The 114,789-nt window shown below is 56.6% G+C and carries 102 protein-coding genes (2 of these 102 running past the window's edge); 58 read left to right on the top strand and 44 right to left on the bottom strand.

What is annotated here, in order from left to right; translation table 11 throughout:
• Positions 1-809: the 5' portion of a M23 family metallopeptidase gene (locus ABVF61_RS23220; protein ID WP_353995899.1), read on the bottom strand. It extends 229 nt beyond the left edge of the window; the window shows 809 of its 1,038 coding nt (coding positions 1-809); it begins with the start codon at positions 807-809; the stop codon falls past the left edge of the window.
• A 110-nt stretch (positions 810-919) separates the two neighbouring features.
• Between ABVF61_RS23220 and ABVF61_RS23215 the strand changes: the two genes are divergently transcribed.
• Positions 920-1,684, top strand: coding sequence for an FKBP-type peptidyl-prolyl cis-trans isomerase (locus tag ABVF61_RS23215; RefSeq protein ID WP_353995898.1), 765 nt, complete (start codon positions 920-922; stop codon positions 1,682-1,684).
• Between the two features lie 50 nt (positions 1,685-1,734).
• Here ABVF61_RS23215 and ABVF61_RS23210 read toward each other — a convergent pair whose 3' ends face one another.
• Both ABVF61_RS23210 and sthA read right to left on the bottom strand, forming a co-directional pair.
• Positions 1,735-3,156, bottom strand: coding sequence for an amidohydrolase family protein (locus ABVF61_RS23210; RefSeq protein ID WP_353995897.1), 1,422 nt, complete (start codon positions 3,154-3,156; stop codon positions 1,735-1,737).
• Between the two features lie 114 nt (positions 3,157-3,270).
• Complete coding sequence (sthA, locus tag ABVF61_RS23205; protein WP_353995896.1) at positions 3,271-4,671, bottom strand: Si-specific NAD(P)(+) transhydrogenase; 1,401 nt, start codon at positions 4,669-4,671, stop codon at positions 3,271-3,273.
• Between the two features lie 408 nt (positions 4,672-5,079).
• On the opposite strand from sthA, the gene ABVF61_RS23200 reads away from it, so the two are divergent.
• From ABVF61_RS23200 to ABVF61_RS23190, 3 genes are all read left to right on the top strand, one after another.
• Complete coding sequence (locus ABVF61_RS23200) at positions 5,080-7,266, top strand: anthranilate synthase component I (protein WP_353995895.1); 2,187 nt, start codon at positions 5,080-5,082, stop codon at positions 7,264-7,266.
• A gap of 66 nt (positions 7,267-7,332) precedes the next feature.
• Positions 7,333-7,857: a TerB family tellurite resistance protein gene (locus ABVF61_RS23195; protein WP_353995894.1), complete on the top strand. Its 525-nt coding sequence runs from the start codon at positions 7,333-7,335 to the stop codon at positions 7,855-7,857.
• A gap of 216 nt (positions 7,858-8,073) precedes the next feature.
• Positions 8,074-9,012 (top strand): hypothetical protein, encoded by a 939-nt coding sequence (locus tag ABVF61_RS23190; RefSeq protein WP_353995893.1) that lies wholly within the window; start codon positions 8,074-8,076, stop codon positions 9,010-9,012.
• A gap of 17 nt (positions 9,013-9,029) precedes the next feature.
• Here the strand turns inward: ABVF61_RS23190 and ABVF61_RS23185 are convergent, their stop codons facing one another.
• A complete protein-coding gene (locus tag ABVF61_RS23185) occupies positions 9,030-10,121 on the bottom strand; it encodes a metal-dependent hydrolase (protein WP_353995892.1) in 1,092 nt (363 codons plus the stop codon).
• Between the two features lie 134 nt (positions 10,122-10,255).
• Complete coding sequence (gene ilvD, locus ABVF61_RS23180; protein WP_353995891.1) at positions 10,256-12,100, bottom strand: dihydroxy-acid dehydratase; 1,845 nt, start codon at positions 12,098-12,100, stop codon at positions 10,256-10,258.
• A 357-nt stretch (positions 12,101-12,457) separates the two neighbouring features.
• Between ilvD and ABVF61_RS23175 the strand changes: the two genes are divergently transcribed.
• On the top strand, positions 12,458-13,807 hold the full coding sequence (locus ABVF61_RS23175) for a sugar porter family MFS transporter (RefSeq protein WP_353995890.1): 1,350 nt from the start codon (positions 12,458-12,460) through the stop codon (positions 13,805-13,807).
• 128 nt (positions 13,808-13,935) lie between these two features.
• Here ABVF61_RS23175 and ABVF61_RS23170 read toward each other — a convergent pair whose 3' ends face one another.
• The 3 genes from ABVF61_RS23170 to ABVF61_RS23160 all read right to left on the bottom strand — a co-directional run bounded on the left by ABVF61_RS23170 (position 13,936) and on the right by ABVF61_RS23160 (position 17,036).
• Complete coding sequence (locus ABVF61_RS23170) at positions 13,936-15,042, bottom strand: alkene reductase (RefSeq protein WP_353995889.1); 1,107 nt, start codon at positions 15,040-15,042, stop codon at positions 13,936-13,938.
• A gap of 117 nt (positions 15,043-15,159) precedes the next feature.
• Positions 15,160-15,756 carry a TetR/AcrR family transcriptional regulator gene (locus ABVF61_RS23165; RefSeq protein WP_353995888.1) on the bottom strand — a complete coding sequence of 199 codons (597 nt, stop codon included), beginning with the start codon at positions 15,754-15,756 and terminating at the stop codon, positions 15,160-15,162.
• A gap of 101 nt (positions 15,757-15,857) precedes the next feature.
• Complete coding sequence (locus ABVF61_RS23160; protein ID WP_353995887.1) at positions 15,858-17,036, bottom strand: ABC transporter substrate-binding protein; 1,179 nt, start codon at positions 17,034-17,036, stop codon at positions 15,858-15,860.
• A 285-nt stretch (positions 17,037-17,321) separates the two neighbouring features.
• Between ABVF61_RS23160 and ABVF61_RS23155 the strand changes: the two genes are divergently transcribed.
• The 3 genes from ABVF61_RS23155 to ABVF61_RS23145 all read left to right on the top strand — a co-directional run bounded on the left by ABVF61_RS23155 (position 17,322) and on the right by ABVF61_RS23145 (position 20,498).
• Complete coding sequence (locus ABVF61_RS23155; protein WP_353995886.1) at positions 17,322-18,524, top strand: SH3 domain-containing protein; 1,203 nt, start codon at positions 17,322-17,324, stop codon at positions 18,522-18,524.
• A 138-nt stretch (positions 18,525-18,662) separates the two neighbouring features.
• Positions 18,663-19,160, top strand: coding sequence for a hypothetical protein (locus ABVF61_RS23150; RefSeq protein WP_353995885.1), 498 nt, complete (start codon positions 18,663-18,665; stop codon positions 19,158-19,160).
• 141 nt (positions 19,161-19,301) lie between these two features.
• Positions 19,302-20,498 carry a lytic murein transglycosylase gene (locus tag ABVF61_RS23145; protein WP_353995884.1) on the top strand — a complete coding sequence of 399 codons (1,197 nt, stop codon included), beginning with the start codon at positions 19,302-19,304 and terminating at the stop codon, positions 20,496-20,498.
• A gap of 383 nt (positions 20,499-20,881) precedes the next feature.
• On the opposite strand, the gene ABVF61_RS23140 is transcribed toward ABVF61_RS23145, so the two are convergent.
• The 3 genes from ABVF61_RS23140 to ABVF61_RS23130 all read right to left on the bottom strand — a co-directional run bounded on the left by ABVF61_RS23140 (position 20,882) and on the right by ABVF61_RS23130 (position 23,363).
• The gene (locus ABVF61_RS23140) at positions 20,882-21,805 is read right to left on the bottom strand and encodes a class I SAM-dependent methyltransferase (RefSeq protein WP_353995883.1); all 924 of its coding nucleotides are present in this window, start codon (positions 21,803-21,805) and stop codon (positions 20,882-20,884) included.
• Between the two features lie 272 nt (positions 21,806-22,077).
• Entirely contained in the window at positions 22,078-22,641 is a 564-nt protein-coding gene (locus tag ABVF61_RS23135) for a cupin domain-containing protein (RefSeq protein ID WP_353995882.1), read from the bottom strand.
• A gap of 17 nt (positions 22,642-22,658) precedes the next feature.
• Positions 22,659-23,363, bottom strand: a complete 705-nt coding sequence (locus ABVF61_RS23130) for a metal-dependent hydrolase (protein ID WP_353995881.1) — start codon at positions 23,361-23,363, stop codon at positions 22,659-22,661.
• A 143-nt stretch (positions 23,364-23,506) separates the two neighbouring features.
• Between ABVF61_RS23130 and ruvX the strand changes: the two genes are divergently transcribed.
• The 12 genes from ruvX to rpmG all read left to right on the top strand — a co-directional run bounded on the left by ruvX (position 23,507) and on the right by rpmG (position 36,468).
• Complete coding sequence (ruvX, locus tag ABVF61_RS23125; protein ID WP_353995880.1) at positions 23,507-23,992, top strand: Holliday junction resolvase RuvX; 486 nt, start codon at positions 23,507-23,509, stop codon at positions 23,990-23,992.
• Positions 23,993-24,161: 169 nt separating this feature from the next.
• Complete coding sequence (locus tag ABVF61_RS23120; protein ID WP_502949990.1) at positions 24,162-25,118, top strand: aspartate carbamoyltransferase catalytic subunit; 957 nt, start codon at positions 24,162-24,164, stop codon at positions 25,116-25,118.
• Positions 25,119-25,130: 12 nt separating this feature from the next.
• A complete protein-coding gene (locus tag ABVF61_RS23115) occupies positions 25,131-26,432 on the top strand; it encodes a dihydroorotase (protein WP_353995878.1) in 1,302 nt (433 codons plus the stop codon).
• Positions 26,433-26,562: 130 nt separating this feature from the next.
• The gene (locus ABVF61_RS23110) at positions 26,563-27,342 is read left to right on the top strand and encodes a DUF3108 domain-containing protein (RefSeq protein WP_353995877.1); all 780 of its coding nucleotides are present in this window, start codon (positions 26,563-26,565) and stop codon (positions 27,340-27,342) included.
• Positions 27,343-27,504: 162 nt separating this feature from the next.
• A complete protein-coding gene (plsY, locus tag ABVF61_RS23105) occupies positions 27,505-28,170 on the top strand; it encodes a glycerol-3-phosphate 1-O-acyltransferase PlsY (protein WP_353995876.1) in 666 nt (221 codons plus the stop codon).
• Entirely contained in the window at positions 28,167-29,312 is a 1,146-nt protein-coding gene (gene dprA / locus ABVF61_RS23100) for a DNA-processing protein DprA (RefSeq protein ID WP_353995875.1), read from the top strand. The genes plsY and dprA overlap by 4 nt, the downstream gene beginning before the upstream one ends.
• Before the next feature lie 186 nt (positions 29,313-29,498).
• Positions 29,499-32,162, top strand: a complete 2,664-nt coding sequence (gene topA, locus ABVF61_RS23095; protein ID WP_353995874.1) for a type I DNA topoisomerase — start codon at positions 29,499-29,501, stop codon at positions 32,160-32,162.
• Between the two features lie 62 nt (positions 32,163-32,224).
• Positions 32,225-34,477 (top strand): ribonuclease R, encoded by a 2,253-nt coding sequence (rnr, locus tag ABVF61_RS23090; RefSeq protein ID WP_353996484.1) that lies wholly within the window; start codon positions 32,225-32,227, stop codon positions 34,475-34,477.
• Positions 34,474-34,944, top strand: coding sequence for a DUF983 domain-containing protein (locus ABVF61_RS23085; RefSeq protein WP_353995873.1), 471 nt, complete (start codon positions 34,474-34,476; stop codon positions 34,942-34,944). Before rnr ends, ABVF61_RS23085 begins: the two co-directional genes overlap by 4 nt.
• The gene (locus tag ABVF61_RS23080; RefSeq protein ID WP_353995872.1) at positions 34,941-35,687 is read left to right on the top strand and encodes an NUDIX hydrolase; all 747 of its coding nucleotides are present in this window, start codon (positions 34,941-34,943) and stop codon (positions 35,685-35,687) included. The genes ABVF61_RS23085 and ABVF61_RS23080 overlap by 4 nt, the downstream gene beginning before the upstream one ends.
• Before the next feature lie 66 nt (positions 35,688-35,753).
• Positions 35,754-36,146 (top strand): RidA family protein, encoded by a 393-nt coding sequence (locus ABVF61_RS23075; RefSeq protein WP_353995871.1) that lies wholly within the window; start codon positions 35,754-35,756, stop codon positions 36,144-36,146.
• Positions 36,147-36,300: 154 nt separating this feature from the next.
• Positions 36,301-36,468, top strand: a complete 168-nt coding sequence (gene rpmG / locus ABVF61_RS23070) for a 50S ribosomal protein L33 (protein WP_094070346.1) — start codon at positions 36,301-36,303, stop codon at positions 36,466-36,468.
• Positions 36,469-36,997: 529 nt separating this feature from the next.
• On the opposite strand, the gene ABVF61_RS23065 is transcribed toward rpmG, so the two are convergent.
• Complete coding sequence (locus tag ABVF61_RS23065) at positions 36,998-37,369, bottom strand: response regulator (RefSeq protein ID WP_353995870.1); 372 nt, start codon at positions 37,367-37,369, stop codon at positions 36,998-37,000.
• A 134-nt stretch (positions 37,370-37,503) separates the two neighbouring features.
• Here ABVF61_RS23065 and ABVF61_RS23060 point away from each other — a divergent pair, with 134 nt between their 5' ends.
• From ABVF61_RS23060 to ABVF61_RS23050, 3 genes are read left to right on the top strand one after another with little or no spacing between them, the layout of a single operon-like run.
• Complete coding sequence (locus ABVF61_RS23060; RefSeq protein ID WP_353995869.1) at positions 37,504-37,803, top strand: DUF3572 domain-containing protein; 300 nt, start codon at positions 37,504-37,506, stop codon at positions 37,801-37,803.
• A complete protein-coding gene (locus ABVF61_RS23055; RefSeq protein ID WP_353995868.1) occupies positions 37,796-38,458 on the top strand; it encodes a hypothetical protein in 663 nt (220 codons plus the stop codon). Before ABVF61_RS23060 ends, ABVF61_RS23055 begins: the two co-directional genes overlap by 8 nt.
• A 47-nt stretch (positions 38,459-38,505) precedes the next feature.
• Entirely contained in the window at positions 38,506-39,810 is a 1,305-nt protein-coding gene (locus ABVF61_RS23050) for a DNA polymerase IV (protein ID WP_353995867.1), read from the top strand.
• A gap of 140 nt (positions 39,811-39,950) precedes the next feature.
• Here the strand turns inward: ABVF61_RS23050 and ABVF61_RS23045 are convergent, their stop codons facing one another.
• Both ABVF61_RS23045 and ABVF61_RS23040 read right to left on the bottom strand, forming a co-directional pair.
• The gene (locus tag ABVF61_RS23045) at positions 39,951-40,823 is read right to left on the bottom strand and encodes a phosphotransferase enzyme family protein (RefSeq protein WP_353995866.1); all 873 of its coding nucleotides are present in this window, start codon (positions 40,821-40,823) and stop codon (positions 39,951-39,953) included.
• Positions 40,824-41,167: 344 nt separating this feature from the next.
• The gene (locus ABVF61_RS23040) at positions 41,168-42,043 is read right to left on the bottom strand and encodes a cell envelope integrity EipB family protein (RefSeq protein ID WP_353995865.1); all 876 of its coding nucleotides are present in this window, start codon (positions 42,041-42,043) and stop codon (positions 41,168-41,170) included.
• 276 nt (positions 42,044-42,319) lie between these two features.
• Here ABVF61_RS23040 and ABVF61_RS23035 point away from each other — a divergent pair, with 276 nt between their 5' ends.
• From ABVF61_RS23035 to ABVF61_RS23025, 3 genes are all read left to right on the top strand, one after another.
• Positions 42,320-42,784 carry a RidA family protein gene (locus ABVF61_RS23035; RefSeq protein ID WP_353995864.1) on the top strand — a complete coding sequence of 155 codons (465 nt, stop codon included), beginning with the start codon at positions 42,320-42,322 and terminating at the stop codon, positions 42,782-42,784.
• Positions 42,785-42,840: 56 nt separating this feature from the next.
• Positions 42,841-43,617 carry a glycerophosphodiester phosphodiesterase family protein gene (locus tag ABVF61_RS23030; protein ID WP_353995863.1) on the top strand — a complete coding sequence of 259 codons (777 nt, stop codon included), beginning with the start codon at positions 42,841-42,843 and terminating at the stop codon, positions 43,615-43,617.
• Positions 43,618-43,733: 116 nt separating this feature from the next.
• Entirely contained in the window at positions 43,734-45,065 is a 1,332-nt protein-coding gene (locus ABVF61_RS23025) for a GNAT family N-acetyltransferase (protein ID WP_353995862.1), read from the top strand.
• An 18-nt stretch (positions 45,066-45,083) separates the two neighbouring features.
• Here ABVF61_RS23025 and ABVF61_RS23020 read toward each other — a convergent pair whose 3' ends face one another.
• From ABVF61_RS23020 to ABVF61_RS23005, 4 genes are all read right to left on the bottom strand, one after another.
• Positions 45,084-45,938, bottom strand: coding sequence for a GNAT family N-acetyltransferase (locus tag ABVF61_RS23020; RefSeq protein WP_353995861.1), 855 nt, complete (start codon positions 45,936-45,938; stop codon positions 45,084-45,086).
• A 204-nt stretch (positions 45,939-46,142) separates the two neighbouring features.
• Positions 46,143-46,463: an antibiotic biosynthesis monooxygenase family protein gene (locus tag ABVF61_RS23015; protein WP_353995860.1), complete on the bottom strand. Its 321-nt coding sequence runs from the start codon at positions 46,461-46,463 to the stop codon at positions 46,143-46,145.
• Positions 46,464-46,555: 92 nt separating this feature from the next.
• Positions 46,556-47,770 (bottom strand): trans-sulfuration enzyme family protein, encoded by a 1,215-nt coding sequence (locus ABVF61_RS23010; RefSeq protein ID WP_353995859.1) that lies wholly within the window; start codon positions 47,768-47,770, stop codon positions 46,556-46,558.
• Positions 47,771-47,799: 29 nt separating this feature from the next.
• A complete protein-coding gene (locus ABVF61_RS23005) occupies positions 47,800-48,735 on the bottom strand; it encodes a LysR substrate-binding domain-containing protein (RefSeq protein ID WP_353995858.1) in 936 nt (311 codons plus the stop codon).
• Positions 48,736-48,859: 124 nt separating this feature from the next.
• Between ABVF61_RS23005 and ABVF61_RS23000 the strand changes: the two genes are divergently transcribed.
• Both ABVF61_RS23000 and ABVF61_RS22995 read left to right on the top strand, forming a co-directional pair.
• A complete protein-coding gene (locus tag ABVF61_RS23000) occupies positions 48,860-49,045 on the top strand; it encodes a YdcH family protein (RefSeq protein ID WP_353995857.1) in 186 nt (61 codons plus the stop codon).
• 36 nt (positions 49,046-49,081) lie between these two features.
• Positions 49,082-49,279: a hypothetical protein gene (locus ABVF61_RS22995; RefSeq protein ID WP_353995856.1), complete on the top strand. Its 198-nt coding sequence runs from the start codon at positions 49,082-49,084 to the stop codon at positions 49,277-49,279.
• 112 nt (positions 49,280-49,391) lie between these two features.
• Here the strand turns inward: ABVF61_RS22995 and ABVF61_RS22990 are convergent, their stop codons facing one another.
• From ABVF61_RS22990 to ABVF61_RS22975, 4 genes are all read right to left on the bottom strand, one after another.
• Complete coding sequence (locus ABVF61_RS22990) at positions 49,392-52,496, bottom strand: efflux RND transporter permease subunit (RefSeq protein WP_353995855.1); 3,105 nt, start codon at positions 52,494-52,496, stop codon at positions 49,392-49,394.
• Between the two features lie 33 nt (positions 52,497-52,529).
• Positions 52,530-53,624 (bottom strand): efflux RND transporter periplasmic adaptor subunit, encoded by a 1,095-nt coding sequence (locus ABVF61_RS22985; RefSeq protein ID WP_353995854.1) that lies wholly within the window; start codon positions 53,622-53,624, stop codon positions 52,530-52,532.
• A gap of 19 nt (positions 53,625-53,643) precedes the next feature.
• On the bottom strand, positions 53,644-54,201 hold the full coding sequence (locus ABVF61_RS22980; protein ID WP_353995853.1) for a TetR/AcrR family transcriptional regulator: 558 nt from the start codon (positions 54,199-54,201) through the stop codon (positions 53,644-53,646).
• A 176-nt stretch (positions 54,202-54,377) separates the two neighbouring features.
• A complete protein-coding gene (locus tag ABVF61_RS22975) occupies positions 54,378-55,985 on the bottom strand; it encodes an EAL domain-containing protein (protein WP_353995852.1) in 1,608 nt (535 codons plus the stop codon).
• Positions 55,986-56,176: 191 nt separating this feature from the next.
• On the opposite strand from ABVF61_RS22975, the gene ABVF61_RS22970 reads away from it, so the two are divergent.
• Together ABVF61_RS22970 and ABVF61_RS22965 are read left to right on the top strand one after the other, a co-directional pair.
• The gene (locus tag ABVF61_RS22970) at positions 56,177-57,076 is read left to right on the top strand and encodes a sugar kinase (protein ID WP_353995851.1); all 900 of its coding nucleotides are present in this window, start codon (positions 56,177-56,179) and stop codon (positions 57,074-57,076) included.
• A gap of 121 nt (positions 57,077-57,197) precedes the next feature.
• Positions 57,198-58,370, top strand: a complete 1,173-nt coding sequence (locus tag ABVF61_RS22965) for an aq_1923 C-terminal domain (RefSeq protein ID WP_353995850.1) — start codon at positions 57,198-57,200, stop codon at positions 58,368-58,370.
• A gap of 115 nt (positions 58,371-58,485) precedes the next feature.
• Here ABVF61_RS22965 and aspS read toward each other — a convergent pair whose 3' ends face one another.
• Together aspS and ABVF61_RS22955 are read right to left on the bottom strand one after the other, a co-directional pair.
• A complete protein-coding gene (gene aspS / locus ABVF61_RS22960) occupies positions 58,486-60,267 on the bottom strand; it encodes an aspartate--tRNA ligase (RefSeq protein ID WP_353995849.1) in 1,782 nt (593 codons plus the stop codon).
• A 510-nt stretch (positions 60,268-60,777) separates the two neighbouring features.
• Positions 60,778-61,404, bottom strand: coding sequence for a nucleotide-binding protein (locus ABVF61_RS22955; protein ID WP_353995848.1), 627 nt, complete (start codon positions 61,402-61,404; stop codon positions 60,778-60,780).
• Between the two features lie 153 nt (positions 61,405-61,557).
• Here ABVF61_RS22955 and rnd point away from each other — a divergent pair, with 153 nt between their 5' ends.
• Positions 61,558-62,736, top strand: a complete 1,179-nt coding sequence (gene rnd / locus ABVF61_RS22950) for a ribonuclease D (RefSeq protein WP_353996483.1) — start codon at positions 61,558-61,560, stop codon at positions 62,734-62,736.
• 8 nt (positions 62,737-62,744) lie between these two features.
• On the opposite strand, the gene ABVF61_RS22945 is transcribed toward rnd, so the two are convergent.
• From ABVF61_RS22945 to ABVF61_RS22930, 4 genes are all read right to left on the bottom strand, one after another.
• Entirely contained in the window at positions 62,745-64,265 is a 1,521-nt protein-coding gene (locus tag ABVF61_RS22945; RefSeq protein WP_353995847.1) for a Ppx/GppA phosphatase family protein, read from the bottom strand.
• 1 nt (position 64,266) lies between these two features.
• Positions 64,267-66,477: an RNA degradosome polyphosphate kinase gene (locus ABVF61_RS22940; RefSeq protein ID WP_353995846.1), complete on the bottom strand. Its 2,211-nt coding sequence runs from the start codon at positions 66,475-66,477 to the stop codon at positions 64,267-64,269.
• A gap of 113 nt (positions 66,478-66,590) precedes the next feature.
• Positions 66,591-67,268: a P-loop NTPase family protein gene (locus tag ABVF61_RS22935; RefSeq protein WP_353995845.1), complete on the bottom strand. Its 678-nt coding sequence runs from the start codon at positions 67,266-67,268 to the stop codon at positions 66,591-66,593.
• 11 nt (positions 67,269-67,279) lie between these two features.
• The gene (locus ABVF61_RS22930; protein ID WP_353995844.1) at positions 67,280-68,365 is read right to left on the bottom strand and encodes an AI-2E family transporter; all 1,086 of its coding nucleotides are present in this window, start codon (positions 68,363-68,365) and stop codon (positions 67,280-67,282) included.
• A 229-nt stretch (positions 68,366-68,594) separates the two neighbouring features.
• Between ABVF61_RS22930 and purM the strand changes: the two genes are divergently transcribed.
• Positions 68,595-69,677, top strand: coding sequence for a phosphoribosylformylglycinamidine cyclo-ligase (gene purM, locus ABVF61_RS22925; RefSeq protein ID WP_353995843.1), 1,083 nt, complete (start codon positions 68,595-68,597; stop codon positions 69,675-69,677).
• A complete protein-coding gene (gene purN, locus ABVF61_RS22920; protein ID WP_353995842.1) occupies positions 69,674-70,324 on the top strand; it encodes a phosphoribosylglycinamide formyltransferase in 651 nt (216 codons plus the stop codon). Before purM ends, purN begins: the two co-directional genes overlap by 4 nt.
• Positions 70,325-70,348: 24 nt before the next feature.
• On the opposite strand, the gene ABVF61_RS22915 is transcribed toward purN, so the two are convergent.
• Complete coding sequence (locus ABVF61_RS22915) at positions 70,349-71,242, bottom strand: amidohydrolase family protein (protein WP_353995841.1); 894 nt, start codon at positions 71,240-71,242, stop codon at positions 70,349-70,351.
• A gap of 192 nt (positions 71,243-71,434) precedes the next feature.
• Between ABVF61_RS22915 and ABVF61_RS22910 the strand changes: the two genes are divergently transcribed.
• The 3 genes from ABVF61_RS22910 to ABVF61_RS22900 all read left to right on the top strand — a co-directional run bounded on the left by ABVF61_RS22910 (position 71,435) and on the right by ABVF61_RS22900 (position 74,770).
• On the top strand, positions 71,435-72,595 hold the full coding sequence (locus ABVF61_RS22910; protein ID WP_353995840.1) for a WD40/YVTN/BNR-like repeat-containing protein: 1,161 nt from the start codon (positions 71,435-71,437) through the stop codon (positions 72,593-72,595).
• Positions 72,596-72,792: 197 nt separating this feature from the next.
• Positions 72,793-74,187, top strand: coding sequence for an aminotransferase-like domain-containing protein (locus ABVF61_RS22905; RefSeq protein ID WP_353995839.1), 1,395 nt, complete (start codon positions 72,793-72,795; stop codon positions 74,185-74,187).
• A gap of 175 nt (positions 74,188-74,362) precedes the next feature.
• Positions 74,363-74,770, top strand: coding sequence for a DUF983 domain-containing protein (locus ABVF61_RS22900; RefSeq protein WP_353995838.1), 408 nt, complete (start codon positions 74,363-74,365; stop codon positions 74,768-74,770).
• Positions 74,771-74,859: 89 nt separating this feature from the next.
• Here the strand turns inward: ABVF61_RS22900 and ABVF61_RS22895 are convergent, their stop codons facing one another.
• The 4 genes from ABVF61_RS22895 to ndk all read right to left on the bottom strand — a co-directional run bounded on the left by ABVF61_RS22895 (position 74,860) and on the right by ndk (position 79,562).
• Complete coding sequence (locus ABVF61_RS22895) at positions 74,860-75,531, bottom strand: hypothetical protein (RefSeq protein WP_353995837.1); 672 nt, start codon at positions 75,529-75,531, stop codon at positions 74,860-74,862.
• A gap of 107 nt (positions 75,532-75,638) precedes the next feature.
• Positions 75,639-77,738: a molybdopterin-containing oxidoreductase family protein gene (locus ABVF61_RS22890; RefSeq protein ID WP_353995836.1), complete on the bottom strand. Its 2,100-nt coding sequence runs from the start codon at positions 77,736-77,738 to the stop codon at positions 75,639-75,641.
• Between the two features lie 113 nt (positions 77,739-77,851).
• Positions 77,852-78,967: a YHYH protein gene (locus ABVF61_RS22885; protein WP_353995835.1), complete on the bottom strand. Its 1,116-nt coding sequence runs from the start codon at positions 78,965-78,967 to the stop codon at positions 77,852-77,854.
• 172 nt (positions 78,968-79,139) lie between these two features.
• Positions 79,140-79,562, bottom strand: coding sequence for a nucleoside-diphosphate kinase (ndk, locus tag ABVF61_RS22880; protein WP_299471444.1), 423 nt, complete (start codon positions 79,560-79,562; stop codon positions 79,140-79,142).
• A 263-nt stretch (positions 79,563-79,825) separates the two neighbouring features.
• Between ndk and ABVF61_RS22875 the strand changes: the two genes are divergently transcribed.
• Positions 79,826-80,689: a DUF4344 domain-containing metallopeptidase gene (locus tag ABVF61_RS22875; protein ID WP_353995834.1), complete on the top strand. Its 864-nt coding sequence runs from the start codon at positions 79,826-79,828 to the stop codon at positions 80,687-80,689.
• Here ABVF61_RS22875 and ABVF61_RS22870 read toward each other — a convergent pair.
• Positions 80,659-81,696, bottom strand: a complete 1,038-nt coding sequence (locus tag ABVF61_RS22870; RefSeq protein WP_353995833.1) for a helix-turn-helix transcriptional regulator — start codon at positions 81,694-81,696, stop codon at positions 80,659-80,661. The genes ABVF61_RS22875 and ABVF61_RS22870 overlap by 31 nt on opposite strands.
• Positions 81,697-81,834: 138 nt before the next feature.
• Between ABVF61_RS22870 and ABVF61_RS22865 the strand changes: the two genes are divergently transcribed.
• Positions 81,835-82,911: an alpha/beta hydrolase family protein gene (locus ABVF61_RS22865; RefSeq protein WP_353995832.1), complete on the top strand. Its 1,077-nt coding sequence runs from the start codon at positions 81,835-81,837 to the stop codon at positions 82,909-82,911.
• Between the two features lie 106 nt (positions 82,912-83,017).
• On the top strand, positions 83,018-84,901 hold the full coding sequence (locus tag ABVF61_RS22860; protein WP_353995831.1) for an ABC-F family ATP-binding cassette domain-containing protein: 1,884 nt from the start codon (positions 83,018-83,020) through the stop codon (positions 84,899-84,901).
• A 52-nt stretch (positions 84,902-84,953) separates the two neighbouring features.
• Here the strand turns inward: ABVF61_RS22860 and ABVF61_RS22855 are convergent, their stop codons facing one another.
• Positions 84,954-85,406, bottom strand: a complete 453-nt coding sequence (locus tag ABVF61_RS22855) for a DNA polymerase III subunit chi (protein WP_353995830.1) — start codon at positions 85,404-85,406, stop codon at positions 84,954-84,956.
• Positions 85,407-85,853: 447 nt separating this feature from the next.
• Positions 85,854-87,353 carry a leucyl aminopeptidase gene (locus ABVF61_RS22850; protein ID WP_353995829.1) on the bottom strand — a complete coding sequence of 500 codons (1,500 nt, stop codon included), beginning with the start codon at positions 87,351-87,353 and terminating at the stop codon, positions 85,854-85,856.
• Positions 87,354-87,587: 234 nt separating this feature from the next.
• On the opposite strand from ABVF61_RS22850, the gene lptF reads away from it, so the two are divergent.
• The 7 genes from lptF to ABVF61_RS22815 all read left to right on the top strand — a co-directional run bounded on the left by lptF (position 87,588) and on the right by ABVF61_RS22815 (position 96,411).
• A complete protein-coding gene (gene lptF / locus ABVF61_RS22845) occupies positions 87,588-88,772 on the top strand; it encodes an LPS export ABC transporter permease LptF (RefSeq protein ID WP_353995828.1) in 1,185 nt (394 codons plus the stop codon).
• Positions 88,769-89,863, top strand: coding sequence for an LPS export ABC transporter permease LptG (lptG, locus tag ABVF61_RS22840; RefSeq protein WP_353995827.1), 1,095 nt, complete (start codon positions 88,769-88,771; stop codon positions 89,861-89,863). The genes lptF and lptG overlap by 4 nt, the downstream gene beginning before the upstream one ends.
• Positions 89,860-92,241: an LPS-assembly protein LptD gene (locus tag ABVF61_RS22835; protein WP_353995826.1), complete on the top strand. Its 2,382-nt coding sequence runs from the start codon at positions 89,860-89,862 to the stop codon at positions 92,239-92,241. Before lptG ends, ABVF61_RS22835 begins: the two co-directional genes overlap by 4 nt.
• A gap of 205 nt (positions 92,242-92,446) precedes the next feature.
• Positions 92,447-93,367 (top strand): SurA N-terminal domain-containing protein, encoded by a 921-nt coding sequence (locus ABVF61_RS22830; protein ID WP_353995825.1) that lies wholly within the window; start codon positions 92,447-92,449, stop codon positions 93,365-93,367.
• Positions 93,368-93,372: 5 nt separating this feature from the next.
• The gene (gene pdxA, locus ABVF61_RS22825) at positions 93,373-94,392 is read left to right on the top strand and encodes a 4-hydroxythreonine-4-phosphate dehydrogenase PdxA (protein WP_353995824.1); all 1,020 of its coding nucleotides are present in this window, start codon (positions 93,373-93,375) and stop codon (positions 94,390-94,392) included.
• Positions 94,392-95,234: a 16S rRNA (adenine(1518)-N(6)/adenine(1519)-N(6))-dimethyltransferase RsmA gene (rsmA, locus tag ABVF61_RS22820; protein ID WP_353995823.1), complete on the top strand. Its 843-nt coding sequence runs from the start codon at positions 94,392-94,394 to the stop codon at positions 95,232-95,234. Before pdxA ends, rsmA begins: the two co-directional genes overlap by 1 nt.
• 271 nt (positions 95,235-95,505) lie before the next feature.
• Positions 95,506-96,411 (top strand): LysR family transcriptional regulator, encoded by a 906-nt coding sequence (locus ABVF61_RS22815; protein ID WP_353995822.1) that lies wholly within the window; start codon positions 95,506-95,508, stop codon positions 96,409-96,411.
• Between the two features lie 36 nt (positions 96,412-96,447).
• Here the strand turns inward: ABVF61_RS22815 and gmk are convergent, their stop codons facing one another.
• The 7 genes from gmk to fabD form a co-directional block, all read right to left on the bottom strand.
• Complete coding sequence (gene gmk, locus ABVF61_RS22810) at positions 96,448-97,143, bottom strand: guanylate kinase (protein ID WP_353995821.1); 696 nt, start codon at positions 97,141-97,143, stop codon at positions 96,448-96,450.
• Positions 97,144-97,148: 5 nt separating this feature from the next.
• Positions 97,149-98,042 (bottom strand): YicC/YloC family endoribonuclease, encoded by an 894-nt coding sequence (locus tag ABVF61_RS22805; protein WP_353995820.1) that lies wholly within the window; start codon positions 98,040-98,042, stop codon positions 97,149-97,151.
• Between the two features lie 69 nt (positions 98,043-98,111).
• Positions 98,112-99,248: an endolytic transglycosylase MltG gene (mltG, locus tag ABVF61_RS22800; protein ID WP_353995819.1), complete on the bottom strand. Its 1,137-nt coding sequence runs from the start codon at positions 99,246-99,248 to the stop codon at positions 98,112-98,114.
• 123 nt (positions 99,249-99,371) lie between these two features.
• On the bottom strand, positions 99,372-100,637 hold the full coding sequence (gene fabF, locus ABVF61_RS22795; protein WP_353995818.1) for a beta-ketoacyl-ACP synthase II: 1,266 nt from the start codon (positions 100,635-100,637) through the stop codon (positions 99,372-99,374).
• An 83-nt stretch (positions 100,638-100,720) separates the two neighbouring features.
• Complete coding sequence (locus tag ABVF61_RS22790; RefSeq protein WP_008194310.1) at positions 100,721-100,954, bottom strand: acyl carrier protein; 234 nt, start codon at positions 100,952-100,954, stop codon at positions 100,721-100,723.
• 243 nt (positions 100,955-101,197) lie between these two features.
• On the bottom strand, positions 101,198-101,935 hold the full coding sequence (gene fabG / locus ABVF61_RS22785) for a 3-oxoacyl-ACP reductase FabG (protein WP_353995817.1): 738 nt from the start codon (positions 101,933-101,935) through the stop codon (positions 101,198-101,200).
• A gap of 64 nt (positions 101,936-101,999) precedes the next feature.
• Complete coding sequence (fabD, locus tag ABVF61_RS22780) at positions 102,000-102,944, bottom strand: ACP S-malonyltransferase (RefSeq protein WP_353995816.1); 945 nt, start codon at positions 102,942-102,944, stop codon at positions 102,000-102,002.
• A gap of 447 nt (positions 102,945-103,391) precedes the next feature.
• Here fabD and ABVF61_RS22775 point away from each other — a divergent pair, with 447 nt between their 5' ends.
• The 11 genes from ABVF61_RS22775 to ABVF61_RS22725 all read left to right on the top strand — a co-directional run bounded on the left by ABVF61_RS22775 (position 103,392) and on the right by ABVF61_RS22725 (position 113,756).
• Entirely contained in the window at positions 103,392-103,883 is a 492-nt protein-coding gene (locus ABVF61_RS22775; RefSeq protein WP_353995815.1) for a VPLPA-CTERM sorting domain-containing protein, read from the top strand.
• A 347-nt stretch (positions 103,884-104,230) separates the two neighbouring features.
• Positions 104,231-104,659 carry a 30S ribosomal protein S6 gene (gene rpsF / locus ABVF61_RS22770; protein ID WP_353995814.1) on the top strand — a complete coding sequence of 143 codons (429 nt, stop codon included), beginning with the start codon at positions 104,231-104,233 and terminating at the stop codon, positions 104,657-104,659.
• 6 nt (positions 104,660-104,665) lie between these two features.
• Positions 104,666-104,914 carry a 30S ribosomal protein S18 gene (gene rpsR / locus ABVF61_RS22765; protein ID WP_029066450.1) on the top strand — a complete coding sequence of 83 codons (249 nt, stop codon included), beginning with the start codon at positions 104,666-104,668 and terminating at the stop codon, positions 104,912-104,914.
• Positions 104,915-105,023: 109 nt separating this feature from the next.
• Positions 105,024-105,632: a 50S ribosomal protein L9 gene (gene rplI / locus ABVF61_RS22760; protein WP_353995813.1), complete on the top strand. Its 609-nt coding sequence runs from the start codon at positions 105,024-105,026 to the stop codon at positions 105,630-105,632.
• A gap of 368 nt (positions 105,633-106,000) precedes the next feature.
• On the top strand, positions 106,001-107,485 hold the full coding sequence (locus tag ABVF61_RS22755; RefSeq protein WP_353995812.1) for a replicative DNA helicase: 1,485 nt from the start codon (positions 106,001-106,003) through the stop codon (positions 107,483-107,485).
• 230 nt (positions 107,486-107,715) lie between these two features.
• Positions 107,716-107,991 (top strand): PilZ domain-containing protein, encoded by a 276-nt coding sequence (locus ABVF61_RS22750; protein ID WP_353995811.1) that lies wholly within the window; start codon positions 107,716-107,718, stop codon positions 107,989-107,991.
• 173 nt (positions 107,992-108,164) lie between these two features.
• Positions 108,165-109,307, top strand: coding sequence for an alanine racemase (gene alr / locus ABVF61_RS22745; RefSeq protein WP_353995810.1), 1,143 nt, complete (start codon positions 108,165-108,167; stop codon positions 109,305-109,307).
• A gap of 11 nt (positions 109,308-109,318) precedes the next feature.
• A complete protein-coding gene (gene radA / locus ABVF61_RS22740; protein WP_353995809.1) occupies positions 109,319-110,713 on the top strand; it encodes a DNA repair protein RadA in 1,395 nt (464 codons plus the stop codon).
• A 75-nt stretch (positions 110,714-110,788) separates the two neighbouring features.
• A complete protein-coding gene (locus ABVF61_RS22735; protein WP_353995808.1) occupies positions 110,789-111,400 on the top strand; it encodes a CvpA family protein in 612 nt (203 codons plus the stop codon).
• A 144-nt stretch (positions 111,401-111,544) separates the two neighbouring features.
• On the top strand, positions 111,545-113,017 hold the full coding sequence (gene purF, locus ABVF61_RS22730) for an amidophosphoribosyltransferase (protein WP_353995807.1): 1,473 nt from the start codon (positions 111,545-111,547) through the stop codon (positions 113,015-113,017).
• Positions 113,018-113,027: 10 nt separating this feature from the next.
• On the top strand, positions 113,028-113,756 hold the full coding sequence (locus ABVF61_RS22725) for an SDR family NAD(P)-dependent oxidoreductase (protein WP_353995806.1): 729 nt from the start codon (positions 113,028-113,030) through the stop codon (positions 113,754-113,756).
• Positions 113,757-113,983: 227 nt separating this feature from the next.
• Here the strand turns inward: ABVF61_RS22725 and ABVF61_RS22720 are convergent, their stop codons facing one another.
• Positions 113,984-114,298, bottom strand: a complete 315-nt coding sequence (locus tag ABVF61_RS22720) for a hypothetical protein (RefSeq protein ID WP_353995805.1) — start codon at positions 114,296-114,298, stop codon at positions 113,984-113,986.
• Between the two features lie 260 nt (positions 114,299-114,558).
• On the opposite strand from ABVF61_RS22720, the gene ABVF61_RS22715 reads away from it, so the two are divergent.
• A protein-coding gene (locus ABVF61_RS22715) for a VOC family protein (RefSeq protein ID WP_353995804.1) crosses the window boundary here: on the top strand, positions 114,559-114,789 show its 5' portion. Its footprint extends 141 nt past the window's final position; 231 of the gene's 372 nt are visible here — the first part of the coding sequence; it begins with the start codon at positions 114,559-114,561; its stop codon lies off the right edge, out of view.

Raw genomic sequence — 114,789 nt, 5'->3', positions numbered from 1 at the left:
TTAATCAGCCTTGCAAAAAAGACGAGTGCCGCTGACCGGCTGTCCGGCTGCGAAACGAGCCCCTGTTCAAGGTCCAGCGATTTTACCGGCCCGTCCGCGAAACCGGACTGAATGATCGTGCCTTCCGCATCGGCGAGGATCGGTTCAATTTCTCCCTGCCAGAGCGGTCGGTCATAAGATAGAGCTTCGCTTGTTCCCTCGTTGCAACGCGCAAGACGCGGCCCTGCCTGATCGGAACTTCCGAGAAACGGATCGACGGTTTTGCCGTCCTTGCGAACCGACAGATGTACGTGCGGGAAAGCTGCGAACCCGGAAAATCCGACTTCACCGAGTTTCTGGCCACGTTCAACCCGATCTCCCCCGGCAACGGCAACAGAACCCTGGCGGAGATGGCAATATTGCGTTTCCCAACCACCTGCGTGCGCAATCACAACACCGTTGCCGCATTCCTTGTCCGCGACACGCTGCCTGTCCTGTTCCGAAACGACAAGCCTGTCCGGCATTTCGTCTCGCACCCCTCGCACAATACCTGGCGCTGATGCGACGACATCCGCTGTTTCCCCGGTGTCCAGAACCCGGAAATCCGTGCCCTTATGGCCATCATAACCGGCGCGGAAGCAGGTGGCGGTCTGGACTTCGTTGCCGGGATCGATATCTACGTAGTTTTGAACGAAACAGTCTTCCCCAAGCTTGCAGACGATGGGAAGTCCCAGCTCGAGATCTGCCGCCGATGATGGTTTGGCCCACATGAGATCGGCCCCGAGAACAACGGCTCCACCCGCCAAAACCAAACAAAAACGCCGTAGCATCGACAGATCCTTTTCAAGTGATGGCTCGTAAAGACACCGTGACTTGCAATCAAGCGGTCGATAGCCGACCTTTCCCGAAACTAGTCTCAAAATTCTATGGAACAAGCGTGATGATTAAGTGGCTGACGACTGTTTTGATGGCGTTCTTTTTGTGTCTCCCGGCAGCTGCGCAGGAAGAACTGCAGATCAAGGACATTGAAAAGGGAACCGGAGAAGAGGCCAATGTCGGCGAAACCGTCGTCGTTCACTACACGGGATGGCTGATGGACGGCACGAAATTCGACTCAAGCCTCGACCGGGGAACACCGTTTTCCTTCACGCTCGGTGAACGACGGGTCATTCCCGGGTGGGAAAAGGGCGTTGAAGGCATGCAGGTCGGTGGCAAGCGCGAACTTATCATTCCCCCTGAGATGGCCTATGGCGCGCAAGGTGCCGGCGGCGTCATTCCGCCAAATGCGACATTGAAGTTCGAGATCGAGCTGCTTGATGTGAAAGGCAAGAAGTATTCCGATATCGGCAACAAGGAATTGGAGGAAAAACTCGCAGCGGGTGCCACCGTCATTGATATTCGCCGCCCGGACGAATGGCGTGAAACCGGTGTTCTGCCGGGAAGCCATCTCGTCACCTTTTTCGACGAAAGCGGAAACGTGAACCCGGAATTCGGCGCCAAGTTGCAGCAGCTTATTTCAGGCCCTGCCGACGAAATCGTCCTGATTTGCCGCACGGGACGCCGCAGTCAGGTTCTGTCGGAATATCTTGCCGGCCAGGCGGGCTTTACAAACGTCGTCAATGTTCAGGACGGCATCGTGAGCTGGATTTCCGATGGCGGAAACGTCGCAGAGGCGACGATGCCCGAGAAATGCTGGCTTTGCTGACCCGGCAAGCCCTTATCACGTAGCAGGAAAGTACAGCCTACCGGCTTGAATCAGCGACCGGATGCCAGTTCCAGGCTCATGCGATTGTGATCCTCGATGACCCTGTCGATATCCAGGGTCACTATCTGACCATCTGATACAAGAACCTTGCCGTTGACGACGGTTGTTCTGGAAGCTTGCGGGCTGCAAAACACAACAGCCGCGACAGGGTCGTGAAGCCCGCCGGCAAACTGAAGCGTGTTCAGATCAAGCGTGAAGAAATCGGCGCATTTTCCTGTTTCCAAAGAACCTATGTCGCTTCGGCCCAAAACCGATGCACCGCCAAGAGTGGCCAGTTCCAAGGCCTCACGGGCAGTCATCCACTCTCCAGCCCGTGAAGGATGCGACGGTGGCAGCCTTGGCGTTCCGTCTGTGTCTTCCATCGGGAGCAAACCCAGATTGAGCCGTGCAAGAAGCATTGCCTGACGAACTTCAGACAGCATGTTCGATCCGTCATTGCTGGCCGACCCGTCCACGCCCAACCCGACCTTCACGCCCGCCGCCATGTATTTCTTCACCGGAGCGATACCGGATGCGAGGCGCATGTTCGAACACGGACAATGGGCTGCGCCACAGCCCGTATTGGCAAAGAGCTGTATTTCACCGTCATTGACGTGGATTGCGTGCGCAAACCAGACATCCTCACCAACCCAGTCGAGATCCGCCATCCACTCCACCGGGCGTTTCTTGAAACGCTTCTGCGTGTAGTGTTCTTCGTCCAGTGTTTCGCACAGATGCGTGTGCAGCATGACGCCCTTGTCACGCGCTAGGAGAGCGCTCTCGCGCAACAGATCTTCTGATACCGAGAACGGAGAGCACGGTGCCACGACGATCCGCGTCATGGCGCCGTCGCCTGCATCATGATAGCGGTCGATCACGCGAATGGTGTCATCGAGAATGTCTTTTTCATCCTCGACGCACTCGTCGGGCGGCAAACCGCCCTTGCTTTCGCCGAGTGACATCGAACCACGGCTGGCGTGGAAACGAACGCCGAGGTCGCGGGCCGCCTCGATCAGATAGTCGACCTTGTTTCCGCTCTGGAAGAGATAGGAATGGTCGAACACGGTGGTGCAGCCCGAAAGCGCAAGCTCAGCAAGCCCAATCAACGCGCTGGCGCGTGATGCCTCCGGATGGGTCCTGGCCCAAATCCGGTAATGCGCCTGCAGCCAGGGAAAGAGGTTGTTGTTTTGCGCAGCAGGCAGGTTTCGCGTCAGTGTCTGATTGAGGTGATGATGTGTGTTCACCAAGCCGGGCAGCACGATCTGTCCGGTTGCGTCGATCACCGTCTCCGCGTCAACCGGCAGGTCGTCGGAGGGGCCGACCTGTTTGATAAAGCCGTCTTCGGCGTAGAGCCCGCCCTTCCTGACCTCACGGCGTTCCTCGTCCATCGTGACAAGAATGTCCGCGTTTTTCAAAAGAAGTGTGCGTGGCATCTGTCGCTTTCACGGTCGTTAGAATCAGACATGACGTGAAGTGATAGCGTATACGCTATACCGATCCGTTACCAAGTACGCGAAAAGCAAAGGCAGTCAGCGATTTACGCCATACTACTCCGGCAACGGTGGCATCCGGTTCCACGCATCGAGCGCCGCGATCTTGTAAGCTTCGGCAAGCGTCGGGTAATTGAAGGTGTTTTCGACGAAATACTCCAGAGTCCCCCTCAGATTGAGCACCGCCTGTCCGATGTGGACAAGCTCCGTCGCCCCTTCACCCACGATATGACACCCCAGAAGGCGCCGCGTCTTGAGCGAAAAAATCATCTTCAGCATTCCGGTATCGAGACCCATGATGTGGCCACGAGAGGTTTCCCGAAAGCGCGCAACGCCGCATTCATACGGGATGCCGCGTTCCTTGATCTCCTCTTCGGTCATGCCGACTGTCGAGATTTCCGGAACAGCATAAATTCCATAGGGAAAGTAGTCCGGCGGGTCATAGGCCGTTTCACCAAGTGCGTGACAGGCCGCGATACGGCCCTGCTCCATGGAGGTGGACGCAAGGCTGGGGAAGCCGATGACGTCGCCTGAGGCGAAAATATGCGGAACCTCGGTCTGAAACGTAACCGGGTCGACTTTCAATCGGCCCCTGTGGTCCACCGATAGGCCGCAATTGTCCAGATTAAGCCTAGGTGTCGCACCCATGCGGCCTGCCGCAAAAAGAATGACATTGGTGCGAACACAACGCCCTCCCTCCAGCGTGATTTCGCAGTCCGCAGGACCGTGTTTTTCAATTTTTTCGACCTTGGCCCCAAAACGCAGGGCAATGCCTCGGTCGCGAAGCTGGTGCGTGAAGTCAGCGACAAGTTCCTTGTCGAGAAAATCGAGCATCGTCTCACGCGGTTCCACGAGCGTCACGTGCACGTCAAGCGCGGAAAAGATGGAGGCGTACTCAACGCCGATCACACCTGCACCGATAACGGCGATCGAGCGCGGGATTTCGCTTAGCTCCAGTATCTCATCGCTGTCCAGAACATACTGTCCGTCGAACGGGACATATTCGGGGCGAAAGGGTTTCGTGCCGACAGCAATGATGTACTTGTCTGCCTTGTATTTCAGAATTTCACCAGCTTCGCCCTCCACTTCGACGACATGCGCGTCTACAAAACGCGCCTCACCTCGAACGGTGTCCACCTTGTTGCGGGAGAACTGGTGCTCAAGGACGTCAACCTCGTGATTGAGCGTTATATGCAAGCGTGCCCTGAGATCGGCCGCCGTGAGATCCTGCTTCACACGATAGGAGCTGCCGTAAAACCCGCGCTCACGCCAACCCGTTAGATTGAGGACTGTCTCGCGCAACGTTTTGGAGGGAATCGTACCGGTGTGGACGGACACGCCACCGACCCTGCGGCCCCGCTCGACGACCAGAACATCCCGACCGAATTTCGCTGCCTGGATCGCTGCGCGCCGCCCCGCCGGCCCGCTGCCGATCACGATAAGATCGTAATGCTCCATGTGCCCCTCATTGCTCTTCCGGATGCGTCCTGATCACAAGCACCGGAATCACGCCGGGCTCGCGTTTGTTGACGCACTGCAAAACAGTATCTTGAATTGCGGGTCAAGACTGACGGAAAAATATGAGCAGGTGCTTGCACGAATTGGACAAAAAAGCGGCAATTCAGGTCCGTCACACAATAGACCGTTGCCATTGAAAGCCACTTCCGGTATGCGTCGTGGCATGAGAACGATCCTGACTTCAGTATGGTGGTGGCGCGGCGCGAAATAGGCGGCCTGCGATCAGTCATGCTTTGAAAGGATCGAAGAAACTCACCAAAGGCCGCCGCGGGATACCGCTGGCGGCCTTGGTGTTTTAAAAGGCCGCCAATCTCCCAAATGGCCATCAGATACGGGAACGGAAAGACCATGCCGCCGCTGGCAGATCAGAGTTACGAAACACCGGGCGGGATCACGATCCTGCGGACGTCGCGCCCCTCCGACTACGATACGGGTACTTCCGAGTGGATCGACCGATTGGACAACGAGCTTGGCGCCGTTCTGTCTTCGTCTTACGAATATCCGGGGCGCTATACCCGCTGGGACATGGCATTGGTCAATCCGCCGCTCGTCCTTGAAGCTGCGGATCGCAAGGTTGAAATCCGGGCGCTTAACGAGCGCGGCAAAGTGCTGGTTCCGGCCGTCGCGGATGCCTTGAAGCCGCTTGATGTCATCGACACCTTCAGTGCAAGCGACGACACGATCGTACTGACCGTCAAGAAACCCGACCGTCTCTTCAACGAAGAAGAACGTTCCCGTCAACCATCCACGTTCTCCATCGTACGCGCGCTCAAGGATCTGTTTTCCTGCGATGATGACCAGCTCGGTCTCTATGGCACCTTCGGATATGACGTGGCGTTTCAATTCGAGCCGATCGACCTGAAGCTGGAACGGCCGGACGATCAACGAGACGTAATCCTGTTCTTCCCGGACGAGATCCTGATCGTCGACCACCACGGCAAGCGTGCCTATGTGCTGGAATACGACTTTTCAGTGAATGGGCGCACCACCAAGGGACTGGAGCGGACCGGACAATCCAGGCCCTATACGCCAGCAAACAGGGACCCTGGCCGCGGCGACCATGAACCGGGCGAATACGCCAAGCTGGTTGAAAAGGCGAAAGACTACTTCCGGCGCGGCGATCTTTTCGAGACTGTTCCGGGGCAGACCTTTTACGAGCCTTGCGCCAATCCTCCCTCCGCCGTTTCCAGGCGACTTGCTCAGATAAACCCCTCTCCTTATTCCTTCTTCTTCAATCTGGGCAATGCCGAGTATCTCGTCGGTGCGTCACCGGAAATGTATGTCCGCGTCACCGGTGGCCGGCGTGTGGAAACGTGTCCGATTTCGGGAACAATCCGGCGCGGTAAAAACGCCATTGAAGACGAGGCCCAGATCCGCAAGCTCCTAAACTCCGCCAAGGATGAAGCAGAGTTGACGATGTGTTCCGATGTCGATCGGAACGACAAGAGCCGGGTCTGCGTTCCGGGCTCGGTCAAGGTTATCGGACGTCGCCAGATCGAAATGTATTCCCGCCTGATCCACACGGTGGACCATATAGAAGGTATCCTGCGGCCGGATATGGACGCGCTCGATGCTTTCCTCTCCCATACCTGGGCAGTCACCGTGACCGGCGCGCCGAAACGGTGGGCGATGCAGTTCATCGAAGACCACGAGAAGTCGCCACGCGCCTGGTATGGCGGCGCAATCGGCGCTGTCCTGTTCAACGGTGACATGAACACCGGCCTGACATTGCGGACGGTTCGGATCAAGGATGGCACGGCGCAGATCCGTGCCGGCGCAACACTGCTTTACGATAGCGTTCCGGAAGATGAGGAAGCGGAAACGGAGCTGAAGGCCGAAGCCATGCGCGCTGCCGTGCGCGAGGCTGGCCTTGCGACAAAATCCTATGAAAAGCAGGAAAGCAGCAAGCCTGGAGCCGGACTAAAGATCCTGCTGATCGATCACGAAGACAGTTTCGTCCACACACTTGCCAACTATTTCCGGCAGACCGGCGCTGACGTCGTGACCTATCGGACGCCCGTCGCTGATCACGTATTTCACGATGTCAGTCCGGATCTGGTTGTGCTTTCTCCCGGTCCGGGAAACCCGAAGGACTTCGACTGTGCCGCAACGATCGGCCGGGCCCGTGCGCGTGAATTGCCGATCTTCGGCGTCTGCCTCGGCCTCCAGGCCCTTTCGGAATACTTCGGGGCAACACTCGGCCAGCTTGAAGTTCCGATGCACGGCAAACCTTCGCCGATCAGTTTGTCCGGAAATTCGCTTCTGTTTGACGGTTTGAACGCGCCGGTGATCGTCGGGCGCTATCATTCGCTGTTTGCAAAACGGTCGACCCTGCCGAGCGATATCCGGGTGACAGCCGAAACGGAAGACGGCGTTGTGATGGCGATCGAACACGAAAACGAGGCCATCGCCGCCGTGCAGTTCCACCCTGAATCGATCATGTCCCTTGACCAGGATGCCGGGCACAAGATCATCGAAAACGTCGTTAGCCGGCTTGTGCACCAGAGAGCCCGTCAAGCTGAAGCGGTTTTGTAGTTTTTGTCACAACTCGTTAGCAAAAATTACGCTAAGGATGCGAGCAGAGATTGAAGGAGACTCCCCTTGCACATTCTGCTCGCACTTCTTGCGCTCGCCGCTGGCGCTGCTTACTGGCTTTACCGCGCTCGTCAGGCCGCAGATACGACACGCGTGGTGCTCGATGCAACGCACGATGTTAAAGCAGCTGCACGCCGTTTCGGATTTCACACGCGCGCCAACCAGCATCCAAGCGAAGGTGTCGATGACCCCCGTGTTACTGCGGCGGCACTGCTGGTTCTGACTGCGGAAACAGATGGCGGGATTTCGAGAGCCGAACAGACCGTCATTCTCGAACAGCTGCAGACAGTGTTTGAGATGTCGGGTGAAGCTGCTGAAGATTTGTATCTGTTTGCCAAATGGCTCGCCAATCAGAGCACCAACCCGGATGACATGATCAGACGACTGATCAAGCGAACTGTTCACCTTGGCGGGCGAGATACGCTGCCCGACCTCATCCAGATGGTTACGGCCGTGGGGAACGCAGACACAGGCACGCTGACCGACGACACCGTTCACATAATAGAAAAGCTCAAACAATTGAGTAACTGATTGAAATTCAATCGAATGCGCTTCGAAATCACGATTGCCGCTGCTTTCCAGCTTGTAATCAGCGCTTGCGGCCTTTCGATTAATCTTTGAACCAAAATAAAGTTGATTAACAAAGCACGACGGAGTTCTATTGAATTCCAATATTGCTTTTGCACTGTTTTCACAGGCTGGCGCTATAATTATCGGGATCCATTTTTTGGGTTCTGGGGAGACGCAATGACCGGCATTACCAGTTGGATATTGGCATGGCACGTCAGGCTGTGCGGCAGAGTGATTTCTGCCGCCCTTCTCGCGGGCGTTGTATCCGCTTCTTTGCCGGGTGATGTAGCGCACGCACAGGAGGATCAGGGGCTGCGGAACCACATTCTTGGGATCGGCAACTGCCCCCCGTGGAATCCGCAAGCGCTTGAGGTCTGCTACAACAGCCTGGAAAGAGTTGTCGGCGCCCTGAGCCCGCGCCTAGATGCGGAACCCGACGCGGTTCATTTGTTGATCAATGAAGGCGCCAGCGCCTCTGCGTTGAAGCTGAAGGTTACCGAACTTGCAAACGGGCTCGGTTCGAATGACCGGTTGATTATCTACGCCAACCTTCCCCTCGGCCAACTTGAGACGGAACAGGCTGAAGAGGTCAACGGCTATATCCTGGAATTTTGGGCCAACGAACAGCCGGAGACAGCGGCTGATGCGATCAGTGAAGGAACCTGGATATCCGCGCCTGCCTTTGCGGCGATGATCCATACGATTCCGGCAGCTGAGGTCATTTTGATGCTGGACACAAACAATTCCTATGCCGTCAACATGCATCTTCTGGACACGCACTCCGTCGACCACAAGGGCCGGCCGGAAGCGCTCGTTTCTTCCGCAGGTGCCGGCCAGACGGCCAACTATTCGGCTGACCGGACGATCTCGCTCTTCGCCAAACACCTTGCACTTGCGCTCGAGGAAACGGACGGGTCCTTGCAGGACGTCATGACGATCGCTGTTGGCGGAACACGTCAGGCCGCGATTCCGATATGCGCTGCGTTGAAGGAGCACAAGGAAGAGACCAGCGAACCGTCTGCAGATTGCCAGCAGGTCCCCCAGATTCACGACCCAAGCGCGATCCTGAATGAAACGATGCTGCTGCCGATTGTCGAGACAGTGCCGACCGAATGACATCCGGTTGCGGCCGGTCAGCCTGAGAGTGCGCGGCCGCTTGAGCAGGTTTCGGAGGCTTGAGCGACCGTCCAGTCTCTCGCGCCCATTTCGGCCTTCCGGACACTCGGGCGCCCCTGCAGACGCTCCTTGAACCAGGCCCAGTCTTCGGAGTCGATCCGTGAGAGGCCGGTCTCCCGCAAAGGCTCAATCGGCTGAATGCTACCGGCTTCAATCTGGCCGATCGCAAAGCGGAACGCGTATCCGGGTGTCAGCCCCATGCGCAGATCCGAGACCACGATCCTGTCGTCCACAAGTTCTGTGCGGAAGAAGCCCCGGCTGAACCATTCGAGTTTCTTGAAGGCTGCCGTCTCTGCGAGACAGGCCGTCAGTTCGGGATGGCGCGGGTGTTCATAGATCTCGGGAACAGCTTCGCCGTCCAGTAGCGAATAGTACATGTTTTCATAGCGGTCTTCGCGCAGGCCGATCACCTTCCAGAGCATGATGTTGAATGGTGCTGCAATCGCATAGATTTCCTGAGGCGGCTCGCCTTCGCTCTGGAAAAGCGTCTGGGCACGCGCTTCAACATATTGCTGGAGAACCACGCTCAAGCCCATGTAGCCGGTCGTGAAAATAAGCGCACCGGCGACCCAGTTGCGCAATCTCGACGTCCAGTTTTTCTTGCAGAGCGCATAAATCACCACGAGCAGAAGCGGTACCGAATAAATCGGATCGATAATGAACACAGACCCGACCCCCACCGGGTCGGGATAGAGCGGCCAGAAGATACGGGTCCCGTAGACCGTCATCGCGTCGATCATCGCGTGTGTCGTCAAGACCAGGAAGACCGCCCCCCACGTCAGCCAGCGATGTTCGCGAAGCCCCTTGAAGAGACGCAACAGCACCTCGCCGATCAACGGCGTCGCCAGCGCATGGACGAAGATCGAATGCGACCAACCCCGGTGGTAGACGAAACTGTCAATCGGGTCGTCGAACGGAATGAACACGTCAAGATCCGGGAGCGTGCCCAGCAAGCCACCCATCAGCGCTGCTTTACGCGGTCCGATCTTGCTTCCGAGGCAGGCGGTCGAAACGGCTGCGCCCAGAACAAATTGCGTAATTGAATCCATAGATAAGACCGTTTTGGCTAAGCTCGGTAAGGTTAGCCGGATATGTGGTAAGGCATGCCCAAAGGCAAGAAGACCATTTAAAAAAGGCGGGTAATCAAACCCGCCTTTTCCAAGAATAGTGCAAAAATGTGAGCTCAATCGACTTCGCGCACGGCGCCCTTCGCGGCGCTCGTCGTCATTTTGGCGTAGGCACGAAGCGCCTTGGTGATCTTGCGCCTGCGCTTTTCAAGCGGCTTCCAGGCGTCGTCGCCTTTGGCGTCCATGGCGGCGCGGCGTTGTGCCAGTTCCTCATCCGAGATGTCGACCTTCAGGATACGGTTCGGGATATCGATGACAATCGTGTCGCCTTCTTCGACAAGTCCGACTGCACCGCCTTCCGCTGCTTCCGGAGACATGTGTCCAATAGACAGGCCGGACGTACCACCTGAGAAGCGCCCGTCCGTGATCAAGGCGCATTCCTTGCCAAGCCCCTTGGACTTCAGGTAACTCGTCGGATAGAGCATCTCCTGCATACCCGGACCGCCGCGCGGTCCTTCATAGCGGATCAGAACAACGTCGCCTGCCTTGACCTTGTTGGTCAGGATCGCCGAAACCGCGCTGTCCTGGCTTTCGAAAATACGGGCAGGCCCCGTGAATTTCAGGATGCTTTCGTCGACACCCGCGGTTTTCACCACGCAGCCTTCTTCGGCAATGTTGCCGTAGAGCACAGCAAGTCCACCATCCTTACTGTAGGCATGTTCCCCTTCGCGAATGACGCCGGTCTGACGGTCAAGATCGAGGTCGTCCCAACGCCTGCTCTGGCTGAATGCGGTTTGAGTCGGAACCCCGCCGGGAGCCGCCTTGTAAAAATTATGCACGCTTTCCGAATTTGTCTGGCAGATGTCCCAGCGTGCGAGCGCTTCCTTCATGGTTGAGGAGTGAACGGTCGGGATATCGGTATGGAGCTTTCCGGCGCGATCCAATTCTCCAAGAATGCCCATGATGCCCCCTGCCCGGTGAACATCTTCCATGTGGATGTTCTCGACCGCTGGCGCGACCTTACAGAGGACCGGCACCTGCTTTGACAGGCGGTCGATGTCATCCATGGTGAAGCCGATCTCTCCTTCGTAGGAGGCCGCCAGAAGGTGCAGGATCGTGTTTGTCGACCCGCCCATGGAAATATCGAGCGTCATGGCATTCTCGAATGCCTTGAAGTTTGCAATATTGCGCGGCAAAACGCTCTCATCGTCCTGCTCGTAGTAGCGCTTGGCCAGATCGACGATCAGATGTCCGGCCTCGACAAACAGGCGCTCGCGATCCGCGTGCGTCGCGAGGGTCGAACCGTTGCCAGGCAGAGCAAGCCCCAGGGCTTCCGTCAGACAGTTCATTGAGTTTGCGGTGAACATGCCGGAGCACGACCCACAGGTCGGGCAGGCATTTTGTTCCATTGCCAGAACATCGGCGTCGGACATGCTGTCATCGGCTGCGGCCACCATGGCGTCAACCAGGTCGATCGACTTCTGGACGCCGTTTTCAAGGACAACCTTGCCGGCCTCCATCGGCCCACCAGACACGAAAACCACCGGAATATTCAAACGCATGGCCGCATTCAGCATTCCCGGTGTGATCTTGTCGCAGTTTGAGATGCAGACCAGGGCGTCGGCACAGTGGCCATTGACCATATATTCCACAGCGTCGGAAATGACTTCGCGGGAGGGCAGCGAATAAAGCATGCCGTCATGACCCATGGCGATGCCGTCATCAACTGCGATCGTGTTGAATTCCTTGGCGACACCGCCGGCTTTTTCAACTTCCCGCGCAACAAGCTGGCCAAGGTCCTTCAGATGCACATGGCCCGGAACGAACTGGGTAAACGAGTTTGAAATCGCAATGATCGGCTTGCCGAAATCATCATCCTTCATGCCAGTGGCGCGCCACAAACCGCGCGCTCCGGCCATGTTACGACCGTGGGTGGATGTTCTGGAACGATACGGGGGCATTAGTCTCTCCCTACACCTCGCAGGCCCTCCGATCGCATGAGCCTTGAAGGCCACAATACGCCGGAAATCCGCGCCCGATTTTGAGTTGATATGGGGTTTGACAGGTTTTTGACCAGAACGAAAGGCCGGAATATCAAAAAAGAGTACGGTACGGTACGGTTCCCTGCTCAACAACAGCCGTTTTACGGTTTGACGAGCGTTCTTTTGTGATCTGCGGTTGCAGAAAGGCACCGTCCGCGCCTGCTTTTGTCTTGCATCAACCAACACGATCAGGCGAAGCTGAGTGTCCACACCAAAACAAGCCCGATCACAAGATGGGCAACCAAACAACGTGGACGCGTTCCGGGGAGAAACGCATTGCTGTTTTTGATTGCACTACTGGCCGCAATATTCGGCTTCCTGTTCGGCACGGATCAGGGCGTCATCTCAGGTGCCCTGCCCCTTTTGAAAAAAGAATTCGTTTTCACCGCGCAAACAGAAGGCTTCATGACGGGTGCCGTACCGTTTGGCGCCATATTCGGCGCTTTGCTGGCATTGTTGACTGTCGACAAGTTCGGGCGCCGTCCTGTCCTGACATTCTGCGCGATCCTGTTTGCGGCCGGTTCCTTCGCCGCCGCTGCGGCCTTCAGCGTTTGGTCGCTTACATTTGCAAGGTTGGTCATTGGCGCTGCGATTGGTGCTTCATCGCTCGTGGCCCCCATGTATCTCGCGGAAATCGCTCCGGCGCGTATTCGGGGTGCCGTTGTCTCCGCCTTTCAACTCATGATCACAATCGGCATCCTCGCAGCGTTCGTGGTCGATTGGGCGTTCTCGTTTTCCGGGTCCTGGCGCTACATGCTCGGTTTCAGCCTGGTGCCTGCTGTCATCTGCCTTGCCGGCATATTCAAGGCACCGGAAAGCCCCCGCTGGCTTGTTCTTGCCGGGCGGGACAAGGCTGCGCGCGAAGTGCTGCAAACGGTTCAGCCGGAGGCCAGCCCCGAGCGGCTCGACAAGATTGTCAAGGAAATCGAAGAAAGCCGCCCATCAGACCCGCGCGAGGAAAGCTGGAGCCGTTTCAAGGAACCAGCCCTTCGAGGCGTGCTGATCTTTTCCGTCCTGGCATTCTTCCTGCAACAGTTCAGCGGTATCAACGTGATCATGAACTACGCGCCGCGCATCCTTGAAAACGCCGGTTTTGAAGGCCTCGCCAACGAACTTGTGGCAACAATCGGCATTGGCGCATTAAATGTCGGGGTCACCATTCTGGCGATGATCGTTGTGGATCGTCTTGGGAGACGGCCACTTTTCATTTTCGGGTTTGCGGGCGCATTCCTGAGCATGGCGCTGGTAGCTGTCCTGTTTCATCTGAACGACAACAATCTTGCCTGGCTTTCGCTTGTTGGATTGTTTTCGTTTGTCTTTTTCTTCGCCATCAGTCTGGGGCCTCTTCCCTGGCTCTATATGTCCGAACTGTTCCCGCTTGCGCTAAGAGGCAAGGGAATGGCAATCGCGTCCGTTTCCAACTGGCTTTGCAACTTCCTCGTCGTGTTCCTGTTTCCAACGCTTGCGGCAAGCCTCGGGGAAGCGATGACGTTCGGTCTGTTTTCGGCCTGCTGCGCTTTCGGGCTCTGGTATTCGTGGGCGTTCGCACCGGAAACGCGCGGTCTCATTCTTGAGGAAGTCGACCAGAACATTGTCCGCACGTCAGCAGGAAGCGTGACGGCGTAACGGTTATCCGAGAATGTCCGCACTGAAACAAAACAAAAAGCCGGTGCAGGCGATTGCCTGCACCGGCAGACCGTCAGGCTGACCTGGAAGGGTGGATGCCGGTCAGCGTGAGGGTCATTCCGTTACCGCTACTCGGCGGCAATCGAGCCTTCGGCAAGCGACGGGTAATCCGTGTAGCCCTTCTCGCCGCCGCCATAGAGCGTGTCCGGATCGAGCGCGTTCAATGACGTGTCTTGCAGCAGCCTGTCGACAAGATCCGGATTGGAGATAAAAGGACGCCCGAAGGCGACGAGATCGAGTGTATCTGCCTTCACAGCATCGATGGCCGACGCCCGATCATAACCGTTGTTGCCCATCCTGGCGCCATCGAACAACCCGTAAAGCGCTGCCAGATCGCCTCCTTCGGGAATGTCGCGCGGCCCGCCTGTCTGACCTTCGACCAAATGAAGATAGGCAAGCCCATATCCGTTCAGCACTTTGATGACATGGGAGAAGGTTGCTTGCGGGTCACTGTCTGCAATGTCATTGGCGTTCGAGAACGGGCTGAGACGTACGCCAACCCGGTCACCGCCCCAGACCGATACGACAGCATCCATGACCTCGCGCAAGAAGCGCACCCGGTTTTCGACTGACCCGCCATATTGATCATCGCGTTTGTTGGATCCATCGCGCAAGAACTGGTCGATCAGATAACCATTGGCGGCATGCACCTCCACGCCGTCAAAGCCGGCACGCTTGGCATTTTCCGCAGCGTTCCGATAGTCCGCGACGATGCCGGGGATCTCGTCAACAGCCAGCGCCCGCGGCCGCGGTGTGTCGACAAACCTTTCGCCGTCGAACGTCTTGGAATTTGCCGCAATCGCGGAAGGTGCAACGGGATCAGCGCCGCCAGGCTGCAGCACCGGATGTGAAATCCTGCCCACGTGCCAGAGCTGAAGCACGATCTTGCCGCCCTTGGCGTGCACTGCATCCGTGACCCTCCTCCAGCCCTCGACCTGTGCTTCGGAGTGAATACCCGGCGTCCAGGCGTACCCCTTGCCTTGAGGTGAAATCTGAGACGCCTCTGTAATAATCAGACCGGCGCCGGCGCGCTGGCCATAGTATTTCGCGTGAATCTCGAACGGCGCGTCGTCCTCCGCCCGGGCGCGGTTTCGCGTCAAAGGGGCCATGACAATGCGGTTCTTCAGCTCAACAGCTCCGACCCGTGTTGGGGTGAACAGCTTCAAATCGGACATCATCGTTTCCTTTTGGATGTTTTGGACTTGCTTGATTGCTATTTCTGGACTGATCAGTCCATTTTTTAACCTGCGAGTGACCGGTTCGGCCGTGTTACAGCGGTGGTTTGTGATCCTTCAGGCTGGAAGAATTTCCCGTGCCTGTTTCAAGGTTTCGGCAATCCGGTCCGCCGGATAACCAGCCTTGCGAAGGGCCAGAGTTCCAATCGCAAGAGACGAATAAGCACGCGCCTTGTCTCTCACGGTTTCCGGATTGCCGGGATTAAGAACGCGGGCAAAGATTTCCTCAATCTTCTCAAGGTGACGACGGCCGATCGCAGCCACTTCTTCATCGTGCGGCGCCAACTCGGTAATGCAGTTCACCAACATACAGCCCTGCTTGCCGCCTTCCGGATTGGAGAGCGCCTGCATCATCGCATCGATTGGATTTCCCGCTGCGGAGCCGGCGACGTCCTTCAGGTTTTGAAGCCCGTTTTCGGAGTAGTGCTCAAGCGCCCTCAGAAAGAGCGCCTGTTTGCTCCCGAACGCTGCATAAAAGCTTGATCTGCTGAGCCCCATCGCTTTGGTCAGATCGTCAAGCGACGTTGCTTCAAAGCCGTTTTTCCAGAACACAAGCAGTGCTTGTTCAAGAGCAGCCGCCTCGTCGAAATTGCGCGGCCTCCCGGGTCCTGAGACCTTCTTTCCTGACTGAGATGTTGGGTTCAAATTCGTCATGACCCAAATATGGACTGCCCGTTCCGGAATGCAAGGCCGGGACGAATTATTTTCGGACCGATCGGTCCGAAACGTTTCAAAGACTGGATTCGTGTTTCAAATTACAGTCTGCAAGACCCGGAAAACGCATCTCCGACATCGTCAAAAACTCTGGCAATCGCTTCCATTTCATAGAGCCTGCTCGTGCGGCGAACCCCTTCGACAAGATAAAAGTCCTGTATCGGAAACTGATTTGAATTGAAACGGAAGTCGCCGCGAACACTTTCGAACGGCGCAGCGTTGATCGCAGAGATCAAGGCTTCCTGATCCTTCGCTCCGCCCGTCAGTTCCAGAGCGTAGTGAATAAGCTTTGCAGCGTCATACCCCTGCGCGGCGTAAACAGATGGCGGGTAATTGTAAGCCCGGCCAAATTCACGCACGAACCGTTTGTTCGCCGGATTGTCGAGGTTTGGTGCCCAATGTGAAGCAGAAAACAGCCCCTCGCCGGTTTCCATTGTGTAAGGCAGGGTGACGGCATTCACGGTTCGCGTTGACAGGAAGGGAATGATCCCTTTCAGCCCGGACGTCTGAAACTGACGAACGAGTTCAATGCCCATGCCGCCGGGCATGAATGCGTAGATGGCGTCCGGATCGATCTCGGCAATCTGATCGAATTCCGAGGAGAACCCGGTCTGCCCGAGCTTTGGAAAAATTTCCCGTGCGATCTGTCCCTTGAAGTGCCTGCGAAATGCGGCAATCGAGTCGCGGGCTGCTTCATAGTCAGGGGCAATCGTAACAACCCGCTGATAACCCTTCAGGCTTGCATACCGGCCCATGGTCTCGTGGACCTGGTCATCCTGTGGTGCGGTTGAAAAGAAGTAGCGGCTACAATTGCGGCCGGCAATCGGCGCCGGACCCGAGTTGGTGCCGATGAAAACAGTTCTGGAACGCACGACCGGATCGTGGACGGCCAGCATGACCCGGGAAAAATTCACGCCAACCAGGACGTCAATCCCGTATTCGTTGATCAGCTTGGTCGCCTCCTCCACAGCGTGGTCAGGATCGAGCTTGTCGTCGACAACAAAGATCTTGGTTGCCATGCCCCCAAGAGCGCCGTTGGACTGGTTGACCGCGAGCATGAAACCATCATGCATGTGTTTGCCGAAAACAGCAGCCGGCCCTGACAGTGTGGCCATGAAGCCGATCTTGAGTTCCTTGACTTCCTGAGCTGCCAGAGAATGGCACATCAAGATCATGCCGATGAGAAAACCTGCGCATTTCGACAGTGCCCTGAAAACCATTTGCATCTACCCAGTTGTCGGAGCATCGACTGCCGTACGTACCTGCAGTTGGTGTTCCGGTTCCTCGCGTTGGAACCGAAGCATCGCAAAGACTGGTTATGCATTTGCAAACGGCGGACACAGAAGGCAACGCATGATCACAAGCCGGTCATATTTTTCGCAAAATACCCCAGAGTCGCCGCAATCCGGCCTGAGCGCGGTCGCATTGACGAAGGTTAATAGCTCCTTAATCAACAAAAGGTGACCGCCTTGCGCGTGCCCTAGCCGCATTACCAGGAGGGCCAAATGTATCCAGTAGCCGCGCCAGCCAACTCATGCGACCTCAATTCAACAATAGAAAGCAGCCAAAAACAGGAAGAAGCGCCAAGATGCGATCTCAAGATCGTTGGCGGTGAACAATCGAACAAGGACTTTCAGGAATCTCTTCGGAGTATCGATCCAAGCGCGCTCGCGGCAAAGATCCTCCAACTTCACGCCAGCGCAAACGAAAAAGTCGCTCTCGAGAAGCAAGCTCCGAAACTTGTCAACGAACCCGAAGACAAACAATTCGACATACCGAACGTGCTGCGAAAATCAGATGGTTCAGAGCGGCTTGCCGATGTTGTCAGGAAGTCTCGCGAAGCCAACGAGAACCGCAAGGCTCGAGCAAATGCAGGCGCTAATGGACCGAGTTTCAAATTCCTGCTTGCGATCACGCTTTTAATCGGTCTCGCAGGCGGTGCTGCAATGGCATTGGGGCTGCCGGACATGCTGAAGTCGGAAAGTGCCGATCTGCGCCCTGTTGCGACCGAACGCATTGTCGCGGTGCCTGAAATTGAGCGTGCCAACGTTGCTGCGTCAGATGGAGAAGCATTCCCGCAATCGGCCGTTGAAACCCCTTCGACCGGCCAGTCACCGGTCGCCGCCACGCCAGCGCAGATCGCCAAGGCCAAGGACAGGATCCGGGCAGCATTTGCCGCCGGTGACACGAGCGCGCCGGGCTCCTCATTAGGTCTGACATCCAGCCAGAATTCACTGGTGGACCAGTCCACGCCGCTGAACGCGGCCGCATCCGGAAACGAGGCGGCAACAGATATCACGCCTCCTGCGCGCGCCGACTATCCTGTACTGGCGAGCAGTTCGCCGGCTGCTGCCTTGCCGGAAAAAACGATTGACCTTGCAAGCACGACCGCTCCTTCAGACACCAGCCAAACAAAGATTGAACCGGTCGCTGCAGCCACAAGCGAGAATGCAAACGCAACCGAAAACGTCACACTTTCAGACGAAAGCGCCGATTCTACCGGCGGGTTTCCCAATGACGCGCGCACGCTCGCTTCAGTGAATATGCGTGTAAGCGAAGCCAAAAACGGAAGGATTATCGCTGTCATCCCGAGCGGGACACAGGTCAAGTACGGCACCTGCGGAACATGGTGGTGCAGCGTTGAGCACGATGGAAAGACCGGGTTTATCGGCCAGCGCTATCTCGAGCGATCCGCGCAGGCCGAATAGTCGCTTGTCACGGGCGCAAGTAGAGGCTTGTTAACACCACTCCCCTAGGGTTGATCTTGTCGCACGTTACGAACAGCAAAGCTCAGGAGGAGTGAGCTGTCTCATTCACGTGCAGACACGAACTGAGGGAGACCCGAGATGCTCAAGCGAGCCATGTTTCGTTCCAGCGCCCTGGTGTTCGCGGTGGCATGTCTTCAACCCGGTATCGCGCAAGCTGACGGCACCGACTGCGTTGTCTACGCGACCGACTATGCAAACTCCTATGTCGGCAACGGCGATGTTGTCGGGGATACGGTTTCCGGTGGAATGGCCGGAGCGGTTGCGGGCGGTGCCTGGGCCGGTCCCTCCGGAGCGGTCCGCGGCGCGCGCGCAGGCGGCGCTCTTGGCGTCCTGAACAATCTCGGCTCGCTGCCAGGCGGTTGGCAGTCGCTTTACGACATGGCCTACCAGATGTGCCAACAGCAAGCCTCCGGGGTGAATGCCGCACCGTATTACGCAGAGCCAGGTTATCCGGCCGCGCCCGGTCTCCATGCCCCTTCGTCAAATTGCAGATCCTCTGCGCGTGTCAATGCGCCGTTCAAGCGAACGCCGGAAGGCGGGATTATCGCCAGTTCAGATTTCGGTGGCTGCCAGTAGCAATCGTGTTCCACAGTGATGGTGGATGAGCCTGATTTTGCCTGCCCCATCGGTTGACGCCGTCGGCGAAGCACAGTCAACTATGGCCAATTTCAGGGCGTTGATGCCCATTTGCTGCAATCAGGAACCACAGGACTTTTCATGACCCGCCGAATACCTTTTGCGTTCAAATTCACCACTGGACTTGTCGCCGGACTTTGCCTGACGCTGTCATCCGCATACGCGCAGCAATGCGGCGGCGATTTCCGTCAGTTCCTGGCTGGGGTCAAGCAGGAAGCTGTCGCAAAGGGACTTTCGGCGAATGCTGCAGACCGCACGCTCGGCGGGGCGCGGATTGACCAGAAGGTTCTCTCGCGAGATCGGGCGCAGGGTGTCTTCAAGATGACGTTCCTGGATTTTTCAAAACGCGTCATCTCCAGCTACCGCATGAAAAACGGCGCGGCGAATATGCAGAAACATGCCGGCATCTTTCAGCGTACCGAGAACGAATATGGTGTACCGGCTCCCGTGATTACCGCGTTCTGGGCACTGGAAACCGACTTTGGCGCGGTTCAGGGCGATTTCAACACCGTCAACGCGCTGGCGACGCTTGCACATGACTGCCGCCGTCCGGAGCTGTTTCGTCCGCAACTGATTTCAGCGATCGAAATGGTGCAGAACGGGGATCTCGATCCGCAGCGCACCACGGGCGCTTGGGCAGGCGAAATCGGCATGGTGCAGATGCTGCCTGAAGACATCATCAAGTTCGGGCGCGATGGCGACGGCGACGGGCACGTCAAGCTGAAGCAAAGCGCTCCCGACGCGATCCTGACAGCCGGCGCGTTCATCGACCACTTGGGGTGGCGCAATGGTGAGCCCTGGCTGCAGGAGGTCACCGTTCCACAAAATCTGAACTGGATCGAAACGGGCCTTGGAAAAACCAAATCAGGAAGCGATTGGGCGGCGCTTGGCATTCAGCCGCGCTGGGGACAGATATCGTCCAACCTTCCGGCGTCACTTCTTCTTCCGCAGGGGCGGAAGGGTCCCGCCTTCCTGGCCTATCCGAATTTCAATATCTACCTGGAATGGAACCAGTCGCTTATTTACACGACGTCTGCGGCCTATTTCGCAACGCGTCTTGCCGGCGCTCCGCGCTACAATGCGGGTAATCCGGACCAGGGACTCAATGATGCGCAGATGAAGCAGCTTCAAACGAAGCTCCGCGCCAAGGGCTATGACGTCGGCAAGATCGACGGCATTTTGGGTGCCGGAACAAGAGCGGCCGTTCAGGACATGCAACAAAAGCTCGGCATGCCGGCAGATGCCTGGCCGACCCCAGCCCTTCTCAACAGCCTGTAAGCGGCAAACCTTCTTAGAGTTGAACTGGGCAAGGATGCCCGCGCCGAATACAAAGCGATAGCTAAGTGGCCGCAAAACCTTCGGTTCTTGCGGCCGAGCAAGACCTATACCAATCTCAAGAAATAAGGACCTATCTGATGGCGCTGTTCCGGTTTCCGGCAAGGCGCTTTGTGCAGGACGGCCTGGTTGGCCGTTCAAACAAGGCAACGCCTCCGGAGAGCCGAAACAGGTCACCAAAAGCCATGTTTAAAGGCTTTTCTGCCGCGTCGCAGATTTTGGGCGATAAACCATATCGCCCTGCAACCTGCTTCTTGCCGAACAGCCTTCGAACCCGGTCAGATCGGTTCTTGTTTCTTGAGCTTGGTATTACCCCTCGAAGGCCATCAAAAGCAGCCGCAGTAAGTCGCGCGTCCTTTGACCGGACCCAGTTTGTGCAGCGTCACATAGTCCTGTGTCTGGACGAGCGGGCGTTTCGGTATCCAGAAGTGTTCTATCACGAACTCGGTAATCTCGATCCGCTGCTCCAAGGTGTAGGCGTGTCCCTGTGGGTAGAGCAGTATCATCCAAATGACGGACATGAAGAGATCGAAGTCGTCGACCCAGAATTTCACCTGGCGCATTTCCGAAACGATTTCGCTGTTTTTCAACGCCGTGTCGAAGCTCATTTCATGCCGGAGACCGAGCAGGTCCTGGTCCGTCGAGCTTCCGAAAAACTTGCCGGCAAAGTGGTTGTAAAGCCAGGTGGTCGTGAACGGCCTCGTCTCACGGGCTGACATCATTACCAGATGCATGGCTCCGTTTTCGGCAAGCACCTCGTCATAGAGTGCGCGGATCAAATTCGGCCAATCACAGGCAGGCGAGTAATAGAGACTGTGGTGCAGCGTAATCAGATCCTGACGTTGGCCGTTCAACAGCGTTTCCAGCGACCTCTTGGCGACGGCGCTGTTTTGAAAGTCTTTTGTGTAGTCGCCTTGGACAAGATGCACGTTCTCCAGTTGTTGGCGCATAAGCCGCTCCTGAAGTGTGGCAAGCGCAGCGCCGTCGATATCATAGAGCCAAAGCCCTTGTTGACACGCGGCCTGCAATATCCGGAACTGAGGCTCGTTGGCCGCTCCGATCGACAAAGCCGAAAGCTCGTGGTCTGAAGCAACTCTGGAATGAATAGCCCGGATTGTTCGCATGAGGCTCGCCGCCACATCAGGCTTCTCATTGGCGTATCGAGCCCAGATCCGGTTTTGTTCGAAAATATTGTATTCGGCGGCGTTCAATCCGCGTTCGATAAGACTGTCCGACTTGACCAGATGCACGAGCGTATCCTCCGAGATAATCTGCGCCCGCGTTGGATCACATCCATCTTCCCGGCGCCTTACCGAATGAGATAAGTGCGCGGTTCTGCAATACCCGTGAAACTTTGTTCATGTGGGCCCGATTTGCATTAGAAATTTTTCATGTTTTGAGACGTCCGAAGCCGCCGCCCGGGTAAATGAACATCCTCGCATAACAGCTGAACGGCAATCGTTGCGCCAGGCCACGCAGCATCGGCTTCAGCAACGGCGGTTATTCTTGTGAGCGGCCAGATCTACTGGATTTTCTTTTGCTCCGCTCCCGGGGGGGCTTCTTCCGTGACAGGCTCGCCGTCGTCGCCAAGCAGAAAGACGGCCAGAATTTTCGCAGGGCCCTGCCCAGTATTCTCACCCTGGTGCGTCACTGTCATGGCCTCCAGCAGACCTTCCCCTTCGCGGAGGAGCTTCTTGCCAATGCCGTCATATGTCACAGTCACTTCACCTTCCAGAATATAGGCAAACAGCGGCGCTCCGTGTTGATGCCAGACCGTCCGCTCCCCCGGATCCATCGTGACGACAATCGCCCGGACTGAAGGGTTCTGCTGCGGAAAAACGACTTTTTCGCCGGCAATTGTGAGGTCTCCGGAAAAGACCTCACGAACCTTGTCGTAAGGGCTGTGGTCGTGCTGGTTCGCTGCCGCGTTGGTCAGTCCGGAGGCCTCCGGCTTTTCCGCAGGTAAAGACGGAGCTGGTTTGTTGGAAGGGAGAATTGACTTGTCAGCGGCATGCGCGGGCAAGGCCGCAATTCCGAAGGCCAGCAACAAGAAACTACCGAAAGCTCGGAGGCGATTTGGGGTCATGTGTGTCTTCGACATGTTCAAAGGTCAATGCTCGATCCGGGGCTCATGGTCGTGACCTTGCCGGCCTCGGGCCCCATGGCAGCATGAAATGTGTCCGGCGTCTCGTCGATAATTGGAAACGTGCCATAATGGCAGGGCACGATCGTGTCGAACTCGAAGAAGCGCGTACACGCCATTGCGGCAACTTTGCCACCCATGGTGAACCTGTCGCCGATTGGAACAATTCCGACTTTCGGGCGGTAAATCTCGTTGATGAGTGCCATGTCGGAGAAAATGTCCGTGTCACCCATGTGGTAAAGGACCTTCTTTCCGGGGACTTCGACAATGACGCCGTGCGGATTGCCGAGGTAAATTGCTTCACCGTCGCTTTGTTTCGACGAAGAATGCTCCGCCTTGGTCAGCGCAACCTTGAAGGAACCGGTATCCACCATGCCACCGGTGTTCATCGGGGAGAAGTTCTCAACGCCCTGACGGCTGGCCCACATGCAGATCTCGAAATTCGAGATGAGCTGAGCACCGGTTTTCTTAAGGATCTCGATCGAATCTCCGACATGATCATCATGTCCGTGCGTCAGGATCACGTGCGTTACGCCCTCACCAACCTGATCTACGGAGAGATCCTGCGGAAAGGAGGGATTTCCGTTCAGAAACGGATCGAACAGGATAGATGTGTCAGCAAATTCAATCTTGAAGGCGGAATGCCCATACCATGTTAGCTGCATCAAAACCTCCCGAAAAAACAAGGAACCGTTCCGCGACAATAGGCTCTCACCGGTAAACCGCAAGGACCGGACAGGCCGCTACGCACGCTTTTTCGCATCTGCTTGAACTGGTTTTTTTCAATGCACCCTGATAAGGCCCGGTCATGGCAAATGATCCCGCACTTCCGCTCGAAGACTTTCTCGCCGTCCTGCCGCCAAACACGCGTCTGATCGGCCTTGATCTCGGCACCAAGACCATCGGCCTTGCCCTTTCCGATCTTGGCCGCGGCATTGCGACCCCGATGGAGACCATCAGACGAAAGAAATTCACAATCGATGCGGAAAAGCTGCTTGAGATCTGCGACGCACAGAATGTCGGCGGGATCGTGCTTGGCCTGCCTTTGAACATGGATGGCAGCGAGGGACCACGCGCGCAGGCGACGCGTGCCTTTGCCAGGAACCTGTCACAGAAAACAGAGCTTCCAATAACCTATTGGGACGAACGCCTTTCGACTGCGGCGGTGACACGCACGCTCCTTGAAGCCGATTCCAGCCGCGCCAAGCGGGCCGAAGTCGTCGACAAGATGGCAGCAGCCTATATTCTTCAAGGGTTTCTGGACCGTTTGGGGTTCATATCGAACGCCGAGTAGACAAAGCTCTCAGGCCAGACTGAAAATTGGCCTGCAGTCGCTCGACTGCGATCCGGCACAACCTGTTTTTGTCCTTTCGTTCAAATATTTGACTGTCATGTGGACAGCGGGCATGAGTTGATTTCGTCTCTTGTACGCACTCGCGATTGGCCCTATAGCAATGGTCTCGATGACCGCGACAGATCCCCATCGAGACAGCCCTTATCCCCATCGTCATTTGCTGGGCATAGAGGGTCTTCACCCCCACGAAATTCTGGGTCTCCTGGACCGTGCCGAGGAAGCCGTAGAGGTTTCCAGACAAGTGAACAAGCGGAAGCAGGTCCTACACGGCCGCACCCAGATCAACCTGTTTTTCGAAAACTCCACCCGGACTCAAAGCTCGTTCGAGCTCGCCGGCAAGCGGCTCGGTGCCGATGTCATGAACATGGCGGTCTCTCAGTCCTCAGTCAAAAAGGGTGAGACACTGATCGACACCGCGGCGACGCTGAATGCGATGCATCCGGACCTCCTCGTGGTCCGGCACCACGCGGCCGGAGCCGTTCACCTGCTGGCCCGCAAGGTTGGCTGTTCCGTGGTCAATGCGGGAGACGGACCGCACGAGCATCCAACGCAGGCGCTTCTTGACGCGCTGACAATCCGGAGGCACCGGGGCAAGATCGCACGCCTGACGGTCGCCATTTGCGGAGACATTGCACATTCCCGGGTCGCCAGATCGAACATCATTCTCCTCAACGCACTCGGCGCACGCGTGCGGGTAATCGCGCCCTCGACGCTGCTGCCATCAGGGATCGCCAAGATGGGGGTCGAAGTCTTCAGCGACATGCGCGAGGGCCTCAAGGGAGCTGATATCGTCATGATGCTGCGCCTTCAGCGTGAACGTATGAACGGCGCGTTCGTGCCGTCGGTTCGCGAATACTACCGCTACTATGGTCTCGATGCGGAAAAGCTGGCCTTTGCGCGCGACGATGCCCTCGTCATGCATCCAGGCCCCATGAACCGCGGTGTCGAGATCGACGCTTCCATTGCCGACGGGCCACAAAGCCTTATACGGGAGCAGGTCGAGATGGGGGTCGCTGTCCGCATGGCGGTCCTTGAAGCGCTTGCGGCCAATCTGCCGAACCACTAGAGGGAACCAATCGTGGCACTTGATACTCCAAGACCTCTGGTACTCTCCAATGCCAGGGTGATCGATCCGGCACGAGAGCTGGATGCTCCGGGATCAATCATTATCGCAGACGGCACCATCCTCGCTGCCGGGCCGGAAGCAGCCAATCAGGGTGCGCCCTACGGCGCGGAAATCGTGGATTGCAAGGGTGCAATAGCCTGCCCGGGCCTGATCGACATGTGCGTCTCCGTCGGAGAGCCGGGTGCAGAACATCGCGAAACGCTTGCAAGTGCGTCACAAGCGGCCGCAGCAGGCGGTGTGACCACGATCTGCACCATGCCGGACACGGACCCGATCATTGATGACCCTGCCCTCGTCGACTTCATCCTGCGGCGCGCCCGCGATACGGCGATCGTGAACGTTCATCCTCTTGCCGCCCTCACCAAAGGGCTGGAAGGCAATGAAATGACCGAGATCGGCCTCTTGAAAGAGGCTGGCGCGGTCGCTTTCACCAGCGGGCACAGCTCCGTCAAGAATGCGCAGGTGATGCGGCGCATGATGACCTACGCCCGCGATTTCGATGCACTTGTCATCCACCATGCGGAAGATCCGGACCTTGCCGGTGGTGTCATGAATGCCGGCCTCAACGCAAGCTGGAAAGGTCTTTCCGGCGTGCCTCGGGAAGCCGAAATCATCATGCTGGAACGGGACCTGCGCCTTGTTGGCATGTCGAAGGGCAAGTACCACGCGAACCTGATCTCCACATCGGACAGTGCCGACGTTATGCGCACGGGCAAGGCGCGAGGTTTGGACATAACCGCCGGTATCTCGATCAACCACCTCACCCACAACGAGAACGACATCGGTGCCTACCGCACCTTTTTCAAGATGTCGCCACCGCTTCGCGATGAAGACGATCGCCAGGCCATGATTGCCGCCGTGGCGGACGGAACGATCGACATTATCTGCTCCAATCATGACCCGCAGGATGTGGAAACCAAACGTCATCCCTGGGCGGAAGCCGAGGACGGTGCGATCGGGCTTGAAACGTTGCTCGCAGCTGCCTTGCGGCTTCATCATTCCGAACAGGTCGATCTCGTAACGCTTCTTGGTTCAATGACCAGCCGGCCGGCGGACAGGCTCGGACTGGAAACAGGCCGCCTCTCCAAAGGGGCGCCTGCGGACATTGCGGTATTCGATCTGGAACGCCCCTGGGTTCTGGAAAAAAGCGCGATCCGGTCGCGGTCGAAAAATACGCCCTTTGAGGACGCCCGTTTTTCAGGGCGCGTTATTCAGACGGTGGTTGCGGGAAAAACCGTCTATAAGTACGCCTGAGTACCCCGGCAGCGGGCTGAATAAGGCATTCAGATTGCGTTCAGGCGGGATCGTATTGGATGCAGCATAAGACCTCGCGTCATATGCCTTCTTTTTGTGGCGCGAATAGTGACCATGAATGGACTCGTATATGCGCTCATTTCTGCTTTCTGCCTTTGCAATTGCCCTGACAACAAGCCAGGCCTCATCGGCTGATCTTTACATGAAATACAAGCTTTATGCTGTGGGCCTACCGATTGGCTCCGGTGTTCTGAACGTGGATCTGGACGACACGTCCTATTCCATTGATGCGAGCGGTGGGACGGCGGCGTTCGGCAAGCTGGTTTCAGACGGCAAGGGAAATGTAAGCGTGCGCGGTGACAACACCGGCGGTCGGCTTTCTCCCAAAAACTTCGCGCTCGACGTCAACAGTGAGGACGAGACGGGCACGATCACAATGCAAATGCGCAAGGGTGCGCTGAAGAAGGTCGCTGTGAACCCACCCCAGGATCGCATGAACGAGCGCATCAAGGTGACTAAAGATCACCTGAAAAACGTGCTCGACCCGTTGACCGCGGCCGTTTTTCCAGCGCCCAAGGGTCTCGCAAAAGAGAGCTGCAATCGAACGCTTTCCCTCTTTGACGGCAAGGAACGCTACAACGTTCACCTGAGCTACAAGTCGAAGCGGAATGCCAGAACTGCTGACGGGCGCTTCAAGGGCGAAGTGCTGGTTTGCAGAGCCCGCTATGAACCTGTTGCCGGCCACAGGCCCAAACGAAAGACGATCCAGGAACTTGCCAAGAACAAGTCGATGGAAATCTGGCTTGCACCCGTCGGCGACAAGCCGTTCCTGGTACCCCTTAGAGCGAGCATTACAGCGCCGTTCGGACCGCTTGTTGTTAAAGCCGAGAAATACAAGCTTTCCAAATAACTATGTTTCCTTGCGCTTGAGGCTCAAATGACTATGTCAGCCGAGCGGCTTGCGGAGTTTCCCTTGATCCCGGGCTTTCATCCCGACAGGACTTGATCCAAGCCACCATGCGGGTAAATTGCCGCAGCAACGCTTGTACACGCGATAAGGGAGTAACTCCGCGTGCCCGATCCCATCAGCTGGGAATTTGCCTGGCCCTACTATCTTGCAGCCCTCGCCTTCGGCTACCTGCTGGGATCGATCCCGTTCGGACTGATTTTCACGCGCCTTGCCGGGCTCGGCGACATCCGCAAGATCGGGTCGGGAAACATCGGCACAACCAATGTGCTCCGCACAGGCAACAAACTGATCGCCGCTGCAACGCTTCTCGGTGACGGCCTGAAGGGGACCGTTGCGGTCCTGGTGGTGGGCTACCTTTACGGTCAGGACCTTGCTGTCGTGGCGGGCCTCGGAGCTTTTCTGGGACACCTCTTTCCTGTCTGGCTCAAGTTCAAGGGCGGCAAAGGGGTCGCAACCTATATCGGAATACTGCTTGGTCTTTTCTGGCCAGCAGGACTGATCTTCATCGGAATCTGGATCGGAATGGCCCTCGTCTTCCGGCTGTCTTCCCTGTCGGCGCTGACCGCCAGCCTGGCGACGCCCGTCTTGCTCTACGTCGCGTTCAGCCAATTCCAGCTCGCTGAAATGTCTCTTTTGATGACAGTTCTTCTTTGGGCCAAGCATCACGAAAACATTAGCAGGCTGCTGCGCGGCGAAGAAAGCCGGATTGGGTTCAAATCCAAGCCCGCATCCCAAGGAGATGCGCAGGCCGGCAACGGAGGCACATGAGCGGCGCTGAAATCTATAAAACACGCAGCCTGACCGAGGCACAGCGTCTTGCTTGGTTACGCCTGATACGATCTGAAAATATTGGACCTGCGACTTTTCGTGATCTGCTGAACCACACCGGTTCTGCCGAACGCGCCTTGGAATTTCTCCCAGAACTCTCCCGACGGGGCGGCAAAAAACGTTACAGGCTGTGCAGCCAGGACGATGCACTTGCTGAACTTGAAGCGCATGACCGGTTTGGGGCACGCCTTGTCGCCATCGGAGAAGCCGACTACCCCGCCCACTTAAAACATATCGACGGACCTCCCCCATTGCTTTCAGTCAAGGGCGGTCAGGTCACAACGAATTCGAGAATGGTTGCCATCGTTGGCGCGCGAAATGCCTCTCTGTCGGGGCGAAAACTGGCCAGCGCCTTTGCGCGCGACCTCGGCAAACAAGGATTTGCGATCGCCTCCGGACTTGCCAGGGGGATCGACGCAGCCGCACATGATGCCTCCATCAGCACCGGAACCGTCGCGGTCTTTGCCGGTGGCCTCAACATTCTTTATCCGCCCGAGCACGACCGCCTTCTGGGCGCGATCCTTGAGGCCGGCGGCGCTGCAATCAGCGAAATGCCCTTTGGCTGGAAACCACGCGGACGCGACTTTCCAAGACGAAACCGGTTGATTTCGGGCGTTTCTCTCGGCGTTGTTGTCATTGAAGCGGCAAAGGCCTCCGGCTCCCTTCATACAGCGCGGTACGCCCTGGAACAGAACCGCGACATATACGCGGTTCCAGGATCGCCGTTGGATCCGCGTTCGGAAGGCGCGAATGGTTTGATCCGCCAGGGTGCGATACTGGCAAGATCCGCCGAGGACGTTCTGGAGGGACTTGCTGCCCAAATGAATGCGGACCTCCCCCTTTTCAACGGAGTTCTGGAACCTCCCGGCGCGCAGTCCGTCTCGCCGGCAGAACCTGATGATGTCCTGCGGACAAGGATCATCGAGGCCCTTGGGCCGGCTCCGGTTGAGCTTGATGAACTGATCCGGTTTGTGGGCTCCGATGCACGGTCGGTCAACGTGGTCCTACTCGAACTTGAGCTTGCCGGCCGGCTCGATCGGCATGCCGGGCAAAAGATCTCGCTGGTCATGGATCGGAACTGACGACATTTGCCCTTCGCGGTGTGCATAATCGGCCGTGGAAAACTGTGTGTACCAGGAGGTCACTTGACCGCGGACGCGCAAAGGTCCATTTGACAGGCGGCGCGTGATCCGTGATCGTCTGCGCATCTCAATTCTCCTTCTCCACCGGGCGGGGGCTCCGTTTCCGGCAAAATTATTTGGGTAAGAATGAACGTCGTCATTGTGGAATCGCCGGCGAAAGCCAAGACGATCAACAAATATCTGGGATCCGATTACACGGTATTGGCCTCTTACGGTCACGTGCGCGATCTGCCGCCAAAGGACGGATCGGTTCAGCCCGACGACAATTTTTCCATGAGCTGGCAAGTGGACAGCAAGTCCCAAAAGCGGCTCACGGAAATCGCCAATGCCGTTAAGGAAGCCGACCGGCTCATCCTGGCGACTGACCCTGATCGTGAAGGTGAAGCCATTTCCTGGCACGTTCTGGAAGTGCTCCAGAAAAAGCGCGTCCTGAAGGACAAGCACGTAGAACGTGTTGTGTTCAACGCGATCACGAAAAAAGCCATTCTCGAGGCGATGAACAACCCGAGGCAGCTCGATGCCCCGTTGGTTGATGCTTATCTTGCCCGCCGCGCGCTCGACTATCTTGTCGGCTTCACGCTCTCGCCGGTTCTTTGGCGGAAACTGCCGGGCGCGCGCTCGGCCGGCCGCGTACAGTCTGTTGCACTGCGCCTGATCTGCGACCGCGAGATGGAAATCGAGACGTTCAAGCCGCAGGAATACTGGTCCATCTTCGCCAATATGAAGACACCGGCAGGCGACATGTTCCAGACCGGATTGACGGGCTATGACGGCCGCAAAATCGGCCGCCACGACATCAAGGACGGCACGGAAGCGTCAACCATCAAAACCATGCTGGAAAGCGCGAGCTTTGCCGTCGACAGCGTGGTTTCCAAGCCGGCGAAACGCCATCCGGCCGCTCCGTTCACGACGTCCACGCTCCAGCAGGAAGCCTCCCGCAAGATGGGCTTTGCGGCCTCGCGCACCATGCAGGTTGCGCAAAAACTCTACGAAGGCATCTCCATCGGCGGTGAGACTTCCGGTCTCATCACCTACATGCGTACCGACGGTGTGCAGATTGCAGGCGAAGCCATTGCTGCTGCCAGGAGTGTCATCAGTCAGGACTTCGGCGACAAATACGTCCCTGAAAAACCGCGCGTCTACTCCTCCAAGGCAAAGAACGCCCAGGAAGCGCACGAAGCCATCCGTCCAACAGACCTTTCCCGCCGGCCAAAGGATGTTGCCAAGTTTCTCGATCCGGACCAGGCAAAGCTCTATGAGTTGATCTGGAAGCGGACCATGGCGTCTCAGATGGAGTCAGCCGTCCTGGAACGCACCACGATCGAAGTGCTTGCCAAAGGTTCCGGCAAGACGGCGAACCTGCGCGCGACCGGATCGGTCGTGCGTTTCGACGGTTTCCTGACGCTTTACCAAGAAGGACGCGACGACGACGAGGATGAGAATTCCCGCCGTCTGCCGGCTGTCGATGAAGGCGCGACCCTGACCGCAACATCCGTCGACGACAAGTCGGAAGCCATCGAAGCGACTCAGCATTTCACCACGCCTCCGCCGCGTTACACCGAAGCCAGCCTGGTCAAGAAAATGGAAGAGCTCGGCATTGGCCGGCCCTCGACCTATGCCTCTACTCTTCAGACCCTTCGGGACCGGGACTATGTGGAGCTGGAGAAAAAGCAGCTTGTACCGCAGGACAAGGGCCGCATCGTCACAGCATTCCTGGAAAGCTTCTTTCATCGCTACGTGGAATTCGACTTCACGGCCAGCCTTGAAGAGCAGCTCGACAAGATTTCCGCCGGCGAACTTTCGTGGCTGGATGTGCTGCGCGATTTCTGGACCAATTTCTCCGGCGCCGTGGATGACATCAAGGACCTGCGCGTTGCCGAGGTGATCGACTCGCTCAACGAACTGCTCGGTCCGCATATCTTCCCGCCGAAGGAAGACGGCAGCAACCCGCGCCAGTGTCCGGCGTGCGATACGGGACAGTTGTCCTTGAAAGTCAGCCGCTGGGGTGCCTTCATCGGTTGCTCCAACTATCCCGAATGCGGTTTCACCCGCCAGCTCGGCAAACCAAATGGTGAAGCCGGGGACGCGGATGAAGGCCCCAAGGTGCTCGGCGTAGACCCGGACTCAGGTCAGGACATCTCGCTTCGGAACGGCCGCTTCGGCCCTTATGTCCAACTTGGCGAGGAAGCCAAGCCGAAGCGGGCGTCGCTGCCCAAGGGTTGGTCGGCCCCCGACATGGATCTGGAGAAAGCACTGCAGCTTCTGTCGCTGCCGCGTGAAGTCGGTCTGCATCCTGAAGACGGCAAGATGATTACAGCCGGGATCGGTCGTTACGGCCCCTTCGTCCTGCATGAGGGCACATACGCCAATCTGTCGACACCTGACGAGGTGTTCTCCGTCGGGATCAACCGCGCCGTCGACGCGCTTGCCGAAAAGCGGGCCAAGGGCGGCGGGCGCCGCGGCGCTGCTGCAACACCGCTGAAAGAGCTTGGGGAGCACCCTGACGAAGGCGGCCCGGTCAATGTGTTTGACGGCCGGTATGGGCCTTATGTCAAACACGGCAAGATCAATGCGACCTTGCCCAAGGAAACGGACCCCAAAGCCGTCACGCTCGAACAGGCACTCGAGCTGATTGCCGCTAAAGCGGCGGCAAAAGGCGGTAAGAAGAAGCCTGCTGCGAAGAAAACAGCGGCAAAGAAAACCAAAACGTCCAGCGCCAAGTCGAAAACGGCAAAGAAGACGGACGTCGATGCCTCTTCTGAAGAGGTTCCCTGGGATGATGCGTCTTGAACGCGAAACGGATCAACACGCGCAAGCATACCAAACGCAAACACGCCAAGGTGCCGGGCGAAATGCCGTCCCGGGAAGATATACTGGCGTTTGTCGCCGATAATCCCGGGCGCGCCGGCAAACGGGAAATTGCCCGCCATTTCGGCATTATCGGCGGCGCGCGGATCCATCTTAAAAAGATGCTAAAAGACCTTTCCGAAGAAGGTCTCATTGAAAAACGAAACAAACGCATGATCCGGCCCGGCGACCTGCCGCCGGTCTTCGTTGCCAGTCTGATCGGAAGAGACCGTGATGGCGACCTCCTGGGTACGCCGCTCGACTGGGACGAAGAGGCCGGAGATCCACCTAATATCCTGGTTCTCACCGGCAAGACCAAGTCGACCCAGCCGGGTGTCGGTGACAGGGCATTGATCCGTCTGACTGAAGCGGAGAGCGGTCCGGAAGCCAGTCATGTCGCGCGCGTCATCAAGGTTCTTGAGAAAAAACAGGGCGCAGTCCTCGGCATCTTCCGCAAGCGGGATGGTGATCGTCCGCCCTATCTGGAGCCTATCGATCGCAAGCAGCGGGAACTTGATGTCGACCCATCCGAGGTGAAAGAAGCAAACGATGGCGACCTCGTAAGTGTGCAGGTCACGCGATCAGGCCGGTATGGGCACCCGCGTGCATCCATCGTGGAGCGTTTCGGCTCTATGCATTCTGAAAAGGCGGTTTCAGAAATCGCCCTTCATTCGCACGGTATTCCGCATGTTTTCCCGAACGCCGTCGAAGCGCAGGCAGAGTCAGCAAAGCCTGTTGAGACCTTGGGCAAGCGGGAAGACTGGCGACAGATCCCGCTGATTACCATCGACCCGCCGGATGCCAAAGACCACGACGATGCCGTCTTTGCCGAGCCCGACGAAAACCCCGAAAACGCGGGCGGAATTATCGCCTATGTCGCGATTGCCGACGTCGCCCATTACGTGACAACTGGCTCGCCCATGGACCGGGAAGCGAATATCAGGGGAAACAGCGTTTACTTTCCCGACCGCGTGATCCCGATGCTGCCCGAACGCATCTCCAATCTGCTTTGTTCCTTGCGCGAAAAGGAAGACAAGCCGGCGATGGCGGTGCGCATGGTGTTCGACAAGACCGGGCGTAAGACAAGCCACACCTTCCACCGGGTGCTGATGCGCTCGGCGGCGAAGCTCTCTTACCAGCAGGCGCAAAAGGCAATTGACGGGGCGCCCGACGAGGCGACCGAAACGTTGCTTGAAGGCGTTCTCAAGCCGCTCTGGGCAGCCTACGAAATTCTGAAAAAAGGCCGGGATGCACGTGAACCGCTGGAGCTTGACCTGCCGGAGCGCAAGATTGCGCTGAAAGAAGACGGCACCGTCGATCATGTTTTTGTGCCGGACAGGCTCGACGCGCACAAACTGATTGAAGAGTTCATGATCCAGGCGAATGTCGCCGCGGCGGAAACCCTGGAGAAAAAGAAATCCCCGCTGCTCTACCGCGTTCACGATGCTTCGACACCTGAAAAGCTTGAAAGCCTCAAGGACTTCCTATCGACCCTCAACATGAAGCTGCCCTCCTCTGGCGGTTTGAGACCGTCCGTCTTCAATGGAATCCTGGCAAAGGTGAAGGACACGCCGCAGGCTCATCTCGTCAACGAGGTGATCCTTCGCAGCCAGGCCCAGGCTGAGTACACACCTCAGAATATCGGCCATTTCGGCCTCAATCTCCGGCGTTACGCCCATTTCACATCACCCATTCGCCGCTATGCGGATCTGATTGTTCACAGAGGCCTGATTTCCGCGCTCGGACTTGGATCAGATGGTCTGCCGGATGGAATTGAGGGCAAGCTGGAGGCCGTAGGCGCTGAAATTTCTGCGGCCGAACGCCGCGCCATGCTGGCTGAGCGTGACACGATCGACCGGTTGATTGCCTTGTGGATGAGCGATCAAATCGGCGCGACTTTTCAAGGCCGTATCGCGGGCGTAATCAAGTCCGGGATGTTCATACGCTTGCAGGATACTGGCGCAGACGGGTTCGTTCCCGCATCGACAATCGGTCTCGACTACTACCGATATGACGAAGGGTCGCATGCCCTGATAGGTGACAAATCCGGCGAGACTTATCAACTTGGCGATCAAGTGGAAGTCAGACTGGTCGAGGCAGCACCATTTGCCGGTGCTCTGACCTTTGAATTGCTCAGTCAGGGACGTATCGCCGGCAAGAAGATCCGTAAAGCCGCCCCAAAAACACGGCGCGGCCCTCCCAAAGGCGCAAAGGCCAAGGCCTCCACCAGGAAACCAAGCCGAAGGAGGTCCAAGTGACGGTTCGATACGAGTTGAAAGAAGACGTAGCGATCCCGGATACCCTGGCGGAAAAGCCGCGGCGACCGGTCCTGCAGGCGATGTTGCGCGGTGCCTCCAACCGATGCATGAACTGCGGCCAGGGCAAACTGTTCGATGGTTTCCTTCAGGTCCGGCCTGCATGCGACAAATGCGGCGAGGAATTTCATCACCACCGAGCCGACGATGCGCCGCCCTATTTCACGATCACGATCGTGGGGCACATTATCATTCCCGCACTGCTTATCGTGGAGGTCATGTGGCGTCCCGCAATCTGGATCCACATGTCGATCTGGCTGCCCTTGACCATTCTTCTGTCGTTTGCACTCATGCGGCCCATCAAGGGTGCTTTGGTGGGGCTGCAGTGGGCGCTCTACATGCATGGTTTCGATCCGGAGTCGGAAGACGAATTTCCTGTTGCCGCGCCCGCTTCTGAAAGGATCACATGACCGGTTCGTTTGAAAGGCAACTGGCAAAGGACGAAAAGGCCGGCGACTATCCCTATATCCGACCGAAAGACGCCGCCACGCTGCTCATTCTGGATCGCGCCAAAGACGGTACCGTAAAGATGCTGATGGGGCGCCGTCACATGCGCCACACTTTCATGCCGGGCAAATTCGTCTTTCCAGGCGGCCGGGTCGACCCGAGCGATTCCCGCATTTCCAACGTCCTGCCGTATCACCCGGCTGTTGAAACCAAGCTTTCAAAGGGACTGAAGAACGGCAAGTCGGCCGCGCGTGTTCGTGCCTTTGCGTTGGCTGCGATCCGCGAAACCTACGAAGAGGCCGGGTTGTTTGTTGGCCGGAAAAGCTCTGATGGCGCGCTGCGCCTTGGCGCCGGGTTCGAAGCCTTTGGCGAGCGCGGCATCCAGCCTGATCTAGGTGGATTGCGGATGATCGCACGCGCGATTACCCCGCCGCAGCGCCCACGGCGCTTCGACACGCGCTTTCTTGCTGTGTGGGCAGACGCAGTCGCCGACGGTCTGCCCGGGGGCACAGGTCCATCCGGTGAGCTTGAGGACTGCGCATGGCTCACCCTGGAAGAAGCACGGGCAAAAGAATTGCCCCTGATCACAACCAAGATACTGACCGATCTTGAAGAACGTCTCGCAGAGGACCCGGACCTGGCGCCGGAAACCGACGTTCCTTACTATTTTTTCCGCAACGGTGCGTTCGTGCGAGAGCGGATTTAAGTCTACGCGCCCTATCCTTGCGAACGAAGTGGCGGACAGTCAATCCGCCCTGCATGGAGCCGATCAATGAGCAAACAAGCAATCGTTCCCGCCGAACTGAAGTCCTATTACGACGACTGGAAGATGTCGCCGGGCCTAGCCAGTGGCGATCTGGTTTTCCTGACCGGCTTCACGGGCGTGAGCCCGGATGGTGACCTGCCGGCGGACGCAGAACACCAGATCAGAAACGCTTTCAAAAAGGTCGAAATCGTTCTCCGCGAAGCGGGTCTGGACTTCGGCGCGCTTGTGGAAATGACGACCTATCACGTCGGTCTGCGCGATCATTTCGACCTCTTTAAAGGTATCCGGTCCGAGTTCGTCAAGGAGCCCTATCCGGCCTGGACAGCTATCGAGGTCGCCGGCTTTGTGCACGAGGATGCGATCGTTGAGATCAAAGTCATCGCAAGCCGGGAAAAATAGCTACTCAAATTGCTGTTGCAGCGCAGGCAATGCTTGACTTTCACGCTCCGATGAGTAGTTTGCGCGCTAATTTCAGACATTGGGGCAGATTCACCGCCAGCCAATCTGGCCATGAGAACCCTTTGCCCGACAACAGAGAACAGGATCCAAGGCCATGGCCAAGGCGACAACAATCAAAATCAAGCTCCTCTCTACGGCGGATACCGGTTTCTTCTACGTCACCAAGAAGAACTCCCGCACGATGACCGAAAAAATGGTCAAAAAGAAATACGACCCGATTGCGAAGAAGCATGTCGAGTTCAAGGAAGCCAAGATCAAGTAAGATCCGGCGCATCTTGCTACGCTCAAGACCCGCCCTCACCCGGCGGGTTTTTTGTTGAAAAATTGAATGTAGCGGAAGCCGATCATGCCTGTCGCACTATGCTCCATGCGACTGATCATTTGACGTCTGAGAAGATAGTGGTCGGCGGGAACACGGCATTCGAGGAGGCCACTCTTCGGCCGGTTCCCTGCCGACCTGCCCCACGGACCCAGGAGATGCGGCGGACCTGAGCACTCCGAGGGGAAACTGTCGCCATGCAATTCGCAAGGCCAAAATTCGTATAGCTAAATAAGCGATCAGGAAAATTCCTGATCAGCGGCCACACTACCCTATTGTAACCCAAATGCAATAAGTTACGCAAAATATGCACAGAAACGATCGAGTTTTAGTAAATTCGTAACCTTAATGTGAAGCCGGGTGATTGAATCAAATACTACAAAAGATTACCCGCGGTGCCTTCACCAAACACTGGCCGTAGTGGTTTTGAGATTTATTTTGCCGGGAAAATTGTTTCGAGCCGCTCCGGCCTTCACGCCTCGCCGAGATAGGCCCGAACGGTTTCAAGAAACTTGGCGACTGAAATAGGCTTCGAAATATAGGCCTCGCAGCCTCCCTGGCGAATGCGTTCTTCGTCGCCCTTCATGGCAAACGCAGTAACAGCGATAACCGGTATGGACGCAATCGTCTCGTCTTCCTTGATCCATTTGGTAACTTCAAGGCCGGAAACTTCCGGTAACTGTATATCCATCAGGATCAGATCCGGATGGTTTTCACGCGCAAGCTTCAGGGCTTCAATTCCGGTTCGGGTCTGAAGCGTATTGTAGCCGTGCGCTTCCAGCAGATCATGAAACAGTTTCATGTTCAGCTCGTTGTCTTCCACGATCAACACGGTTTTTGCCATACAGTTCGGCCCTTTGCCCGGCACACAGCCGGTCCCATTTCTCGACCCAGTCATTCCTCAGCGGTAGCACCCAGCCCGCACCCGCATTAGATTTGTTGTAACCCGGAATCGTTTCAGAAAGGCAAAAAAACACAATGAAAAATATGCAAGGAAAGTCATTATCCGTTGAAGAAGCTCAAGGAATTGCGACGGAAGCCCTTCTCCAACTCAGCCGGGATCCTGAACAAATCGGTCGTTTTTTGGCTTTTTCCGGCATTGGGCCCGAGATGATTCGAACCGCAGCCAGCGAACCAGGCTTCTTAGCCGGCGTTCTTGAGTTCTATATGATGGATGAAGCGCTTTTGCTTGCGTTCTGCGAAAACGCCGACATTCGGCCGACCATGATGGCTGCTGCCCGATATGCGCTTGCCGGAGGTGTTGGGGAAGATGCCTGAACCGACACCGGTGTTGCCGGAAGTCCTTGCACAGATTGCGTCCCTGCCGGCGTCCGGTAATCGGCTGATTGTGTGCGATGTCGATGAGGTTGTCCTTCACCTGATCAGACACCTCGAAACCTATCTCCACGAGCGAGACCTGGTCTTCCTGAACCACGAATACCGTCTAACCGGCAATATCGGGCGCCGGGATGACTTGTCGGTGTTGTCGGCAGATCACGTTCGGAAGCATCTGCTCGACTTCTTCGACGCTATAAGCCATGCACAGGATTTGGTTCATGGTGCCGATATTGCCCTGAACAATCTGTCTGAAAACTGGGACATTGTTTTGCTGACCAATTTGCCTGGTGGTCACAACAAGCCCACGCGTGAAAAGCTCCTTGGCAGCCTTGGCGTTCCCTATCCTGTCGTAACAAATTCCGGCCCGAAGGGTGGCGCCGTGGCCGCGCTTGCCGCCAACAGGAAGGGCCCGGTTGTGTTCATTGACGACAGCCCCACGAACCACACCTCTGTACAGGCTTCCCTGCCTTCTTCGGTGCAGATACAGTTCATCGCAGATCAGAGGTTTCGGCAAGCCACCGCGCCGGAAGACCATATCGACCTTCTGACCGGGGATTGGCAGGAGACGGCGGACTTTATCAGCGCTATTGTTTGATCAGCATTCGTAACCGGCGGGCATCTCCGCAACAGCGACGCATTGAAGTGACCGGACATCCGAAAGACCAAAAAGCGCTCTGCCGCGATTGCGGCCACAGACCGCCTGCATCCGCCTCACGATGCCCGTCCTGTGGCAGTCCTCGGCTTGTGGCCCATGCGGAGCTCGACGCTCTGTCCATCGCTCATATCGACTGTGACGCCTTTTACGCCGCGGTCGAAAAGCGGGACAATCCGGAGCTGCAGGATGTTCCGGTCATCGTCGGCGGCGGACAGCGTGGCGTCGTATCAACCTGTTGCTACATAGCAAGGATCTACGGTGTCCGTTCGGCAATGCCCATGTTCAAGGCGCTGGAAGCGTGTCCCGACGCCGTGGTCATCAGACCCAACATGGAAAAGTACTCCAGCGTGGGCAAAGAGATCCGGGAGCGCATGCGCGCTTTGACCCCCTTGGTAGAGCCGATATCAATCGACGAGGCCTTTCTCGATCTGACGGGAACCGAGCTTCTTCATCAGGCCCCACCGGCAGAAACGCTCGCAAAGTTCGTCAGAGGACTTGAAACCGATATAGGGATTTCGGCTTCTGTTGGTCTCGCGCCGAACAAGTTCCTCGCCAAACTCGCGTCCGATCTCGAAAAACCCCGAGGATTTTCGGTCATCGGCGCGGAAGAGGCAGAAAGAGTGCTGGCGCCAATGCCGGTCGGCCGTATCTGGGGCGTTGGCAAAGTGTTCCAGAAGACGCTGGAAAAGGACGGGATCAAAACCATTGGTCAGCTGCAGACGATGGAAGCCGCCGATCTTGCGCGCCGTTACGGATCCATCGGGCTGCGGCTCGCGACCCTGTCGCATGGAGACGATAGCCGCATCGTGAAACCGCAACGCGGCGCAAAGAGCGTGTCCTCAGAAACGACGTTCCGTACCGATATTTCCGATCTCGACACACTGCGCCCGATCCTGAGAAATCTCTCCGAGAAAGTCTCCAGGCGGCTTAAGAAATCAGATATTGCCGGACGTGGCATAACGCTCAAGCTCAAGACAGCTGACTTCAAGACGATCACGCGGGCGCGTCATCTTGGGGACCCGACGCAACTGGCCGACAAGATCTATGCCGCAGGTGAAGCACTGCTTGCAAACGAAACGGATGGACGCCGGTTTCGGCTGATCGGAATCGGCGTAGGAGATCTGGAAGCGGCCGATCGTGCGGACCCTCAAGATCTTCTCGATCAGTCGGCTGAACGGCGCAAGAACGCCGAATTGGCGATCGACAAGCTGCGCGACAAATTCGGGAACTCGGCTGTGGAACTTGGCCTGACGCACGCCGCGAAGTCCGGTGGCAAACCGCGCAGTTCGTAGACCGGCGGTTGACAAACCCACAAGCACGCAAGACTGGTCGCGAGCCTTGCCAAGGCAGGTGATTGGCGGCTGGTTTCTCGTGGCGGATCGCCACGGGACGACCGTGGTTTAAGTGGTTGAAGAGAGAAGAAAACTAGGGACTAGATCAAGTCCTTGAGTTCTTCCCTGAACGCCGTGAGGTGCTGTGTGGAGAGGCTTTCCCCCCACAGCGGCAAGAACCGCGCAATATCGTAGTGGTTCCAAATCCGACTGAGCTGCACAAACACCGGGATGAGCTCTTTTTCGAGATCGCTTAGCGCGCGCACCGTTTCATATCCCAACAGGAATTCGTCTCGCATGTCAGGATTTTGAAACGCTGCAACGGCAAAATCGTAGGCGCGCCAGCCGTACGCGCAGTGATCAAAATCTATGATCGTGTAATGACCATCTTTAGAGAAAAGGATGTTCTCGACATTCAGATCGGCATGTATCAATCCGTAGCTTGGCGAATGCTTGCAAAGCGCTGAGATTCTGCGTCTGAGTTCATCGGCGCGCTCATTGAAAAACGAGAGATCCCCCATGTCCTGCTCGGCCAAGAGCCTCTCGAAAAACCGAATTGGCTCATCCAGAAGGCAGGTCTCCAGGTTGAGGTGATATCTGTGGTAGCGACTTACGAAGCTGTCACTCACTTGATGAATTAGCGCAAAGGAGCGACCGATTCCGGGGACGTGGGAGCGAACCAAAGCGCCATCCTCAACAGCCTGCTCAGCATTTACACCTTGGACGAAGTGAAACACTGCCAAATGCCTGGTTGCATTTTGCGCGCGATGCGTTGATAGCAAACCATTCCATCTGTTGGCGACCGGCCTCACAACCGGTAACCCCTTGGAATGAAGGAAAGTCAACAACTCCAGTTCAAACAGGAAATCCTGACTGTCGCGAATATAGTATTTTCCATTCAGATAGATCCGCAGTACAAATTGGCCTTGATCGGTTTCGACCAGAAAACTGTGGTTGAAGCCTTTCCTGATCAATTCGCACCTGACGGGCCTGCCGACGTCATACTGATCGCAAAAGATCCTTGAAACTTCGTCGCCATCCAAGAGCGCATTTTCTGTGGTTTCAGACACGGCCGCTGGCATTGCGAATGTTCATCTTCCTGTAGCTGAGCATTTCCACAGACGTGGAGCAATGAAAGTACGCAGGAGATCCACCAGCCGAGGCGTCGCGATCACGTCCAGACCCAAATCCTAGTGCAAATGGCGAAAGTTGCGGCATAGGTGCACTTGCCGAAAAACACCGATGAGGGGATTACCTCGGCGGCGACACTCACATCAAACGGGCGCTATGGATCGCTCAAGAGCCCAAGACCTGGACCTTACTCCTGCGGACAGTCGGTCTCATCGAAGAGTTCGAGCGACGCCATTTTTCCTTTGATGGTGAAATCCCCGTAGTCGAGCGTCAAATGACCGCTGACACCGTTTTGAAACAGCCAGAACGACAACTGGTAGACGGGTGTCTGTTCGCCCGTTGTGTCTTCTTCCTCGGAGTCGAAATAGGCAACCGTAACCGGCCAATAGTTCAGACCCGAAAGTGGCGCGTCTGGACCTGTCGCATCCGCCTTCACGTTGCTGGCTTTCTTGGCACCGATGACCGAAGTCGTGGAGTAGACTTTCTCGCCCGTTTCCGCGCCATCATAAATGTCGGCAGCTATGAAGGAGACACCGTCCTCACCTGCTTTGAGGATGCTCAAAAGGTGTTCCGTCGGGAAAAGAACCTCCTTGCCGATCTCGAGCGACTTTTCCGACGGCTCCTTGAGCTTGATTGTCTTCGCGTCGGCGCCGGATTCGGCTGTTCCGCGCGATTCTTCAACGAGTTCCTGATCCACAAAGGTTTTTGTCAGGAACTGGTAGCTGTCCGTTTCAGGCTCTTCAAACGACGTCGTCTGAAGGTCAGTCACCTGTGAGCCGCCGTCGTTGTTCTGGAACCTGGTCACGAACCGGAAATTGACGCTGTAGCCGTCACAGGCATTGCCGGAAAACTCGTAGACCATTCGGCCGGTCAGCGCCGCTATCCCCGAACTGTCGTCTTTCTCGCCCAGCTTCATGTCATAGACGGCCCGATGCGGCACAAGTTTCGCCCCGCCCGAGCTTGCGATCGATGCGCCTTCGGCCGCATGAGAAGTGAGAACGCTACTCACGAAAACCGCGAAGAACGCACCCGCCAGGGATCCGGACATCAAAAGGCGCTGCATGATCTTTTCCTCAATATTCCAACGAAGTGACCGTCGGATCCGTCAGAACTCATTATGCGATAATACGCACGTTTCGCTACTGCGAAATCTCAACGGACGGACGAAATCCCGCAGATAGTGACTTATTTCATAAATTCGGCCATTGAGAGACTTGGCCACTAAAAGCAAATCACCTCCTCCACAGTTTCATTTAGGCGCCAGTGGCCAATTTGGCCTTGTCTCGTTGCACAATTTGGGTCAAGACACCGGAAATTTCACGCGAGGCGGAGACACCACATGAGCACCATTGAATCCCGTTTGACTGATCTTGGCGTGTCGCTGCCGGAAGCAGCGGCCCCGGCAGCCAATTATGTGCCCTTCGTCAAAACCGGAAATCAGCTTTTTATCTCAGGTCAGCTGCCTATGGAAAACGGCAAGGTCCAGGTGACTGGCAAGCTTGGCGACGACCTTGATATCGAGCAGGGCAAGACAGCGGCCAGAACTTGCGCAATCAACCTGCTGGCACAAGCAAAAGCTGCCACTGGTGACCTCGATAAGGTCGTGCGCCTTGTCAAAATCGTCGGCTTCGTGAATTCAACTGCCGAATTCACCGATCAGCCTCAGGTCATTAACGGCGCTTCCGATTTTCTTGTCGAGGCGATGGGTGATGCCGGGCGGCATGCCCGCTCAGCAGTCAGCGCTGCGTCCCTTCCCTTTGGTGCCGGCGTTGAGATCGAAGCCATTTTCGAAGTCGCCGACTAAACGTTTCACCGTAACAGCGACAGCCACACACAAGATCCCGGAACCGATTGCAGTCGATGACCACCGACCTTGAAGCCATTTTCGCGCGCCCTGTTGCACATCGCGGCTATCACGATGCAGACAATGGCGTCATCGAAAACACGCCGACAGCGGTCTCAAGGGCGGTGGATAAGGGCTTCGCGATCGAAGTCGACGTTCAAGAGACCGCAGACGGAGAAGCGCTGGTCTTTCATGACTACACGCTTGACCGCCTGGCGGAGGGAAACGGCAAAGTCATTGACGCGCCGTCCCATGAACTCTGCCAGATCCATATGAAAACAGGCACAGACAAGCTCTGGCTGCTACAGGATCTGCTTGAACTTGTGGACGGCAAAGTGCCGCTGGTTGTCGAGATAAAATCCCTGATGCGTCGGGATGCACAAGGCGACTTCGTGCGCAGGGTCACCGATCAGATATCGGCTTACAAAGGTCCGGCCTGCCTGAAAACATTCGACCCTGACATGCTTTCTCACGCCAAGAATCATAATTCCGGGGTTCTGCGCGGGATTGTCGCCGACGGTGCCGAGCCCGGACCCAATTACGTACGCTACAGCCGGACGGACCGGTTCATACTTCGTCATTTGCTTCACGCGCCCCGGACCCGCCCACACTTCATATCCTATGGCATAAAGGGTCTCCCGAAGACCGGCCCGAGCTTGTTACGCTCCTTGTTCAAGCTTCCGCTTATGACCTGGACAGTCAAAACGCGGGATCAACGGGAAACAGCGGCGCGATACGCCGATCAGATCGTTTTTGAGGGGTTTGACCCGTACAAAGACAGAGGCAACCTTTGAACGCGGCCTCGCCGATCAGGACACGGCCCGGCCAAAGAACTGTGTTTTGCTCTTGCGATGCAAAAAGACAGCGCTACATTTTGAGTGTTGTCCCCAATTCTGGTTGCTATTGACGCATGAGTTCTTCCCTGTCTGAGGAAAACCGAGATCACAACGCCACAGGCGAAGGAGAAACCCTTTCGCTGCGCATTCTGTCCTCACTCAAGGACGTAGCCTTTGAAAAATGGGATGCGGTTGCGAATCCCGGCTGGTCCCTGACGGGAAACGGACGGCTCACAAAATCCGAGACGTGCGAGAGCCCGCAACATGGCGTCGATGCAGAGATCGCCAGAGCGCTGGATTTGAGTGCTGAAGTACTTCCTGAGGAAACGTCATTTAACCCTTTCTTGTCACACGCTTTTCTTGAAGCGCTCGAGGCCTCTGATTGTGCTACAAACGCAACGGGCTGGCTGCCGCGCCATATGCTTCTGGAAGATGGCGAAGGCGCGGTTCTGGGTGCGGTTCCGGCTTACCTGAAAAGCCATTCTCAGGGAGAGTATGTCTTCGATCACAGCTGGGCGGATGCCTTTTACAGAGCCGGTGGCGACTACTATCCAAAGCTTCAGATTTCTGTGCCCTTTACACCGGCGACCGGCCGCCGGTTTCTGGTTGGCACCGGCCTCAACAGGGAAGCAGGTTTACAGGCGCTTGCCGCAGGTCTTGTTCAGGTATGCCAGCGCAGCGGCGCTTCCTCCGTGCACGCCACCTTTTTGACCAAACCCGAATGGGACACTCTCGGAGACCTTGGTTACCTTCGGCGGACAGACCAGCAATTCCATTGGGAAAACAAGGGCTATGAAACCTTCGACGGTTTCCTGGCTGATCTCGCATCCAGAAAACGAAAAGCGATCAAGAAAGAACGACGCGCAGCGCTTTCAGCCGAGGGCATCGAAGTCGAGTGGATCACGGGATCGGATCTGACGGAAGCACACTGGGATGCGTTTTACGGTTTTTACATGGACACCGGCTCGCGCAAATGGGGCCGGCCTTACCTGAACCGCAAGTTTTTCTCACTGATCAACGAACGGCTTGCAGAGCGGACGCTTCTGGTCATGGCCAAGCGCGAGGGCCGCTATGTTGCCGGCGCACTGAATTTTATCGGGTCTGAAACACTTTTCGGGCGCCATTGGGGGTGCAACGAACATCACCCCTTCCTGCATTTTGAGCTGTGCTATTACCAGGCCATCGATTTCGCCATTGCAAACGGCCTGAAACGCGTCGAGGCGGGTGCTCAAGGGTCCCACAAACTGGCGCGTGGCTATTTGCCGACGACCACCTATTCCGCGCATTGGATTGCACATGAGGGTCTGCACCAGGCCGTGTCGGACTACTTGGAGCGGGAACGGTTCGCAGTGGAACGGGAAAACGAGGCTCTTGCCGAGCATGCTCCGTTCCGGAAAGACGATTAAAGCTAGAAAGCCGTTTCTTCAGAAGCGCATATGCATCTCAAATTGCCTCAAGTGATCCTCGGCTCCCGCCTTGTCGAGAAAGGCATTGGTGTTTTCTGCAGCAGCATCGACATTAACGAATGTCAGGTGATCGGACGTGACCGATGTCCCCAATCTGTTCAACAACGCCCGTCCAATCCCGCGCCGTCTGTGGTCCTTGTGGACCCCAATCTGGGCCACAGACCCATCCGCGTAGGAAGCGGCCCATCCGGCCAGGCTTCCATTCTGCCGAACACCGAAAAGGTGGATCTTGTCGCGGAGTGAAATGAGCGCCGCTCGGCTGTTTTGTGGTGTTGGCTGCGTGTCGAAATAGAGACTTTCGTTATCCGGCAAGTCTTCAAGGGTGAGCGCTTGCAGCTTCAAATTGTCTGGGTCAGGGATGGGCAAACCGCTCTTCGGCACCCTGCAAACACGCAGTGTCCTTTGGGTCTCAAAACCGAAGGAGCGATAGGCATTGACGGCTTTTTCGTTTGTCGTGATGACCTCAAGCTGAAGCCCGGTAGCCCCCTCTGACTTTTGTTTCTCAACCACAGTTTCAGATAAGCGCCGGACGATCCCTTGTCGTCTGTGGTGAGGATCTGTGCCGACGGAAATCGCATAGCTCCTCCCCGCAAAGGCCGGTCTCGGCGCGCTGGACAACCAGAAACCCGCAATTTCGGATCCCTTTACGGAAACAAAGGAATGCTCCGCCGAATAGCCCCGCTGTTTTTGAAAGTCCCTGAACTTTTCGATCGTCATCCTGAGCGGCACTTCATAATCTGAAAACGCGGCGTTCATGGCAGCGCAAAGTTCCTCGGACCCAAGGTTCCGGCAATCGGTAATCTGGTAAGTCATGATTTCCTGAGCGTGATTTGAAAGCGCGACGGGCGTTTTTGAATTACCCGGCACTGCAAGGTTTTGAATATTCGGGCAGACACGCCAAACACAATTTGCAAAAGCGTGTCGTGGGGTCCCTGACCAGCTTCAGGTGCGCACCTTTCAATATCCTTTGATGGTCGGCAAGGCTCAGCAAAACAAAACGGCCTTCGCAAAGTTCCGTCAGTTAAAGCTCTCTGCAACGTCATACATGACCGGCTCGAAGCTCTTGCATAGTCCATGGATACGTCGATTCCGCTCGCGCATTTCAGGCGCACGCAGCATGGCCAGAAAATCCTCCCGTCTGCGCCACTGGGAATAATTGGCAATGCGCGTCTGGGCATCGTTCACATGGAGACCCGCGCCGATAAAACCCGGTTGATGCCGGATGAAGTTTTCATAAGCGTCCTTCAACTCGTCCAGGAGGTCGAAACAGGTCCCAGGTGTCATTTCAAATGTCGTGATCACTGTTTGGCAATCACTGTTGCTGGAAATTTCTGGCATGGCTCTCCTCCTCCAGGTCTGCCTCAAAGGCTGGCACGAAAAGCGGAGGGCGGCAATACGGAGTGTCCCTGCAACCTTATCGACACGGCGTGTCAGGCAAGAGCCTCCTCAAGATCCGCGATCAGGTCTTCTGCGTCTTCCAATCCTACCGAAAGGCGGAATATGCCGTCTCCGGCAAAATCCCTGTAGGATTGCAGTTGTGCGCCCTTCAGCCTGAACGAGGTTTCCATCAACGGCTCCGTTTCCATCCAGAAGATGAGAGAGCGGTGATGCCCCAGAGAGACGGCGTAATGAATCACCTGAAGCCTGTCGATCATCTGCTGTGCGACGGTTCGGCCTTCCTGCGCATCTCCAACCTGAAAAGCAATCATACCGGAGAAATTCGTCATCTGGCGTAACGCCAGTTCCGCCTGCGGGTGCGAAGGAAGACCCGGATAAACCACACGCGAGACACGAGGATGCGTTTCGAGCCAACTCGCTACCGCAAGGGCACCGGACTGATGCGCCTTCATTCTGAGCGGCAAGGTCGATAAACCACGGGCTATCAGCCACGCGTTGAACGGTGACAGAACGCCGCCATGATGAATTGCCGCCTCCTTGCGCATCCGTGCAATCAGATCTGCCCGACCCGCAACAGCACCACCGACCGCATCTCCGTGTCCGCCGATGTATTTTGTGATCGAATGCATGATCAGGTCCACACCAAGTGCGACCGCATCCATGCCAAGCGGTGATGCGAAGGTTGCGTCGCAGCTGTGTAACGCCCCTACTCTGTGCGCAAGTGCCGAGACCGTACTTAGGTCTGTCAAACGACCGATCGGGTTTACCGGCGTTTCGGTGTGGATCAGTTTCGTATTGGGTTTGATCGCAGCGTCCAGCGCCGAAAGATCCGACACATCGACCGTTGAGACCTCAATGCCCAGTCGCGGCAATGTTTCGCGTGCGAGTTCAGCAACGCCCGCATAGGAGACGTCTGAAACGACAACATGGTCACCTGCGGACAGGAACGTTAGGAAAATCGCCGTTGCTGCCGCCATTCCAGATGCCAGGCAAAGACAGCTTTCCGTCCCCTGAAGCGCCGCAATTTTGGTCTCAAGCATTGCGACTGTGGGGTTGTCCCAACGGGAATAGATGAACCCGTCCTGACCGTCTTCCAGATCGTGGGCGGAAAAACCGGCCACATCGCTGCTGACGAAAGTCGAACTCATATGCAGGGGCGGCGCAGACGCGCCTGTCGCCGGATCAGGACCTTCGCCGGCGTGGATCGCCGTTGTCATCGGACCAGGCCGCCGGTTGATCTTTTTCATCTCGGATCCCTTCGTGAGCGAAGGACCGTTTAGGTGGATGCTGCCACAACGCCTTCGGCGCGCATATTCTTAACGGCCTCCAGGGTCAGGGAAAGCAGTTTCTCATAGTGCGCTGCGCGCGAGCTGCCGTGGCGCCAAACGAGATACATTACCCGTTGCATCTCGATGCCTTCGACCTTCTTCAACAGAAGGTTCGGCTCTTTGGGAAACTCCGAGGCGACATAGGCGGCGGGAAAAAGCGCCAGCCCCATTCCGATGGACGCCATCTGCCGGAGCGCGTCCAGACTGGTGCCTTCGTAGTCTTGCAGAAAGTCAGCACCGGCGGCGCGTGCCAACGCCTGGACATCGTTATGAAGCCGGAACCCTTGTCCCAGCGAGAGCAGCTTCTCGCCCTTGAGCAGGGCGACTGGAACGATGTCGAGGCCTGCAAGGGGATGCGAGCGGGGAACGGCAAGCGAGACATCTTCACTGCAGATCTCTCGCTCGGTGAGTTGCCCGCTCGGTGTGATATCCGGAGAAATAATGCAATCGAGAGACCCGGCAGCCAGTCCCTCCTCCAGAAGATTCGGCCGGTCCTCACGGATATAGAGCTCCAGATCGGGAAAATTGTGTTTCAGAATCGGCAGGAGATACGGCATGAAATATGGCCCGAATGTGGGTGAGACGCCCAACCGGATCAATCCACCGAGATTTGCCCGTCCCGCATGCGCCTCTGCCACAATTTCGTCCAAACTCTCAAGAGCAAGCCTTGCAAGCGGCAACAGTCTTTCACCGGCGGCAGTAAGCGTGATATCGCCCCCACCGCGCTCCAGCAAACTGCTGCCGAGATGATCCTCTAAGAGCTTGAATTGAGACGATAATGTTGGCTGGGACACGTTGCATTTCTCGGCTGCTTTCCCGAAGTGCAGCGTCTCGGCCAAGGCGATAAAATAGTCCAGTTGGCGTGGGGACGGTCTGAAACGCATCTTTCATTTCCCAATGATAGTTTTTCCCTATCATCATAATACAAACAATGTATTTCTTCTATGCACCTTTCACCCCATATCTTGGTTGTCAACACAGCGACAGCCAACAGCATGGAGGTAGGCGATGTACAACCGTTTGAAGTCTTTGCGCAGCCAGCACAATACGCTGGATTCCCTTATCCGCCGCGAAGAGTTGCATCCCTACCCAGATTCGCAGCACATCCGATCACTGAAGAAATTCAAGCTCCGTCTACGCGACGAGATCAGCAAGATCGAAGACAAGCTGAACGCAAATCAGCTGGCCTACTGACCAGCCCCCGAACTGTCCTTTGAGAGGAATACCAATATGACCCCGTTCTGGCCCTTCATGGCCTTACCTGCAGCGCAGCCGAAGTTCACCCGCCGAACCCGGTTGCAGGACCTGGAAGCACGCATGTCTTCTTTCTTGTCTGAAAAGCAGGCGTCGAGCACCAGCTGCCCCAAGGTGCTCGACAATATCAAGGTCGCAAAGTCGACCGTCCAGCGTGAGATGGCCACCGGCTGAGAGACCGGCCGAGTTTCCACCTTCCGAAACCAGTAGCGCCACAGCAGCTGGATCAACCCGTCCGCGAAGGCCCCGCGGACGGGTTTTATTTTGGCAGGCATCATGCGCCAGCCTATTCGGCTGGCGACGAAAGTGCATTCGGCACTTCTTCGCCTTTCACCATGTCCTTTTTCGGCGGCCGCACCCTGAAAAACAGCGCATAAAGAACCGGTGCCGCGATCAGAGTGAGGACCGTTGCAAAGGCAAGGCCACCCATGATCGTCACCGCCATGCCGCGGAAGAACGCGTCAGACAGTAGCGGTGCCATCCCGAGGATGGTCGTGACAGCCGCAAGCATCACAGGACGCATACGGGACACGCTGGCTGCAACAATCGCATTGTATTTTTCGCTGCCTTCCTCGATCAGCCGATCGATCTCTTCGAGAAGAACGATGGCGTTTTTGATCAACATGCCGGAGAGCGACAGAAGACCGAGCAAAGACATGAACCCAAAGGGCGTATCCGTTGCAAGCAAGGCGATCGCGACACCATTGATGGACATCGGTACAATCAGCCAGATGATCAACGGCTGGCGGACAGAGCCGAACAGCAGAATGGAGATGATCAGCATCACAAGAAAACCGAGCGGCAACTGCGCTCCCAGTGAAGCCTGCGCGTCATTGGTGCTTTCGTATTCGCCGCCCCACTCCAGACCATAGCCCGGTGGCAGGGCAATCGCCTCGATCTGCGGTCTCACTCTCGCGAGCGCAGCTGTCGCCGTTTCGCCTGCCGTTGTCTCCGCTTTGACTGTGAGCGTTCGCACCCTGTCACGCCGGTGGATCAACGTATCCTGAGGTTCCATCAGGAACTCGCTGACAACCTGATCGATCGGAACGTATCTGCGCTGACCAGTGCTCCAGACAAGGGAATCAGACACGCTTTCGTTGACGGATATTCCGTCCGGTCCGGCCTTTCGGGCAACAATCGGAATACTCTCGTCCACGTCCCGATAAGACCCGACCTGAACGCCTTCGGTGGCAAACTGGAGGGATAGCGAGAGTTCTTCGCGCGTGACGCCAGAAATCCGTGATCTGTCTTCATCAAAGACCGGCCGGACCACCAATTCGCGCTGGCGCCAATCCGTGTTCACGTCCGCCAGCCTGTTTTCGGGAGACGAGAAAATCGCCTGTGCCTCGTCACCGAGACGCTTGAGTACGTTCTCATCAGGTCCTGAAAAGCGGGCTTCGATCTTGGCACCGCCACCGGGGCCGAATACCAGACGTTTTGTGATGATCTGTGCAGAGGGAAATTGATCGGCGAATTTTTCCCGCAGATCCAGCGCCAGCAGATCGATGTCGTCACGGCTGTTGGTGCGGATCAGCATATGCCCATAAGCGGGATTTGCGTCTTCAGGCGAGTAGGTCAGCATGAACCGGGTCGCCCCGCCACCGGCAAAGCTGGTCACCGCCGCAACACGCGTGTCGGCCCGCACGATTTTTTCCATTTCGGTCAGGTCCGCCTCAGTTGCGCGAATGTCGGTGCCCTGGGGTGACCAGTAGTGGACGTAGAAAATCGGCGTATTGCTGTCGGGAAAAAACGCCTGTTTCACGTTGCCGAAGGCCATGACACAGGCAACCGTGATCCCGATCAATGCCACGACAGTGAGCAACCTGGCACGCAGTGTGCCGATCAGGAAGCCGCGATAAATTGTGTAGATGATGCCCTTGTAAGGATCCTGGCCGTTCAAGGTGCCTGTTGCGGTTCTGAAAAAGTACTTTCCGAACAGCGGGGTCACCGTGACGGCAAAAATCCAGGACAGCAGAAGGGAAATTCCGATCACGGCAAACAGCGAAAACAGGAACTCACCGGTCGCATCAGGCGACAGGCCAATCCCGGAAAACGCCATGATGCCGATGACGGTCGCCCCCAGAAGCGGCCACATCGTTTGTTTCACCACGCGGCTGGCTGCCTCGATCGCCTTTTGCCCGCGCTGCATGTTGATCATCATGCCTTCGGCCACGACGATGGCATTGTCGACCAGCATACCCATGGCAATGATCAGCGCACCGAGCGAAATGCGCTCCATCTCGATTGTGAAGATGCGCATGAACAAAACGGTTGCCATCACGGTGAGCAGAAGAACGGTGCCCACCACAACGGCAGCCCGCCACCCCATGAAGAGCGCAAGTACGCCAATCACGATGACCACAGATGCCGCCAGGTTCAAAATGAACCCGTTCACAGATGCATCGACCACGACGTTTTGCTCATAGATCGGATGGATCTGCATCCCGACCGGCAAAAGTGCTTCGATCTCAGAGAGCTTGGCAACCACTCTGTCGCCGACTTCAACAATGTTGGTTCCGTCGACCTGCGAGACGCCGATCGTCACAGCCTCGTGTCCGTTGTGACGGATCAAGCGGCTCGGTCGCTCCGGTTCTCCCAGATCGAGAGTCGCGATATCGGACAATCGGATCATGGCGGTGGACCCCGGCCGGCCGATGACAAGGTCCTCAATGCCACGGAAATCTTCAAAGGCCGATGGCGTCATCAGACGGATGCGCGATTGCCCTGAAACGGCCGAACCGTTGGACTGTATACGGTTTTCCGCATCCAGAACGCCGACGATATCGGTCATGGAAATGCCGAGACCGGCCATTTTGTCCTGATCGACATCAAGGTAGATCACGTCTTCGGGCTCACCAGCGACCTCGACCTTGCCGACGCCGGGCACCGCCAGAAGTTCCCGCCGGATCCGCTTAACAGTGTTGCGAATGTCCCGGTTGGTGTAACCATCTGCGGTGAAAGCGTAAAACAGACCGTAGACGTCACCGAAACTGTCATAGACCAGGGGTGTCCCGGCGCCGGACGGCAGGTTCCGGACCTCGTCTCCGACTTTCCTGCGCAATTCGTCCCAGACCTGAGGCAACTCAGAGCCGTCATAGGTCGGCTTGATCTCGACGCTGATGCGAGAAAGCCCCGGTTCGGAAACCGACCTGATTTCGTCCAGCTGCGGCATCTGCTGGATCGCTGTTTCGAGGATTTCCGTAACCTCGTTTTCGACCTCCGCCGCTGTAGCGCCGGGATAGACGGTGATGACCTGAGCTTCTTTGATCGTAAAAGCCGGGTCTTCAAGACGCCCCACTGTGGTCAGGCCCCAAAGGCCGCCCAAGAGCGCCATCAGAACGATCATCCATGTGTTGACCGGCTTTTCGATGGAATAACGTGCAATATCCATGGGATCTGATCCTTCTTGTTAAGCCATTCAGGATCAGCGCAAACGGCGCACAATCTGGCCGTCGCTCAAATAGGCGACACCGGCCGACACAATCTCATCGCCGGGCGCAAGGCCTTCGCGCACGGGAATATAGTCTCCCATGATGGTTCCGATCTCGACGGGTTGTTTGGAAACTGCACCCGTATCATCGGCAAACTTCCAGACGAAGGTTTCCCCCTCCCCGTCAACCGCAACAGATGCGGTCGGAACCAGAAACTGTTCACCGAGTTCAAGCCCTTCCGGGACGAGCTTGACGATCACGGAGGCCGTCATGCCAGGAGACAATTGCTCCGCTTCCTCGCGCGGCATGGCAAGGGTGATGCGGTAGGTTTGCGCGACATCGTCCACCTGGCTGGAGTGTTCGCGATACTCAAGCGGGAAAATCTTGTCGCCGTAGGCCGGAAATTTCGCTTCGATGGAAGACACTTCGGATTCCGTCACACGGCCGAACAGAGCTTCTGCAACGTTGATATCGACCTGGACCTCGGAAACGTCATGCATCCTCACAATCGGAGTGCCGACACTTACTGTCGTGAAATTGTCGACAAGACGCAAAGAGACAATCCCGTCAAACGGTGCTTCAAGCGACGTATATTCGACGTTTTGACGCGCTTCCTGCAAGCGCTCGACTGCCAGATCGTGCTCATTCTTTTGCTCGTCAAAAGCAGACTGCGAAATCACCGAACGATCCTTGAGCGTCTCGAGCCGGTCCAGTTCGCGTTTGGCCTGATCCAGATTGATCGTCGCTTCCCGCACCGCCCTGTCGTAGTCGGTGGTGTCCAGCTTGGCGATCAGGTCGCCCTTTTTCACCTGCTGACTTTCAAGAACCGGCAGTTGAAGGAGCTTACCGGAGACCTGGAACGACAGGTCCACGGTCTGTACGGCCGCCACTCGCCCTGCAAAGCGTCGCTCGATTAGTCCGATCTGATCGGTCACCGTGAAGATCTTGGCCGGCCGGGGCGCTGCGTGCAGCTTTGCCTCGGCCTCTGCAATTGGATTGGCCGCATCGTCCTGGCAGGCCGCCAACACGCCCGCGGCAACCAGAAACACTGCCGCCCGGGCAAATGAAGCTCTTTGAAGTCTCGACATCAGGTGCTCCATGGTCATCCTAGTCCTGTTCAAGGCGATTGCGGAGCTCACTCAACACCAGCGCCCGTTCGTTTTCATCCAGTATCGAAACGCAATGTGCGACCGAGAAATGCAGGCCTTCCAGGCTTGCCCAAATCGCCATTGCCTTTCCGAACTGATCTGTCTCTTCCGCTATCGCGGCCTTGAATTTCGCCTTCACCCGCAAGAAAGGCTCGCTCAATTCCGGGCGATCGGCAGTCGTTGCCAGAATGGCCTGTGCGACATCGCGCCTTGTTTCCAGCCAGCGCTCCGTCACGTCGATCATCCCGCAGAGCGTGGGCGACTTTGATTTCAGATTGCTCTCGCGCGCGACCAGAACATCAGCTTCGAATTGGCCGACAAGGAACTCGACCATTCCAGTTATAAGCGCGTCTTTTGTCGGAAAATTGTAAAGCACGCCGCCTTTTGAGAACCCGCTCTCCTCGGCCACTGCGTCAATTGTCAGACTTGGCGCACCTGATCGCCGTATCACCTCAAGTGCAGCTGCAAGGATATCCGATTTTGAATCCTGCGAATTTCGTGAAGCCCTAGCCGCCATTTTATACCGTCCAGTCAGTACAGTTACCTCGCATATAAACCGTCCAGCCGGTACAGACAAGACCGAATACGAAAAACAAAAGTGACGCGAGTTGCCAATCGCGTGAAGCGACGAGAGTTGCTGCGTTCAGCTTTCAGGTTTGGTCAGGTGGTGCTTTGAAGATGTCCTGCCGGTGCTCATGCGGCAGCGTCAGACATCGCGGCTTCGTTTGCCGCCTGCTCGGCCGCAGCAGCCTCAGCGGCCAGACGGGCCCGCTCGCGCGCTTCAACTTCCATGCGCTCGGCAAATTCGATGAACTCATTTGCGGGCATGGGCGCGGCAAAGAAATAGCCTTGAGCCGCGGTAACGCCGAGTTCGAGCAAGCGCTCAATTTGCTCTTCCTGTTCAACACCTTCGGCGATGATGCCCATGCCGAGGTTGTCGGCCAGTTCCACCATGGAATCCACGATCGTGGTGGAATTGTCGTCGGAACTGATCGTGTCGATGAACATCTTGTCGATCTTGATAATGTCAACGCCGAGCTTTTGAAGATAGGCCATACCGCCGTGTCCGGTGCCGACATCGTCCAGCGCCACGCGAACACCGAGAGCCTGAAGCTCTGCCATGATCTTGCGCGCCAATTCCATATCTTCAAGCGGGTGCCGCTCCGTGACTTCGACAACAATCTGCTGGAACGAAATCTTCGACTTCTCAAAGATCGACTTGATGTCGGCGACCACCTCGCGATCAAGGAAATGGCCGGCGAAAAGGTTGATCGACAATTTGAAGTCAGGGTTGTCGCCGTAAAGATCGCCAACCTCTTCCGAAGAGATACGCATCATGTGCCGGGTCATGTCGAAGATATGACCGTTGTTTTCCGCATATGCCATAAACTGCCCCGGCGACACGATCATGCCGTTAGGCCGTTTCCAGCGCATCAGCACCTCGCATCCACGCAGTCTGAGGCTCTCAATATCCATAACAGGCTGATAGAACGGGATAAATTCACCGTTCCGGATCGCTGCGATAAACTCGTCATTCGCTTCGCTCTCCGGCCGCCACGACAGCCAGACACCGATCGCAACAAAGAGAACCGCGATCCCCGCGCATGCCGCAGCTGCGACCACTTTGAGATCCTTGACCACATAAAGTGCTGCGGATTCCGGAGCAGTGACGGTTGCGACAAGCGGATAGAGTTCCGACATCACATCAACCGAGATGGTTCCCTCGGGCTTGGATTCCTCTGAGTTGTAGCCTCCGACATTGTACCAAAGAAGATTGTCGCCGAGGCGCAGCTCGGCCCTGCGATAGGATCTGAGATATTCAGGCCCGGGATCCATTGCGATCACGGCGGGCGTGACCTCTGCGAACAAACGCGTACTGTCTTTCAGGTCCCAGCTGATTACTGCCGCTCTTGCGCCCAGATATTCACGATCCAGCATGCCGATGCCAACAAGAGGTCCCTCCTCGCGGGCGGGTGGCAGGATGATTTTTCCGGCAAGTTCGCGGTCGGGAATGATACACATGCGCTGACCGGCAGAATCGGCCAGCCCGAGAGCGTCGATCATTCCGTGTTCAACGATCAGCTTTTCGTAGATGACGCGATCTTCCGCACTGCAGGTTTGAACACCGTCCCGGTCGAGGCGCTGCAAAAGCGAAACCGTCGTGCTGATCGCTTCTTCGGCGCGACGGATAGACACCTGTCCCATCGCTTCCATTTCGGTGATGGCGCGACGCTCGGCAAACTGGTTCAAAATGATATTGATGGCAAACAGAGGTGTCGTCGCCAGGAAAAGGGCGATCATCACTGTCTTTGCAAAGCCAATGTACCGGAACGACAAAACTGGGCCTGTTTACCAATAAACTCTTTCTGACCATGGCCGATCTGGGTAAACAAGGACTGAATAGGTCGCGGTTTCATCCAGATCAAAGCTGCTGACGCAGTGCCTGTGTTTAGGTGCGAACAGGGCGAATGAACGGATAGTGGGAGAACCTCATGCAGGCACTGTTTGTAGGACAAGCCTATATCGACGTTACGTTTTTGACCGACAGTCTGCCGACGGGTGATGAGAAGGCGATTGCCAAGGACTATGCAATCAGCTTTGGCGGAAATGCGGTCACTGCAGCGTTTTGCTGCGCAAAGCTCGGCGGCAAGCCGGAAATCCTTTGCTCGCTCGCCGATGACTGGCTAGCCCGCATGTTCCTGGACATGGCGGCCGCTTACGGCATCTCTGTTCACGGCCGCAAGGTACGCGAATCTTCGCTCTCCTTCATCATGCCCAAATCAGGTAAACGCGCCATTGTCCGCTGCCGTGACAATGATTTCCTGCACCCGTTTCCGCCTTTGACGCTGAGAGGCACAAAGGCGCTCCATCTGGATGGGCATATGCCCGATGCGGCTCATCACTATGCCGCCACCTGCAAGAACCTCGGCATCCTGACATCGCTGGACGGTGGCGCTGTCCGCGAAAACACCGACGAATTGCTGGAGCACATCGACATCGCTGTCGTATCTGAGCGCTTCTGTCAACAATTGGGCAAGACCACAGGCGAAACGCTCAACTATCTGCGATCCAAAAACTGCCCCGTCGGCGCTGTGACGCTCGGAGAACGCGGCATGGTCTGGTACGAAGCGGGCGGCTCGGACAAAACGTTGCCTGCACTCAGCGTTCCGCTTCAGAAAGTCGTTGATTCAAACGGCGCCGGGGACGTTTTTCACGGCGCCTATATCGCCTCGTATCTCCAGTGGCCGGAACGCAGCTGGGCCGACCATTTCGCGTTTGCGCGCGGAGCATCGACGCACGCCATCCAGCATCTTGGCAACGAAGCCAGCCTTCCAACGCTGGAGGACGTCAAAAGGGCAATAGAGGAGTTTCCCGAAAAGTCCGCTGCTTAAGAAGGCAATAACCAAGACCTCAGTATCTCCGCCAGGAGCTTGATCGCCCTGCAGGCTTACGCCTTGCCTCTGCACCAAACTTGGAGCAGAGTGAGCGCGCCTTTTCATGGTGGAGTTTCAAATGATGTTTTCCCCTTCGTCCAAAATTACGATTGGTCTTTGCACGGCCGTCAGCCTGATCGCAATTCAAGCCACGCCGACCCTCGCCTTCGACCCGACCGGCAACGAGATTGCCGATGCATTCCTGACCGTTCTGGATGGTCAGGAAGGAACTGTCGAAAGCTACGGTGCCGTCAACGAATCGGGCAACGCTGTTACGATCGAGAACCTTGTAATCACGGACGAAAATGACCAGAACGCAAAAGTCACTATCGCAACAACCGTCCTGAACGGCGGTGCGATACTCGACGGCGGCAGGCTGAAGCTTGATGCCCTCAGCTTGCAATCGCTGCAGCTTGCCTCGGATGATGGTGGCATGTCCCTGGAATCGCTTGATGCGACCGAACTCGTGCTGCCCTCTGCAGAAGAGGCGGCGAGCGGCGGCGCCGGAAGCCCGGGGTACAAGACCGTGGACATCAAAAACGTCCAGATCCAGGATGAAGACGGGAAAGTCGCCGACATTGCCGCGATATCGTCTTCTATCGACAGTATGGACGGAGACCTGCCGACCTCAGGCACTTTCTCGCTGACAGGCGCGATCATTGACGTCAACCAGTTGGAAGCGGAAGAAACGAAGTCGCTCAGGGAACTTGGGTATGAGACCTTGTCACTGGATGTCTCCGCATCCGGCAAGTGGGACCCGGAAGCTGCGACGATCGACATTCCTGAGTTGAAGATCGACGCAAAGGATGCAGCAAGTCTTTCGATCTCGCTCGCGCTTGGCGGTGTCACACGTGAAGTGATCGAACAGCTTGAGGAGAAATCCAACAAGCCGGAAGAAGCCATGGGCCTTCTGCAGAACGTGACGCTCGTCAACGCCAAGATCCGGCTCGACGATGCATCGCTGACTGGTCGCATTCTTGATCAGGAAGCTCAAAAGGCGGGCGTCGAGGTGCCGGTCTATGTCGCAGGCCTGACAGGCAGCCTCCCGCTGATGCTTGGAATGCTTCAGAACAAGGAACTCGAAGGCCAGGTGGCGCAAGCCGTGACCGAGTATCTGAACACCCCCGGTTCCCTCGAGGTTGTTGCCGCCCCCGGAGCGCCGGTGCCGTTTTCGCAAGTTATGGGAACAGCCATGCTGGCGCCCCAGATGATCCCGCAGATCCTGTCAGTCGGTATCACCGCAAATCAGTGAGCGTTGGTCAAAAAAAAAACGAAAAGCCCGGGATTTTCCCGGGCTTTTTTGTTGCTGATCGGACATGTCGTGAGCTGTATCGCGAGCTCAGACCCGCGGCATCACTCGAGAGGGTTTACTCCTCGGGCAGGTTCAAGCGCAGGTGCAGATCACGCAGCTGAGCAGCGGTTGCTTCGCTCGGGGCGCCCATCATGAGGTCTTCCGCTTTCTGGTTCATCGGGAAGAGCATCACTTCGCGGATATTTGCTTCGTCTGCCAGCAGCATCACCATGCGGTCGATACCAGCGGCACACCCGCCGTGGGGCGGTGCGCCATACTGGAAGGCATTGACCATGCCGCCAAATCGCTTGTCGACCTCTTCTGCCGGATAGCCAGCGATTTCGAAGGCCTTGTACATGATGTCAGGCTTGTGGTTCCGAATTGCGCCGGACACGAGTTCATGACCGTTACATGCCAGATCGTATTGCCAGCCTTTGACATCGAGAGGATCACCGTCGAGGGCTTCCATTCCACCCTGCGGCATGGAGAATGGGTTGTGTTCGAAATCGATCTCGCCGGTTTCGTCGTCGCGTTCGTAGATCGGAAAATCGACGATCCAGGCAAACTCAAAGCGATCCATGTCCGTATGGCCGAGTTCTTCGCCAATGATCACACGCGCTTTTGCAGCAACCGGCTCGAAATGTTTCGGTTTGCCGCCCAGGAAGAAGGCGGCATCGCCCACTTCCAGACCAAGCTGGACACGGATGGCTTCGGTCCGCTCCGGACCGATGTTCTTGGCAAGCGGACCCGCCGCCTCCATCGATCCGTCTTCGGCCTTGCGCCAGAAAATGTACCCCATTCCCGGAAGGCCTTCGCCCTGCGCGAACTTGTTCATCCGGTCGCAGAACTTGCGGCTGCCGCCTTTTGGTGCCGGTATCGCGCGGATTTCCGTTCCCGGCTGCTCCAGCAGCTTGGCGAAGATGGCAAACCCGGATCCTGCGAAATGCTCGGACACGATCTGCATCTTGATCGGGTTCCGGAGGTCCGGCTTGTCGGTGCCGTACCAAAGCGCGGAATCCTTGTAGGCGATCTGCGGCCAATTGCGGTTGACCGGTCTTCCCTTGCCGAACCTTTCAAAGCAGCCTGCCATGACTGGTTCGATCGTGTCGAAGACGTCCTGCTGGGTAACAAACGACATTTCCAGGTCGAGCTGATAGAAATCAGTCGGCGAGCGGTCTGCGCGCGGATCTTCGTCGCGGAAACACGGCGCTATCTGGAAATACTTGTCGAAGCCGGAAACCATCAGCAGCTGTTTGAACTGCTGCGGCGCCTGCGGCAACGCGTAGAACTTGCCAGGATGCAGACGCGACGGCACGAGGAAATCGCGTGCACCTTCAGGAGAGGACGCCGTGAGGATCGGCGTCTGAAACTCGTTGAAACCGATGGACCACATGCGGTCGCGCAAGTCCCGGATAACTTCAGAGCGCAGCATCATGTTGGCATGCAGCTTCTCGCGCCGCAGATCGAGGAAGCGGTACTTCAGCCGGACTTCTTCCGGGTATTCCAGATCGCCGAAAACCGGAAGCGGCAGTTCCTTGGCGGAGCCAAGTACTTCCATTTCGCGAATGAAAATCTCGATCTCGCCCGTTGGGAGTTCCGGATTGATGGTCTCGTCGGTACGTTTCTTCACATTACCGTCGATACGAATGCACCATTCAGAGCGCACCGTTTCCGCAAGACCGAATGCAGCGGAATCGGGATCCACAACGCACTGGGTCACGCCGTAATGGTCACGAAGATCGATGAAGAGCACCCCGCCGTGATCGCGGACCCTGTGGACCCAACCGGAAAGACGGATTGTCTGGCCTTCGTCGGACAGACGGAGATCACCGCATGTGTGGCTACGGTAGGGGTGCATGCTAATTCCTCGGCAGTCTTCTTGGCATGAAAAATCATAACGGCCCGCCGAAGGCAGGCCGTGTCGGGCTGCACAAGCCATGTTGCGGGGCGAAAGTCAAGGGAGAGGCGTAAGCGGTGCTTGTTGAACCGTGCAAGATGTGCATCCACCGATCAAAATTTCACGCGCATATCAATGAAAAGCTGCCCGCACCGTACCCGAGACTCTGACCGAAGCCATACTCTGGGCCCTGATAAGCATGGAAGAAGAAAGGGAACTAATCATAACAACATCGGTTCCCCGGCAGCTCGCGGAAAAGATCCGCGTCCGGATTGCGGACGAGATACCGATACCGCCAATTTCGAAGTCGGAACTCTCGGCCGTTCGATCCCTCATTTTTTGGGCTGTCAACGATTCCCGGTTCTTTGATACAGAGATGCCATCGCTCACAGGACTGACTGCACAAGAATTTGAGGCTCTGGCGGCGAAACTCCCGATCGAGTGAACCAGCCTCTTAGCCGGGCGGGCACCTTAGCTATCCACGGCCTGCAGCACAGGATGCCATTGGCCCCGCACCTCGTGGGCCTTTGCGTCCGCGTTGTCGAAAACGCCTGTCCCGTTCGCGGCGTGGCGCGCGTAAAGAACCCGGTCGGAGATCCTTGCAAGCAATGGATATCCTTTTTTCGAAAGCGTCTGTTCCAGATCCGCGACCTGCGTTGAACGCCGGTTGATCCGGTTGGCGACAACAAAAATCTCGGCCTTGCCCTTTCTGACCTTCTTGATGTCAGAGATGTTGTCCAGAAACTTCAAGGTAGCATTCCAATCGAATGCCGACGCCAACACCGGAACGACAATGTCGGAAGCTTCGGCAACCAGGTTTTTTGCAAGTTCCGAGCGCAACCCGCCCGGACCATCAATCACGATCGCATCGAGGGTTTTGTCCTTGTCGCCGATGGCCCCTTCCTTGCTCCAGTTGAGAGCCTCGATCTTCGCAAGCGACTTGGGGCGGCGCTTGACCCAGGACAGACTCGATTTCTGCCGGTCCGCATCGGCCAGGGCCACATCCTCTCCGCGCATCGCGAGCGCAACGGCAAGATTCGTGGCGACCGTTGTCTTGCCGCATCCGCCTTTGGAATTCACCACAAGAATCTTGCGCATTTCCGGTCCTCTCCTCCCTCAAAGCTTCTACCGCACCGCACCCATCAACATAGGCGCACTTATTGCGCTTCCACAAGACGCTTCCCGCCTAAAAGTTCCATTTCGTGGCGACAAAGCGGCAGAACTCGGTTATAGCTGAACGTTACCATGCATGTGATTACAAAAACAAAAGATCTCGCCGCGGCCTGTCAGCGGCTCGCTGCCAACGACTACGTTACTGTGGATACGGAATTTCTCCGTGAGACCACTTTCTGGCCGAAACTTTGCGTCATCCAGATGGCCGGGCCGGATATGGCATTTATCGTCGACGCGCTGTCGGAAGGTCTGGACCTGGCCCCGTTCTTCGATCTCATGAGTGATCAGAACGTCACGAAGGTCTTTCATGCCGCCCGCCAGGATATCGAAATCATCTACCATCTTGGCGAACTGATTCCAGCGCCTTTGTTCGACACGCAGGTTGCCGCAATGGTCTGCGGCTTTGGCGATTCCATTTCTTATGACCAGCTCGTTTACAAGGTAACGGGTGCCCGTATAGATAAATCCTCCCGCTTCACCGATTGGGCGCGTCGTCCGCTGACAAACAAGCAACTGGACTATGCGCTCGCAGACGTGACCCATTTACGCGATGCCTATCAGTTCCTGAAAGCAAATCTGGCTGAGCAGAATCGCAGCCACTGGGTTCGCGACGAAATGGAAGTGCTGACATCGGTCGGAACTTACCGGGCCGATCCGGAACAGGCCTGGAGGCGCCTCAAGCTTCGCGTCAGAAAGCCGATCGAATTGGCGGTCATGATGGAAGTGGCGGCCTGGCGTGAGCGCGAGGCGCAGGTTCGGAATGTCCCGCGTAACCGCGTGATCAAAGACGACGCCATTTACGAACTTGCCGCGCAACAACCTCAAGATCCTGACGGGATCAGCAGGCTCAGAACAATCCCAAGGGGTTTTGAACGGTCAAAATCCGCCGACGAAATTTTGAACGCCATACACCGCGCACTGAAACTTCCCAAAGAGAAATTGCCAAAACTGCCCAAGGGCCGTCAGGCGCCTGATGGCTCTGCTGCGGCAGTTGATCTTTTGAAAGTGCTTTTGAAGATGGTCAGCGAAGCCAATGGCGTGGCGGCCAAGGTGATTGCGACCGTGGACGATCTGGAAAAAATAGCCGCCGATGATGCGGCGGATGTCGCAGCCTTGAAAGGATGGCGCCGCGAGCTTTTCGGCGAACTTGCCTTAAAACTCAAACACGGCCAGGTGGCCCTTGCTTTCCAAGACAGGCAAATCATCGCCCTGCCACAGACCGCTCCCGCCGAAATCAAAAAACAGGCAGCCGAATAGGGGCCTCCCTATCGCACACGCAGCAGCACCTCGGCATCGATAACCTTTTCTAGCTGAGCTGCCCTTTTGCGCAAACGTTCACCATCGAGCTTCGCCTGGTCCCCGCCGAGGTCGAGAGCCAGGCCACTGGCGGTTTTTTCGATCCGAACCTTCGGCAAAAGTCCTGCCATTGAAGCACTCAGCAAAGAGGCGACACGCAAGGTTGCACCCAGAACCTTTGCGCGAATTCGAAGCCGATCGGTGAACAGCCGCCGGATAACCTGCGACAGAGCCCCTTCCCGCAAGCCCTGATGCCTGTAGAAGACGGCGGCGGCGAGATAGGCGCGGCTGGCATGGTCCAGCCCCACAAAAGACGCGTTGGAAATGATATTCAGGCTCTGCTCACCGCGGTAGTCGGGATGCGCCCGCCAGCCGATATCGGACAAAAGGCAAGCGGCATGGCGCAAGCGCCTCTCGTTTGCCGTTTCTTCGATCTCAAGAGCCCTGAAGAATTCATCGGTCCATGCGATCAGTTCTTCAGCGTGGGCCGGTGACCGGGCCCGCAAGACACATAGCTCGCGCGCTGCTTCGATAACCGGATCCTGCTCCTGCATGCTGCGTGAGAGTTTTTCATGCAGCAGTCCTTCCCGCACACCGGTTGCGGAAAAGACAAGTCGCTCCGCCTTCATGGCAGTCAGGACCTGTTCGAGCACGACGGCTCCAATTGGCACGAGCGGACGCCGTTGCTTGGAAACCACTTCGGCAAGTTCGACGCCCTCGAGATTAGGGACGGCGATTTTGCGGCAAAACGCGACCGCCTCTTCTGCGCTCATCTCGTAGTTATGCATCACGTGGAGCGGATAGTCGTTCTGCATGAGATGCAAACGCCCGAGCGAGCGCCATGTGCCACCCACGGCGTAAAAGGTCCGTTCTCCCGGCGCAAGGTTCGGCCAATCATATCCCTTCAGGGCAGCTTCAGTTACCTTACGTGCTTTCTGGATCGATCCACCGGCCTCCTCGGACAAGCGCAGCCCCCCAAGTGGCATGGTTGCCCCCTGCCCCGGCTTCTTCTCATCAATCTCCACCAGCTCGAGACTGCCACCGCCCATGTCACCGACAATTCCGCGTGGCTGCCAAAAGCCGGCGATCACGCCCAGTGCCGAATAAAAGGCTTCTTCGCTGCCATCGAGTATCCGCACCGGCGCTTCCAGATATTTTTCGACCTGGCGTACGAATTCGCTTCCGTTTTCCGCATCACGCGCCGCCGCCGTTGCGACGATGTAGAGGTCCTTGCAGCCGGTATGTTCGATCAACGTCCGAAAACGCGTCAATTCTCCAAAAGCCAGTTCGACAGACTCATCGGCAAGCCGCCCCGTCGTGGCGATGCCCCTGCCGAGCCCTGCAAGCAGTTTTTCGTTAAACAGCATGGTCGGTGTGCGCGCCTTGCGCTCGTATATCACCAGGCGCACCGAATTGGAGCCGATGTCGACAACGGCGACCGGTCCAGTCCCGTTGAGACGGCCACGGGCAGGTTTGAACTGACCGGCCATGTTATCCTCTTTTTTGCCGTTTCAGGAACGGTTTGGGTCGGTCGCTCTTCAAGGATTTGCCCCTGCCTGAAAGTGAAGGATTGGTCATGAAATAGCGGTGCGCGTTGAAAGGTTCCTCGTTCGCGCCCGGCTCTATACGTTCATGGCTGCCGTCGCACAAGATGCGCCAGCTTTGTTCGTTGTCCTTCAGGTTTGCAACCATGATCTGATCGAGGACCTGTTCGTGAACCGTCGCGGTGAGAAGCGGCGTCAGGACCTCCACCCTCCGGTCGATGTTTCGGGGCATCAGGTCGGCAGAACCGATGTAGACATGCGCCTCCGGCGACGGCAGGCCATGTCCGTTTCCGAAGCAAAAGATCCGCGAATGCTCCAGGAAGCGGCCAACGATCGATTTCACCCGGATGTTCTCTGACAAACCGGCAATGCCGGGTCGCAGACAACATATGCCCCGGATCACCAGATCAATCTGGACGCCCGCCTGGCTGGCCTTGTAGAGCGCATCGATTATCTCCGGATCAACCAGAGAATTCATCTTCATCCAGATTTGGGCAGGCCGCCCCGCTTTCGCATGATCGATTTCAGCCTCTGTCAGCTCCAGCATCCGGCTTCGCAGGTTCACCGGCGACACAAGCAGGTGATTGAGTTCGTCAGGTTCGGCGTACCCGGTTATGAAATTGAAGACCCTTGCCGCATCTTCTGCGATCCCCGGATCATCCGTGAAGAACGAGAGATCCTCGTAAATGCGCGCCGTGATCGGATGATAGTTTCCGGTGCCTATGTGGCAGTAGGTCTTAAGCTGACCATGTTCCCGCTTGATCACCATGGACAGTTTCGAGTGCGTTTTCAGCTCGATAAAGCCGAAAACCACCTGAACGCCTGCGCGCTCCAAATCGCGCGCCCACTTGATATTGGCTTCTTCGTCAAACCTGGCCTTCAACTCCACCAGCGCCGTAACGGACTTTCCGGCCTCGGCGGCTTCGGCAAGGGCCTTGACGATCGGCGAGTTGTTGGAGGTTCGGTAAAGAGTCTGCTTGATCGCAACGACATTCGGATCGCGTGCGGCCTGGCGCAGATACTGAACGACAACATCGAAAGCTTCGTAAGGATGATGGACAACGATATCCTTTTGATGGATCGCTGCCAGGCAATCACCCCCGTGCTCGCGGATGCGTTCCGGAAAGCGGGCCGTGTAGGGCTCGAATTTGAGATCAGGCCGTTCCAGATCGACTATTTGTGACAGATTGTTCAGCGCCAGCAGGCCATTTGCCAGAAAGATCTCGCTCTTGCCGACATCAAGCGCATCGGCGACAAATTCCTGCAGTGCCGGCGGCGTCGTTTCCTGGATTTCAAGCCGGATAACCGACCCCCGGCGCCGGCGCTTTAGCGCGCTTTCGAACAGCCGGACGAGATCTTCCGCCTCTTCCTCGATCTCCAGGTCGCTGTCCCGGATAACGCGGAACGCGCCCTTGCCGCGGATTTCATATCCGGGGAACAGGCGGCCGATAAACATGCTTACGACACGTTCAATGGCGATAAAACGCGCAGCGCCGTTTTCGTTGTCGGGCAGACGGACAAAGCGTTCGACCTGGTTCGGGATCCTGAGCAACGCAATCATGCCGCGCCCGCCGGATGTCGGAACGAGCTCGAAAACAATTGAGAACCCAAGATTGGGGATGAACGGGAACGGGTGCGCCGGATCAATTGCGAGCGGTGTTAATACCGGAAACACATATCCGAGGAAATAATCCTGCAGCCAGATCCTGTCGGCCTCGTTCAAAGCGTCCCGATGAACGATCTCAATACCCTTTTCGGCAATCTCAAGGTGCAGGTCGCCCCAGATTTTTTGTTGCGAGGCTTGCAGGTTCCGCACCGCTTCGCTGATCTTTTCGAGCTGCTCCGTAGGAGTCAGACCATCATCAGATAGATTGGTCACCTCCGCGCGCTGCTGTCCACGCAGACCGGCGACGCGGACCATGAAGAACTCATCGAGATTGTTCGCTGAAATCGACAGAAAACGAACACGCTCCAGGAGCGGATGGTTCGGATTCATCGCTTCTTCAAGGACACGCAGATTGAACTGCAACCACGATACTTCGCGGTTCATAAATCGCTCAGGCGTGCGCGCGAGGTCGATCTCAACCGGTGTTTCTTCCTCTCCGCGCAGGTCCGACGAGGCAGCGACGATATCCGAAAAATCAGTCGTTTCGTTCATCAACCCCATCCTCGCACTGTAACACAGGCGGCCCGTCTACCGGCTCGGCCCGGCGTGAGTAGCATGGTAGCGACAGTGCGCCTATGACACCAATGTCGCACACAGCAAATTTCCTAGCCCTTATGCACATTTTCCAAAACCCTGCCTGCGAGCGGTTTGGTAATTTTGACGCGCCCTGCCAATGCCTCCTGGTCGATTGCCTCAACCGCGCGTATTGCGACATCAAGCGAGCGCTCCATGCGCACGACGAGATAGTCCACGACGCCAATGTCGACGGAAATCTGACGATCGGAAAACAGCTTTACGAGCACACGTCGCAACAACTCGTCATCAGGCTCCAGTATTTCGACGGGCGTTGCGGCCCGCAAGCGCGACATCAGATCGGGGAGCTTGATCTTCCAGGCGGCCGGCCATGTCCGGCTGGTTATCAGAACGTTTTTACCGGCCTGCCTTGAAGCGTTCAGCAAGTGGAAAAGCGCCGTATCATCCACGCCGAGATGAGCGTTTTCGACAATCGCAACGGGAGCCGCGACAAGGTCTTTGACTGCAAACTCCTGCAAGTGGTGCGCAGACACGACCAGTGCCCGGTATTCGTCTTCAAAGGCGCGAACGAGATGTGTTTTTCCCGAGCCGACGGGACCTGCCAGGATCACGACTGGCGACGGCCATTCCGGCCAACGCTCCAAAAGCTCAAATGCAGCCCTGTTCGACGCACCAACCAGGTAATCGTCGCGGCCAAGAGCAGCCTCGTGCGGTAGCTCTAACGGTAACTGACGCGGTGGTTCCGCCATAGTCGTGTCACTTACTCTTTGGTCGCTGTCGTCGAGCGGTCAATTCCCTTGTAGACCGGACTTGCTAGGTACTGCTTCAGCCCAAAGCGCGCAAGCACGCCGATCATCGCCGCAGCCGGAACGGCAATAAGCATCCCCACAAATCCAAAGAGATATCCAAAGGCAAACAGGGCGAACATCAGGGTTACAGGATGAAGGCCTGTGCTCTCGCCGACAAGCTTGGGCTGCAGGATATTGCCTTCCAAAAACTGACCAACGGCGAAGATAGCGCCGACCACCAGAATCCATGGCCAATCCGGCCAAAACTGGACAATGGCAATGCCGACCGACAGAACAAGCCCAAGCGCTGCCCCCACGAAGGGAATGAAGCTCACCAGACCAGCAACCATGCCGATCAGCAGCCCGAAGTTAAGCCCGACAAGCGCCAGCGAAATCGCGTAAAAAAATCCAAGGATGACACACACCGACACCTGTCCGCGCACAAACCCGGCAACCGCAGCATCCATTTCGGAGGCAAGCGCGCGGATTTCGACAAGGTGATCTCTCGGGATCCAGCTATCGATGCGTTCGACCATATGGTCCCAGTCCAAGAGCAGATAGAACGCGACAACAGGCGTAATGACGAACAAGGACAGGATCGACAGCAAAGCCTGCCCGCCGCTCCAGATCGACTGGGCCAGTTTACCGATCACGGAGGCCCCCTGCCCGATCAGATCGGTCATGGATGCCTGCAGGTCTTCAGGAGAAAGCCCGGCAAGACTCGCCAGATTCGCGGGAAAATATTTTGCAAGAAGAGCCTGGAGGCGTCGCACCAGGTCCGGGAAATTCTCCAGAAACGACGCAAGCTGATTGCCCAGTACCGGGAGCAGCAAAACGAAAAATACGACAAGCACGAGAATGAATGTGAACAGTATCGTCAGCGTGGCCCATAAACGCTGCATGCCGAGTTTTTCAAGGCGATCGCAGACAGGATCAAGCAAATAGGCCACCGCCATTCCTGCCACAAACGGCAGAAGTACGCTGGAAAAGATATATAAGAACACGCAGAAAACAGCCAGGGAGAGCAACCAGAACTGTACCTGACGGCGTAAAGTCATAAACATTCCCCTCAAACGGCACTAGGTATCCATGCACTATACATTGCACGGGTCTTGGTTGGATGCCACCAATGCTCTTAGGTCGGCAGGCGCTCGGCGGTCAAGAGGTGGATTTGCCTGTGAAGACTGCGGCCAGCCCTTGTGAAAAAGGCGGTAAGGCTGTATGCGCGGCAAGGTCAGTTGAGCATGCATTTTCCATCCGTGTGCCACGAAACAGTCTGGAGCCGCCATGAGCCATTCCAAGCCTTCAGAAAGCAACGGCCTCACCTATGCCGACGCCGGTGTCGATATCGACGCCGGAAACGCATTGGTCGACCGCATCAAGCCGTTGGTCAAAGCGACGGCACGGCCTGGTGCTGACAGCGATATCGGTGGATTTGGCGGGCTTTTCGACCTGAAAGGCGCCGGCTTCAAGGATCCCGTCCTGGTGGCAGCGAATGACGGTGTCGGAACGAAACTGAAAATCGCAATCGAAACCGGCCAGCATCGCACAGTCGGTATCGATCTTGTCGCAATGTGCGTCAACGATCTTGTTGTCCAGGGCGCTGAACCGCTGTTTTTTCTCGACTATTTTGCAACGGGCGCGCTTGATGTGGATACCGCGACCGATGTCGTCGCGGGGATTGCAGATGGATGCAAGCAGTCTGGCGCGGCCCTGATCGGAGGAGAAACCGCCGAGATGCCGGGTATGTACGGCGACGGCGACTATGATCTGGCAGGATTTTCCGTCGGCGCCGTGGAACGGGGATCAATCCTGCCGCGCAAAGATGTTGAAACGGGTGACGTGCTCCTTGGACTTGCCTCCTCCGGCGTTCATTCAAACGGCTACTCGATGGTCCGCAAAATCATGGAACTTGCCGGACTGTCCTGGTCCGATGCAGCACCGTTTGAGAGTGGCAGAACCCTTGGCGAAGTTCTGATGGAGCCGACCAGGATCTACGTGAAACCGGTGCTGGCGGCACTGCGGGCAACAACGGGGATCAAGGCGCTTGCGCATATTACCGGCGGCGGACTTCCGGAAAACCTGCCACGTGTCCTTCCCGAGAAGTGCTCGGCCCGCATCGATCTGGCGTCAATCAGCGTCCCGGGCGTCTTTTCGTGGCTTGCAAAGACAGGCGGTGTCGCGGAGCACGAGATGCTGCGCACGTTCAACTGCGGTGTCGGCATGGTGATCGTCGTGTCGGCGCAAGAAGCTGAAGCGGTTTCACGTTCTGTGGAAGAAGCAGGAGAAACGGTCATCGCAATCGGACACATCACTGACGCCGGTGCCGAGCCAGTCCTTTTCGACAATACACTGGATCTGTCGGCATGAGCCGCAAAAGGACAGCTGTTCTGATATCGGGCCGTGGCTCCAACATGGGCGCTCTGATTTCCGCCGCGATGGTTCCGGCCTTTCCGGCAGAAATAGCGCTCGTGATCGCCAACCGGCCGGATGCCAAGGGTCTTGAGCGGGCAGCGGAGTTCAATATTGCGACCGCAGTTGTCGACCACAAGGACTTTTCGGGCGACCGGGAAGCTTTTGAACGCGCGATCAATGATGTCCTTAAGGAGCACAAGATCGATCTGGTCGCGCTTGCAGGGTTCATGCGCATCCTGACGCCTTATCTTGTCAACGCCTGGTCGGGCCGCATGATCAACATTCATCCGGCACTCCTGCCCTCGTTCAAGGGGCTGGCAACACACGAGCGCGCGCTCGACGAAGGCGTGAAGCTGCACGGCGCGACCGTGCATTTCGTTTCGGCTGAAATGGATGACGGCCCGATCATCATTCAAGGAGCTGTTCCGGTCCTCGATCACGACACACCGGACACGCTGGCGGCCCGCGTTCTTGAGATCGAGCACAAGATTTATCCCAAGGCACTGGAGCTGGTTGCTTCCGGGAAAGCAAAGGTCGCAGGCACACGCGTGCTGAGCGACACGGGCCAGGAAGCGGATACCGGGCTGATCTGGCCGCAATAACATTTTTGGCAATCCGGGCCGGCATCAGCGCGTACCGATCTGCTCCAGAGAAATGTCGCGCCCAAATACGCGCTCGGCATTTTTGTAGGCGATCTTCTCCGCGACATCTCGCGGCATTTTAGACAGCCAGCGCCGGTTCATCGTTATAATTTCCGAATAGCTGTCCCACTGACTGTTGACCCATGTGTCGCTCCCGATCATCAGTCTGTCCTGGAAGTCGAAAATGATCTCCAGCCACTGTGGATCAAGGTTCTCGCCCCTGCCGAGGATGTTGTATTCACGCAAGGATGTGTCAGCGAGCAGATCAGGAAACTCTTCCATGAGCGCGTATACCTTAGGCGCCGGCGTTCCCAGGCCCGCATGTGCCCAAATGATCTTGACGTCCGGATCCAGACCGTAAAGCCAGCGGATCGGCTCCGTTCCAGAATGAACGTGAAGGTAGATATCCCGCTCTTTCGCCATTGAAATGATCTTGCGGAAAAGGGCCTCATCGGAGGTATCCAGCTGGCGGATATGAAACTCGCCGATGCCTTCATGCGGATATTGCTCCAGCCGGCCTTCCAGGTAGGCGTCCATGCCATCAGATTTGGTCCAGTTGGAAGATCCGGCCGCCCCGTGATAGGGCCTGAGTTCGGTAATAATGCGCTTGGGCGCGTATTCCCAAAGCATGATTGTGCCTTCATCAGGCGTTGACGACACAAGCGCCATGGCAACGCCGTTCTCATCCATAAGCTCAATGACGCTTTTGACGGGGTACCTGTCCCATGCCGGTTCCTTGTAGTGAACATGCGCATCGAAAAGCGGCAGCTGCCAGACATCCTCGCCGATCGGTTCGTGCGTTCCGTCCGCAGAAACCGGCGCGATCGTCATCACCAGCGAAATGTAAGCTCCAGCCGCAATCAAGTGTTCGCGCCGCATTCCTGACCTCAATCCGTCCCGCTTCGAAACAGTCAACGAGCTCAAACCTTATCTGTAAAAAATCGATTTTTCTATGCTTAATCTAAAAAAATTGATTTCATTCCACTCCACGGATACCGCCAAAAATGCGGTTACCGAGGCAAACTTGCTTGTGGCGTGCTAAAGTTGGGTGCCCACGGGAGGGATACGAAGATGCGCACCGGCGAGCTAACGGTTCTCACTGGAACCACCAAAGGGGCCTTTCTGATTTCTGGCGGCGCAGACCGATCGGGCTGGGCAGTCGAGGGCCCTTTCTGCGATGGATGGCCGATCAACCACGTCATCGGGGACGCGGAGAGCGGCACGATATGGGCCGGTGGTGGCGGCGACTGGAACGGCGCAGGCGTCTGGTGTTCGCAAGATGGCGGGGCTTCCTGGAAACTCACAAAGCTCACCAAGGGAACGATTGATGACTGGGCGGCGCAGGACCCAGATTTTGCCGCGATGATCGGATGGACGGACGCCAAATTGCCTTTTGCGGATACGTTCACGCAGATCTGGTCGCTTTGTGACGCCCACGGCACGCTTTACGCGGGGGCCAAACCTGCGAGATTACTTGCGAGCGCTGACAAGGGCGAGAACTTCCACCACGTGGAAAGCCTTTCTAACCATCCCTCATCCGGCAGTTGGAACCCCGGCGCAGCCGGACTCGTCCTGCACACGATCGTCCCCGACCCAGGCGATCCCGACAGGCTCTGGATCGGGATTTCCGCCGCAGGTATCTTCGCAACGGAAGATGGCGGAAAGACCTGGGAGCGCCGCAACCGACTTTCCAATGCAGCCGCCTGCGAAGGTCACTCTCATCCAGCCGCCCCCAGCGACGGGGAAACCGGCCACTGTGTTCACAACATGATGCTGGCACCCGGGAGCGGCGATCTGCTTTACCAGCAGAACCATCATGGCGTCTGGCGATCTTCCGACGGCGGGCGAAGCTGGGACGATATCAACGCCGGGCTTCCCTCCACCTTCGGCTTTCCCATCCGCGTCCACCCGCGAGATCCGCAAACGATCTGGACCTTTCCGCTCAACGGCGATGCTGCGGGGCGATTTCCTCCGGAAGCGGCGGCCGCGGTTTGGAAATCGGAAAATGGCGGCGAGACCTGGGAGGCAAAGCGCGAAGGCCTGCCGCAGACCGCCTGTTTCTTTACGGTGCTGCGCCAGGCAATGGCAGGCGATAACCGGGACCCCGCCGGACTTTATTTCGGCACGAACTCCGGTTCGATCTACGCCAGCTTCGATGAAGGCGAAACCTGGACCGAAATCGCCAGGCATCTGCCGACTATTCTCTCTGTCGAGGTCATGGACCGGAACTGATCGTTGGATAACAAAGACAGCAAACCCAAAGACCGCATCTAGACTTCAGGTTCAGATTGTTTTCCGCGAGCCCCTCGCGAGCCGGGACGACGAGACAGTGTTACTTGCCCGCGCCGTTGTTATAACTGGGGTGACAATGCAATCCAAATCACATATACAGTCAATATGCAGTCAATCTTGGAAAGTATCACTCACGCATGACCGACTGGTGCCCCGACCTTTCAAGCAGCAACGCACCGCGCTACATCGCCATTGCCGACAGCATCGAGGCCGATCTTTCGGCAGGCCGCCTGAAATCCGGAGACAGATTGCCGGCGCAGCGTCATCTGGCCAAACTGCTTGGGCTCGATTTCACGACCGTTGCCCGCGGATACACGGAGGCACGCAGGCGCGGCTTCCTGTCGTCACAGGTTGGCAGCGGAACATTCGTTACAGACCCGCGTCGTGACTTTCTTCAGCAAAGTGTAGCCGCAGGTCCTGCGCGCGAATGTGCACCTGATTTTTCCATGAACCTTCCGCCTGAGCCGGACACCCATGACCTGACGGCCTTGATGCAGGAGAGCTTCGCGAGGTTGACGGCAGATCTGGTGCCGTTACTGCGATATCAAAACCTGGAGGCTTCGGATCAGGATCAAACGGCAGCAGCCAGCTGGCTGGAGAGAGTCGGACTTGCACCGCAAGCTGAACAGATTCTGTTTTCTCCCGGTGCCCAGGCCGCACTCTCCAGTCTGCTTGCGATGCTTGCAAACCCCGGGGACCAGGTCGCGTGCGAAGCCGTTACCTATCCCGGCATCAGGTCGATTTGCGCGCAGCTTCATCTGCAGTTGCGAGGCCTGGACACCGATGAAAACGGTATTGTTCCCGAAGCTTTTGAGGCGGCCTGTAGGGCAGGAAACCTGAAAGTGCTTTATCTCAATCCGACATTGCACAACCCGACGACAAGAACCGTTCCCTATAAACGCCGGCAGGAACTTGTGGCGGTGGCCCGGAAATTCGGAGTCGCGATCCTTGAAGATGATGCCTACGGTCAACTCGTCCCGAGCGCGCCTTTGCCGTTTTCGGCGCTTGCGCCCGAACTGACCTGGTATATCGGCTCTCTTTCAAAATCCCTCGGTGCCGGGCTCCGGCTCGCCTATGTTGTTGCTCCAAGTCGTGGAGCCTCCTGGCAGTTTTCGCGCGCGATCCGCACACAGCAGGTCATGCCCTCGCCGCTCACAGTTGCGTTGGCAACAATCTGGATCGAAAACGGAACGGCGTCCGCGCTGCTGGAGGAAATCCGGTCTGAAAGCGCCGCGCGCCAGGTTCTGGCGTCCAAACGCTTCAAGAAACTCGACTATCTGGCAGACCAGAACGGCTTTCACCTTTGGCTCTCACTCCCGCAGGGCTGGAGCCGCTCTGCGTTTGTCAGTCAATTGCGCAACCTGCCGATCGGTCTGGTCGAGGCTGATGCCTTCACGGTGGCCGGTGCTCCGTCAGAGGCCGTCAGGCTGGGTCTCGGCGGGCCTCTCAACCGCGAGCAACTCGTAAACGCCCTGGACATTGTCTCGCAAACGATTGAAGCCTCCCCCGCCAAGGCCTCCGTTTATTTCTGAGAACATTCAAACAGCATCTCGCCTAGCGGCAATGCCAAATTGCCGCAGTGAATGCGCTTGACTTGAATGCATTCTATTTTACATTGATTGCAATCACTTCCCATCATTTTACAAGCGATGGGGTCCACTCGTTCTTTCGGGAAAGTCCTGTAAGCCAATCAGGATTGGAAAGTCCATGACCACAACACAGAGCTGGCCAAAGCTGCCCCCTATTCAGACTGGTATCAAAGGCCGCTGTCCCCGCTGCGGCGAAGGGAAGATCTTTGACGGTTTTTTGAAACTGAAACCGGGATGCAGCCACTGCGGCCTGGACTACAGTTTCGCGGACCCGGCGGACGGACCGGCCTTTTTTGTGATCTGCTTCGGCTGTGTCCCGGCTGTCGCTTTTGCAATCTGGCTGGAAATTGCCTTCACCGCCCCCTACTGGGTCCATCTGGTGACAACCCTTCCCCTGATCCTGCTGACCTGCATTCCCATGCTTCGTCCGCTCAAGGGGTGGCTCGTGGCAAGCCAGTATTTCTACAAGGCCGAAGAGGGCCGCCTGGCGGATGCGCCCCCCTCCTCGACGGAACACCAGACCTGACAACCGGGAGCCCCAAACCTTCAGTCGGGTCTGGCCAGGCAGCGTAGCCCTCCGGGATGCGCTGCTTTTTTGTGGGGCGGTCTGCCACCTTAGTTCGGATCTAGTTCTTCAAGACTTGGATCAGCAAGCCAACGACCGGATTTCCAGACCGGATACCACTCATTCGCTGCTCTTTGCCTGAGCTCAATCAGCGTGAGTTCTTGCTGTGTCCATGAGATGCTAGACGAGTATCTGATACAGGGCGTCGGACGCATGCCGCCACAAAAGGTATTTTGCAGAGCGTTTAGGCGATCGTTCCATTGCAAAATGAAATGGAATTCACCTGCGATGAAGGACCACCCATCCGCTCTTCTTTGTAAACTCGGTAACACTAGTGGTTTCCAGTCTACGCGCTGTTCAGGTGTTCCTGTGCTGGCCCGCCAACGCACAAGAGCCGCAGTTGAGGTCCAATGCGCACCGCCGCGGTCCAACACCACAAAAAGATAAGTCTTGTGTTCGATTTTCCTGGAGAACACATTGAAATCCCGGGTTTCCCAACTCTGCCGGATCTTCAAATGCTCCTTTAGTTTTTCCGGCAAAAAATTCAGATCTTCCAGTTGCACATTGCGGTTGTCTTGGAACTTTGTCTGGAACTCTCCGGTTCCCATTCTGGTCTGATTTGGGAGTGTTTCCGCGACGCTTTTCTGCATTGTTGTTGCCAGTACGCCGAGGATGAGACACAGGCTCAACGCAAGCCGTGAGACCCAAAGTAATATGGACATGGAGACCCTCCTGTCCAAAACAGGTGGGTGCACGCTATGCGCTCAACAAGTCTGAAAGCACCCGTAATACCTGGGTGCCCTGAATATTCGTCAGACGATGGAGCGACTCAGGCGGCTTTGATCCAGACCGCCGTGTCGTGAAACGCTGCGCCGCCATAGGGCGCGACCGGGTCTGCGCCGGTGAGCGTATTGATCCCCCTGCCATCCTCGAACGCCGCGTTCGGCCAGATGCCTTCGGAGATGACCGTCCCGGGCGCAACCGTTTCCACGTGGCGCGCATGAAGCGTCACGACGCCTCGGCGGTTTCCGAGTTTGACCTTCGCGCCGTCTTCAATGCCAAAGCGCACCGCGTCGTCGGGCCGGATCCAGACTTCCGGACGGCCTTCCCTCTTTTTCGACGTCTCGGTTTCGTTGAATGTGGTGTTCAGGAAAGACCGGGATGGCGACGTAGCAAGCCGCAGTGGATGGTCCTCATCGGCCAGTTCAATCACATCCCACTGATCCGGCAATTCCGGCATCTCGCTGCAAGGCCCAAAGACGGTGTCGCCGTCGGGTTTGTTCGGCGAAAAGGTCTTGCCCCAGGCAGGCTTGAAATGGAACTTGCCGTCACTGTGACCAAAGCCATTCAAAAAGTGCGACGTTTCAAAATCCGGCTGAACGTCGCGCCATTTTTCCGAATACAGTTCATCGAATGATCCCTGGCCTGAGTTCTGCAGCAACCAGTCGATATGGTCTCGCGCGGACATGTCGAAACCCGGGTGAGACTTTGAATCAACGCGCTTTGCGATCTCGTTGATTACAAATAGGTTTTCCCGCGGTCCTTCCGGCGGTTCGACGGCTTTCGGCCCGAGCGAGATATATTGGTGTCCACCGCCCTTGTAAATGTCGTCATGTTCCAGGAACTGCGTTGCCGGCAAAACGATATCCGCCATTTGCGCGGTCTCGGTCATGAATTGCTCGTGGACCACGGTGAAGAGGTCCTCGCGCGCAAATCCCTCCTTGACCAGTTCCTGTTCGGGCGCAACGGACACCGGGTTCGTATTCTGAACCAGGATCGCTTTCACCAGCGGACCGCCAAGCAACGCTGCCGGGTCACCAGTCAGGATCCGGCCAATCTGGCTTTGGTCGAGCGCGCGTACGGATGGGTCTTTCAGCGACGTCGCCTCGATCATTTCCTTATTGAAGTGATAGATACCACCATTGTTGTGGAACGCACCGCCCCCCTCATACTGCCAGGAACCGATGACACAGGCGATCGAGGCCGCCGCGTGCATGCCGACAACGCCGTTGCGTGAGCGCGTGAACCCGTATCCCAGACGGAAAAACGTCTTTTTCGTTTCACCGATATGCCGGGCGACCGTTTCGATCAGCGTCGGGTCAAGTCCGGTGATTTCGGCAGCCCAGTCCGGCGTTCTGGTCTTAAGATGCGCTTCAAGCTCCTTCGGGCAATCGGTGAAGCGGTTCAGATAGTCCCAGTCGGCGAAACCATCGCGAAAAAGCACATGCATGATGGCACAGGCCAGCGCTGCATCCGTACCGGGCTTCAGAACCACGCCGATATCGGCTTGTTTCATTGTTTCGGTTTCATACACATCGACGACGATCACCCGCGCACCGCGCTTCTTTCTGGCGGCGGTGACATGGGTCATGACATTGATCTGCGTTGAGACCGGGTTCGTTCCCCAGATGACGATCTGGTCCGATTGCGCCATTTCACGAGGATCTGGCCCGGCCAACCTGCCGGTACCGGCGGTGAATCCTGTCCAGGCCATGTTGGTGCAAAATGTGTCGAACTGGCGCGAATAGCCCTTGGCGTGGCGAAGCCGGTGGATACTGTCCCGCTGCACCTGTCCCATCGTACCAGCGTAATAATAAGGCCAGATGCTTTGCGCGCCGAATTCAGCCTCAATTGCCAGAAACTTTTCTGCAACCAGATCGAGCGCGGCGTCCCAGGAGATCTCCTCAAACCGTGCTTCGCCCTTCTTACCGACCCGGCGCAGCGGCGTCAGCAGCCGATCCGGATGATAAAGCCGCTCCGGATAGCGGGCGACCTTGGCGCAGACGACACCGGCCGTATAGGTGTTGTCGCGTGCCCCGTTGAGCCGCCGCACATCGCCATGCGGGTAAAAGTGCACGTCGACCGAACATGCCGAGGGGCAATCGTGTGGACAGGTTGAAAAGGTGCTCTTTGGTGTCGGCTGGTTCATACAACGTCCAATCGGGAACAGGCGTGCATTTCAAAATAGGGCCAAGCCTTATGGAAAACAAAGGGAGACGCCGTCAAGCGCCTCCCTTCCATTTCGCCTATCTGACTTGAACGTCAGCTGCCGCTACAGGGCGAACGGGCCCCTTGGCCACCGCCCTGCCCGCCTCGCTGCTGGCGCGGACCGCGCTGGTCGTGTCGCGGTGGCGGGCCGCCGCGGCGCATCCGCGGTGGGTGGCCACCCTGAACCTGAATGACCTGCGCCGCGATTTCCGCATTGTTCTGGAACGCCGCAAAGTCGATCGCCGGTCCGCTTTGTCCTTCCTCAAGGTTTCCTCGCCGCTGACCGCGTCCCTTCAACCGCGTAAAGCTGGCGTCCGGATTTCCCATCCAGCAACGCGGAATGAACGGAAACGTGTCCGTGAGAATATAATGGTAGGTCCCATCCGGATATTCTGGCGTGGCCGCGAACCGGCCATTGCACTGGTCAAGGTCGCCGGCACCTTCAACGAACGCCCAATCCTGCGTGAACTTGCCATTATAGCGTCCACCCGGACCGTCCGGACGATTGCCATTCTTGATCCGGTAACTGCTCTTCAGCTTTTTCATCGCGGATTTACGTTCCGGATCCGAATATCCGTATTGGCCGTAAATCGGAAAGCCGTCGGCTGCAAAGCCAATCATCGCGGGCACCGAACGGCCACCGCTGGCCGCGACAACGCCGGTTGGAATGCCATGGTAATGATAAGTTCCATCGGGCTGGACGTGAGCGTTGTACTTGTCGAGACCAAGCTTGCAGGCGCCGCCCAGCGCCTCGTAATTCCATCCCGACCGGCGATTGTTCTGCCAGTACTCGGCCGTTCCCGGGTCCATCACGACACCATTGATCGCTATGCCGAAAACAGATCCCTGCGCATCCTTTGCCCCGCCCCTTTTGCGTGGATTGAGCGGTACCTTCAGATTGTAGTTCTTTTTGGAAATGGCGTGCGGATTGTTGCGGTTTGGAAATTGCCCGGGTGCTTTGTCCGGGTACCCATTGGCGCGGATCCGACGCGTATTGCCGTCCACGGTAATGTCCGCGCTTGCTTCGGCCTGCGGCAGGAGGATATCCCAGATCTCATCTGCCATGTGTTTGTGTTCAAGCGGTTCTTCTCCGCCAAGGGACGCAGTCGTTTCGTGTGCTGCGACCGGTAATGCAATCAGGGCGCCTGCGAGCGCCAGAGTTAAACGCATTGTGTTCTCCTGATTCCAGCACCACGACCGCGCCAATATGATGGCTTCGCTCACGCACCGCAGCCGTCAATTGGTAAGAATTTGTATCTGGATGTATCAGGACAGTGTTTCAGAAAAGAAAAGAAAAGCCGGCCCAAAGGACCGGCTTCCCGAATGACAGTTTTCAGCAGTTTCAGCCGACGAGTTCAGTACCGGAGAACCAGAACGCGATTTCTTCTGCCGCCGTTTCAGGCGCGTCCGAACCGTGAACTGAGTTTTCACCGATCGACAGAGCGTATTCCTTGCGGATCGTGCCTTCGGCGGCTTCTGCCGGGTTGGTTGCACCCATGACTTCACGGTTCTTGGCAATTGCGTTTTCGCCTTCCAGAACCTGTACAACGGTCGGACCGGAGGACATGAACTCAGTCAGTTCACCGAAGAACGGACGTTCCTTGTGAACCGCATAGAATGCTTCGGCTTCACGCAGGGACATCCAGACACGCCGTGAAGCAACCACCCGAAGGCCAGCTTCTTCCAGCTTTGCGGTGATCGCACCCGTCAGGTTGCGTTTGGTGGCATCCGGCTTGATCATGGAAAACGTGCGTTCAATCGCCATGGTTTCGTCTTTCTTGTCTCGATGGAGCGCCGGCCCCTTGCCGCGCCCGGAATTTCAGAAATTTCGCGGCCTTAATAACGGTGCGCCGCCGCGCCCGCAAGGGGGCTGACCCATGACAATTTCATGTCGCTTCACAAGACGCCGAGGTTATACGCCATGACACGAGGACGCTAATGGAATTGAAACACCGTTGGACATAGTCTTCGAGACTGACACCTAATGCCGATGAGTATCGGCAAGATACGAATTCGCGAGCTGGACCCATGGCCCCGACAATCAAACTCTTTATCGCGGTTGGCGTGTTTTTGACATTGGCGATCAGTGCGGTGCCATACGCGGCTCCAGCGATAGCGCAGGACGACGCACCAGCTTATCCCGGCCTTGAGGAACGGCTTCAAGACCTGGAGCCGGATCTGCGCGAAGAACTGCTTGAGTTCGTGGCCGGCAATACGCTTTTTGTGATTTATCACGAAGGCGGGCACATGCTTGTCTCCGAACTCGAACTCCCCGTTCTCGCCCAGGAAGAAGACGCCGTCGACAATCTGGCGACGATATCGATGCTCGCGGCCGATACGGACAACATGGATCTTTACCTTTATCACGCGATGACGGGTTGGTTCCTGATGTCCGAAGAGGACTATGACGCACTGGTCTTTTACGATTCTCACGATCTGGACCAGCAGCGCGGCTATCGCATGTTGTGCATGATGGTGGGCGCGGACGAAGAAGCCTTTCTGGACCTTGCCGAAGAACTCGCGCTGCCGGACGACCGCATCGAGACCTGTGCGATCGACTATGAGCAGGCCGCGGATTCCTGGGAATATGTCACCGATCCTTTCGTGCGGGATCAGGATACACCGGCAGGCAAAATCAGCATTGAATATGACGATGCTCCTGCCGAGTTGCGCACACTGGCCACCTCACTTCGGGAAAACGCGCTGCTCGAAATGGTCGCTGACGAACTCGACACCTTCTATGACCTACCGGAAAACGTTACGTTTCGAGCGTCCGAGTGCCAGGAAGACAACGCCTTCTGGGATCCGAACGATCGTGAAGTCATCCTTTGCTATGAGCTTCTCGGCGGCTTTGCGGAGCTTTACCTGGAATTGCTCGCCGAAGAGGAATGAGCTTTCTTTCGGTAAGCACCCGGCGCTTCACCGAACTGACGTTGAAATTCCCGGTAGAAATTCGAGCGCGTCAGGAACCCCACTTCTTCATGGATGCGGGTAACAGGTTTATCCGTTTCGCTCAGCAATCGTGCGGCTTCGTCCAGCCTTGCCCGGTTTACAAACTGGCTGACATTCATGCCGGCAACATCATTTATCGCGAGCGACAACTCCCTGTCCGGTGTCCCCGTGCGCCGGGCGAGCCGCGTCAGTGACAGCGATGCATCACAAAAAAGCCGCTGCTCGGTGAGGATCCTGCGCGCCTTTTCGACAAGCGCTTCCTTTTCAGGGGTCCCACGCGGTTTGGCTGTCGATTGACGCCGTGGCGATTTCCGGCGCAGCGTCATGACGGCAAGTGCGAGCGCTGCCAGCAAAAACGCAAGGCTCGCATAAGAAATCAAAAGCGATGCGCTCTCCTGCATCTGCTGGGCAAATAGAAGCGCGATCCAGATGTCCGTCGCCAACGATGCCGCCATAGCGAGAATTGCAATGGCCAGCAGCCTGAAAACAAACCCGCTCTGGCCGGTTGGTATCTGCGACATCCGATCAGGACCGCCCGACCAGATCAGAACCAACGCGAAACAGTAAATCGCAAAACTCAGTCCGATTATGCCATCCACAAATCCGTCGACCGGAAGCGGAAACATTACCGCAAATGAGAACAGGACGGCGACACCCCCGCTCAAGAGGATCAGCCTTTTGGCTTTGGATACAGGCACGGTGAGCGCGGCAAAGGCCAGGTAAAGCGTTGGGGCTATCCAGACAGGCAACACACGCTGAAGAGTGAGAAAATCGAAGATACCATACGCAAACCGCAATCCCACCAGAGACGCCTCGATGGCAAGCAGGACAAAGAGACCCGCGAAAAGCCCCCTCGAGAGAGCCGGCAGGGAGCGCCACATCAAGGCCGCCAGGCCAAGACCCAGGAATACAACAGAGAGCAAAAAGGATACCGGGATACTGATCATTACGGCGTGCGAAGGCTGATTGGCGAGACTGTCCTGTCCTTTATCACGTTTAAGGACAGGGCACGGCTGCTCCACCAATTGTCAACAGTCGTGTTGAGACCACAGGTAAGCATCGTTTCAATCGTTACCGGAGGTCCCATGCCTATTGCAGTCAACCGTCTTGCCAGCTTTCGTAAGACAATAGTGCTTTCTCTCACACTTGCCTTGGCGTTCGCCGTCAGCGGCGACCTCACTGCCCTGGAAAACACGCCACTTTCTTATGGGCCGGGCGTTGCCGATATCACCGTGAAAGATAAACGGAGCGATCGGCCTCTTTCCGGAGACATCTGGTTTCCCTCCACCACACCAGACAGGCACGTTCGCGCCGACAAGAGTAAAGTCTGGCAAATGGCGCCGGCCGATCGGGATGCGGTCATGGCAGAGGGACAGTTTCCTCTGCTCGTTGTCTCGCATGGCATGTACGGCAACACGTTCAACCAGGCCTGGCTCGCCTCGGAACTGGCGCGCCGCGGCTATATCGTTGCGATGATCAACCATCCAGGCACCAGCACATTTTTGCGCGATCCCTCCCAGGCACGGGAGTTGTGGGATCGGCCAGTCGATGTTTCCCGCCTGATTTCACATCTCCTTCAAGACGATACTTATGGTCCCCGCATCGACAGAAGCAGAATTTTTGCGGCCGGCCATTCGCTGGGTGGATTCACCGTGATGTTTCTGGCCGGTGCAGAATTCGACAATGCACGATATCAAAACGTTTGCGGAAGCGAACCGACCCTCGTCGTTTGTGAGGTGCTCAGGGGCTGGTCCGTCGCAGAAACAGAAGCTGACCGGGTTGAAATGGCAGCGTCGCGAAAGGACGAGCGCATTCGGAAAGTCATCAGCCTCGATCTTGGCGGCACGCCGGTCTTTTCCCGCAAGAGCCTTCAACAGATTGAAACGCCCATTCTCGTGCTGGGGTCGGGCCGCGCCGATATGCTGGACCAGGACGTCGAGTCGCGGGCACTTGCGGCTGCCTTGCCGGCAGATTCCGTAACGCACCTGGAACTCGAAGGCGCCGGACACTTCGACTTCATGGGCGTGTGCAAGCCGGACGGCTTCGACATTTTGAAGGAGCACGAGCCGGGTGACGAAATCGTCTGTATCAAAGGCAATGCCGAGCGGGTCGCACAGCACGATCGTATCCTGACGGAGATTTTGACCTTCCTGACACAGTGATCGTCAAAGTGGCAGGCAGTGCAATGAAGCCACAGCCTGCCACATGATCGCTGTCCCCTTTGCTTTCCACTTGCAACACAGCCCGCGCTCCGCCAAACATCCGGCCATGTTGCAGATTTCAGACCTCACTTACCGGATCGCTGACCGCCTTCTTATCGACAAGGCCAGTGTCACGCTGCCGGGAAAAGCCAAAACCGGGCTTGTCGGCCGAAACGGCGCAGGAAAATCCACGCTCTTCAAGATCATTACCGGCGATCTTTCAACGGAAACCGGATCGGTCCAGATCCCGAAGCGGGCCCGCATTGGCCAGGTTGCCCAGGAGGCTCCGGGGACCGAAGAGACGCTTATGGAAGTTGTTCTCGCCGCCGACACGGAACGCAGCCGGTTGCTCGAGGCGGCAGAAGTCGAAACCGATCCGGACCGGATTGCGGATATTCACACGCGCCTCGCCGATATTGGCGCCCATACGGCCGAAGCGCGCGCCGGTTCGATCCTATCCGGGCTTGGCTTCGACGCCGACGCACAACAACGCCCCTGCTCATCCTTTTCCGGTGGCTGGCGAATGAGGGTTGCGCTCGCGGCTGTCCTTTTTTCCGAACCTGACCTTCTGCTCCTGGACGAGCCGACCAACTATCTCGACCTGGAAGGCACGCTCTGGCTGGAAAACTATGTGGCGCGCTACCCGCACCAGGTTCTGCTGATTTCCCACGACCGTGACCTTTTGAACAAGGCTGTCGACAGCATCGTTCATCTGGAACGGGGCAAGCTGACCTACTACTCAGGCGGATATGACAGCTTTGACAGGCAGCGGCGTGAGGCCATGGTTCTTGCGGAAAAGGCCAGGGAAAAACAGGACGCGCAGCGTAAGCACATGCAGGCGTTTGTCGATCGCTTCCGCTACAAGGCCAGCAAGGCCCGGCAGGCTCAGTCCAGGCTCAAGATGCTGGAAAAGCTTCAGCCGATTTCGGCATTGACCGAAGAAAGCGGCAAACCGATCGAGTTTCCGGACCCGCAGGCGCAACTTGCGCCACCCATCCTGAAGCTTGAAGGCGTCTCGACCGGGTATGGGGAAACGAAAATCCTGTCCCGCCTGACGCTGAACATCGACACTGATGACCGTATTGCACTGCTGGGCGCGAACGGCAACGGCAAGTCCACATTTGCCAAGCTCATATCCGGCCGCCTCGGCGCGATGGATGGTGACATCAAAAAGGCTTCGAAGCTCAAAATTGCGTTTTTCGCGCAGCACCAGCTCGATGAGCTCAAACCATCGGAAAGCTCAGTGGCACATGTACGAGCGCTGATGCCGGATGCGCCGGAAGCCAAAGTTCGCGCAAGGGTCGCGCGGTTCGGATTGCCGACAGACCGCATGGATACGCCCGCGAAAGACCTGTCAGGCGGCGAGAAAGCGCGCTTGCTTCTGGGACTCGCGACCTTTGATGGGCCGCATCTGCTGATCCTTGATGAGCCAACCAATCACCTTGATATCGACAGCCGCGAAGCCTTGGTCATGGCCTTGAACGACTATCAAGGCGCTGTCGTGCTGATCAGTCACGACAGGCATCTTGTCGAGGCCTGCGCCGACCGGCTCTGGCTCGTTGCCGATGGCAGGGTCGAACCCTATGACGGCGACATGGAAGATTATCGGCGCTTGATCCTTCAAGGGCCTGAGGCGGTTCAAAAAGCAAGGAACCGCGCAGAGGAAGAAGCCGAAAAGGCTTCAGCACAGGCAAAGCGGCGCGAGGCAGCCCAGAAGCGCAGCCAGTTGAAGCCACTGAAGCAGAAAATCGATGCGGCGGAAAAGGAAATGGCCAGGCTGCAGGACAAGATCGCAAAGCTCGACGAAGCGCTCGCGGATCCGGCCTTTTTTCAGACTGAGCCTGACAGGGCCACAAAGTTTGCCAAGGAACGGGCTTACTGTGAAAAGAAACTGGTCAAAACGGAGGAGGAATGGCTGGAACTTTCAGCCGAGTATGAAGAAGCCGGTTGAGCTGCCACAAGTTATCCGCTTGATCCTCGTGTGAAGGATGCACAATCGGTTCTTAAGCCTTCTTCTCCCAGCCTCCGGCAGAAGTCTGTTGCCAGTAGGCAATGTCGAACCCTTCCGATTTGGCCTCTTTCCAACGATTTCGCGCTTCTTCCAGCGCGCTCTGATCGTTGCCGTCGAACATGTAGATTGCCCGTGTGTAGCCGGCTAGCGGCGGCGGATCTGCCCTGTCGACGAGAAACCGAACATCGGCATTGTTCGGATTGTCCTTTTCCGCAGTCAGATAGATCGGCTGGTGCTCTGCAAACCCATCCGTTTTTGTGCCATGTGGCAGAAAACTGTCGTCAGCGAATGTCCAGAGATGAGCATCCAATGCGTTGCAGCGCTCTTCGCTTCCGGTCTGGACAACGACTTTCCAATCCCGCTCCAGACATTTCAGAAGAAGTTGCGGCAGAGCCGATTCGAGCGGCCTGTGCAAAAGATGGTAGAACATCACCTCAACGGTCATTGTCTGCTCCGACCCCATCATTTTCTTCGATGTGAACGAACACGGGATGCGCCAAGTTTGGCAGGACTAAAGTGATGCTCTCGTGCAACAGCATTTGCTCAATTCCATTTCATCGCAATTGCGACATAGACAGGCCACAAGACTCGTATCATTAACCCTTCGCAAATGTCGATTGACTAGGGTTTGTTCCCGGGAGAGATCCAAGGATCATTGCTGGGTGGCCGGTGTGCGGTAGTCCCGAACCGGCCAAAGAGGGGATTTTGTGAATGATTGCGCGTGTTGTTGTGTTTTTTGCGCTGGTCGCCGTTGTTGCCGGAGCCACGCTTGGAATGGGGATGCTTGTCGAACCGGCGACGGCCTGCCAGACCTACAAAACCTGCTGAGCCAAACGAACAGAGTAAAAAAACCCGCCAAATGGCGGGTTTTTCTTTGGCCAGATGATTTGCATCAGCCTTCGTAGTGGTCTGCAACGAGCTGATTGAGCAGCCTCACGCCATAGCCTGATGCCCAACTCTGACAAATGTCAGTCTTCGGTGCACCAAATGCCGTGCCCGCAATATCGAGATGCGCCCAGGGTACATTGTTTGCAAACCGCTGGAGGAATTGTGCTGCTGTAACCGATCCGGCCCAACGGCCTCCGGTGTTCTTTACATCGGCATTCGGCGTATCGATCATTTTGTCGTAGCCCTTTGACAATGGCAGGCGCCAGAGCGGCTCGCCGCTTGCCTTGGCCGAGGACAGCAGTTTTTCCGCCAGGTCATCATCGTTGGCAAAAAGACCCGCATTAAGATTTCCAAGCGCCACAAGAACAGCGCCGGTCAGGGTTGCCAGGTCAATCATGATCGAAGGTTTGTATTTTTCCTGGGTATACCAGAGCGTATCCGCCAAAACGAGGCGTCCTTCGGCATCGGTGTTCAAGATCTCGATGGTGGTGCCCGACATTGCCGTGACAATATCGCCGGGACGTTGCGCGTTTCCGTCAGGCATATTTTCCACCAGTCCGATAACGCCCATCACATTGGCCTTTGCCTTTCTGGCCGCAACAGCGTGCATAGCACCCACAACCGCCGCAGCGCCGCCCATATCACCCTTCATGTCTTCCATGCCGCCGGCCGGTTTGATCGAAATACCGCCCGTATCGAACGTAACGCCCTTCCCGACAAACGCGACCGGAGCGTCGGCTTTCTTGCCTCCGTTCCAGCGCATGACCGCCAGGCGCGGTGGGCGCACAGATCCCTGCGCCACCCCGAGCAGGGCTGCCATCTTGAGTTTTTTCATCTCTTTTTCGGTGAGAATGTCGATCTCAACACCGAGCTTTTCGAGATCCGCTGCCTTCTTTGCAAACTCTACAGGACCAAGGACATTCGCTGGTGCGTTGACGAGATCGCGGGCAAGGATGACGCCGTCCGCCACCGCTTCAGTACTGGTCCAGGATTTGCGCGCTGCCTTGGGATCCGCGACCTTCAAGGTCAGTTTCAGGTCTTTTTCGGTTTCTCCGCCGTTCTTCTTCGACTTGTAGGTATCGAAGGCATAAGCGCGCAATTTGGCGCCCATGGCGAACTCTGCCGCAGCCTTGGCGGAAATCTCGACACCTTCCGGTCCATCGAGCAAGACTTCAGCCACAACCGCTTTGGCTCTTGCCAGCGCGGCAAATACGGTGCCACCTAGATCGCGCCAGTCTTCATCCGTCATATCCTCGGGTTTGCCAATCCCGAAGACCAACAGACGGTCAAGTCCGAGGCCCGAAGGCGCGATCAGGTCGAGACTTGATTTCTTCTTGCCTGAAAACCCGGCAATGCCCGCTGCCCTCTCCAAGCCTCCTTCCAAACCCGAAACAGCTTCTCCTGCGGTATTGCCAAAACCGAGGTTTTCGTCGGCAAAAAAAACGGCAACGCCCTTTTTGGGCACATCCATCTTGGAATAGGAGACTTTAGCGAGTTTGGTCATTCGTCGGTCCTTCAATAATCTTCCGATTGTTTCTTTGCATGAACAGGCGTTTCCGTGGCGCGAAAACAGCCTGGATTTGTACGCAAATCATGGCGTTTCAACAACTTTTCGGCAAGAGCCGTCAAAATTAATGCATATTAACCATTCTTATTTATGCGGCGTTCACCACATTACGTGTTATTCGATGTCGGGGCGTTTTTTACATTTTTTCAAGGGGACCTGGTCCGGCCAGACATGAATACGCTTGAACGGTACATAATCCGCCGGACATTTTATGCTTTCACCTTAACGATTGCAGCGATGACCGGAGTTGTGTGGGCGACTCAGGCGCTCAGGCAGCTGGATCTTGTAACGTCCAAGGGGCAGACGATCGTTCAGTTCATCGGCATAACCATGCTGGCGCTCCCATTCCTGATCATGATTGTCGCGCCGTTCGCACTCATGCTTGCCCTGATCCTTGTCTTGAATGCCCTTTCCGGAGACAGCGAACTCATTGTCATCGACGCAAGCGGCGGATCTCGGTTCCTGGTCCTCAAGCCCGTGATGCTGTTTTCGCTTGCTGTCATGATGCTGATCGCAAGCTTGTCTCTTTATGTCGCTCCGACTGGACTTGCCCAGTTGAGAACGGAGATCACGCGTGTCAGGGCGGACCTAGTTGCCAACATCGTGAAGCCGGGCAAGTTTATCTCGGTTGAAAGTGGTCTCACCTTTCATATCCGCAATCGCTCAGGCAACGGCACGCTGGACGGTCTTCTGTTGCACGATACGCGTGACGCTGAAACCGCCTTCACCTATCAGGCCGACACCGGCCAGATCATCGAAGCTTCGGATCGCACGCTTCTGGTCATGCAAAACGGCACAATCCAGCGCCGTCCGAAACAGCAAGGCGATATTTCCATCGTCCGCTTTCAGTCTTATGCATTCGACCTTTCAAATCTGATCCCGGAGGCCGGTGAACCGGTATTCAAGGCCAGCGAACGCACGACTGCCAATCTGATGGCACCGGGGCGGAACGATGCCTACGCTTTGAAACACCCGGACAAGCTGGCGAAAGAGCTGCACGAACGCTTCAGTCAGCCTCTCTACGCGATCGCGTTCGGCCTGATTGTGTTTGCATTCCTCGGCAAAGCCCGAACAACGCGTCAAGGCCGCGGTGCGGCGATCGTTGGGGCCATTGCGTGCTGTGTTATCCTGCGCACGTCCGGTTTCGGTGTTACCGCCATATCCGGCGTTTCGCCCCTCTTGCTCGGACTGCTTTATCTGGTTCCCATTGCCGGTTCGGCACTCGCCATCTTTGCAATTTTCAAAGAAGAACGCGCGCAGCCGCGCTGGCTCGGCAAGTTGCAGCATGGTGTGAATGACCGGATTGAAGCCGTCGTAAACCGGTTGAACAGCCGGCAGGCCGGGGGCGCTTCATGATCCTTGGCAGAACGCTGGCAATCTATCTGTCAAACAGGTTTTTGAAGGCAATCCTTGGCCTTTTCCTGTTTGCAGCCGTTCTGATGTTCCTGTTCGACGTCTTGGAACTCGTCAGACGAGGTGGTGATCGCGAAGGCTTTTCAGTCCTCAGGGTCGCCCTGATATCGCTGCTGCGTGTCCCGTTACTGCTTGAACAGGTCATTCCCTTTACGGTGCTGTTTGGCTCGATCGCCGCTTTCGTCACGCTAAGCCGTGCCCTGGAGCTGGTCGTCACCCGGGCATCAGGGATTTCTGTCTGGCAGTTTTCGATGCCCGCCGTCGTGGTCGGCACCCTCCTCGGGATCTTTTCCATTACTGTTTACAATCCGGCTGCAGTCTGGTTTCAGCAAAAGTCGGACGAGGTCGCAACAGGCCTGTTCGGCTCCGATCAGACCTTCCTGCTGCAAAACACCAACGAAGTGTGGGTCCGGCAGGACGGACTTGACGGCGAATCCGTTCTTCTTGCCAGGCAATTACTGGATGGCGGAACCAGACTTCTCGGTGTGACTGTCTTCACTTTCGACAAAGACGGCACATTTCGCGAGCGGATCGAAGCTGAACAAGCCCGTCTCGGAGACGAGATCTGGTATCTGTCAGATGCGATCGTGTACACAACGGAACAAGATCCACAACCTTATGGACAATATCAGGTCAGTACTTTCTTGACCGCTACTGAAGTGCGGGAGAGCATCGGATCACCTGAATCGATCTCTTTCTGGAACCTGCCACGCTTCATCGAGCTTGCGAGAAACGCTGGTTTACCAGCCTATAGGTACAATTTGCAGTACCAGACGCTGCTGGCCAGACCGCTTCTTTTGGTCGCTATGATTTTGATTGCAGCGGCAGTTTCCCTTAAAGTATCGAGATTTGGTGGACTCGGAAGCATGATTCTGGGTGGAATCCTGTCCGGGTTCGTGCTTTACGTTCTCACCGAGCTGGCCAAAGATTTCGGGGGGGCCGGGATCGTGCCTCCCCTTGTGGCTGCGTGGGCGCCGGGAGTGTTTGGAGTACTAATGGGGTTGACTATTCTCTTGCATCAGGAGGACGGATGAGACCGATGTCTTTGCCGCCATTCCTGAAGACAGAGATGTGGGTTAAGCGGGGCAGCTTGCTGGCGGCGGCGAGCACGTTCGCCATGGCGGTAGCCCTTGTGCACGGCGTCGCCTCCCGTGCGGCTGCTCAGGACCTTACCAGCGGCTTTGCAGGCGAAGTTGATCAAAACCAGGAACTCCTGCTCGAATCGAGCGAAATTACGTACGACTTCGACAATGACGTCATCGTCGCGACAGGCAGCGTTCAAGTCTATTACGACGGCAACACCGTACAGGCCCACAAAATCGTTTTCGACCGGAAAACCGGTCAGCTGACCGCAAGCGGCAACGTGATTTTTATTGAATCCAACGGGAACGTCGTTCGCACGTCCGAACTCACGCTTTCGGAAGACTTCGCTGACGGGTTTGCGAACGCGTTGCAGATCGACACGACGAAGCGCACGCGCTTCCTTGCCGAAAAGGCGCGGCGCGAGGGCAGCAACGTCACCACCATCGAGAATGGTGTCTATACGGTCTACACCAAGCCAACCAACCCGCCGGACAAGCCGCCGCTATGGCGCGTTCGCGCCGAAAAGATCATCCACAAGCAGCAGGAAAAGATTATCCGCTTCGAAAACGCTGCTTTCGAGGTGTATGGCAAGCCGATAGCCTATTTGCCTTATCTTTCGATGCCGGATCCGTCCGTGAAGCGAAAATCGGGTTTTCTGATCCCGAGCGGCATCGTGGATGACAAGCTGGGTTATGGCGTAACTGTTCCATATTATTGGGCGCTGAGCCCCCATTACGATCTGACAACCACCTTGACGCCTCTCACAAAGCAGGGGCTCTTCGGTGACGTGCAGTATCGACAAAGGTTTAGAGCCGGACAGGTAAGCTTTTCCGCCGCAGGTCTTTTCCAGTCGCAGCCAAGCCAGTTTACGACATCCAGGGCCGACGAACGGTGGCGCGGCGCCGTCAATTCAACCGCGTCCTTCCGCCTGAGCAAAGACTGGACCCTGGGATGGAACGTCACCTACAAGAGTGACCGTCAATTCTTCCAGGACTATTCCATGGCGAGTTTTGGTGGTGGTGACCCGTCCCAGATCTACTTTGAAGGCAGAAACGAGCGCAACCTGCTGTCCGTCAGGGCCTATGCGTTCCAGATCTCGCAGGAAGACTTCGAAAACAGCGACTTCGACGCAGACGGATTCTCGCCGGTCGGAAGCTCCCTACAAGACAAACAGCCGCTCGTTCTTCCGGTCATCGACTATGACTATGTCTTTTCCGACCCCATTCTGGCAGGCGAGCTCGCTCTGGCTGCGAATTTCACGTCGTTGACCCGTGACGAAACCGATGCGTTTTCAATTGACGGCGGGACGACCCCCAGGTTCCGCGGTGTTGATGGAACTTTCTCGCGTCTGTCCATGCAAGGGGACTGGCGGCGCACATTCATTGACCCATTAGGTCAGACGTTTACGCCCTTTGCCTATATGCGCGGCGACCTATTCTTCCTGGCATCGCCCGACGCTGATGTTACCGCTCTTGCCGGCGAAAGTTTCGTCGGGCGTGCCATGCCTGCCGTCGGCCTTGAGTATCGCTATCCAATCATTGCGACATTCCAGGGAGGTAACCAGGTTTTTGAGCCGATCGCCCAGATTGTCGCCCGGCCGAATGAACAACGGATTGGTGAATTGCCGAACGATGATGCGCAGAGCATCGTATTTGATACGACAACACTTTTCGACTACGACAAGTTTTCGGGTTTCGACCGCGCAGAGGGTGGAACGCGCCTCAACGTCGGACTGAATTACAAGCTCCAGCTTAACAGCGGCTATTATTTGAGCGGACTTTTTGGCCGCTCCTATCAACTGGCGGGTGAAAACTCTTACGCAGTCCCTGACATCCTTGGTGCCACCGAAGATTCGGGGCTGGCATCAGATCTGTCGGACTATGTCGGCAGTCTTTACCTGGATACGCAATATGGGGTGAAAGTCGGAGCTCAGGCACGCTTTGACAAGGACGATTTCTCCGTCAATCGCCTTCAGGCGCAAGCCAGTGCGATTTACGGTCCCGTTGTTTCTTCGCTTGCTTATGCTTTTCTTGGTGAGCAGCCCGATGTCGGCATTGATGATCCGCGGGAAGAAATTCTCGGAGCGGCGAGCCTGCGGCTCCAGGAAAACTGGCGCGTATTCGGGTCCATGCGTTATGATATCGAGAACTCGAATATCGTTCAGGATGGGTTGGGCATCGGCTACGATGACGAAGGGTTTTCGCTTTCGGTTTCCTTCGCCGAAGACCGCTCCCGAAATGATGGTGACACGGTAAACCGAACGCTTTATTTCCGCATTGGTCTGAGAACCATCGGGAACACGCAAGTATCTAGTGGCGCTTTGAACTGATAGAAGTTTCCGGCTCTCGATTGCCAGAATTCAAACAGGCCGTTCACGATATTATGTGTACACAATGTTTCGTGAGACATTTTACTGCCATCAATTTGAGCATCATGCCGGTAATATTTTGAATTTGTGATCGCGATATGCGAGAAAGCGTACCACAAGAACACTAACTTCGGTTTGGCTTCTCGCCAGCACGGATGGTTGAACAATGCGACTGCGTTTCGTCCCGTTAATTTTGGGCCTGGTTCTGGCGTTTGCCGCGCCGGTAACGACACCTTCTCATGCGGCCATCAAGGTTACCGTCAATGACGTTCCAATCACGGACTACGACATTAACCAGCGAGCGCGCCTGATCACGCTCACACAGCGAAAACCTGCATCAGTTGCCAGACGGCAGGCTGAGCAGGAACTGATCGACGACCAGGTGAAGCTTGCCGAGGCAGACAGGATGGGGATCGACATCGCCCCGTCCCAGGTCGACAACGCGTTTAACAACATCGCCCGCAACGTGAAAATGTCCCCTTCCCAGCTTTCGAAAGCGTTGCGCAGTGGCGGCGTCAAGCCAGAGACCCTGAAAGCCAGGCTGAAAGCGCAGCTTGCCTGGAACCAGCTGCTGCAAAGACGGTTCAGGGGTCAGATCGAAGTTGACGAGTCCGACATCATCGCCGCGCTTCAGAAAAAAGATGAAGCAGAGCGGCAAAAATCGGTCGAATATGATCTCAAACGCGTGATCGTGGTTGTTCCGAAAAACTCTTCCGGCGGCTTCAAATCAAAGCGCAGGCAAGAGAGCAACAAGATCCGCTCCGCTTTCAACAGTTGTGATGATGCCGGAACGATATTGGGCCAGTACAGTGAAGTTGTGGTGCAGCCGATCGGTCGCCGTCTGGAAACGGAGCTTCCGGAAAATGTGCGCGAAGAGATCAACTCCTTGTCACCCGGCAGCCTGACCAAACCGTCGGCGACACCTGTCGGGTTCGAGATGATTGCGATTTGCGGAAAACGGGAGATCGCCTCGGACATCGCCGTACGTGCGGAACTGGAGAATGAACTGCGCGCGAAGGAAGGCGAAAGCCAGTCCCGCAGGTATCTCATGGATGTTCGTCGCCGAGCAACGATCATCCACCGCTGATACGGATGGACGCCAAAAAAAAGCCAGTCGCGGTAAGTATGGGAGAACCTGCCGGGATCGGTCCGGAACTCGCATTGCTTGCCTGGGCCGACAGAAAACCGCTCAAGCTGCCGCCGTTTTACATTCGAGCCGACGTGTCGCTTCTGCGGCAGCGGGCGAAAACCATCGGGCGCAAGGTCCCGCTCGAGGTCTGTGCGCCGGAAGAAGCCCCGTCTGTGTTTCGCAAGTCCCTGCCCGTGGTTCAGACGGGGTCCCAGCTTTCCGACAAACCAGCGATCGAGCAGGAAGATACAGCCGGTAGCGTTGTCTCGTCCATCGAGCAGTGTGTTGAGGATGTCAAAGACGGGATAGCGTCAAGTCTTGTAACCAACCCGATCAACAAGGCGGCACTCTACAAGACCGGCTTTTCGTTTCCAGGCCACACAGAGTTCCTGGGGGCGCTTGCGGCTCAACACTGGCCAGACAAGCCTGCGAAGCCCATCATGATGATCGCCGGTCCCGACCTGATGGTGATCCCCGTAACAATTCACATCCCGCTTAAAGATGTGCCGGATAGTCTGAGCGAAGACCTTATCGTTGAAACCGTTCAAATAGCGGCACATGATCTCAAGACACGCTTCGGATACGCGCAGCCGAGGATTGCGGTTTGCGGGCTCAACCCGCATGCAGGTGAAAACGGAGCAATGGGGAGCGAAGACAGGGACATAATTGCGCCGGCAATCCAAAAACTCCGATCCTTCGGAATTGACGCAACCGGCCCTCACCCGGCAGACACACTTTTCCATCCGCCTGCGCGGCAGACTTATGATTGTGCAATCGGCATGTATCACGATCAGGTTCTTGTACCCGCCAAAACAATCGGTTTCGACGACAGTGTCAACGTCACGCTCGGGCTCCCGTTTGTCAGAACATCTCCCGATCACGGAACGGCCTATGGCCTTGCAGGCACCGGCAAGGCGCGCATCGACAGTTTCACTGCATCACTGCGTCTGGCACACGCGCTCGCGAATCCAGAAACGCTCTAATGGCTCAGATTGACGACCTCCCCCCGCTTCGCGATGTCATTTCCACACATGGCCTGAATGCGAAAAAGTCGCTCGGACAGAATTTTCTGCTGGATTTGAACCTAACGTCACGGATCGCCCGTTCTGCCGGAGACCTCAGGGACTGCACGGTCCTGGAAATCGGCCCCGGCCCGGGCGGGCTGACCCGTGCCTTGCTTGCCGCAGGTGCCAAGAAAGTGGTTGCAATTGAAAAGGACAGCCGCTGTCTCCCCGCGCTTGCAGAAATTTCAGAGCATTATCCGGGGCGGCTGGACGTGATCGAAGGAGATGCACTGCAACTGGATCCGGTGGTTCTCACCGGCGGCGACAAGGTCCGGATTGCGGCGAACCTTCCCTATAATGTTGGAACCCAGTTGCTCCTCAACTGGATTACCACGCCGGACTGGCCACCATTTTGGTCTTCACTGACGCTCATGTTTCAGAAGGAAGTCGGCGAGCGGATCACAGCAGTCCCCGGTTCAAAAGCCTACGGGCGTCTTGGCGTGCTTGCAGGTTGGCGCTGCAAAGGGGGTATCCTGTTTGATATCAGCCCGAAAGCGTTTACGCCGCCCCCAAAAGTGACATCCGCCGTCGTGCACCTGACCCCCAACGATACGCCCGTGCCCTGTGATCTTGCCTCACTTGAAAAAGTGACGGCCGCCGCATTCGGCCAACGGCGCAAGATGCTGCGCGCAAGTCTGAAGTCCCTCACGAGCAACGCCGAAGACCTGATCCGCCAAGCCGGCCTAGAACCGACGTCGCGCGCGGAAGAAATAGACATTGCCGGATTCGCTGCGCTCGCGAACGCTTTCAAGGTTGCTTAAGTCTGCAGCGCCGCCAGGTTCTTTCGCCCTGTGCTGAAACTGCTCCCCGGCATTGCGTGCTTCGTCCGGAACAAGATCCCGACGAAGCCAATTCGGCAAATGCCTCTCGTCGCTTGAGAGATAGAGAGCCGCCGGTGGTACGCGTGCTCGCCCTCGGAACAAGTGTTTGATCCAACTGCGCAACAAAATGATCTCCCTGGTAACTCGCCAAGGAAAATGACAGCGCATTTTCGACATGTAACTGAATTATATTGAATGATATCATTCAAAAATGAATAACTTTGACTGGAATGCAATTCGCGCCTTTTTGTGTGTTGTGGAGCATGGAAGCCTGAGCGGTGCGGCCCGGGAACTCGACGTCTCCCAACCGACTCTGGGCAGGCAGATATCGCGACTCGAGCAACAACTGGAGCTGCGCCTTTTCGACCGGCGTCAGACCGGGTTCGAGCTCACCGACCAGGGCAAGCGTCTTGTTGCAGAGGCTCAGTCTTTGGCGCGCAGCGCTTCGAATTTCAGGCGATCTGTCGAACTTGAAAAGACGGCAGCACCTCTCCAGGTATGCACAATTACGCTCGGCGAATGGGGACTCCACTTCTTGTCCGGGAGAACCGATGAGCTCCTCGCGGACCTGACGGGCCTGAGGATCGAGCTTTTCGCCGATGATGCATTTTGGGACCTCAGCAGGAACGCCGCGGATATCGCCATCGGCAACCGCCAGCCCAGTCACTCGCACTTGATCGCGCAAAAACTGGGTAACAGAAATTTCTTCGTTTACGCCTCCGACCGGTATCTGCGCATGCATCCTGAGGCTCGTAATCCCGGTACATGGGCCACTCAATCGTGGGCAGGCTATTGCGGTGCACGGGCGCGACTGAAGTCTGCACAGGTTCTCAAACACATCCTGAACGGAATAGACTGCCGGTTTTCAGTCAACAGTTCTGTCGCCCTGTTGAACCTTTTGAAGTCAGGTGAGGCGATGGGTGTTTTGCCCGACTGGATTGGAGAACATGAAGGTCTGGTGCGCCTTTCAAACGAACCGCTTTCCCAAAATACGTCCTGGTTGAGCTTTCACGAAAGGCTCAGGCTCCATCCGCAGCTTTCGGAACTGAAGCGGCGGCTCGTCGGGATGTTCAGGTCTCGCTATGAATTGACGGATGCGGGTTTGAAGACATTGTAAAACAACAATTATCTCTCGCACGCAAAAACCGCTCGATCAGTTCTTTTCGTCCAGCTCGTTTTCCAAATCGTCAACCATGCCCTGGATAAGAGGTCCGATTTTTGGCGACCGGAATTGCTTCAGGCGTTCGGCTTTCAAGATCGCGCGAACGTTTTCGTATGCGCGCTCCAGATCGTCGTTGACTACGACATAATCATATTCGGACCAATGCCGCATTTCGCCGACTGCTGTCTTCATGCGTTTGGCAATGATTTCGTCGGCATCTTCCGCGCGCCGAAACAGGCGCGATTTCATTTCCGCGATTGAAGGCGGCAGGATGAACACCGAGACCACGTCGGAACGCATCTTCTCATAAAGCTGGAACGTGCCCTGGATATCGATATCGAAAAGGATGTCGCGGCCATTCTCAATCGCATTCTCGACCGGCCCCCTCGGGGTTGCGTAGTAGTTTCCGTGAACTTCCGCCCATTCGAGAAGTTCGTCGTGCTCACGCATCTGCTCGAAACGTTTGGGATCCAGAAAATGGTAATGAACGCCATCGACTTCGCTGGATCGTCGCGGCCGCGTTGTAACGGAGATCGAAAGCTCGAGATTGTCTTCCTTGTCCAGAAGCAGGCGGGCAATCGTCGACTTTCCAGCACCGGAAGGAGACGAAAGCACCAGCATCAGACCCCGGCGCTGCTGATCCGCCTGATCCGCGCTGACAGTGGTTCTGACTGGTGCATCGGACATCAGATTTACTCCAGGTTCTGTATCTGCTCTCGCATTTGATCGATAACGGCCTTCAAGTCCAGTCCAATTGCCGTCAGTTCCACGTCATTTGACTTCGAACACAGCGTGTTGGCTTCCCTGTTGAATTCCTGCGCCAGGAAATCAAGCCGGCGCCCGATTGCACCGCCGCTATTCATCAGGTCCCTTACCGCCGCAACATGTGCATGCAACCGGTCCAGTTCCTCGCGAATGTCGGCCTTTGTCGCCAGAATAACGGCCTCTTGGTGCAGCCGTTGTGGATCAAGCTGTCCGTCCGTAACGTCCAGAAGATCACTGACCTGCTTTTTCAACCGCGCCTTGATCGCCTCGGGCAAACGCGCGGGTAGATTTTCTGCGGCCTCGGTCAAGGCAGCAATCTTGTCAATCTGCCCGCCGACGACGTCACTTATGGCCTGGCCTTCCGTGTGACGCATGTCGACCAGATCGATGAGCGCGGCGTCCAGTGTGGTGAGCAGCGCGGCGTGGAGCGCAGCCTGGAACTCTTCATCGTCGTCCGGCTCCTTGAGTTCGAAGACACCCTTTTGCGACAGGATGCCATCCAGCGAGGGCGGCGCAAGGTCCGGAACCCTTTGCTTGAGAAGTTCGATCGTGGACAGTACTGCGTCCAGGGCCGATTCATTCACTTGAAGCTGCTGTTCGGATTGGTCTCGTTGCATCGCAAGACCGATCGTCACATTGCCGCGCCTTAGAACCTTGCCGCAGCGCTCTCTGATCTGCGGTTCTAGCGTTTCAAGACCAGTGGGAATGCGGATGCGCAGGTCGAGAGACTTCCCATTGACCGACCTCAATTCCCAGGTCCATCGAACCGGTCCGCTTTCCCCGAGGGACCGCGCAAACCCTGTCATGCTGGCAAGTGCCATGTGCCCCTCCGGAAGTTTACCGGGCCGTCCCTCTTTCGGGTTTATCGGCTTTGTTGTGTCTGACGCCCGTCAATTGGATGTCGCCGGTTGCGTTTCCTGCTGTTGCTGTTGTTCAGCCTGCCTACGCTGGCGTTCGATCTGGCGCCATTTGCGAACGTTTTCCTGATGCTGTTCGTATGTTTCGGCAAATACGTGACCACCGGTCCCGTCCGCAACAAAGAAGAGATCCTGTGTTCGCGACGGATTGGCGACCGCCTCCATGGCGGCCCGTCCGGGATTACCGATCGGTCCGGGAGGCAGCCCATCTATCTGATAGGTGTTGTATTTGTTTTCAGCATTTATTTCGGACTGCTTGATGCCGGAGCGGTCTTTCAACCAAGCTTCACCGCCATAGAGACCATAGAGGATGGTCGGGTCAGACTGCAGGCGCATGCTCTTGTTCAGCCGGTTGACGAAAACACCTGCAACGCGAGGGCGTTCATCAGCGAGCGCTGTTTCCTTTTCAACGATGGATGCCAATACGACCAGTTCTTCCGGCGTTGCCACCGGAAGATCGTCAGTCCGTCTTTCCCAGATCTCAGCCAGCAGGCGTTCCTGCGCCTTTTTCATCTGCTCAAGAACGTCCTGGCGGCTCGTTCCACGTGCAAAGGTGTATGTTTGCGGCAGCAGGTCGCCTTCTTCCGGCACCTCTGTGATTTCACCGACAAGTATTGGATGCTCCCGCACACGGGCAATGATTTGTGCCGTGGTCCATCCTTCCGGAATGGTTACGGAATGCGTGACCGCGTTGCCCTCAACGAGGTCTTTCATGATCTCTTGCATGGAGACGCCCGGTGCGAAAGCGTATTCACCCGCTTTCAGGTCCGTCGCATTTTTGTAGAAGCGGATCCCCAAATTGAAGACCCATTCGTCAAACATGCTGTCGTTGATCACGCCTCTTCCGGCGAGCCTGTTCGTAATGCCTGAAAGGCCTGATCCGGACGCGATCACGACCGTCGCTTCCTCTGTCAAAGGACCGGGCTCTTCGAATTTCTGTTTGCCGAAATAGAGCGCGCCGCCAACTGCGGCGAGGCCAAACACAGCAAGTGTGATGATCAGATTGCTCAAAATCACAAGGGGATTGCGCACATGCCTGGAGCGCTGCGGTGGTGCCGGTGCCGGCTCGGGTTGCAGAGCTTCACGCGGGCTTTTCGGCTTTATGCGCATATCGGGTCACACCTCCAAGATTGAGCCCGGAAACTTGACATGGGCTCAAGCGGACCATTTTTCAAAATCAATGTCTCAAGCCGGGAGTCAAGAATCAGGCCGGCTCGAGAGAATTTGAAAGGGCTATGCGGCAACTTTACGGAAAACGAGAGATGCATTTGTGCCGCCGAAGCCAAACGAGTTCGACAAGGCCACATTCACGTCCAGTGCTTTCGGTTTGTGCGGAACCAGGTCGATCTCGGTCTCAACGGACGGATTGTCCAGATTGATGGTCGGTGGCGCCATGCTGTCCCGAATGGCAAGGACGGAGAAAATTGCCTCCACGGCTCCCGCTGCGCCCAAGAGATGGCCAATAGAAGACTTTGTCGAAGACATGGTCAGGTTCGCCGCATGCTCACCGGCCAATCTGGCGACGGCGCCAAGTTCGATTTCGTCACCCAGCGGTGTCGACGTTCCGTGCGCGTTGACGTAGTCGATCTCGGCGGGCGTGATATTGGCGCGTTTCAGAGCCGCTTCCATACACCTATACGCACCGTCACCATCTGACGACGGTGCCGTGATGTGATAGGCATCTCCTGAAAGTCCGTATCCGATCACTTCGGCGTAGATCCTGGCACCGCGTTGCACGGCGTGCTCGTACTCTTCCAGAACCACGACACCTGCGCCTTCACCCATGACGAACCCGTCACGGGCAATGTCATAAGGGCGTGAGCCTTTTTCAGGCGCGTCGTTGAAGCCTGTGGACAATGCGCGGCAAGCTGCAAACCCTGCGATGGCAAGACGGCACACCGGAGATTCAGCGCCGCCGGCGACCATGACGTCAGCATCGCCGAAGGCAATCAGACGGGACGCGTCCCCGATTGCGTGCGCACCTGTCGAACACGCGGTCACGACCGCATGGTTCGGGCCTTTGAGACCGTGACGAATGGAGACGTAACCACCGGCAAGATTGATCAGCCGGCCTGGGATGAAGAACGGGCTGACGCGCCTGGGCCCCTTTTCGGCCAGCAGGTGCGCTCCTTGCTCGATGCCCTGAAGACCACCGATGCCGGATCCGATCAGTACACCCGAACGCGCCTGTTGCTCGTAAGTTTCGGCCTTAAAGCCGGAGTCAGCCATTGCCTGATCGGCAGCGGCCATGGCGTAGACAATAAAGTCGTCGACCTTGCGCTGTTCCTTGACATCCATCCAGTCATCCGGATTGAACGCCCCTTCCTCGCCCGCATCGCGCGGTATCTGGCAGGCAATCTGGCAAGCCAGATCATCAACCTTGAAATTCGTGACCTTATTGGCCCCGCTTTTGCCTTCGAGGATCTTCTTCCAAGTGACATCGACGTTACCGCCCAGCGGCGACACCATGCCCAACCCAGTTACGACAACTCGCCTCATACACCTGCACTTACGTTTGAAGGGCCTGGCGGGGCAATCCCCGCCGGCCCGGTCATTTGTCAGAATTCAAGCAGGGCTTACCCTTACTTGTTTGCTTCCAGAAACTTGACGGCATCGCCGACGGTAAGGATAGTCTCTGCTGCAGTGTCCGGAATTTCGACGCCGAATTCTTCTTCAAATGCCATGACCAACTCAACGGTGTCGAGACTGTCAGCGCCCAGATCGTCGATGAAGCTTGCGCCTTCCACAACCTTCTCGGCATCGACACCAAGGTGTTCGACAACGATTTTTTTCACCCGATCCGCGATATCGCTCATCTTTTACTTCCTTATTTTTCGTCTATTCGTCTATCGCGAAACTGCCCCTGCCCGACCATAACGCGGCGGCGCCAACTCGCGGTGTTGAAGATGTCGGTGCGCCACAGTACCGGATCACCGGTCTTAGCGACGCAATTCTTTACAATCGGCGGGTTGGTAACACACTTTGTTGACCATTACCAGCCAGTCCCGACCGCTTGCAAACGGCCCGGATTTTTTTTGCCTACTCGGCAAAACTTCCTTTTAAATCATGGCCATGCCGCCGTTGACGTGGAGCGTCTGGCCAGTGATATAAGCCGCTTCGTTGCTGGCAAGATAGAGTGCGGCGGAGGCAATCTCCTCCGACGTGCCCAAACGGCCTGCCGGAACGCTCGTCAAAATTGATTCCTTTTGCTTTTCGTTGAGCGCATCGGTCATTGCCGTTTCGATAAAGCCTGGTGCAATCGTATTGACGGTGATGTTTCTGCTGGCCACTTCACGTGCGAGCGACTTGTACATACCGATCATGCCGGCCTTCGCCGCGGCGTAATTGACCTGACCCGGATTGCCGGTCACCCCGACAACGGAAGTGATACCGATGATGCGGCCCGAGCGGCGTTTCATCATGCCCTTGATCGCCGCGCGGCACAGGCGAAATCCGGAACTCAGATTGACTTCCAGGACCTGGTCCCACTCATCGTCCTTCATGCGCATAAAGATATTGTCGCGCGTGATGCCCGCATTGTTCACGAGAATGTCGACGGAGCCCATTTTTTCCTCGGCAGACGGCAACAAGGCGTCCACCGCCTCGCGATCCGATAGGTTCGCGGGCGTCACAAATGCACGTTCACCGAGGTCTGCAGCAAGCGCTTCCAGTTTCTCCGCGCGTGTTCCTGAAAGGGAAACGGTAGCTCCCTGTGCATGCAGGGCGCGGGCAATCGCCTCGCCGATACCGCCTGTTGCACCGGTAACGAGCGCGTTTTTCCCATCCAAGCTGAACATCTGGGGTCCTTCCCTGATCAATTGCTGCCCGACAAGGGCTTGTTTTTGGTTGTTCGTCCGAGCGTCAGCCGACAATCTTTTCCATAAGCGCGTCGATGTCTTCCGGGGTGTTAACGACAAGACCCGTCGCTTCCTTGTGGATGCGTCTGACCATTCCGGTAAGTACCTTGCCTGTGCCCACTTCTACAAAGGTGTCAACGCCATTGCCAGCAAGCCAGCTGACGCTTTCGCGCCAACGGACTGTTCCGGTGACCTGCTCTACGAGCTTGGACCGGATCTCTCCCGGGTCTGTGATAGGCGCTGCCAGTACATTGGCAACAAGCGGTACAGCAGGCGATTTTATGTCTGCGTTGGCGAGCGCCTTTGACATCGCGTCGGCGGCAGGTGCCATCAGCGCGCAATGGAACGGTGCACTCACCGGCAGCATTACGGCGCGGCGAGCCCCTTTTGCCTTGGCAATTTCCACTGCACGTTCGACTGCAGCCAAGTGTCCCGACACCACGACCTGTCCGGGCGCGTTGTCATTGGCTGCCTGGCAGACCTCGCCTTGTGCAGCCTCCTGTGCAACTTCGGCAGCAACATCGAAATCCAGACCCAGCAGAGCCGCCATTGCGCCTGCGCCCACCGGGACGGCGTTTTGCATCGCGTCACCGCGCACGCGCAGCAGCCGCGCTGTCGTTGCGACATCCAGGCTCCCCGCCGCGGCAAGCGCTGAGTATTCTCCCAGCGAGTGCCCGGCCACATAGGCGACTGCCGATTTCAGATCGAGCCCCTTTGCCTCAAGCACGCGCATCGTGGCAAGGCTGACGGCCATCAACGCCGGCTGTGCATTTGCGGTCAGGGTCAAGACCTCTTCAGGGCCGTCCCACATTACCTCGGAGAGCTTTTGGCCGAGCGCTTCGTCAACTTCTTCAAAAACGGCTTTTGCTTCCGGAAAGGCATCGGCGAGACCTTTGCCCATTCCGACAGTCTGGCTGCCCTGGCCGGGAAACGTGAATGCTATGGTCATTTGGGAACGCCTCCATAAAACGTGCGTGGGGCCGGCTTCAGTACAAGAAGCAAACCATCAGCTTTTGGAAGAAAGCGAAATGTCGGCCCGATAGCGCCAACTGCGAACTTGGCGCGAGCCTATGATACGCTCTTGCCCGCGCTGTCAAGGCCTAGAAACCACTCCAAGCCGTGAATCGAACTCTTTTTGCCGAATCTCCCGATTTTAAAGACCAATCGGCGATCAGCAGAAGGACCATGCGCTCGCCTCTTCCGTAAAGTTTCTCCAACAAATCAAATTCGCGCCGCCCTGACCGAGCAGCTCAACCTTTGGTTTTTCCAATTGACTCACCACTCGCATAAAATTAATTTCACGCTAAAATTGACAATGTAATTTGGGGCAATCTGTATGATACACGCAATTCGAAGATTTCTATCCGCAGCTGTTTTCGCGATTGTGGCAGTCGCGATGACAAACCCAGCCCATGCGGTTACGTATGATTTCGAATTTTCTTTCGTTAACAAGGACGTACATGGCGGCGGCACTGTAACCGGCATCGTTCGGGGATTGACCGAGGGCCGGTCGAGCCAGACCAGCGTGGAAGTCCTCACCAACAGCGACAACTTCGGGATTAACAGCTACTCATTTCCCTTTATAAGCATTTGGGACGTCAAAAACGGAGAAATCACGTTTGTTGATTTTGTCTCCCGTAGTGACAATCTCAACGATCTCGTAAGCGGCTGCTGTGTCTTGCATTTCTTCATATTCCCCGACACTGGAGATGCGGAAGGCATTTTGAGGGACGAAAGTGTTCCTTCGGGTTCTGGAGAAGGCGATTTCGGCCTCAGGTTCACGCCCGTCCCGCTCACACCTGTCCCGCTTCCTGCCAGCGGATTGCTATTGATGGCGGCTCTGGCAGGCGCGGTGGGCCATCGTCGCTGGAAGCAAGCACACAGTTGAGTCAAAGGTAAAGCTCGATTGGAACCGGCATCCTCCCTCCGTAGGATGTGGCTTTGGGCTCGCCGCGCAAGCTCTAGCGCGTTCGGTGGATCAGGACAATTTCTGACGATTTGTCGCCGTTGGAGATTGCCCTTTGCGCTTTGAGCTTGCATTTCCCCCAAAACGGAGTATAGAGCGCGCTTCATCCGGGATTTGGCCGGGGGCTGAAAGGAAGGGCGTTTGCCAGGATCTTCTGAAAGATCCGACTTCCCGTGTTCCCGCTCTCGTTAGAACTCTCGTGCCTTTCCGGGGCTACGAGGAGGCTCCGCGCCGATCCCGCGTTGTCAACACGAAGAAAGGCTATCTTTATGCCTCTTTATGAGCACGTATTCCTGGCGCGCCAGGACGTTTCGGCCCAGCAGGTCGAACAGCTTGTCGAACAGTACAAGGGCCTCATCGAAGGCGCCGGCGGTACTGTAGGCAAAGTCGAAAACTGGGGTCTTCGGTCTCTTGCCTACCGTATCAAGAAGAACCGCAAGGCTCACTACACGCTTATGAACATTACCGCGCCGCATGCTGCCGTTGCCGAAATGGAACGCCAGATGGGTCTGAGCGAAGATGTTCTGCGCTACATGACCTTCCGCGTCGACGAACTCGACGAAGAGCCTTCCGCGATGATGCAGAAGCGTGACCGCGATGACCGCCGTGGTGGTGGCCGTGGTGACCGCGGCGACAGAGGCGATCGCGGTGATCGCTCTGGTGGCAGCCGTCCCCCGCGCCGTGGTGAAGAGGAGTAAGAGACAATGGTTGATATTGCACAGCTTCCGAGCCGCCGCCCGTTCTTCCGTCGCCGGAAAACCTGCCCGTTCTCCGGTTCGAATGCTCCGAAGATCGACTACAAGGACATCCGCCTTCTGCAGAGGTATATCTCCGAGCGCGGCAAGATCGTCCCGAGCCGTATCACCGCCGTTTCCGCAAAGAAACAGCGTGAACTGGCACGCGCCATCAAACGCGCCCGCCTGCTCGGCCTTTTGCCGTTCGTCATCAGCTAAGGCTTCTTATTAGAAACCCTGCCCTCCCGGGTTCGCCCGGGAGATCCGTATTGGGACCGCGGACAATCGGTCTCTAACCACCCAGACGGTGGGACAGTAGGAGACAAAAATGCAAATCATTCTTCTTGAGCGCATCGCCAAGCTCGGCCAGATGGGCGACACCGTTCGCGTTCGCGACGGCTATGCACGCAACTATCTGCTGCCTCAAGGCAAAGCGCTTCGTGCAAACAAGGCAAACCTTGAGCGCTTCGAGCGTGAACGCGCGCAGCTGGAAGCCCGTAACCTGGAACGCAAGAGCGAAGCTGAAGCAGTCGCTTCCAAACTGGATGGCGAAGCCCTTGTCATGATCCGGTCTGCCGGTGAAACCGGTCAGCTTTATGGTTCCGTTTCCACACGTGACGTTGCAGAAGGCCTGACGGAAGCCGGATTTACTGTTTCCCGCGGACAGGTCGAACTGCGCACTCCGATCAAGACAATCGGCATGCACACGGTTCTGATCCGCCTGCACCCGGAAGTCGAAGTATCTGTCGTGGTCAACGTCGCTCGTTCCGAAGACGAAGCAGCACGCCAGGCAGCCGGTGAGGATTTGACCACGCCGGAACAGGATGTCTTCGAATTTGAAGAAGACGAAGAAGCAGAAGACGCGGAAGGAACCGACGACGGTTCCGATGCGGAGGCAGAAGCTGAAGCTGAAGCTCCGGTCGAAGAAGACGTCTGATCCGCTGGAACAGTATTCCGGCAACAATATGAACGGCGCTGGTTTCAGCGCCGTTTTTTTGTTTTGCCAGCAATTCTTTTCAAGGCGCAGCCCACCACGCTAAACCAGCAGATCCAAAGTCCATGACAACGTCTTGAATCAACAGTCCAAATTGTTAACCGTCAATTTACTTTTAAAAAAAGACAATAGATTTCAATGACTAAGATCTAGCGCCTTGAGTCTTCAAACAGGTTTTGAGTCAAGCGGGATTCGAGTCTATCCCCGCTGATCTGTACATTGCGGTGGGAAACATTAAGAGGCCTTTTTGAACCTTGAGACCGTCCCCGTCAGAAGGTATGCCGGGTGAACTTGGGTCATCGGGGGACGAGATGAAGGGCACACTGCAGAAAGTCGAAACGGAAGAAGACATCCAGCGTCTTGCACCGCATAACGCGGAGGCTGAAAGACAGTTGCTGGGTGCGATCCTCGTAAACAATGAAACGTTCTACCGGGTCTCCGACTTTCTTGAACCGCACCACTTTTTCGTGCCGTCCCACCACGACATCTATGAAAAAGTCAGCCACCTCATCCGGGCCGGCAAAACCGCCTCGCCGATTACGCTGAAAACCTTCTATCCCGCTGACGCAAAAATTGCGGACCTGTCCGCAACTCAGTTTCTTCTGCGTCTTGCCGGCGATGCAGCGTCCATCATCAATGCTGAGGACTATGGCCGTACAATCTACGACCTTGCCATCCGCCGGAACCTGATCCGGATCGGCGAGGACATGGTCAACATCGCCTTCGACGCTCCCATCGATGTCCCGCCCGGGCAGCAGATCGACGACGCAGAGCGCAGACTGTTCGAGCTGGCGGAAACGGGCCGCAGTGAGGGTGGGTTCGTGTCATTTGGTGATGCGTTGACGGAAACCATCGAAATGGCACATGCCGCCTATAACCGCGAAGGTGCGCTCTCCGGAACATCGACGGGTCTCAGGGAACTCGACAAGCTCATGGGTGGGCTTCAGCAGTCCGACCTAATTGTTCTTGCAGGCCGGCCGGCAATGGGAAAAACCTCCCTTGCGACCAACATCGCCTATAACATCGCGCAGGCCTACAAATCTGAAGAACAGCCTGATGGCACGCTCAAAACAATCAATGGCGGCGTTGTCGGGTTCTTCTCCCTCGAAATGTCAGCAGAGCAGCTGGCAACGCGTATCATTTCCGAGCAGGCGGAGATTTCATCATCGAAAATCCGGCGCGGCGATATAACAGAAGCGGAATTTGAAAAACTTGCAGCGTGTGCGCAGACAATGCAAACGGTGCCTTTGCACGTGGACCAGACCGGTGGCATTTCGATTGCCTCTCTGGTGGCGAAGGCGCGTCGGTTGAAACGGCAGCGCGGCCTTGATCTGCTGGTCGTGGACTATATTCAGCTGCTCTCCGGCTCGGCCAAGAATTCGGGCAACCGGGTCCAGGAAATTACAGAAATCACAACCGGCCTGAAGGCTTTGGCGAAGGAACTGAACGTTCCGATCATTGCGTTGTCCCAGCTCTCCCGCCAGGTCGAATCACGCGACGACAAACGGCCGATGATGTCAGACCTTCGCGAATCGGGTTCGATCGAGCAGGACGCCGACGTGATCCTTTTCGTCTATCGCGAAGAATATTATCTGTCCAAAACCGAACCAGAAGTCGGTTCTCCGGAATATGCGGCTTGGGAAGCCAAGCATGACGCGGCCAGGGGCAAGGCGGAAGTGATCATCGCAAAGCAGAGGCACGGGCCGACCGGCACCGCCAACCTGCACTTCCAGGGCGAATTTACCCGGTTCTCCGATCTCGCCGAAGACGATCATCTTCCCGAGCGTTACGAGTGAAGATGATCAGTTCAGGAATCACTTGGCAACACAGGTGAACTCTCTAGAATCTCAATTCAGAATCGATTAATTTGCCTCAACCAAAGTGGGTTCTGGCGAGGGATATTTGGAAAAATTGCATCAAATTGAACTTGTTCAAATTGACAATTTTAAATCATCTTTAAACCTCATTATTTACCCTGGGTAATCAGACTTGAAGTGTTTCGAATGTTTTTTGGAAATGGGTCAACGTGAATTCACCGGTGCAAAAATTGCGGGAGGAAGCCAGGATCTTCCCCAGGAAGCGCTGCAAGTGGCCAGGTATTTTGAAACTGGACAAGGAGCACCAGCCTTGTGTCGTTGAGGATATCAGCGCTGGCGGGTGTCGAATTGCGACCAAAACCAAAGGCTTGAAGGCAAAAGCAAAGATTGTTCTTGAAGTGGAGAGCAGAAAACTTCGTTTTCACGGCGAGATCCGCTGGGTGCGGACGGATGAATTGGGAATTGAGTTCCTGTATCAGGACTAGACAGATCCATTCCTGCAGTGTTCGTACAAAAAGGGTGATGAGTGCCCAAACCTCAGCTTGGGCTGAAACGCCGCATTTCTTTTCCATAATTGAAATAGAACCGATCAATCGCGCTAGGCTAGACTGCGCGGCGATTCATTCGACGATACCGTTGCCGGAGCCCAGCCTGGACCATGCTTTCCCTTCATGAAGATCCGTTTCACGCCGATTTATATGGCGGCCGGCTGACCATAGACGTGGAGGCCATTGCAAAGAATTGGCTGTTCCTGAAAGGGAAACTAACGGGCGACACGGAATGCGCCGCAGCCGTTAAGGCAGATGCATACGGCACGGGACAGGCTCCGGCGGGCCAGGCCCTCTTCAACGCAGGATGCCGGACATTTTTTGTCGCTGTTCCGACCGAAGCGATTTCTCTCCGGCAAACGCTTCCCGATGCGACCATTTACGCGCTCAACGGTTTGTTGCCGGGGACGTCCGATCACTATCTGGAAAATGACATCCGCCCCGTTCTGGGATCATTGGAAGAAGTCCGCGATTGGATCGACCTGTGCAAGTCGGCGGGCCGGTCATTTGATGCCGCGGTTCATGTCGATACCGGCATACATCGGCTCGGTCTCTCGCCGGATGAGTTTTCCGCCACATTGAGCGACGCCGATCTGATGGGTCCCTTTGTACCTTCACTGCTTATGAGCCATCTGGCGTGCGGTTCGACCCCTGATCACGCAATGAACAAGCGCCAGCTCGATCTCTTTCGCACGATCACAGCACCGTATGCGCATATCCAGCGTTCACTTGCGAATTCGGCGGGCGTTCTCATGGGGCCGGAGTATCATTTCGATCTGGTGCGCCCGGGTATCTCGCTTTATGGCGGTCAGGCGATCGACGATACGCCTAACCCCATGACGCCGGTCGCCAAGGTCGAGGCACGTATCATGATTGTGCGCAACGTCCCTGCAGGCGACACGATCGGTTACGGGGCTATGCATACGGCCAAACGCACGCTCAGGAATGCTGTGGTTGCAGCCGGATATGCCGACGGCATGCTCCGCCGGGCCGGCTCCACTGACGAAAGGCCGGGCGGGTTTGCCATGATCGAAGGACACAAGGCACCGATCCTGGGCAGGATTTCGATGGACATGATCACCCTGGATGTCACCGACATTCCCGATCATCTGGTCAAACGCGGTGCATTTGTGGAAATGCTGGGTCCAAATGTTGCAGCAGCGGATCTGGCAGCTTATGCCGAGACCATCGATTACGAATATCTGACAAGCCTGGGGCAACGCTTTCACCGCGTGTATGGCCCCCTCACCTGATAGGAGCATTCATGGCCAGGCGGTCCTCTTCATTTGTCTGCCAGTCATGCGGTTCCGTCACTGCCAAATGGGTCGGGCGTTGCGAATCCTGCGGCGAGTGGAACACGATCGTCGAAGAGCAGACGGGCGGCGGCGTTGGAGGAGGACCCGGCCGGGCGTCGCGGAGCAAGGGCCGTGTTGTGCCTCTGGTGGGCCTATCCGGTGAATCCAAGGAAGCCCCCCGGATCCTGACAAAGGTCGCGGAACTGGATCGTGTGACGGGAGGTGGTTTCGTCCGCGGCTCCGCTCTGCTTGTCGGTGGCGACCCCGGTATCGGCAAATCGACGCTTCTGATCCAGGCCGCCGCTCAGCTTGCACGCCTTGGCCACAAGACAGTTTATATTTCCGGGGAAGAAGCAATTGGCCAGGTACGCCTGCGCGCAGAGCGCCTCGGCCTCACCGACGCACAGGTAGCGCTTGCCGCCGAAACGAGTGTTGAAGACATCCTTGCAACGCTCGAAGCGGACAAACCGCCAGCGATGCTGATCCTTGATTCCGTCCAGACACTATGGACTGATCAGGTCGAGTCGCCGCCAGGTACAGTGACCCAGGTGCGCGCATCCGCCCAGGCCATGGTGCGTTACGCCAAAAAGAATGGCACAACACTGGTCCTCGTCGGGCACGTGACAAAGGACGGACAGATCGCAGGCCCACGTGTTGTCGAACACATGGTCGATGCCGTGCTCTATTTCGAAGGGGATGGCGCGCACCAGTACCGGATCCTTCGATCAGTGAAAAACCGGTTTGGCGCAACCGACGAGATCGGCGTGTTCGAGATGACCGGCAAAGGGCTGGTCGAAGTCTCCAATCCGTCAGCCCTTTTTCTGGGTGACCGGACGACGAGCACACCGGGTGCCGCTGTTTTCGCAGGGCTGGAAGGCTCGCGTCCCCTCCTCATCGAAATTCAGGCACTCGTTGCCCAATCATCACTCGGCACACCACGGCGAGCGGTCATTGGTTGGGATGGAGCGCGGCTTTCCATGATCCTGGCGGTCCTCGAGGCACGCTGCGGCGTCCGCTTCTCGCAGCATGATGTTTACCTGAATGTGGCCGGCGGCCTTAAAATCAACGAACCTGGGGCGGATCTTGCCGTTGCCGCGGCCTTGATATCATCGCTCAGCGGGCTTGCCCTTCCGGCCAATTGCGTCTATTTCGGCGAGGTCAGCCTGTCGGGTGCAATCCGGCCCGTGGCTCAGGCCCAGTCCAGGCTGAAGGAAGCTGAAAAGCTCGGCTTCGATCAGGCTATTTGTCCTGAGGGAAACCTCAAGGACGGTGCCGCATCATCGTTTAGGGCGACAGGCCTTTCGGAACTTGGGGACTTTGTCGCCAAACTCTCTGCCGAGGCTAGTGCGTCAGGGGCCTCTTGAAGCAAGATGCCCATTGGATCGGAATAGAGATTTCAGCTCCGTTGTGAGCGCCAGACAGAGGGACTAATCAGGAACATGCCGATAACCATACTGGACGGACTGCTCTTGGCCATCATGTTCATTTCGGCGGTGCTCGCTATGATCCGCGGCTTTGTCAGGGAAGTGTTGTCGATTGTTTCCTGGGTGGCTGCGGCGGCAGCAGCTTTTCTGCTCTACGAGCGGGTCTTGCCGTACGCCAAACAATACATATCTCACGACCTGGTTGCGGCCGGTGCTTCAGCGGCCGCTGTGTTCCTCGTGACGCTGGTTATCGTCAGTTACATCACGATGCGCATCTCCGACTTCGTTCTGGACAGCCGGATCGGTGCACTCGACCGCACGCTCGGCTTTGTATTCGGCGCAGTGCGCGGGCTGCTGTTGGTTGTGGTCGCCATGATGTTCTTCAACTGGTTTGTCCAGACAGACCAGCAACCGGAATGGGTTTTGGATGCCAAATCACGGCCCATCCTGCTGTCGATCGGCGAAAGGCTGGTTGCCGTGTTGCCGGAAGACCCTGAAAAGGCGATCCTCGACCGGATCCGCGATGCCGATTTGACCGGCGGCAGCGCAAGCGCGCCGTCGGAGGAACCGGAATACAGCGATGCTGAGCGGCAAGGGCTCGAGCAGCTGACGAGTGACAACAATTGACGCCGAAAACGGCGCAGACTGCGAAACGAATATATCCCGCGTTCGCTTGCCGCGTGCTGGATGACAATGCTGCTTTCGCGCGAAAGCAGGGCAAACCAATGTCCCGGTCCGGCGGCTTGCCGACCGAAAAAAGGAGTGTTCGCCATGGCTGGCGGAACGGAAGTGCACGAGCATCTTGACGTTGATGGCGACACGCTTCGCGAAGAATGCGGCGTTTTTGGAATTCTCGGACACGAGGATGCCAGCGCTCTGACCGCTCTGGGCCTTCACGCCCTTCAGCACCGTGGTCAGGAAGCAGCCGGTATCGTCACCTTCGATAATGAGCAATTCCGGGCGGAACGTCATCTCGGGCTTGTCGGCGACCATTTTTCCGATGCCGACACGATCGGCCGCCTCACCGGCCGCGCTGCCATCGGGCATGTGCGCTATTCGACAACGGGTGAAACAATTCTGCGGAACGTGCAACCGCTCTTCGCAGAGCTTGATGGTGGCGGCATCGCGGTTTGTCACAACGGCAACTTCACAAATGCACTCACGCTTCGCCAACAACTGATCCGTGACGGCGCGATCTGCCAGTCGACGTCCGACTCCGAAGTGGTGCTGCAGCTGGTGGCCCGCTCCCGGAAGGGGAAGATCATTGAGCGCTTCATCGAAGCGATCATGCAGATGGAAGGCGCTTATTCCCTAGTCGCCCTCACCTCCAAAAAGCTCATCGGAGCCCGCGACCCGCTCGGGATCCGCCCGCTGGTTCTCGGTGATCTGAACGGCGCGCCGATCCTTGCCTCGGAAACCTGTGCACTTGATATCATCGGTGCAAAATTCATCCGCGAAGTCGAGAACGGCGAAGTGATCGTCTGCACCTCCACGGGCATCCAGTCATATTTCCCCTTCGGCAAACAAAAAGCGCGCCCCTGCATCTTCGAATACATCTATTTCTCACGCCCGGATTCCATCGTCGGCGGGCGCAGCGTTTATGACGTGCGCCGGGAAATGGGCAAGCAGCTCGCGCGTGAAACAAGTGTCGAAGCCGATGTCATTGTTCCGGTCCCCGACAGCGGCGTGCCGGCGGCCATCGGCTACAGCCAGGAAAGCGGCATTCCGTTTGAACTCGGCATCATCCGCAATCACTATGTCGGCCGGACATTCATCGAACCTACACAGCAGATCCGTGCGCTCGGGGTGAAAATGAAACATTCCGCCAACCGGTCACAGATCGAAGGCAAGCGCGTCGTTCTTGTCGATGACAGTCTTGTTCGCGGCACGACGTCTGTGAAAATCGTCCAGATGATCCGCGAAGCCGGTGCCAAGGAAGTGCATTTCCGGCTTGCGAGCCCGCCGATCCGTTATTCCGACTATTACGGAATCGATACGCCGGTTCGCGAAAAGCTTCTGGCGGCAAAATACAGCCTTGAGGAAATGCAAAGCTATATCGGTGCGGACAGCCTGGCATTCCTTTCAGTGGACGGCATCTACAAGTCCATGGGTTATGATGGGCGGGACGATGCAGCACCGCAATTTACCGATCACTGTTTCACCGGTGACTACCCCACTCCCCTGACGGACCTCTCCGAGGACCAGGAATTTGTCAGCGCGCCGCGCCTCGTTGAGGTCGGCTAAGAGAAACTCTATGACAAACGACCTTGAAGGCCGGGTTGCGCTGGTTACCGGCGCCTCTCGCGGCATAGGCTATCATCTGGCAAGGCGCCTTGGTGAACGCGGTGCGCACGTGATTGCCGTGGCACGCACCGTGGGCGGTCTTGAAGACCTTGATGACGAGATCAAGGCTGCTGGCGGCCAGACGACGCTCGTTCCCGTCGACCTGACGGATTTCGACGCGCTCGACCGGCTCGGCGCGGCCATTTTCGAGCGCTGGAAGAAACTCGACATTCTCGTGGGCAATGCCGGCATGCTCGGCGTTCTATCTCCGCTCGGTCATATCAGCCCCAAGGACTTTGAAAAGGTCATGGCTGTCAATGTGACTGCGAACTGGCGCCTGATCCGGTCGCTGGATCCGCTGTTGCGGCAGTCTGATGCAGGACGCGCGCTCTTTCTGACCGCCGTGCAAGCCCAGACCCGAACTGCATTCTGGGGGCTTCAATCGATCAGCAAATCCGCTGTCGAAGCCATGGTAAAAACCTGGGCGAACGAGAGCCTTCAAACAGCAATGAAGATCAATCTGGCGGATCCCGGGCCAACACGCACGGGTCTGCGCGCAAAGGCGATGCCAGGTGAAACCCCTGAGAACCTGCCGCATCCGGCAGAGATTGCCGATGAGCTTGTTGAGCTGGTGAACGCCGACGTCTACCGGACGGGTGAGCTCTTTGATCGCGTCAGTGGGGAATGGACTTCTGTGTGAACCCTATAGCGGGTTTTGAAAAATACCTGCCGGGTTCGCCTTCAAGCAGCCCGGAAGTTTGCTTCTGTTCAATCGATCCCGACAACAAAGCCTTTTGACTTCTTCACCCAGGATGGCCCCTGCCTGGCCATGTTTCCTGGTTGAATGGCGCCCTGTCCACAGCACTGCCGGTTCCGCGTGGGATTCTGGTCAAGAAACCTGTTCCCGGACCCCGGAAGAAATCTGTCTTAGATTTCCTCCCAATTCATGCTGATGGTCTCCACATGTGCCAATGCAGAATGTTCAAACCGGGCGAAGCTATCGGACATACGGTCCGGTGCTGCTTCCGAAATGCCCATCAAGGCCATGCTCAGTTCAAGATCCGAACCCTGGGTGGCCTGAACCTCGGGGCCAAGCATTGCAAGGTCGCTCCAGCCGCTATGAGCCTTGTCGGTCGCAAGGCCGGTATCGCCATCCAGCTCTTCAAAATCGAAATCGAACGCACCATCTTCGGCGTCTTCGAAGCGCTCGTTTTCTGTTTCGTATGCTCTATCCAAATTCATGACAGTCTCCAATCAATACATCAAAGTTCGCCGGAATAGCCCGGCGCCCTTCAATGTGTGGATCGGATATTTTTCAAAGAACCGTCATTCGCACAGGATCTTCATGCGAATTTACCCTTGATGCGAAAGCCGACAGAGCTTTCAAGCGCCGGAGGCAGCCAAAACACCCTGCCCTTCCACTCCCTCTTCCGCGCGGGACTTGTGTCGACGGCAGGCATTTGAAAGCATGGTCGTGCCACCCAACCTCAGGGAGAAACGCAATGCAACTCGGAGCATTTTCCATCAGTCTTTCAGTCAAGGACATCAAGAAGTCCAAGGCGTTCTATGAAGATCTGGGATTCTCGGACATGGGCGGGTCCGGCGACGACGGCTGGCTCATCATGAAGAACGGCGAAACCGTCATCGGTCTCTTTCAGGGCATGTTTGAAAAGAACATGCTGACGTTCAATCCCGGATGGGATCAAAGTGCAAACAAGATTGAAAAGTATCAA

Origin of the sequence: Roseibium sp. HPY-6, from assembly GCF_040530035.1 — a bacterium.
Lineage (GTDB): Bacteria > Pseudomonadota > Alphaproteobacteria > Rhizobiales > Stappiaceae > Roseibium.
This window is presented reverse-complemented; position numbering and strand designations above follow the sequence as displayed.

What these genes read in the sequence shown, in the direction of transcription:
- ABVF61_RS22870 (WP_353995833.1), bottom strand. Translation starts at nt 81,696, where the DNA reads ATGATCAGTATCCCGGTATCCTTTTTGCTCTCTGTTGTATTCCTGGGT.
- ABVF61_RS23130 (WP_353995881.1), bottom strand. Translation starts at nt 23,363, where the DNA reads ATGCAGCTAACATGGTATGGGCATTCCGCCTTCAAGATTGAATTTGCT.
- lptF (WP_353995828.1), top strand. Translation starts at nt 87,588, where the DNA reads ATGAATACGCTTGAACGGTACATAATCCGCCGGACATTTTATGCTTTC.
- rpmG (WP_094070346.1), top strand. Translation starts at nt 36,301, where the DNA reads ATGGCCAAGGCGACAACAATCAAAATCAAGCTCCTCTCTACGGCGGAT.
- rnr (WP_353996484.1), top strand. Translation starts at nt 32,225, where the DNA reads ATGCCGTCCCGGGAAGATATACTGGCGTTTGTCGCCGATAATCCCGGG.
- ABVF61_RS22850 (WP_353995829.1), bottom strand. Translation starts at nt 87,353, where the DNA reads ATGACCAAACTCGCTAAAGTCTCCTATTCCAAGATGGATGTGCCCAAA.
- ABVF61_RS22985 (WP_353995854.1), bottom strand. Translation starts at nt 53,624, where the DNA reads ATGTCGAGACTTCAAAGAGCTTCATTTGCCCGGGCGGCAGTGTTTCTG.
- ABVF61_RS22930 (WP_353995844.1), bottom strand. Translation starts at nt 68,365, where the DNA reads ATGACTTTACGCCGTCAGGTACAGTTCTGGTTGCTCTCCCTGGCTGTT.
- ABVF61_RS22970 (WP_353995851.1), top strand. Translation starts at nt 56,177, where the DNA reads ATGCAGGCACTGTTTGTAGGACAAGCCTATATCGACGTTACGTTTTTG.
- ABVF61_RS23020 (WP_353995861.1), bottom strand. Translation starts at nt 45,938, where the DNA reads ATGACTTACCAGATTACCGATTGCCGGAACCTTGGGTCCGAGGAACTT.
- ABVF61_RS22940 (WP_353995846.1), bottom strand. Translation starts at nt 66,477, where the DNA reads ATGAACGAAACGACTGATTTTTCGGATATCGTCGCTGCCTCGTCGGAC.
- ABVF61_RS23025 (WP_353995862.1), top strand. Translation starts at nt 43,734, where the DNA reads ATGAGTTCTTCCCTGTCTGAGGAAAACCGAGATCACAACGCCACAGGC.
- ABVF61_RS23145 (WP_353995884.1), top strand. Translation starts at nt 19,302, where the DNA reads ATGACCCGCCGAATACCTTTTGCGTTCAAATTCACCACTGGACTTGTC.
- radA (WP_353995809.1), top strand. Translation starts at nt 109,319, where the DNA reads ATGGCCAGGCGGTCCTCTTCATTTGTCTGCCAGTCATGCGGTTCCGTC.
- ABVF61_RS22805 (WP_353995820.1), bottom strand. Translation starts at nt 98,042, where the DNA reads ATGGCACTTGCCAGCATGACAGGGTTTGCGCGGTCCCTCGGGGAAAGC.
- ilvD (WP_353995891.1), bottom strand. Translation starts at nt 12,100, where the DNA reads ATGCCCCCGTATCGTTCCAGAACATCCACCCACGGTCGTAACATGGCC.
- ABVF61_RS22725 (WP_353995806.1), top strand. Translation starts at nt 113,028, where the DNA reads ATGACAAACGACCTTGAAGGCCGGGTTGCGCTGGTTACCGGCGCCTCT.
- ABVF61_RS23010 (WP_353995859.1), bottom strand. Translation starts at nt 47,770, where the DNA reads ATGAAAAAGATCAACCGGCGGCCTGGTCCGATGACAACGGCGATCCAC.
- ABVF61_RS23005 (WP_353995858.1), bottom strand. Translation starts at nt 48,735, where the DNA reads ATGCGTTTCAGACCGTCCCCACGCCAACTGGACTATTTTATCGCCTTG.
- rsmA (WP_353995823.1), top strand. Translation starts at nt 94,392, where the DNA reads ATGGCTCAGATTGACGACCTCCCCCCGCTTCGCGATGTCATTTCCACA.
- alr (WP_353995810.1), top strand. Translation starts at nt 108,165, where the DNA reads ATGCTTTCCCTTCATGAAGATCCGTTTCACGCCGATTTATATGGCGGC.
- ABVF61_RS23170 (WP_353995889.1), bottom strand. Translation starts at nt 15,042, where the DNA reads ATGTCCGATTTGAAGCTGTTCACCCCAACACGGGTCGGAGCTGTTGAG.
- ABVF61_RS22790 (WP_008194310.1), bottom strand. Translation starts at nt 100,954, where the DNA reads ATGAGCGATATCGCGGATCGGGTGAAAAAAATCGTTGTCGAACACCTT.
- ABVF61_RS22720 (WP_353995805.1), bottom strand. Translation starts at nt 114,298, where the DNA reads ATGAATTTGGATAGAGCATACGAAACAGAAAACGAGCGCTTCGAAGAC.
- ABVF61_RS22965 (WP_353995850.1), top strand. Translation starts at nt 57,198, where the DNA reads ATGATGTTTTCCCCTTCGTCCAAAATTACGATTGGTCTTTGCACGGCC.
- fabG (WP_353995817.1), bottom strand. Translation starts at nt 101,935, where the DNA reads ATGTTCAGCTTGGATGGGAAAAACGCGCTCGTTACCGGTGCAACAGGC.
- ABVF61_RS23150 (WP_353995885.1), top strand. Translation starts at nt 18,663, where the DNA reads ATGCTCAAGCGAGCCATGTTTCGTTCCAGCGCCCTGGTGTTCGCGGTG.
- ABVF61_RS23000 (WP_353995857.1), top strand. Translation starts at nt 48,860, where the DNA reads ATGTACAACCGTTTGAAGTCTTTGCGCAGCCAGCACAATACGCTGGAT.
- rpsF (WP_353995814.1), top strand. Translation starts at nt 104,231, where the DNA reads ATGCCTCTTTATGAGCACGTATTCCTGGCGCGCCAGGACGTTTCGGCC.
- ABVF61_RS22830 (WP_353995825.1), top strand. Translation starts at nt 92,447, where the DNA reads ATGCGACTGCGTTTCGTCCCGTTAATTTTGGGCCTGGTTCTGGCGTTT.
- ABVF61_RS22915 (WP_353995841.1), bottom strand. Translation starts at nt 71,242, where the DNA reads ATGCGGCGCGAACACTTGATTGCGGCTGGAGCTTACATTTCGCTGGTG.
- ABVF61_RS22935 (WP_353995845.1), bottom strand. Translation starts at nt 67,268, where the DNA reads ATGGCGGAACCACCGCGTCAGTTACCGTTAGAGCTACCGCACGAGGCT.
- ABVF61_RS23040 (WP_353995865.1), bottom strand. Translation starts at nt 42,043, where the DNA reads ATGCAGCGCCTTTTGATGTCCGGATCCCTGGCGGGTGCGTTCTTCGCG.
- sthA (WP_353995896.1), bottom strand. Translation starts at nt 4,671, where the DNA reads ATGGAGCATTACGATCTTATCGTGATCGGCAGCGGGCCGGCGGGGCGG.
- ABVF61_RS22980 (WP_353995853.1), bottom strand. Translation starts at nt 54,201, where the DNA reads ATGGCGGCTAGGGCTTCACGAAATTCGCAGGATTCAAAATCGGATATC.
- ABVF61_RS22955 (WP_353995848.1), bottom strand. Translation starts at nt 61,404, where the DNA reads ATGCGCAAGATTCTTGTGGTGAATTCCAAAGGCGGATGCGGCAAGACA.
- ABVF61_RS22855 (WP_353995830.1), bottom strand. Translation starts at nt 85,406, where the DNA reads ATGACCGTTGAGGTGATGTTCTACCATCTTTTGCACAGGCCGCTCGAA.
- purF (WP_353995807.1), top strand. Translation starts at nt 111,545, where the DNA reads ATGGCTGGCGGAACGGAAGTGCACGAGCATCTTGACGTTGATGGCGAC.
- ruvX (WP_353995880.1), top strand. Translation starts at nt 23,507, where the DNA reads ATGGCAAATGATCCCGCACTTCCGCTCGAAGACTTTCTCGCCGTCCTG.
- ABVF61_RS22815 (WP_353995822.1), top strand. Translation starts at nt 95,506, where the DNA reads ATGAATAACTTTGACTGGAATGCAATTCGCGCCTTTTTGTGTGTTGTG.
- mltG (WP_353995819.1), bottom strand. Translation starts at nt 99,248, where the DNA reads ATGCGCATAAAGCCGAAAAGCCCGCGTGAAGCTCTGCAACCCGAGCCG.
- ABVF61_RS22835 (WP_353995826.1), top strand. Translation starts at nt 89,860, where the DNA reads ATGAGACCGATGTCTTTGCCGCCATTCCTGAAGACAGAGATGTGGGTT.
- ABVF61_RS23200 (WP_353995895.1), top strand. Translation starts at nt 5,080, where the DNA reads ATGCCGCCGCTGGCAGATCAGAGTTACGAAACACCGGGCGGGATCACG.
- dprA (WP_353995875.1), top strand. Translation starts at nt 28,167, where the DNA reads ATGAGCGGCGCTGAAATCTATAAAACACGCAGCCTGACCGAGGCACAG.
- ABVF61_RS22905 (WP_353995839.1), top strand. Translation starts at nt 72,793, where the DNA reads ATGACCGACTGGTGCCCCGACCTTTCAAGCAGCAACGCACCGCGCTAC.
- ABVF61_RS22865 (WP_353995832.1), top strand. Translation starts at nt 81,835, where the DNA reads ATGCCTATTGCAGTCAACCGTCTTGCCAGCTTTCGTAAGACAATAGTG.
- ABVF61_RS23135 (WP_353995882.1), bottom strand. Translation starts at nt 22,641, where the DNA reads ATGACCCCAAATCGCCTCCGAGCTTTCGGTAGTTTCTTGTTGCTGGCC.
- ABVF61_RS23035 (WP_353995864.1), top strand. Translation starts at nt 42,320, where the DNA reads ATGAGCACCATTGAATCCCGTTTGACTGATCTTGGCGTGTCGCTGCCG.
- ABVF61_RS22885 (WP_353995835.1), bottom strand. Translation starts at nt 78,967, where the DNA reads ATGCGTTTAACTCTGGCGCTCGCAGGCGCCCTGATTGCATTACCGGTC.
- ABVF61_RS22860 (WP_353995831.1), top strand. Translation starts at nt 83,018, where the DNA reads ATGTTGCAGATTTCAGACCTCACTTACCGGATCGCTGACCGCCTTCTT.
- ABVF61_RS23030 (WP_353995863.1), top strand. Translation starts at nt 42,841, where the DNA reads ATGACCACCGACCTTGAAGCCATTTTCGCGCGCCCTGTTGCACATCGC.
- ABVF61_RS22900 (WP_353995838.1), top strand. Translation starts at nt 74,363, where the DNA reads ATGACCACAACACAGAGCTGGCCAAAGCTGCCCCCTATTCAGACTGGT.
- fabD (WP_353995816.1), bottom strand. Translation starts at nt 102,944, where the DNA reads ATGACCATAGCATTCACGTTTCCCGGCCAGGGCAGCCAGACTGTCGGA.
- ABVF61_RS22910 (WP_353995840.1), top strand. Translation starts at nt 71,435, where the DNA reads ATGCGCACCGGCGAGCTAACGGTTCTCACTGGAACCACCAAAGGGGCC.
- ABVF61_RS22995 (WP_353995856.1), top strand. Translation starts at nt 49,082, where the DNA reads ATGACCCCGTTCTGGCCCTTCATGGCCTTACCTGCAGCGCAGCCGAAG.
- ABVF61_RS22895 (WP_353995837.1), bottom strand. Translation starts at nt 75,531, where the DNA reads ATGTCCATATTACTTTGGGTCTCACGGCTTGCGTTGAGCCTGTGTCTC.
- lptG (WP_353995827.1), top strand. Translation starts at nt 88,769, where the DNA reads ATGATCCTTGGCAGAACGCTGGCAATCTATCTGTCAAACAGGTTTTTG.
- ABVF61_RS22755 (WP_353995812.1), top strand. Translation starts at nt 106,001, where the DNA reads ATGAAGGGCACACTGCAGAAAGTCGAAACGGAAGAAGACATCCAGCGT.
- ABVF61_RS23060 (WP_353995869.1), top strand. Translation starts at nt 37,504, where the DNA reads ATGAAAAATATGCAAGGAAAGTCATTATCCGTTGAAGAAGCTCAAGGA.
- ABVF61_RS22945 (WP_353995847.1), bottom strand. Translation starts at nt 64,265, where the DNA reads ATGGCCGGTCAGTTCAAACCTGCCCGTGGCCGTCTCAACGGGACTGGA.
- pdxA (WP_353995824.1), top strand. Translation starts at nt 93,373, where the DNA reads ATGGACGCCAAAAAAAAGCCAGTCGCGGTAAGTATGGGAGAACCTGCC.
- ABVF61_RS23155 (WP_353995886.1), top strand. Translation starts at nt 17,322, where the DNA reads ATGTATCCAGTAGCCGCGCCAGCCAACTCATGCGACCTCAATTCAACA.
- purM (WP_353995843.1), top strand. Translation starts at nt 68,595, where the DNA reads ATGAGCCATTCCAAGCCTTCAGAAAGCAACGGCCTCACCTATGCCGAC.
- rplI (WP_353995813.1), top strand. Translation starts at nt 105,024, where the DNA reads ATGCAAATCATTCTTCTTGAGCGCATCGCCAAGCTCGGCCAGATGGGC.
- ABVF61_RS23215 (WP_353995898.1), top strand. Translation starts at nt 920, where the DNA reads ATGATTAAGTGGCTGACGACTGTTTTGATGGCGTTCTTTTTGTGTCTC.
- ABVF61_RS23015 (WP_353995860.1), bottom strand. Translation starts at nt 46,463, where the DNA reads ATGCCAGAAATTTCCAGCAACAGTGATTGCCAAACAGTGATCACGACA.
- rpsR (WP_029066450.1), top strand. Translation starts at nt 104,666, where the DNA reads ATGGTTGATATTGCACAGCTTCCGAGCCGCCGCCCGTTCTTCCGTCGC.
- ABVF61_RS23185 (WP_353995892.1), bottom strand. Translation starts at nt 10,121, where the DNA reads ATGGATTCAATTACGCAATTTGTTCTGGGCGCAGCCGTTTCGACCGCC.
- ABVF61_RS22990 (WP_353995855.1), bottom strand. Translation starts at nt 52,496, where the DNA reads ATGGATATTGCACGTTATTCCATCGAAAAGCCGGTCAACACATGGATG.
- ABVF61_RS23210 (WP_353995897.1), bottom strand. Translation starts at nt 3,156, where the DNA reads ATGCCACGCACACTTCTTTTGAAAAACGCGGACATTCTTGTCACGATG.
- ABVF61_RS22890 (WP_353995836.1), bottom strand. Translation starts at nt 77,738, where the DNA reads ATGAACCAGCCGACACCAAAGAGCACCTTTTCAACCTGTCCACACGAT.
- purN (WP_353995842.1), top strand. Translation starts at nt 69,674, where the DNA reads ATGAGCCGCAAAAGGACAGCTGTTCTGATATCGGGCCGTGGCTCCAAC.
- ABVF61_RS22875 (WP_353995834.1), top strand. Translation starts at nt 79,826, where the DNA reads ATGGCCCCGACAATCAAACTCTTTATCGCGGTTGGCGTGTTTTTGACA.
- ABVF61_RS22975 (WP_353995852.1), bottom strand. Translation starts at nt 55,985, where the DNA reads ATGATCGCCCTTTTCCTGGCGACGACACCTCTGTTTGCCATCAATATC.
- ABVF61_RS23080 (WP_353995872.1), top strand. Translation starts at nt 34,941, where the DNA reads ATGACCGGTTCGTTTGAAAGGCAACTGGCAAAGGACGAAAAGGCCGGC.
- ABVF61_RS23075 (WP_353995871.1), top strand. Translation starts at nt 35,754, where the DNA reads ATGAGCAAACAAGCAATCGTTCCCGCCGAACTGAAGTCCTATTACGAC.
- ABVF61_RS22775 (WP_353995815.1), top strand. Translation starts at nt 103,392, where the DNA reads ATGACAAACCCAGCCCATGCGGTTACGTATGATTTCGAATTTTCTTTC.
- ABVF61_RS23165 (WP_353995888.1), bottom strand. Translation starts at nt 15,756, where the DNA reads ATGACGAATTTGAACCCAACATCTCAGTCAGGAAAGAAGGTCTCAGGA.
- ABVF61_RS23160 (WP_353995887.1), bottom strand. Translation starts at nt 17,036, where the DNA reads ATGGTTTTCAGGGCACTGTCGAAATGCGCAGGTTTTCTCATCGGCATG.
- ABVF61_RS22735 (WP_353995808.1), top strand. Translation starts at nt 110,789, where the DNA reads ATGCCGATAACCATACTGGACGGACTGCTCTTGGCCATCATGTTCATT.
- ABVF61_RS23120 (WP_502949990.1), top strand. Translation starts at nt 24,162, where the DNA reads ATGACCGCGACAGATCCCCATCGAGACAGCCCTTATCCCCATCGTCAT.
- topA (WP_353995874.1), top strand. Translation starts at nt 29,499, where the DNA reads ATGAACGTCGTCATTGTGGAATCGCCGGCGAAAGCCAAGACGATCAAC.
- ABVF61_RS23065 (WP_353995870.1), bottom strand. Translation starts at nt 37,369, where the DNA reads ATGGCAAAAACCGTGTTGATCGTGGAAGACAACGAGCTGAACATGAAA.
- gmk (WP_353995821.1), bottom strand. Translation starts at nt 97,143, where the DNA reads ATGTCCGATGCACCAGTCAGAACCACTGTCAGCGCGGATCAGGCGGAT.
- ABVF61_RS23110 (WP_353995877.1), top strand. Translation starts at nt 26,563, where the DNA reads ATGCGCTCATTTCTGCTTTCTGCCTTTGCAATTGCCCTGACAACAAGC.
- ndk (WP_299471444.1), bottom strand. Translation starts at nt 79,562, where the DNA reads ATGGCGATTGAACGCACGTTTTCCATGATCAAGCCGGATGCCACCAAA.
- fabF (WP_353995818.1), bottom strand. Translation starts at nt 100,637, where the DNA reads ATGAGGCGAGTTGTCGTAACTGGGTTGGGCATGGTGTCGCCGCTGGGC.
- aspS (WP_353995849.1), bottom strand. Translation starts at nt 60,267, where the DNA reads ATGCACCCCTACCGTAGCCACACATGCGGTGATCTCCGTCTGTCCGAC.
- ABVF61_RS23190 (WP_353995893.1), top strand. Translation starts at nt 8,074, where the DNA reads ATGACCGGCATTACCAGTTGGATATTGGCATGGCACGTCAGGCTGTGC.
- ABVF61_RS23055 (WP_353995868.1), top strand. Translation starts at nt 37,796, where the DNA reads ATGCCTGAACCGACACCGGTGTTGCCGGAAGTCCTTGCACAGATTGCG.